The 114,616-nt window shown below is 66.9% G+C and carries 99 protein-coding genes and 2 pseudogenes; 43 read left to right on the top strand and 58 right to left on the bottom strand.

The window, feature by feature from the left end; all coding sequences use genetic code 11:
• Positions 1-24: 24 nt before the first annotated feature.
• Entirely contained in the window at positions 25-978 is a 954-nt protein-coding gene (locus RSO01_RS05240) for a GlxA family transcriptional regulator (protein WP_147146914.1), read from the bottom strand.
• A gap of 383 nt (positions 979-1,361) precedes the next feature.
• Here RSO01_RS05240 and RSO01_RS05235 point away from each other — a divergent pair, with 383 nt between their 5' ends.
• From RSO01_RS05235 to RSO01_RS05225, 3 genes are read left to right on the top strand one after another with little or no spacing between them, the layout of a single operon-like run.
• Positions 1,362-1,808 carry a response regulator gene (locus RSO01_RS05235; protein ID WP_147146912.1) on the top strand — a complete coding sequence of 149 codons (447 nt, stop codon included), beginning with the start codon at positions 1,362-1,364 and terminating at the stop codon, positions 1,806-1,808.
• Positions 1,805-3,031 (top strand): sensor histidine kinase, encoded by a 1,227-nt coding sequence (locus tag RSO01_RS05230; protein WP_147146910.1) that lies wholly within the window; start codon positions 1,805-1,807, stop codon positions 3,029-3,031. The genes RSO01_RS05235 and RSO01_RS05230 overlap by 4 nt, the downstream gene beginning before the upstream one ends.
• A gap of 31 nt (positions 3,032-3,062) precedes the next feature.
• Positions 3,063-4,064 (top strand): sensor histidine kinase, encoded by a 1,002-nt coding sequence (locus RSO01_RS05225; RefSeq protein WP_147146908.1) that lies wholly within the window; start codon positions 3,063-3,065, stop codon positions 4,062-4,064.
• 16 nt (positions 4,065-4,080) lie between these two features.
• On the opposite strand, the gene RSO01_RS05220 is transcribed toward RSO01_RS05225, so the two are convergent.
• Positions 4,081-5,241, bottom strand: coding sequence for a uroporphyrinogen decarboxylase/cobalamine-independent methonine synthase family protein (locus RSO01_RS05220; RefSeq protein WP_147146906.1), 1,161 nt, complete (start codon positions 5,239-5,241; stop codon positions 4,081-4,083).
• 644 nt (positions 5,242-5,885) lie between these two features.
• Here RSO01_RS05220 and RSO01_RS05215 point away from each other — a divergent pair.
• Genes RSO01_RS05215 through RSO01_RS05200 form a run of 4 tightly spaced genes read left to right on the top strand, consistent with a single transcriptional unit; the run spans position 5,886 to position 8,984 of the window.
• Positions 5,886-6,698 carry a phosphotransferase family protein gene (locus RSO01_RS05215; RefSeq protein ID WP_147146904.1) on the top strand — a complete coding sequence of 271 codons (813 nt, stop codon included), beginning with the start codon at positions 5,886-5,888 and terminating at the stop codon, positions 6,696-6,698.
• A 56-nt stretch (positions 6,699-6,754) separates the two neighbouring features.
• The gene (locus RSO01_RS05210; protein ID WP_170302857.1) at positions 6,755-7,564 is read left to right on the top strand and encodes an HpcH/HpaI aldolase family protein; all 810 of its coding nucleotides are present in this window, start codon (positions 6,755-6,757) and stop codon (positions 7,562-7,564) included.
• 13 nt (positions 7,565-7,577) lie between these two features.
• Positions 7,578-8,348: an SDR family NAD(P)-dependent oxidoreductase gene (locus RSO01_RS05205; RefSeq protein ID WP_147146900.1), complete on the top strand. Its 771-nt coding sequence runs from the start codon at positions 7,578-7,580 to the stop codon at positions 8,346-8,348.
• Between the two features lie 27 nt (positions 8,349-8,375).
• Positions 8,376-8,984 carry a glutathione S-transferase family protein gene (locus RSO01_RS05200; RefSeq protein ID WP_147146898.1) on the top strand — a complete coding sequence of 203 codons (609 nt, stop codon included), beginning with the start codon at positions 8,376-8,378 and terminating at the stop codon, positions 8,982-8,984.
• A 9-nt stretch (positions 8,985-8,993) separates the two neighbouring features.
• Here RSO01_RS05200 and RSO01_RS05195 read toward each other — a convergent pair whose 3' ends face one another.
• The 6 genes and pseudogenes from RSO01_RS05195 to RSO01_RS05170 all read right to left on the bottom strand — a co-directional run bounded on the left by RSO01_RS05195 (position 8,994) and on the right by RSO01_RS05170 (position 14,055).
• Entirely contained in the window at positions 8,994-9,755 is a 762-nt protein-coding gene (locus RSO01_RS05195; protein ID WP_147146896.1) for an SDR family NAD(P)-dependent oxidoreductase, read from the bottom strand.
• A gap of 7 nt (positions 9,756-9,762) precedes the next feature.
• Positions 9,763-10,590 carry an amidohydrolase family protein gene (locus RSO01_RS05190; protein ID WP_147146894.1) on the bottom strand — a complete coding sequence of 276 codons (828 nt, stop codon included), beginning with the start codon at positions 10,588-10,590 and terminating at the stop codon, positions 9,763-9,765.
• Between the two features lie 2 nt (positions 10,591-10,592).
• Positions 10,593-10,901, bottom strand: coding sequence for an extradiol ring-cleavage dioxygenase (locus RSO01_RS05185; RefSeq protein WP_147146892.1), 309 nt, complete (start codon positions 10,899-10,901; stop codon positions 10,593-10,595).
• Positions 10,902-10,912: 11 nt separating this feature from the next.
• The gene (locus RSO01_RS05180; protein WP_147146890.1) at positions 10,913-11,788 is read right to left on the bottom strand and encodes a DODA-type extradiol aromatic ring-opening family dioxygenase; all 876 of its coding nucleotides are present in this window, start codon (positions 11,786-11,788) and stop codon (positions 10,913-10,915) included.
• A gap of 49 nt (positions 11,789-11,837) precedes the next feature.
• Positions 11,838-13,184 (bottom strand): LLM class flavin-dependent oxidoreductase, encoded by a 1,347-nt coding sequence (locus RSO01_RS05175; protein ID WP_147146888.1) that lies wholly within the window; start codon positions 13,182-13,184, stop codon positions 11,838-11,840.
• A 59-nt stretch (positions 13,185-13,243) separates the two neighbouring features.
• Positions 13,244-14,055: pseudogene (locus RSO01_RS05170) on the bottom strand (AraC family transcriptional regulator).
• A 114-nt stretch (positions 14,056-14,169) separates the two neighbouring features.
• Between RSO01_RS05170 and RSO01_RS05165 the strand changes: the two are divergent.
• Positions 14,170-14,865, top strand: coding sequence for an O-methyltransferase (locus RSO01_RS05165; RefSeq protein WP_174825915.1), 696 nt, complete (start codon positions 14,170-14,172; stop codon positions 14,863-14,865).
• A gap of 213 nt (positions 14,866-15,078) precedes the next feature.
• Here RSO01_RS05165 and RSO01_RS05160 read toward each other — a convergent pair whose 3' ends face one another.
• The 4 genes from RSO01_RS05160 to RSO01_RS05145 are packed head-to-tail and all read right to left on the bottom strand — an operon-like array spanning position 15,079 to position 18,911.
• The gene (locus RSO01_RS05160; RefSeq protein WP_147146884.1) at positions 15,079-15,534 is read right to left on the bottom strand and encodes a MaoC family dehydratase; all 456 of its coding nucleotides are present in this window, start codon (positions 15,532-15,534) and stop codon (positions 15,079-15,081) included.
• 10 nt (positions 15,535-15,544) lie between these two features.
• Positions 15,545-17,179: an AMP-binding protein gene (locus RSO01_RS05155; RefSeq protein WP_147146882.1), complete on the bottom strand. Its 1,635-nt coding sequence runs from the start codon at positions 17,177-17,179 to the stop codon at positions 15,545-15,547.
• On the bottom strand, positions 17,179-17,934 hold the full coding sequence (locus RSO01_RS05150) for an enoyl-CoA hydratase/isomerase family protein (RefSeq protein WP_147146880.1): 756 nt from the start codon (positions 17,932-17,934) through the stop codon (positions 17,179-17,181). The genes RSO01_RS05155 and RSO01_RS05150 overlap by 1 nt, the downstream gene beginning before the upstream one ends.
• Positions 17,931-18,911 carry an NADPH:quinone oxidoreductase family protein gene (locus tag RSO01_RS05145; RefSeq protein ID WP_147146878.1) on the bottom strand — a complete coding sequence of 327 codons (981 nt, stop codon included), beginning with the start codon at positions 18,909-18,911 and terminating at the stop codon, positions 17,931-17,933. The genes RSO01_RS05150 and RSO01_RS05145 overlap by 4 nt, the downstream gene beginning before the upstream one ends.
• Before the next feature lie 146 nt (positions 18,912-19,057).
• Here RSO01_RS05145 and RSO01_RS05140 point away from each other — a divergent pair, with 146 nt between their 5' ends.
• Both RSO01_RS05140 and RSO01_RS05135 read left to right on the top strand, forming a co-directional pair.
• Positions 19,058-19,795 (top strand): enoyl-CoA hydratase/isomerase family protein, encoded by a 738-nt coding sequence (locus tag RSO01_RS05140; protein ID WP_170302856.1) that lies wholly within the window; start codon positions 19,058-19,060, stop codon positions 19,793-19,795.
• A 10-nt stretch (positions 19,796-19,805) separates the two neighbouring features.
• Positions 19,806-20,258 carry a GFA family protein gene (locus tag RSO01_RS05135; RefSeq protein WP_147146874.1) on the top strand — a complete coding sequence of 151 codons (453 nt, stop codon included), beginning with the start codon at positions 19,806-19,808 and terminating at the stop codon, positions 20,256-20,258.
• A gap of 21 nt (positions 20,259-20,279) precedes the next feature.
• On the opposite strand, the gene RSO01_RS50295 is transcribed toward RSO01_RS05135, so the two are convergent.
• Positions 20,280-21,602 (bottom strand): methyltransferase domain-containing protein, encoded by a 1,323-nt coding sequence (locus tag RSO01_RS50295; RefSeq protein WP_170302855.1) that lies wholly within the window; start codon positions 21,600-21,602, stop codon positions 20,280-20,282.
• 107 nt (positions 21,603-21,709) lie between these two features.
• Between RSO01_RS50295 and RSO01_RS49820 the strand changes: the two genes are divergently transcribed.
• Entirely contained in the window at positions 21,710-22,690 is a 981-nt protein-coding gene (locus tag RSO01_RS49820; RefSeq protein WP_170302854.1) for a hypothetical protein, read from the top strand.
• A gap of 96 nt (positions 22,691-22,786) precedes the next feature.
• Here RSO01_RS49820 and RSO01_RS05125 read toward each other — a convergent pair whose 3' ends face one another.
• The 3 genes from RSO01_RS05125 to RSO01_RS05115 all read right to left on the bottom strand — a co-directional run bounded on the left by RSO01_RS05125 (position 22,787) and on the right by RSO01_RS05115 (position 26,158).
• The gene (locus RSO01_RS05125; RefSeq protein WP_147146872.1) at positions 22,787-24,151 is read right to left on the bottom strand and encodes a metal-dependent hydrolase family protein; all 1,365 of its coding nucleotides are present in this window, start codon (positions 24,149-24,151) and stop codon (positions 22,787-22,789) included.
• A gap of 25 nt (positions 24,152-24,176) precedes the next feature.
• A complete protein-coding gene (locus RSO01_RS05120; protein ID WP_147146870.1) occupies positions 24,177-25,553 on the bottom strand; it encodes an FAD-containing oxidoreductase in 1,377 nt (458 codons plus the stop codon).
• Positions 25,554-25,621: 68 nt separating this feature from the next.
• On the bottom strand, positions 25,622-26,158 hold the full coding sequence (locus RSO01_RS05115) for a DinB family protein (RefSeq protein ID WP_147146868.1): 537 nt from the start codon (positions 26,156-26,158) through the stop codon (positions 25,622-25,624).
• On the opposite strand from RSO01_RS05115, the gene RSO01_RS05110 reads away from it, so the two are divergent.
• Both RSO01_RS05110 and RSO01_RS05105 read left to right on the top strand, forming a co-directional pair.
• Entirely contained in the window at positions 26,151-26,900 is a 750-nt protein-coding gene (locus RSO01_RS05110) for a TetR/AcrR family transcriptional regulator (RefSeq protein ID WP_246158096.1), read from the top strand. The genes RSO01_RS05115 and RSO01_RS05110 overlap by 8 nt on opposite strands.
• A 9-nt stretch (positions 26,901-26,909) precedes the next feature.
• Entirely contained in the window at positions 26,910-27,770 is an 861-nt protein-coding gene (locus tag RSO01_RS05105) for a class I SAM-dependent methyltransferase (protein ID WP_147146866.1), read from the top strand.
• A 7-nt stretch (positions 27,771-27,777) separates the two neighbouring features.
• Here the strand turns inward: RSO01_RS05105 and RSO01_RS05100 are convergent, their stop codons facing one another.
• From RSO01_RS05100 to RSO01_RS05090, 3 genes are all read right to left on the bottom strand, one after another.
• Complete coding sequence (locus tag RSO01_RS05100) at positions 27,778-28,818, bottom strand: Dyp-type peroxidase (RefSeq protein ID WP_147146864.1); 1,041 nt, start codon at positions 28,816-28,818, stop codon at positions 27,778-27,780.
• 159 nt (positions 28,819-28,977) lie between these two features.
• On the bottom strand, positions 28,978-29,280 hold the full coding sequence (locus RSO01_RS05095) for a hypothetical protein (RefSeq protein WP_147146862.1): 303 nt from the start codon (positions 29,278-29,280) through the stop codon (positions 28,978-28,980).
• Between the two features lie 69 nt (positions 29,281-29,349).
• Positions 29,350-29,826 carry a MarR family winged helix-turn-helix transcriptional regulator gene (locus RSO01_RS05090; protein WP_147146860.1) on the bottom strand — a complete coding sequence of 159 codons (477 nt, stop codon included), beginning with the start codon at positions 29,824-29,826 and terminating at the stop codon, positions 29,350-29,352.
• A gap of 99 nt (positions 29,827-29,925) precedes the next feature.
• On the opposite strand from RSO01_RS05090, the gene RSO01_RS05085 reads away from it, so the two are divergent.
• From RSO01_RS05085 to RSO01_RS05055, 7 genes are all read left to right on the top strand, one after another.
• Entirely contained in the window at positions 29,926-30,288 is a 363-nt protein-coding gene (locus tag RSO01_RS05085; protein ID WP_147146858.1) for an antibiotic biosynthesis monooxygenase family protein, read from the top strand.
• Between the two features lie 148 nt (positions 30,289-30,436).
• The gene (locus tag RSO01_RS05080; RefSeq protein ID WP_147146856.1) at positions 30,437-33,625 is read left to right on the top strand and encodes a protein-glutamine glutaminase family protein; all 3,189 of its coding nucleotides are present in this window, start codon (positions 30,437-30,439) and stop codon (positions 33,623-33,625) included.
• Between the two features lie 461 nt (positions 33,626-34,086).
• Entirely contained in the window at positions 34,087-36,609 is a 2,523-nt protein-coding gene (locus RSO01_RS05075; protein WP_147146854.1) for a beta strand repeat-containing protein, read from the top strand.
• A gap of 150 nt (positions 36,610-36,759) precedes the next feature.
• Positions 36,760-38,325, top strand: a complete 1,566-nt coding sequence (locus tag RSO01_RS05070; protein WP_246158093.1) for an amidase family protein — start codon at positions 36,760-36,762, stop codon at positions 38,323-38,325.
• 60 nt (positions 38,326-38,385) lie between these two features.
• Positions 38,386-38,625, top strand: a complete 240-nt coding sequence (locus RSO01_RS05065; RefSeq protein ID WP_147146850.1) for a YMGG-like glycine zipper-containing protein — start codon at positions 38,386-38,388, stop codon at positions 38,623-38,625.
• Between the two features lie 136 nt (positions 38,626-38,761).
• The gene (locus RSO01_RS05060) at positions 38,762-39,409 is read left to right on the top strand and encodes a glutathione S-transferase family protein (protein ID WP_147146848.1); all 648 of its coding nucleotides are present in this window, start codon (positions 38,762-38,764) and stop codon (positions 39,407-39,409) included.
• A gap of 272 nt (positions 39,410-39,681) precedes the next feature.
• Positions 39,682-40,656: a Bug family tripartite tricarboxylate transporter substrate binding protein gene (locus RSO01_RS05055; protein ID WP_147146846.1), complete on the top strand. Its 975-nt coding sequence runs from the start codon at positions 39,682-39,684 to the stop codon at positions 40,654-40,656.
• A 35-nt stretch (positions 40,657-40,691) separates the two neighbouring features.
• Here the strand turns inward: RSO01_RS05055 and RSO01_RS05050 are convergent, their stop codons facing one another.
• Complete coding sequence (locus RSO01_RS05050) at positions 40,692-42,398, bottom strand: tetratricopeptide repeat protein (RefSeq protein ID WP_170302853.1); 1,707 nt, start codon at positions 42,396-42,398, stop codon at positions 40,692-40,694.
• Between the two features lie 71 nt (positions 42,399-42,469).
• Positions 42,470-43,468, bottom strand: a complete 999-nt coding sequence (locus RSO01_RS05045; RefSeq protein ID WP_147146842.1) for a DUF808 domain-containing protein — start codon at positions 43,466-43,468, stop codon at positions 42,470-42,472.
• A gap of 212 nt (positions 43,469-43,680) precedes the next feature.
• Between RSO01_RS05045 and RSO01_RS05040 the strand changes: the two genes are divergently transcribed.
• A complete protein-coding gene (locus RSO01_RS05040) occupies positions 43,681-44,112 on the top strand; it encodes a VOC family protein (protein ID WP_147146840.1) in 432 nt (143 codons plus the stop codon).
• Here the strand turns inward: RSO01_RS05040 and RSO01_RS05035 are convergent.
• Positions 44,102-45,022: an alpha/beta hydrolase gene (locus RSO01_RS05035; RefSeq protein WP_147146838.1), complete on the bottom strand. Its 921-nt coding sequence runs from the start codon at positions 45,020-45,022 to the stop codon at positions 44,102-44,104. The two genes, RSO01_RS05040 and RSO01_RS05035, sit on opposite strands and share 11 nt — an antisense overlap.
• Positions 45,023-45,037: 15 nt before the next feature.
• The gene (locus tag RSO01_RS05030) at positions 45,038-46,423 is read right to left on the bottom strand and encodes an amidase (RefSeq protein ID WP_147146836.1); all 1,386 of its coding nucleotides are present in this window, start codon (positions 46,421-46,423) and stop codon (positions 45,038-45,040) included.
• A gap of 94 nt (positions 46,424-46,517) precedes the next feature.
• On the opposite strand from RSO01_RS05030, the gene RSO01_RS48395 reads away from it, so the two are divergent.
• Entirely contained in the window at positions 46,518-46,856 is a 339-nt protein-coding gene (locus RSO01_RS48395; RefSeq protein WP_147146835.1) for a thrombospondin type 3 repeat-containing protein, read from the top strand.
• 61 nt (positions 46,857-46,917) lie between these two features.
• On the opposite strand, the gene RSO01_RS05020 is transcribed toward RSO01_RS48395, so the two are convergent.
• Positions 46,918-47,415 (bottom strand): PRC-barrel domain-containing protein, encoded by a 498-nt coding sequence (locus RSO01_RS05020; protein ID WP_147146833.1) that lies wholly within the window; start codon positions 47,413-47,415, stop codon positions 46,918-46,920.
• Positions 47,416-47,482: 67 nt separating this feature from the next.
• Here RSO01_RS05020 and RSO01_RS05015 point away from each other — a divergent pair, with 67 nt between their 5' ends.
• Together RSO01_RS05015 and RSO01_RS05010 are read left to right on the top strand one after the other, a co-directional pair.
• Positions 47,483-47,953, top strand: coding sequence for a methyltransferase family protein (locus tag RSO01_RS05015; protein WP_147146831.1), 471 nt, complete (start codon positions 47,483-47,485; stop codon positions 47,951-47,953).
• A 204-nt stretch (positions 47,954-48,157) separates the two neighbouring features.
• The gene (locus RSO01_RS05010; RefSeq protein WP_147146830.1) at positions 48,158-49,669 is read left to right on the top strand and encodes an amidohydrolase family protein; all 1,512 of its coding nucleotides are present in this window, start codon (positions 48,158-48,160) and stop codon (positions 49,667-49,669) included.
• A gap of 16 nt (positions 49,670-49,685) precedes the next feature.
• Here RSO01_RS05010 and RSO01_RS05005 read toward each other — a convergent pair whose 3' ends face one another.
• The 3 genes from RSO01_RS05005 to msrB form a co-directional block, all read right to left on the bottom strand.
• Complete coding sequence (locus tag RSO01_RS05005) at positions 49,686-50,345, bottom strand: dihydrofolate reductase family protein (protein ID WP_147146828.1); 660 nt, start codon at positions 50,343-50,345, stop codon at positions 49,686-49,688.
• A gap of 171 nt (positions 50,346-50,516) precedes the next feature.
• Positions 50,517-51,035: a peptide-methionine (S)-S-oxide reductase MsrA gene (msrA, locus tag RSO01_RS05000; RefSeq protein ID WP_147146826.1), complete on the bottom strand. Its 519-nt coding sequence runs from the start codon at positions 51,033-51,035 to the stop codon at positions 50,517-50,519.
• Entirely contained in the window at positions 51,032-51,481 is a 450-nt protein-coding gene (msrB, locus tag RSO01_RS04995; RefSeq protein ID WP_147146824.1) for a peptide-methionine (R)-S-oxide reductase MsrB, read from the bottom strand. Before msrB ends, msrA begins: the two co-directional genes overlap by 4 nt.
• Positions 51,482-51,561: 80 nt before the next feature.
• On the opposite strand from msrB, the gene RSO01_RS04990 reads away from it, so the two are divergent.
• Positions 51,562-52,101 carry a hypothetical protein gene (locus RSO01_RS04990; RefSeq protein WP_147146822.1) on the top strand — a complete coding sequence of 180 codons (540 nt, stop codon included), beginning with the start codon at positions 51,562-51,564 and terminating at the stop codon, positions 52,099-52,101.
• A gap of 51 nt (positions 52,102-52,152) precedes the next feature.
• Here RSO01_RS04990 and RSO01_RS04985 read toward each other — a convergent pair whose 3' ends face one another.
• The 10 genes from RSO01_RS04985 to RSO01_RS04940 all read right to left on the bottom strand — a co-directional run bounded on the left by RSO01_RS04985 (position 52,153) and on the right by RSO01_RS04940 (position 60,970).
• Positions 52,153-52,686: an SRPBCC family protein gene (locus tag RSO01_RS04985; protein ID WP_147146820.1), complete on the bottom strand. Its 534-nt coding sequence runs from the start codon at positions 52,684-52,686 to the stop codon at positions 52,153-52,155.
• The gene (locus RSO01_RS04980; protein WP_147146819.1) at positions 52,679-53,050 is read right to left on the bottom strand and encodes an ArsR/SmtB family transcription factor; all 372 of its coding nucleotides are present in this window, start codon (positions 53,048-53,050) and stop codon (positions 52,679-52,681) included. Before RSO01_RS04980 ends, RSO01_RS04985 begins: the two co-directional genes overlap by 8 nt.
• A 54-nt stretch (positions 53,051-53,104) precedes the next feature.
• Positions 53,105-53,818 (bottom strand): SDR family oxidoreductase, encoded by a 714-nt coding sequence (gene bdcA, locus RSO01_RS04975; protein WP_147146817.1) that lies wholly within the window; start codon positions 53,816-53,818, stop codon positions 53,105-53,107.
• Positions 53,819-53,829: 11 nt separating this feature from the next.
• Positions 53,830-54,825, bottom strand: a complete 996-nt coding sequence (locus RSO01_RS04970) for an MBL fold metallo-hydrolase (protein ID WP_147146815.1) — start codon at positions 54,823-54,825, stop codon at positions 53,830-53,832.
• 10 nt (positions 54,826-54,835) lie between these two features.
• Positions 54,836-55,462 (bottom strand): alpha/beta hydrolase family protein, encoded by a 627-nt coding sequence (locus tag RSO01_RS04965; RefSeq protein ID WP_147146813.1) that lies wholly within the window; start codon positions 55,460-55,462, stop codon positions 54,836-54,838.
• Between the two features lie 115 nt (positions 55,463-55,577).
• Positions 55,578-56,258: a retropepsin-like aspartic protease gene (locus RSO01_RS04960; protein WP_170302852.1), complete on the bottom strand. Its 681-nt coding sequence runs from the start codon at positions 56,256-56,258 to the stop codon at positions 55,578-55,580.
• A 7-nt stretch (positions 56,259-56,265) separates the two neighbouring features.
• The gene (locus RSO01_RS04955; protein ID WP_147146809.1) at positions 56,266-57,726 is read right to left on the bottom strand and encodes a mechanosensitive ion channel family protein; all 1,461 of its coding nucleotides are present in this window, start codon (positions 57,724-57,726) and stop codon (positions 56,266-56,268) included.
• 9 nt (positions 57,727-57,735) lie between these two features.
• Positions 57,736-59,511 carry a cache domain-containing protein gene (locus tag RSO01_RS04950; protein ID WP_170302851.1) on the bottom strand — a complete coding sequence of 592 codons (1,776 nt, stop codon included), beginning with the start codon at positions 59,509-59,511 and terminating at the stop codon, positions 57,736-57,738.
• Between the two features lie 223 nt (positions 59,512-59,734).
• A complete protein-coding gene (locus tag RSO01_RS04945) occupies positions 59,735-60,499 on the bottom strand; it encodes a VOC family protein (RefSeq protein ID WP_147146805.1) in 765 nt (254 codons plus the stop codon).
• A gap of 12 nt (positions 60,500-60,511) precedes the next feature.
• On the bottom strand, positions 60,512-60,970 hold the full coding sequence (locus tag RSO01_RS04940) for an SRPBCC family protein (protein ID WP_147146803.1): 459 nt from the start codon (positions 60,968-60,970) through the stop codon (positions 60,512-60,514).
• Positions 60,971-61,064: 94 nt separating this feature from the next.
• Here RSO01_RS04940 and RSO01_RS04935 point away from each other — a divergent pair, with 94 nt between their 5' ends.
• Positions 61,065-61,403 carry an ArsC family reductase gene (locus tag RSO01_RS04935; protein ID WP_147146801.1) on the top strand — a complete coding sequence of 113 codons (339 nt, stop codon included), beginning with the start codon at positions 61,065-61,067 and terminating at the stop codon, positions 61,401-61,403.
• A gap of 167 nt (positions 61,404-61,570) precedes the next feature.
• Here the strand turns inward: RSO01_RS04935 and RSO01_RS04930 are convergent.
• Positions 61,571-62,535, bottom strand: a pseudogene (locus tag RSO01_RS04930) (homocysteine S-methyltransferase family protein).
• Between the two features lie 195 nt (positions 62,536-62,730).
• Between RSO01_RS04930 and RSO01_RS04925 the strand changes: the two are divergent.
• Positions 62,731-62,949 (top strand): YMGG-like glycine zipper-containing protein, encoded by a 219-nt coding sequence (locus RSO01_RS04925; RefSeq protein WP_147146799.1) that lies wholly within the window; start codon positions 62,731-62,733, stop codon positions 62,947-62,949.
• Positions 62,950-62,971: 22 nt separating this feature from the next.
• Here the strand turns inward: RSO01_RS04925 and RSO01_RS04920 are convergent, their stop codons facing one another.
• The gene (locus tag RSO01_RS04920; RefSeq protein WP_147146797.1) at positions 62,972-63,304 is read right to left on the bottom strand and encodes a DUF2794 domain-containing protein; all 333 of its coding nucleotides are present in this window, start codon (positions 63,302-63,304) and stop codon (positions 62,972-62,974) included.
• 165 nt (positions 63,305-63,469) lie between these two features.
• Here RSO01_RS04920 and RSO01_RS04915 point away from each other — a divergent pair, with 165 nt between their 5' ends.
• The 4 genes from RSO01_RS04915 (at position 63,470) to RSO01_RS04900 (ending at position 68,872) form a co-directional block, all read left to right on the top strand.
• The gene (locus tag RSO01_RS04915; RefSeq protein ID WP_170302850.1) at positions 63,470-64,117 is read left to right on the top strand and encodes a tetratricopeptide repeat protein; all 648 of its coding nucleotides are present in this window, start codon (positions 63,470-63,472) and stop codon (positions 64,115-64,117) included.
• A gap of 5 nt (positions 64,118-64,122) precedes the next feature.
• The gene (locus tag RSO01_RS04910) at positions 64,123-65,475 is read left to right on the top strand and encodes an outer membrane protein assembly factor BamB family protein (RefSeq protein ID WP_147146793.1); all 1,353 of its coding nucleotides are present in this window, start codon (positions 64,123-64,125) and stop codon (positions 65,473-65,475) included.
• A 22-nt stretch (positions 65,476-65,497) separates the two neighbouring features.
• The gene (der, locus tag RSO01_RS04905; protein WP_246158090.1) at positions 65,498-66,874 is read left to right on the top strand and encodes a ribosome biogenesis GTPase Der; all 1,377 of its coding nucleotides are present in this window, start codon (positions 65,498-65,500) and stop codon (positions 66,872-66,874) included.
• Between the two features lie 285 nt (positions 66,875-67,159).
• Complete coding sequence (locus tag RSO01_RS04900; protein WP_147146790.1) at positions 67,160-68,872, top strand: tetratricopeptide repeat protein; 1,713 nt, start codon at positions 67,160-67,162, stop codon at positions 68,870-68,872.
• A 5-nt stretch (positions 68,873-68,877) separates the two neighbouring features.
• Here the strand turns inward: RSO01_RS04900 and RSO01_RS04895 are convergent, their stop codons facing one another.
• From RSO01_RS04895 to RSO01_RS04830, 14 genes are all read right to left on the bottom strand, one after another.
• Positions 68,878-69,615 carry an SDR family NAD(P)-dependent oxidoreductase gene (locus tag RSO01_RS04895; protein ID WP_147146788.1) on the bottom strand — a complete coding sequence of 246 codons (738 nt, stop codon included), beginning with the start codon at positions 69,613-69,615 and terminating at the stop codon, positions 68,878-68,880.
• A 10-nt stretch (positions 69,616-69,625) separates the two neighbouring features.
• Positions 69,626-71,122: an amidophosphoribosyltransferase gene (gene purF / locus RSO01_RS04890; RefSeq protein WP_147146784.1), complete on the bottom strand. Its 1,497-nt coding sequence runs from the start codon at positions 71,120-71,122 to the stop codon at positions 69,626-69,628.
• A gap of 10 nt (positions 71,123-71,132) precedes the next feature.
• Complete coding sequence (locus tag RSO01_RS04885) at positions 71,133-71,756, bottom strand: CvpA family protein (protein WP_147146782.1); 624 nt, start codon at positions 71,754-71,756, stop codon at positions 71,133-71,135.
• A 23-nt stretch (positions 71,757-71,779) separates the two neighbouring features.
• Positions 71,780-73,216 (bottom strand): DNA repair protein RadA, encoded by a 1,437-nt coding sequence (radA, locus tag RSO01_RS04880; protein ID WP_147146780.1) that lies wholly within the window; start codon positions 73,214-73,216, stop codon positions 71,780-71,782.
• 1 nt (position 73,217) lies between these two features.
• A complete protein-coding gene (locus RSO01_RS04875; protein WP_147146778.1) occupies positions 73,218-74,078 on the bottom strand; it encodes a protein-L-isoaspartate O-methyltransferase family protein in 861 nt (286 codons plus the stop codon).
• A 2-nt stretch (positions 74,079-74,080) separates the two neighbouring features.
• Positions 74,081-74,851, bottom strand: coding sequence for an ABC transporter ATP-binding protein (locus RSO01_RS04870; RefSeq protein ID WP_147146776.1), 771 nt, complete (start codon positions 74,849-74,851; stop codon positions 74,081-74,083).
• 138 nt (positions 74,852-74,989) lie between these two features.
• Positions 74,990-75,769 (bottom strand): MlaE family ABC transporter permease, encoded by a 780-nt coding sequence (locus tag RSO01_RS04865; protein ID WP_246158083.1) that lies wholly within the window; start codon positions 75,767-75,769, stop codon positions 74,990-74,992.
• The gene (gene alr / locus RSO01_RS04860; RefSeq protein WP_246158082.1) at positions 75,766-76,935 is read right to left on the bottom strand and encodes an alanine racemase; all 1,170 of its coding nucleotides are present in this window, start codon (positions 76,933-76,935) and stop codon (positions 75,766-75,768) included. Before alr ends, RSO01_RS04865 begins: the two co-directional genes overlap by 4 nt.
• 103 nt (positions 76,936-77,038) lie before the next feature.
• Positions 77,039-78,571, bottom strand: coding sequence for a replicative DNA helicase (locus RSO01_RS04855; protein ID WP_147146772.1), 1,533 nt, complete (start codon positions 78,569-78,571; stop codon positions 77,039-77,041).
• Positions 78,572-79,040: 469 nt separating this feature from the next.
• Positions 79,041-80,585: an ABC transporter ATP-binding protein gene (locus tag RSO01_RS04850; protein ID WP_147146770.1), complete on the bottom strand. Its 1,545-nt coding sequence runs from the start codon at positions 80,583-80,585 to the stop codon at positions 79,041-79,043.
• Positions 80,582-81,262, bottom strand: a complete 681-nt coding sequence (gene biuH / locus RSO01_RS04845) for a biuret amidohydrolase (protein WP_218037246.1) — start codon at positions 81,260-81,262, stop codon at positions 80,582-80,584. Before biuH ends, RSO01_RS04850 begins: the two co-directional genes overlap by 4 nt.
• An 11-nt stretch (positions 81,263-81,273) precedes the next feature.
• The gene (locus RSO01_RS04840) at positions 81,274-82,200 is read right to left on the bottom strand and encodes an ABC transporter permease (RefSeq protein WP_147146766.1); all 927 of its coding nucleotides are present in this window, start codon (positions 82,198-82,200) and stop codon (positions 81,274-81,276) included.
• A gap of 2 nt (positions 82,201-82,202) precedes the next feature.
• On the bottom strand, positions 82,203-83,240 hold the full coding sequence (locus tag RSO01_RS04835) for an ABC transporter permease (protein ID WP_147146764.1): 1,038 nt from the start codon (positions 83,238-83,240) through the stop codon (positions 82,203-82,205).
• Between the two features lie 163 nt (positions 83,241-83,403).
• Positions 83,404-84,525, bottom strand: coding sequence for a BMP family ABC transporter substrate-binding protein (locus RSO01_RS04830; RefSeq protein ID WP_147146762.1), 1,122 nt, complete (start codon positions 84,523-84,525; stop codon positions 83,404-83,406).
• A gap of 285 nt (positions 84,526-84,810) precedes the next feature.
• On the opposite strand from RSO01_RS04830, the gene RSO01_RS04825 reads away from it, so the two are divergent.
• Positions 84,811-85,467, top strand: coding sequence for a GntR family transcriptional regulator (locus RSO01_RS04825; protein ID WP_218037245.1), 657 nt, complete (start codon positions 84,811-84,813; stop codon positions 85,465-85,467).
• Between the two features lie 432 nt (positions 85,468-85,899).
• Positions 85,900-99,558 carry a DUF4114 domain-containing protein gene (locus RSO01_RS04820; RefSeq protein WP_147146760.1) on the top strand — a complete coding sequence of 4,553 codons (13,659 nt, stop codon included), beginning with the start codon at positions 85,900-85,902 and terminating at the stop codon, positions 99,556-99,558.
• Positions 99,559-99,647: 89 nt separating this feature from the next.
• Here RSO01_RS04820 and RSO01_RS04815 read toward each other — a convergent pair whose 3' ends face one another.
• A complete protein-coding gene (locus RSO01_RS04815) occupies positions 99,648-100,886 on the bottom strand; it encodes an SAM-dependent methyltransferase (protein ID WP_147146758.1) in 1,239 nt (412 codons plus the stop codon).
• A gap of 184 nt (positions 100,887-101,070) precedes the next feature.
• Here RSO01_RS04815 and RSO01_RS04810 point away from each other — a divergent pair, with 184 nt between their 5' ends.
• Entirely contained in the window at positions 101,071-102,105 is a 1,035-nt protein-coding gene (locus tag RSO01_RS04810) for a Fe(3+) ABC transporter substrate-binding protein (RefSeq protein WP_147146756.1), read from the top strand.
• Between the two features lie 82 nt (positions 102,106-102,187).
• Here RSO01_RS04810 and RSO01_RS04805 read toward each other — a convergent pair whose 3' ends face one another.
• The 4 genes from RSO01_RS04805 to rpsF all read right to left on the bottom strand — a co-directional run bounded on the left by RSO01_RS04805 (position 102,188) and on the right by rpsF (position 105,267).
• On the bottom strand, positions 102,188-103,801 hold the full coding sequence (locus tag RSO01_RS04805; protein WP_147146754.1) for an ABC transporter permease: 1,614 nt from the start codon (positions 103,799-103,801) through the stop codon (positions 102,188-102,190).
• Positions 103,802-103,927: 126 nt separating this feature from the next.
• Positions 103,928-104,569: a 50S ribosomal protein L9 gene (gene rplI, locus RSO01_RS04800; RefSeq protein ID WP_246158080.1), complete on the bottom strand. Its 642-nt coding sequence runs from the start codon at positions 104,567-104,569 to the stop codon at positions 103,928-103,930.
• Between the two features lie 12 nt (positions 104,570-104,581).
• Entirely contained in the window at positions 104,582-104,815 is a 234-nt protein-coding gene (gene rpsR / locus RSO01_RS04795) for a 30S ribosomal protein S18 (protein ID WP_020695505.1), read from the bottom strand.
• Positions 104,812-105,267, bottom strand: a complete 456-nt coding sequence (gene rpsF / locus RSO01_RS04790) for a 30S ribosomal protein S6 (protein WP_147146752.1) — start codon at positions 105,265-105,267, stop codon at positions 104,812-104,814. Before rpsF ends, rpsR begins: the two co-directional genes overlap by 4 nt.
• Before the next feature lie 273 nt (positions 105,268-105,540).
• Between rpsF and fabD the strand changes: the two genes are divergently transcribed.
• From fabD to pgmG, 9 genes are all read left to right on the top strand, one after another.
• The gene (fabD, locus tag RSO01_RS04785; protein WP_147146750.1) at positions 105,541-106,482 is read left to right on the top strand and encodes an ACP S-malonyltransferase; all 942 of its coding nucleotides are present in this window, start codon (positions 105,541-105,543) and stop codon (positions 106,480-106,482) included.
• Between the two features lie 186 nt (positions 106,483-106,668).
• Positions 106,669-107,406, top strand: a complete 738-nt coding sequence (gene fabG, locus RSO01_RS04780; RefSeq protein ID WP_147146748.1) for a 3-oxoacyl-[acyl-carrier-protein] reductase — start codon at positions 106,669-106,671, stop codon at positions 107,404-107,406.
• Between the two features lie 135 nt (positions 107,407-107,541).
• Complete coding sequence (locus tag RSO01_RS04775; RefSeq protein WP_092820995.1) at positions 107,542-107,781, top strand: acyl carrier protein; 240 nt, start codon at positions 107,542-107,544, stop codon at positions 107,779-107,781.
• Between the two features lie 28 nt (positions 107,782-107,809).
• Positions 107,810-109,066, top strand: a complete 1,257-nt coding sequence (fabF, locus tag RSO01_RS04770; protein ID WP_147146746.1) for a beta-ketoacyl-ACP synthase II — start codon at positions 107,810-107,812, stop codon at positions 109,064-109,066.
• Between the two features lie 15 nt (positions 109,067-109,081).
• Positions 109,082-110,149, top strand: a complete 1,068-nt coding sequence (gene mltG, locus RSO01_RS04765; RefSeq protein WP_147146744.1) for an endolytic transglycosylase MltG — start codon at positions 109,082-109,084, stop codon at positions 110,147-110,149.
• Between the two features lie 3 nt (positions 110,150-110,152).
• On the top strand, positions 110,153-110,857 hold the full coding sequence (locus tag RSO01_RS04760; RefSeq protein WP_147146742.1) for a DnaJ domain-containing protein: 705 nt from the start codon (positions 110,153-110,155) through the stop codon (positions 110,855-110,857).
• Positions 110,858-110,940: 83 nt separating this feature from the next.
• The gene (gene galU / locus RSO01_RS04755) at positions 110,941-111,816 is read left to right on the top strand and encodes a UTP--glucose-1-phosphate uridylyltransferase GalU (protein ID WP_147146740.1); all 876 of its coding nucleotides are present in this window, start codon (positions 110,941-110,943) and stop codon (positions 111,814-111,816) included.
• Between the two features lie 5 nt (positions 111,817-111,821).
• Positions 111,822-113,138 (top strand): UDP-glucose dehydrogenase family protein, encoded by a 1,317-nt coding sequence (locus RSO01_RS04750; RefSeq protein WP_147146738.1) that lies wholly within the window; start codon positions 111,822-111,824, stop codon positions 113,136-113,138.
• 26 nt (positions 113,139-113,164) lie between these two features.
• Complete coding sequence (pgmG, locus tag RSO01_RS04745) at positions 113,165-114,568, top strand: phosphoglucomutase/phosphomannomutase PgmG (protein ID WP_147146737.1); 1,404 nt, start codon at positions 113,165-113,167, stop codon at positions 114,566-114,568.
• The last annotated feature ends 48 nt before the right edge of the window (positions 114,569-114,616 follow it).

Here is a 114,616-nt window from a genome sequence, read left to right as displayed (position 1 = left end):
GACGGCGTTTCTGGCCAGATCGGATCAGTGGCGGCCGAAGCGCCCGCGATAGTCGGCCGGACCTACGCCAATGGACCTGAGGAAAGCCCGGCGCATCCGTTCCTCGCTTCCGAATCCGGTGTCACGCGCGATGCCCTTCAACGAGGCGGACGAATCTTCCAGAAGGCGACGCGCCGCATCCAGGCGAGCTCGATGGACGAACTCGGACGGAGTCATCCCGGCCTCTCGATGAAAGGTACGAGTGAAGCTTCGAGTGCTCATCTGGGCATGCCTCGCGAGCGCCTCGATCGAGGCATCCTGATCGAGGTTACTCAGGACCCACTGCTGCACCTTCTGGATCGAAGACTTGCCGGTCAACTGTGCCGCGAGATGCGTCGAGAACTGCGACTGCCCGCCGGGACGCTTCAGGAACAGGACCAGGTACCGGGCGACGGCGAGCGCCAGCTCGCGACCGAAATCTTCCTCGACCAGCGCAAGCGCCAGATCCATGCCGGCGCTGACGCCAGCGGCCGTGCAAAGCGCGCCATCCCTGATGAAGATGTGGTCCGACTCCACGCGTACCTTGGGGTAACGTCCCGCCAGTTCGGCGGCACACTCCCAATGTGTCGTGACCTGCCGGCCGTCCAACAGTCCGGCGGCGGCGAGAAAGAAGGCGCCGGTGCAGATCGAACCGTAGCGACGGACCTGGGGGGCCACTCGCGCGATCCAGGCCGTCACCGTGGGATCGACATGTGGCGGCAGCCGCGGGTCGCCCCCGACGAGGAGCGTATCGGCCTCGATGTCGGGATCATCGGTTGTCCGATCGGGCAGGAAGCGCAGCGAACCGGTTCCCGCAATCGGTCCGGCCTGGGTGCCGACGATTTCGACCCGGTAGGCATTTTCGTCGCCCAGGCGCCGGGCGGCTTCCCAGAAGACCTCCGCCGGTCCGACGACGTCCAACGATTGCACGCCGGGCGGCGCCAATATCAGGATCCGCATTGCAAGGCGCCTCCTCTCGCCGGAAGTGGATCATGCGCCATTCCCGGTTAGCCGGACGCTCGATTCTACGGGTTTCGCCCTGAGTGAGCTAGCGTTGGACCCCATGTGGCACCACCAATGGGCCCGGCCGAATTGAGGCCCGGCTGCCGGGGAGGCCCCGCCGCAGTTTTCCGACAGATGGCGACTAAGGCGGTTCGTTAACGATCATGGCAATGGCTTACCGGTCTCCGTTTGACGCCAATCCACCCATGGCGCTTGGGCTCCTTCGTACCTATATGTATACCGGTATGTGCGCTGGGCGCGGCGCTTTGTGAGCGTGTGGCCTGCCGCGGTAGCCGTTCCTGCGAATTCTGTTCAGCCGGCTGTCCCCGAGAGGGGGTCCAATGCTCAAAGTGCTCATAGCGGAAGACGAGCTGATGATCGCCGATCTGCTCGAAGAGACGCTGATCATGAGCGGTTACGAGGTCTGCGGAATCGCGCGTACCGTCGAGGAAGCCGTCGCGCTTGCCGATCTGCACAAGCCCGATCTCGCCGTTCTGGACGTCAGGCTCGCGCAAGGCAGCCGCGGCCCTGACATCGCTCGGCGGTTGGGGAGCAGAGAAACGATCGGCATTCTTTACGCGACCGGCGAGGACGCTCGGAGCAGCACGCTCACACTCGCGGATGGCTCCGCTTCGATCGCAAAACCGTATCACGTGGAAGACGTCGCCCGTGCATTGGTCATCGTCCGCGAAATCATGACCCTCGGAACGGCAACGCCACCATTTCCGCCGGGGTTCCGTCTGCTGCCGGAATTGGCTCCCTTATCCGCACACGCGTCGCTGGCGTGACCGAAACCCGCACCATCGAGAAGCTTCTGCGTCAACAAGCGGCGCTCGCGAACTTTGGCAGCTTCGCATTCTGGGAAAGCGACCTGCAGAAGATTCTGACCGAGGCAGCCGAGATATGTGCGCGGAGCCTCGACGTGCCTTATGCAAAGATCTGCCGCCACCGTGCAGATCACAACGATCTGCTGGTCGAGGCGGGGTACGGCTGGAACGAGGGTGTTGTCGGGTACGTCGTGTCGCCGGCGGATGAAACTTCGACGCAGGGTCGAGCATTCCTCACCGGCAAACCGGTGATCCTCGAAGACCTTTCGAAAAACGACAGCTATGCGCTTCCACCTTTCTACGCGGATCACAAGATCGTCGCGACAGCCGATGTTCTGATCAAAGGCAAGAGCGGGCCGTGGGGCGTTCTCGAGATCGACAGCGCAACCGCCCGTGCGTTCGATCAGCACGACATAGATTTTCTGACCGGCTTCGCCAATGTCGTCGCCGAAGCGGTGGCCACGGCGGGTCGAACAGCGGTTTTGCGAACGACCATCGATCAGATGGAAGCCTTGATTGTTGAAAAGGACCGCCTGCTGACCGAGCGGCAGGCATTGTTGATCGAAAAGGACGTGCTGGCCGAAGAACTGCAACACCGTGTTCGCAACAACCTCCAGCTCGTCTCCGGAATGTTGCGACAACAAATAGCCTTGAATGACGGCGGGCCGAAAGAGGGACTGCGGTCCATTGCGCAACGTGTGATGAGCCTGGCGAAAGTCTATGACCACCTGCTCGGAAACGGCCTTAGTCGCACCATAGACTTCGATCAATATGTGAGGTCGCTCTGCGAGGGTTTGAGCGCTTTTCAGGGCGACCGGGAATTCCACGTGACCCTGACCTGCGAGGGCGAAGCTGAGCCTCTGTTGCTCGACCTGGATTCGGTGACGGCGCTCGGCATTGTCATCGCCGAGATCATCTCGAACGCATATATTCATGCCTTCCCGGAACGCGCTGGTGCGATCCGCGTCGCTCTGACTCGAAGCGCCACGGGTGCCCTTCTCATGATTGTTGATGACGGCATCGGCTTTGTGGAGCCTGCCACAAGCAAGCGCCATGGCCTCGGTCTCATCCGTCGCCTCATGGAGCAGATCGGTGGAGCGGTCCGCGTCGTCTCGGATCGGGGGACGAGATGGACCCTCGCCTTTCCGATGGCTGCCGAGAGGGCGGTATCGGAGACGATTTGACGTTCGACGGTAAATCAAGGGAATTGCTGGGATGTCATCGCAAGACGCGACGCCGCCCGAGTGGGATGCGAACCGCCTTCGAATTGCCTCGGACGCTGCCGGTGTCGCACTGTGGTCGTGGAACGTCGATACCAACAGGATCGCCATGGATGCACGGGCGCACGGCCTGTGGGACGTGCCGGCCGGCGAGGCGGTCACGTTCGAGGACTTGTCCGCCCGTATCCATCCCGAGGATCTCGACAGGGTTCGGGCGGCTTTCGCCGCGACCCGGCAAAAATTCGGGGCCTATGAGATCGACTTCCGCATTTTGCATCGCGGCGAGGTGCATTGGATATCCGCGCGTGGCCGGGGAGACGATCAAGGCATTGTCGGCCGGACCATGTTCGGTGTCTTCCTCGACGTGACCGAGCGGAAACTGGCCGAGGAAGCCCGTGAACTGCTCTCGAACGAGATGAGTCATCGGGTCAAGAACCTGTTCGCCATCGCGGCCGCCTTGACGGTGATTGCCTCGCGATCGGCGGACACGCCGAAGGAAATGGCGCGTGACCTTACCGAAAGGCTGGTTGCCCTGGGCAGGGCCCACGAACTCGTGCGTCCGGCCCTCGGTGAGCAAAAAAGGGCCGCACCTCTCGCCGACTTGCTGGCTGTCCTGCTCGGCGCCTACGACGACAAGGGTACCATCGGCAGCCGCATTCGAGTCTCCGTATCCGACATTCTGGTCGGCGAGGGCGCCATCACCGCGATGGCCCTTGTCGTTCATGAGCTGGCGACGAACTCGCTCAAGTATGGTGCGCTCTCAAAAGAAGCCGGTTCTCTCGATGTCACCTGTACCGCCAACGATGGCGAGATGGTGCTCGTATGGACGGAAAGAGGCGGACCACGCATCTCTGCGCCGAGAGAGCAGACCGGCTTCGGAAGCGTCCTGGTGAAGAATACCATCACCCGAAATCTCGGCGGAACGATTGCGTTCGACTGGCCTGCCGAGGGTGTGATCGTCACCCTGCGCATGAACAGTGCCCGGCTGGGAACGTGACCAGCTCCCTGCCTCCTTAGCCCCAGAGCCGCTTGCTGGCGATGGCCGCACCATCGCGCATCGCCTCGAGCTTGGCCCACACCACGTCCTCCGACACCTGGGTGTCGCCGACGATGGTGCCGAAGCCGCAGTCGGTTCCGGCCATGACGCGCTCGCGGTCGCCGACGGCGCGCACGGCGCGCTCCAGCCGCTCGGCGATCACCTGAGGGTGCTCGACGTAATTGTGCGTCGATTCGACCACGCCGCAGACCAGGGTCATGCGATCGGGCAGCTTCTGGGTGCGGAAGGCGTCGATCTCGTGGCTGTGGCGCGCGTTGGCGAAGGGCAGGCAGAGCGCGCCGGCCTTCACCTGGAAGCAGACCGGCAGCACGTCGGGCGCCGGCACGTCGTTGACGTGCGGGCTGTCGCGGTTGCCCCAGCAGGCGTGGAAGCGCACCCGCTCGGGCGGGATGTCGGCCAGCGCCTCGTTCAGTGCGGCGACGTGCATCTCCATCGCTTCGATGAACTTCGGCAACGGCTCGTCCTGGAAGTAGCCGGCGCGTTCGATGCCGAGGTCGGGCGAGTCGATCTGCAGCACGTGGCCTTGCGCGACGATGAAGTCGTATTCCTGCTTGAGCGCGCGGGCGAGCGCGAAGACGTAGGCTTCGTGGCTGTCATAATGCTGGTTCTGCAGCGAGCAGGCGGCGAAGCCGGGCGAGACGGCGGTGACGAAGGTTTCCGCGAAGCGCCGTGTCTGGCGCTTGAGCGCGCCGGCGAAGGCGTCGAGCTCGGCCCTGGCGCCGTCGAGGCTCTCGTAGCGCACCGGACCGATCGCTGCCGGGAAGCCGTAGACGTTGAGCCGGCGTACGCCGCGCGCCTGGTAGTTCTGCCACCACGTGGGAAACTGCTGCATGTCGAGGATCGGCCGGCGCTTCGATTGACCGCCGAAGCCCGACATGCGCCCGGTGATGTAGCCGAAGAAGGTGGAGCGCGGCATCTCGCCGTCGTTGCCGACGTCGATGCCGCTGTCGAGCTGGCGGCGCACGATCAGGTCCATCGCCTCGTCGGTCAGCGCCGGGATCCGCGCGGCATCGACCGGCTTGCCTTCGGCCTGGGCAACCAGCAGGTCGGCCAAAATGTCCGGCCGCGGCAGGCTGCCCATGTGGGTGGTCAGGATGCGGTCCGTGCTGCGTTTCATGCTTTCGATCTCCCGTCTTCGAAAGCTACGTCCGCCGATGTCGCTGATGCAATCGGCCGAGAAGCGATGGTTCCGCAGCGCCGAACCGGCTGATGGCTAGTCTAGACCAGTCGCTCTGCACAGTGATCATGACGGTCAGCGAGGGTCGGTGAGTGAAATTGCCAGCACTGCTGGCACGGTACCCGACCCCGGAGTAATTGCGTCGATCGACCGCCTATGGAGCGCAAAAACTAAAACTGTAGTTGACCCGTTAAAACACTTCAGTTATATTGACCTCGCGCTCGCCTCGCGGCGGCTCTGTGCATCGTTTATCCGATACCCATCGCGCCCGGCCGCAACCGGGCCGGCCTCCCCAGCCGAGCGAAAACCAACGTCTAAACTATCTTAACTATCGAAATTCGCCGGCAAACCCCATCGATAGTGGGTCGGCTTCCGAGCACCACTACGAAAGTACCGGCGGAAATGCCGATAATGCCGCAAATTCATTTCAGCAGGTTCGTAGCTGGCTTGAAGTGCTTGAGGGTGTCGAGCGACTCGTTGAGTGCCCCGCCACCTTCTGAGCCTGCACAAGTGCCACCTAAGAATCAATGGGTTTGTCTTTGCCCGCCGCGGCGTGTCTGCTCCGCGCGACGGAGGGACAGACGATGCAGGGATTTCTGGGAGAGAAGATCGGTGGAGGCGTTTCTGCGGACGTTCATGCATGGACGCCCGGTCAGGTCGTGAAGCTGTTCAAGGCCGGCGCTTCGCGGCGGCTGAGCTGGCACGAAGCGCAAAAGACCGACGCCATCTTCGCCGCCGGCGCCCCGGCGCCGGAGGTGTTCGGTGCGGTGACCTTGGAGAGGCGCTTCGGCATCGTGATGTCGCGCTTCGACGGACCGACCCTGCTGCAGCTCCTGCAAACCGGCGCCATGACGCCGGGGCAGGCGGGTGCGATCCTCGCGGACCTCTGCCTTGCCGTTCACAAGACGCCCGCGCCGCCGGACGTGCCCTCCCTGCGCGTCTGGATGGACGCCATGGTGCGGGGCTCGAGCGGCGTGCTTCCGCAGCATATCGCCACCGGCGTCCTCGCCCTGATCGAGCGCCTGTCGCCGGGCGACGAGCTTTGCCATGGCGACCTTCACCCCGACAATGTGATCATGACGGCGGAAGGTCCGAGGCTCGTCGACTGGACCGGTACGATCCGCGGGCCCGCGGCCCTCGATCTCGGGTTCAGCCACATCATCCTTACCGAGATTGCGCCCGAAAGGGTCGACGATCCCAAGCGGCCGCGCGCGCTCTATGCGGCCCTGCTGGCCGAGTACGCGCGGCTCGCCGGCACGTCGCCCGCGGCGCTGACGGCGGCGATCGAGTCCTATCTGCCCATTGTCCGTGTCCTGTTCGTCCTCGGGCGGGCGTTCCCTGCCTTGCGGGAGCAGTTCATCCAGCGCGTGGAAGCAGCCCTGCGTTCGGACGACTGAATCGCAGCGCGCCCTGTGCCATGATCGAGGTGCTTCGCGATGGGAGCCTACGATCCATGAAAGACAACAGCATATTCCGGGCGGTGCGCGAGGGACGGGCCGCACTGGGGACCCAGCTCAAGGAGTTCGCCTCGCGCGGGGTGCCGTGGATCATCGAGGCCTCCGGCTTCGACTACTGCGCGATCGACCACGAGCACGGCGCCTTCGACCTCGAGACGATCGCGGATCTTGCCGGCTGGTTCCAGGCCACCGACGTCTCGGCGATCGTGCGGATCCATAAATCGTCCACGCATCTGATCCCGGCGATCCTCGATCAGGGGATCATGGGCATCCAGGTCTCGGAGGTCGACAGCGTCGAGGAGGCGCGCGCCATCGTGGCGGAGGCGAAATTTCCGCCGATCGGCCATCGCGGTATCTCGGGGCAGGGGATGCACACCGGATACCGGAGCTATGGCGGCCGTCACGCCACCGAGTATGCGCCGTGGGCCAATGCCAACATCATCGTCTGCGTGTCGATCGAATCGCTCGAGGGCCTGGAGAATGTCGAGGCGATCGCCGCCGTCGAGGGCATCGACATGATCGCCTATGGCCACTCGGACCTCAGTGCGCGCCTCGGCGTCCACCTCCAGCTCGAGCACCCGACCTTCAAGGCAGCCGTGCGCCGCATCGCGGAGGCCTGCAAAGCGCACGGGAAGCTTGCCCGCGGGTCGGCGGAAACCGAGGCGCAGATCGAGGAATACTGGCGGCTCGGCTGCAAGGTTCTGAACCTGCCCGGCAACGACGTCAGCACCTATCTCGATGGCCTGAAGGCGCGTGCCCGTCGTGCCCATGCGCGGCTGAAATCGATCGGTGTGCCGGTGCCTTGAAAAGGGGGAGAGGATGCGACTGCACGGCAAGGTAGCGCTGCTGACCGGCGCGGCGGCGGCGATCAAGGGCGAGCTGATGGGCTTCGGCGGCGCGGCGGCGCATCTGTTCGCGCGCGAGGGCGCGAAGGTGGTGCTGACCGATATCCGCGACGAGCTGGGCGAGCGCGCGGCCGCGGCGCTCTGCGCCGAGGGGCATGACGCGCGTTACCTGCGCCTCGACGTGACGTCTGAACGGAACTGGGCCGAGGTCGTGGATGCCGTGATGGCGGCGCACGGACGGCTGGACATCCTGTTCAACAATGCCGGTGTCGGCTTTCCCGGCAAGGTCGAGGACATCACGGTGGAGATCTGGGAACACGAGCTCGGTGTTCATGCCAAGGGCGTTTTCCTCGGCACCCGCACGGCAATCCCGGCCATGCGCAAAGGCGGCGGCGGGTCGATCATCAATACGTCCTCGGTCATGGGCATCGTCGGCAGTCCCACGTCGCCCGCCTATTCGGCGGCCAAGGGCGCCATCACGATCTTCACCAAGTCGGCGGCGTTGCAATATGCGAAGGAGAATATCCGCATCAATTCGGTGCATCCGGGCTATGCCGATACGCCGCTGACCGATAAGCGCTTCAGCGATCCCGCCGTGCGCCAGGCGTTGATCGATCGCACGCCGATGGGGCGGCTCGGCACCGCCGAGGATATCGCCAATGGCGTGCTGTTCCTGGCGTCCGACGAATCGTCCTGGGTCACCGGCTCGGAACTGGTGATCGATGGCGGCATGACGGCGCAGTAGAGCGGAGGCCAATCGCTGGAGGCGCTGATGATGACCGTCTATTCCGCGCCGAACACGCGGGCGATCCGCGTGATCTGGGTGCTGCAGGAAATCGGCGCGAAGGCCGAGATCAGGTCGATGCCGTATCCGCCGCGCCAGCACGCGCCGGACTATTTTGCGGTCAATCCGACCGGAATGGTGCCGCTCCTGATCGATGGCGAGGTGCGGCTCGGCGAATCGATGGCGATCTGCGACTACCTCGCCACCAAGCACGGCTCGCCGCTGGTCGTCCCGACCGACGACCCGGAGCGACCCCAGTTCCTGCAATGGCTGTGGTACGGCGAGTCGACGCTGATGACGCCGTTGTCGCGCCTGAACATCGTGCGCCGGGTGGAGCACAAGACGCCCGAGGTCGACGCCCTCATTGCCGGCGCGCGCGACCATGTTGCCGAGCGGCTAGAAATGCTCGAGGAGCGTCTCGAGGGCCGCGAGTTCCTCGCCGCAGGGCGGCTGACCTTGGCCGACGTTTCAGTCAGCTATCCGCTTCACCTGGTCGGCATGCTGGGTCTCGACAACCTGCTGGGACCGCGCGCCGTTGCCTATCATGAACGGCTGCGCGCGCGGCCGGCCTACCAGCGCGCCCTCGCGGTCGCCTAGCGTCTTGCTCTAGTAGGCGGAGAACCCGCCCTCGGCCGGGATCGCGGCGCCGTTCACCATGCGCGATTCGTCGGAGGCGAGGAACAGGGCGACGTTGGCGATGTCCTCCGGCTGGCCAACGGCGAACGGGTACTGTCCGGCGATGTTGTCGATGCCGCCGAAGCGAATCTGGTTGCCGCCGGTGAAGCGACTCCTGACCCGTTCCGTCAGCACGACGCCGGGGCAGATGGCGTTAATGCGGACACCCTTGGGCGAATAGGCGCCGGCCAGGGCCTGGGTGAAGGAGATCAGGCCGCCCTTGGCCATGACGTAGACATGGGCGATGTGGTTGCCGCGCAAGGCCACCACCGACGAGAAGTTGACCACGCTGCCTTTGCCCTGCTCGACCATCACGGGGATGACGTGCCGGCAGCACAGGAACGGCCCTTTCATATCGAGGTTGATGGTCTTGTCCCACACTGACGGATCGACTTCGGTGACTGGACTGTCCTCGCGGAGAGACCCACCCGCGCAATTCAGGAGGACATCGATGTGGCCGAAGGCCTCTTTGGCCTGATGCACCATCTGCTTGACGCTGTCTTCGTCGGTCACGTCCGTCTTCACAAAGCGGGCGTCGGCGCCGGCCTCGCGCGCGGATGCCTCGCCCAAGGTCGCGTCGATTTCCGCCACGACGACCTTGGCACCCTCCGCGACGAACATCCTGGCTGCTGCCCGGCCGATGCCGGAGCCCGCGCCGGTGATCACCGCTACCTTCCCCGCGAGACGATTCATCTCTTCCTCACCACTTGTAGACTTGCTGCAACGTTCCTCCCATGAGGGCCGCCTTGTCGCTCTCGGACAAGTGCTTGGTTTCGCGGAACGGCGCGACGCCCTGCTCGTAGGTCAACATGCCGATCGTCCGGGTCCAGTCGGTGCCCCACATGCAGCGATCCAGCCCGAACGCATCGATGATGCGCAGCACCGGCTCCCAGATATCGTCGTAGGGGAACGGCTGGTGCGACATGGTGCAGGCGCCGCTGACCTTCACCCTGACGTTTCGGTATTGAGCCAGATCGAGCAGCTTCGGCAGGTCTGCCCAGACGTCGACGGGAACCGGCGGGCGAAACGGTTGCAGCAGGCCAAGATGGTCGATCACGATGACTGTATCGGGGTGTTGCCGGATGTGCGGCAGGCCTTTGTCGAGGATGCCCCAGCACAGCAGATTGACCGGCAGGCCATGCCTGGCGGCAGCCGCGAAAGCGCGGCGCAGGCCGGGATGGTCGGCGTCCATCGGCAGGTCCTTGCCCATGCGGATCCGAATGCCGCGCGCGCCCGGCATCGTCGCCCACCGTGCCACCACATCGTCGATCGCCGGATCGGTCGCGTCGACCGGCGTCACCACCCGGAACTTGTCCGGATAGGTGTTGTAGACTTCCAGGGCGTAGCTCGGATCGTATTTGTAGGCGCTGAACGACGACACCATGACCGCGCCGTCGACACCGACGCTGGTCATCGCCGCGACCATTTCCTCGCCGGTGGCGGAGAGGAGCCCGTGCGAGGGGCTGGCCCATGGCCGGCCTGGATGATTGCGATCGAAGGGATGAACCTGGACGTCGATGACGGGCATGATTACGCGACCGATCCTTTGCCTTGCAGCGACTCGACGAGCTTGTTCACGGCAACCGTCGCGCCTTTGCCGGCTTCGTTCCCGAAGATCAGGCGGGCAAGCTGACCGCCGAGGTAGGGGTGAAGGCCCATATCGTAGAGCGCCAGGAAGTTCCTCGTCTCGATCGCCCGCCGTTCGTCCTGGCGCAGCGGGTAGCAATCGAGCACGGCAGCTTCGTTGGCGGCGAATTCCGCGCGCAGCTCGACCGACCATTTCAGGTCCTGGATCAGGTCGTGGACCGCAAGGGCGGGGTCAAATTTCTCGAGTCCCATGAGTGCCCTCCCTACGCCGCACGGCGCTTCGGCAGGTTGGCATCCATGTCCCACAGCACGGCGCCGACGCCGCACTTGAAGTCGCGGTGGACGGTGTAGCCGAAATTCTTGCCGGGCTTCGAGCCGATCGCGCCGAGCACGACCACCCACGACAGCAATTCGGAGGTGCCGCCGGAGCCCGCGGCCTCCATCTTCTCCAGCGTCAACTCCTTCAAGAGCGTCGCGTGGTCGCCGGAGGCGACGAGGTCGAGAAACCAGCGGTCGAAGGCCTCGTCGATGAAGTAGTAGCGCGCACCGCCGGGCTCGTGGCTGAGGCCGCCGGAGCCGAGAAGCGCCACGCGCATGTCGGCGGGCAGGTCGTTGCGGATGAAGTCGCCAAGCGCCTCGCCGACGGCGTAGCAGCGATGCTGGTCGGGGATCGGCGGAACGGTGCAGTTCTGCAGGACCGGCACCATCGGAATCCCCAGCTCGGCAAGCCTGGTGAGCTGCACCGGCACCGAGATGTTGTCGTCGAACTTGAGGTTCTCGGTCTGGGCGAACATGCGGATGCCGCGCCGGGTCATGCCGTTGAACAGCGCGGCGGCGATTTCAGGCGCGCCTTTCACGGTGTAGTCCTCGCAGCCGATCCACGGCTTGAACCATTCGAAGGGGCCGCGATGCTCGTTGGCCATGCCGATCAGGAAGTCCGGATAGGCGCGGATGCGGCTGTTGGCGAGGTGATCGTTGGCGAACACGATCAGGACATCCGCCTTGGCCGACACCATGGCGCTCGCGAGATTACGATAGGTGCTGACGACGATGTCCTTGACGTCGGCAGGGGCGGCTTCGAGCAAGCCGATCAGGCCGGGTGCATGCGGCGCGCCGGCCGCGAACACGATCTCTGCCATTTGGCATTCTCCCGTGGCGTTGCAAAGCTGGTCTGGTGTTCCAGGAGTGTCAATCCGCTGCCTGGCGTTCCCGGCGGTAGCGGCTCGTCACAGCTCGCAGGCCGAGATTTTCCCGCAAGGTCCTGCCTTCGTACTCGGTGCGAAACAGCCCGCGGCGCTGCAGTTCGGGAACGACCAGCTCGACGAAATCTTCGCCGCCGCCGGGCAGGGTGGCCGGCGTGATGTTGAAGCCATCGCAGGCCGCGGCTTCGAACCACTCCTGCATGGTGTCGGCGATGTCAGCGGATGTGCCGATCCGCGCCGAGCCCGTGATGCCGGCGCGCAGGTACAATTCGCGGATCGTGGGCTTCTCCCGTCTCATCCGCTCGACGAGCTGTGCGGAGAGGCTGCGTATCTCCCCGCTGCCCAGCACGCCCTCGGGTAGTGGACCGTCCAGCGGATAGCCCGACAAGTCGCCGAACGTGCCGTAGAGCGAGCCGAGGCCGGCCAGCGGGTCCCACAGCGCCTGCAGCTCGTCATACTTCGCCTGTGCTTCGGCCCGCGTGCGGCCGACGACCGGACACAGCGCCGGCATGATCTTGAGGTCATCGGGTTCGCGGCCGTACTTCGCCATCCGCCCCTTCACATCGGCGTAGTAGGCGCGCGCACCGTCGAGCGAGCTGCTGATCGCGTAGATGACCTCGGCGGTCGCCGCCCCCAGCTCGCGCCCTTGCTCCGAAGCGCCGGCCTGCACGATCACCGGATGACCCTGCGGCATGCCGGCGACGTTCAACGGGCCGCGCACCTTGAAGAACCGTCCCTGGTGATCCAGCACATGCATCTTCGCTTCGTCGAAATACCGGCCGCCCGCCTTGTCGAACACGAGAGCGCCGTCGTCCCAGCTGTCCCACAATCCCTTGACCACCTCGACGAACTCGGCGGAACGGGCGTAGCGCGTGTCGTAGTCCAGCGTCGTCTCCAGCCCGAAGTTCTGCGCTTCGAGCTCCGACCATGAGGCAACCACGTTCCACCCGGCGCGCCCCTTGCTGATCAGGTCCAAGGTGGCGAACTTGCGCGCGAGATTGTACGGCTCGTTGTAGGTGGTGGACGCCGTCGTCACCAGGCCGACATGGCTTGTGACCATGGCCAGGGCCGGCAGCAAGGTCATCGGTTCCAGCTCGACCATGTCCCGCCCGGTCCGCGCCAGTGAGCCGCGCGGCGTGTCGCCCTGACGAATGCCGGCGCCGTCGGCAAAGAAGATCATGTCGAGCTTGCCGCGCTCGGCAGTCTGGGCGCTGCGTACATAATGCTCGACATGCAGCGTGCCGTCGGCCGGCACATCGGGATGGCGCCAGGCGGCCGGGTGATAGCCATGGCCGCGTATCGACAAGCCGAGCCGCATCTTGCGTGCCGTCATCGCTTCTTCTCCTCAGGAGAGGGAGCTTGCTCGCCTTGCCTCCGGCCGACAATGCCGCCTCAGGATCGGCCGGAATGGCGTTCCGCCATGTAGCGACCAGGGGAAGTGCCAAGCGTCTTGCGGAACATGGTCACGAAGCTGGGCACGCTCTCGTAGCCGAGGTCGGCGGCCACCTGCTGAATCGACGCACCGCCGGCCAACCATTTCACGGCAAGCATGACGCCGAGTTGCTGGCGCCAGCGGCCGAAGCTCATGCCTGTCTCCCGGCTTATCAGTCGCGCCAGGGTCCGCTCGCTCATGCCCGCGCGTTTCGCCCAAGCCTCCAACGTTCCCCGATCCGCCGGCGAGGCTATCATCAGGTCCACGATCCTGCGCAGGCGGGAGTCGGTCGGCATGGGCAGATGAAGGTCCTCGATCTGTGCCGCCGCGAATTCGTCGAGAAGCACTGCCACCAGCCGCGAGTTCGCGCCATCTTCTTCATAGAGGGCAGGCAGGTGCGCGGAACGGACCAGGAGCTCGCGCAAAAGAGGCGTCACCGAAACGGCACAGCAAGCCGCCGGCAGGCGCGCGTCGACGTGCGGATCGACGAAGGCGTTGTGCCTTCGAGTGCGCCGCTTGCCTTGATGGCATGGAGCGCCCCGCCCGGAATCCAGACGGCGCTGCGCGGCGGCACGATCCACAGCCCGCCTTCGACTTCGCAACTGAGCGCGCCGCGCTGCACGAGCAGGATCTGTCCCTTCTTGTGGCGATGAAGGTCCAGCTCGATTCGTCCCACATCCGCCGTCGCGAAGCCAAAGGCGACGATCGGACGGGGTACCTCATCGGGATCGGTCCATTCGGAGGCCTCGGGCAGGTCGCTCAGGATAGGTATGGTCGTTTCCGCTCAGATGCCGATTGGCTGAATCGAATAACAATATGTCCAGACTTCGCAATGACGCCAAGGCCTGCCCCCTGTACGCCATCGGCGAGCAGGAAAGGAAACATCGTGAATGCGCTGAGCAGAGGGCCTGTCGCCTGGATCTTGGACCGGCTTCATCGGGAAGGTGAGATTGCGGACCGCGAGCATGTCCGCGCGATCATGGCGACTATCGAAGCCTCCGGCACGACACTGGAGCAAGCGGCCGCGCAGATGATCGCCGAGGAGCGCGCCGACTACCGGACGATCTATCACGGCTACGCCGACAATTTCCTTGCCGTCTCGCCGACCTATGGCCGCTTCCTTTACGCTATCGCACGCGCCTGCAAGGCGACGCGGATCGTCGAGTTCGGCACATCGATGGGGGTTTCGACGATCTACCTGGCTGCTGCGCTCCGGGACAACGGAGGTGGTCAACTCATCGGTAGTGAACTCGAACCCGCCAAGGTGGCGCGGGCGCGGGCCAATCTCGACGCGGCGGGCCTTGCCGATCTGGTGGATATCCGCGAAGGCGACGGGCTCGAGACGCTGTGCGATGTCGACGGCGAGGTCGATCTGCTGCTGATCGACGGCGCATTCGCCCTCTACCTGCCGGTCCTCAAGCTGGTCGAACCCCGGCTGAAACCCGGAGCGGTGGTGCTCGGGGAAAACGCGTTCGACCCGGGATATCTCGAATATATCCGTAATCCCGCGAACGGTTACGTCTCGCAATCGCTTCCGCTCGACGAAGGCCGCGGTAACGAGTTCACCGTAAGGGCCTCGTGATGCTCGCCAAGCTGCTGCGCCTGCTGATGAAGCACGCCGCCGTCATTGCGTCCGAGCGGCTGGCCGATCGTTTTCGATTGATCACGCTCGAAGGCCCGGCGCTGGCCGGCGGCGCCTGAAGCAGCAGGCGGTCCCGGCGACACGCGTCGTGACAAAGGCGTATTGGGCACCTGGAAAAGCCGGTCTCGATTGATCCTCGCCGGGCGTCAGGCGTCAAGCCGGCGTCTTCCTCATCAGGGACGAGCGCTTGCAATGGGCCACCAGCTCGCCGTTCTGGTTGAAGGCGCGGTGGGCGAAAATGACGATGCCCTCGCCGGGGCGGGACTTGCTCTCGCGCATCTCCAGCACTTCCGATTCGACCCGCACGGTGTCGCCGTGGAACAGCGGCTTGGGAAAGCGCACATCGTCCCAGCCGAGGTTGGCGACGGCGGTGCCCAGCACGGTGTCGCCGACCGAGATGCCCACCATCAGGGCCAGCGTAAAGCAGCTGTTGACCAGCCGCTGGCCGAACTCGGTCTCGTTGTGGCAGTACTCCTCGTCGAGATGCAGGTAGGAGGGATTGTGCGTCATGGCGCTGAACCAGACGTTGTCGGCCTCGGTGATCGTGCGGCGGATCGGGTGCTTGAACACCTGACCGACTTGGAATTGATCGTAATACAGGCCGGGCATGCGCTTCTCCCTATGACGTGCCGTCCGATGCTGGGTCCTGGGCGAGTTCCTGACGCAGGCCGGGCTTGTGGATCTTGCCGGTCGGCGTGCGCGGGAATTCGCTCGCCGCGCGAAAGGCGAATCGTGTCGGCACCTTGTAGCTTGCCAGTCGCTCGCGGCAGAAGGCGGTGATCGCCGCGGCGTCGTGCTCAGTGCCGGAGCGCATCTCGACGGCGGCGGCGACGATCTCACCCTTCAGCCGATCCGGCACGCCGACGACGTGAGCCTGCACGATGTCGGGATGCTGCAGCAGCACATGCTCGACCTCGAGCGGCGCGACATTGACGCCGCCGGTCTTGATCATCTCCTTCAGCCGGCCGCGGAAGCGCACGCGACCGTTCGGTTCGATCGAGCCGAGATCGCCGGTGAGGAACCAGCCCTTGTCGAATGCTTCGGCGTCGAGCTCCGGGGCGCGGAAGTAGCCTGGCGTGGTGTAGCCGCGCACCGCCAGCTCGCCGATCTCTCCCGGCGGCAGGGGCGCGCGGGTCGCCGGATCGACGGCGCGGACAGTCATACCCGGCAGCGGCAGACCCTGCGTGACGAGCCTGAGCTCGAGCGGGTCGTGCGCGTCGGTGACGGCGCAGTTACCGTAGGTCTCGGTCGAGCCGTAGACCGTGCAGAGCTCCGCGGCGCCCAGCGCCTCGATGGTGAGCGTGATGTCCTCCGGCGGGCCGATGGTGAGGCCGGTACGCATGGCGCCCAGCCGACGCCCGGGGTGATCGGGATGCTCGAGAAGGGCGCGCGCCATGTTGGCCATGCCGTAATAGACGCTGCAGCGCTCGCGCTCGATCAACGCCAGCGCGGCGCCCGGCTCGAACGCCTCCTGCAGCACCATGCAACCGCCGTGGGTCATGATCGCGGGCATCGCGTTGGCCGAGCCGAACGACCAGAACAGAGGCACTGCGAGCCACAGCCGGTCCTCGGCGGTGAGATGCTGGCGCTCGCCGATGTCGAAGCCGTTGGCCAGCAACGGGCCGTGCGCCAGGGTTACGCCCTTGGGCGCGGCGGTCGAGCCCGAGGTGTACAGGATGAAGCAGATGTCGTCCGGTGTGACGGCAGCCTGCGCCTTCTCCAGCGCAGCGAGGCCGGCGCCGCACGCCAGGAACTCCGTCGGGCCGAAGGCGCCGGGCGTGGCGAGGCGGTCGAGGACGACGACAGTGCGCAGTGCCGGCAGCGCCGCGCTTTGCAAGGCCCCGGGCGGGCAGCGTGCCAGCTCCGGGCACAGCTCGCCCAGCGCCTGCAGGAAATGCCGGTCGCGGAACGTGCTCAGCATGATCAACGCCCGGGCTTCGGAATGTCTTAGCGCATAGGCGAGCTCGCGCGGGGTGCTGAAGGTGCTGATGGCCGCCACCGGCGCGCCGAGCTTGGCGGCGGCGAGGGCGGCCACCACCCATTCGCTGCGGTTCGAGCACAGCAAGGCCACCCGATCGCCGCGGCCGATGCCGCGCGCGAGCAGGGCGCGGGCGAAATCGTCGGTGCGCGCCTTCAGCGCGGCGACGTCGAGGCGCTCGGCGCCGCTGACCAGGGCCGGCGCCTGCGGCGTCGTCGCCGCCAGCTCGTCCAAAAGATCGCCGAGGGTGCGGCTCTGCGGCCGGGTCGTCGTCATCAATACCGTGGCTGGCGCTTTTCGCGGAACGCGGCGATGCCCTCGGCGAAATCGGGGCTGGCGCGCACGGCATCGCCCAGCTCCTGCTCGAGCGCCTCGCGGGTCAACGCGTGGTCGGCGATGGTGCCGCTGACCTGGCGCTTCACCGCCTGCACCGCCGAGGGGCTGTTGGCTGCGATCATCGCCGCCGTCTCCAGCGCCCAGTCCATCAGCTGCTCCGGCGGCAGCACACGGTTGACCAGGCCCAGCGTCGCCGCCTGCGCGGCATCGATCAGGCGCGCCGTCAGCAGCAGGTCCATGGCATGGACATGGCCGATCTGCTGCACCAACTTGATGGCAGCGCCGCCGAACGGGTAGATCGACCACCTCACCTCGGTCAGGCCGAAGCGCGCCTTCGGCACCGCGGCGCGGATGTCGCTGGCCAGCAGCAGCTCGACGCCGCCGCCGATGCAGTCGCCGTTCACCGCGGCGACGATCGGCTTTTTGTAGGCGTCGGTCTTCAGCAGCGCGTGGCTCACCATGCGCGCCATCTCCGGGCCGGCCGACAGGTCGCCGCTGACATCGGCGCCAACTGAGAAGGCGCGCTCGCCCGCGCCGGTGACGACGATGCAGCGGCTGTCGTCGCGCTCCAGCTCGTCCCACAGGCGGCCGAGCTCGGCCAGCATCGGCCGCGTCATGGCGTTCATCTTCGGCGGATTGTCGATGGTGATCAGAGCGACGTGCCGGGCCGGCCGGCTGAGGTGGATTTGCGTCATGCGGGCTCCAGCTCGACCACGATCTTGCCGTGCGCCTGGCGGTCGGTCAGCAGGCGGATCCCCTCGACCGCGCGTTCCAGCGGCAGGCGGTGGGTGATGCAGGGTTTCAGCTTGCCCTCGCCATGCCAGCGCAGCAGTTCCGCGACCGACCGTTCGAGCTTGTCCGGCGCGTGCCAGCGGAAATAGCGCAAGGACGAGCCCAGCGCGGAGCGATGCTTCACCAGGAGACGATTGGCCGGGATCTGCGGCACGCCGCCGACGAAGCCGACCAGCAGGATGCGCCCGCCCCAGCCGAGCGACGACAGCGCCGCATCGAACAGGCTGCCGCCGACGGGATCGAAACAGACATCGGCACCTTTGTCTCCGGTCAGCGCCATCACCCGCTCGGTCAGTTTCTCGCTGGCGTAGTTCACCGTGGCGTCGGCGCCGTGCGCCGTGGCCACGGCCAGCTTCTCCGCCGTGCTGGCCGCCGCAATGACGCGGGCGCCCATGGCCTTGCCGATCTCGACCGCGGTCAGGCCGACGCCGCCGGCGGCGCCCAGCACCAGCAGCGTCTCGCCCGGTTCCAGCCGACCCTGCCAGCGCAACGCCACGTGGCTCGAAATGTAGGCGATCGGGAAGGCGCCGGCCTCGGCGAAGCTCAGGTCCTGGGGGATGACGTAGGTCTCCGCGGCCGGCGCCACGGCATATTCGGCCAAGCCGCCATAGGCCAGGATCGCCATCACCCGATCGCCGGGCTTCAGGTTATGCACGTCGGGGCCGCATGCCTCGATCACGCCGGCGGTCTCCAGCCCGGGACTGAACGGCAGCTCGGGCTTGGTCTGGTATCGCCCGGCGACCATGATGGCATCGGCGTAGTTGACCGCCGTCGCCTTCACCCGGATCAGCACCTCGTCGCGACCGGGTCGCGGCACCGGTGCCTCGCCGACCTGCAATTGCTCGATGCCGCCCCATTGGCGGCAGATCAACGCGCGCATGCTCGACGCTCCTCAGCTGGCCCCGATGATGGCGGCCGGCGGCTGGCCAAGGCAAGGCGATCTCTGCATCTGCGGAATTTCACTCATATCGGCAGTCTTGGCCCGGAACTCGCGGCTGTATGATCGCCGGCAACAGGGAGGCATGCATGGACGATGTGCTGCTGGTCGAGACGCGGGGCGCCATACGGCTTCTGACCTTGAACCGCCCGAAGAAGCTGAACGCGCTCAATGCCGATCTGATAGAGGCGCTGACTGCGGCGTTGCTCGCCGTCCAGCACGACGACTCGGTTGCCGCCGTGATCATGTTCGGTGCCGGACGAGCCTTCTGCCCGGGGATGGACACGTCTTCGCCGCGTCTGCTGACCACGGAGAACCGCAAGCATCTGGTGCAGCATGCCGACAAAAGCATCGACCTGTTCAAGCTTCTGGCGCGCATCGACAAGCCGATCATCGCGGCGGTGCACGGCTATGCCCTGGGCGCGGGCTGCAGCCTGGCCGTCGGCAGCGACCTCGTCGTGGCCGGCGAAAGCGCGCGCTTCGGCTTCCCTGAGCTGCGAGCCGGGCTGACCGCTTCAACGGTCACGGCGCATGCCGTGCATGTGATGGGCCGCAAGATCGCGTTCGAGCTGTTGATGCTGTGTGAGAACATCACGCCGCAGCGGGCTTATGAGCTCGGTCTCGTGAACCGCGTGGTGCCCGACGACCAGCTCCTGCCGGCGGCTCTGGCGATGGCCGAGATCATCGCCAAGTGGAATCCGGAATTCGTCGGCCAGACCAAGCGCACCTTCCATCGCGCGGCGTCGCTCGATATCGAGCAGGCACTGGAGATGGCGCGCGATATTTCGGTCATGATGGCGCGCTTGCCGGCGAGTGAGGCCAACTGAGGAGGCGATCATGCTGGAAACACGGGAAGGCGGATGCCACTGCGGTCGCGTGCGGTTTCGCGCCGAGGTCGACCTCGATGATATGTCCAACTGCAGCTGCTCGGTCTGCACCAAGAAGGGCATGCTGCACCTGAGCATGGACCTTGCCGCCTTCCAGCTGCTGCGCGGCAAGAGCGCGCTCAAGTCCTACACCTTCGGCACCGGCGTCGCGCAGCATACCTTCTGCTCGCATTGCGGCATGCATCCCTTCTACATCCCGCGCTCGCAGCCGCACCGCATCATCGTCAATGCCCGCTGCCTGGACGAGATCGACGGGCCCAGCCTGAAGCCCACCCGGTTCTTCGACGGCCGCCACTGGGAGGAGGCGCAACGTCGCCGCATCGCGGAGTCCGGCGATGTGCTGCCAACCGATGCGCATGGCGCCAAGACGCTGCAGGCGATCCTCGCCAAAGCTCCGGAATAGGGGGCCCCGGAATAGAGGCCGCTAGAGACGAATAACCCGAGGCGCCGCGACATTCATGCGGATCACGCCGCGCCAGCGGCCGACCTTTGCGGCGTTGCGGTTGGCCATCGCCAGGACATCGCGATTGTAGGCGAGGCGTTTGATTTCCTTGTTGAGCTTCACATAGAGCTCACCGGGGTAGCGCAGATGGTTGGCGACGAGGTCATCGAGGAGGAATTGCCACTCTGCCGGCGTCCAATAAACAGGCGGGTCGCCCCGCTCGTTGAACGTGGTGTTGCAGACGGTGATGAGGTCGAAGCGTCCGCCCAGGTCGGGCAGCGGCCGGTAGGGCTCGACGCGGGCAATCGTCCGCTGCACGCCGAGGCAGGCGGTAATGCCCTCGTAGAGCGGGTTCTCGACGTCGATCGCGACGACGTCGTGGCCGAAGTGGCGGCAGACGAAGGGGAAATGACCGCCGGCGGTGCCGATGTCCAATATGCGCCGCGGCGGGCCCCGGTCCAGCCCGAGCTCGCGGGCAAGCAGCAGCTTCAGCAGCGTGAAGTAGGCGACATCGAGGTATTTGTAGCCTGACGCGGGATCGGCGGTTCGCATGGCCTCCGCATGCTCGGTGCGCAAGGCATCGAGGCGTGCGCTGTCGACGCGCGCCATGAGCGCCCGCAGATTGTCCAGGGTCTCCGCGTCCCACTGCGGTCCTCTCAGCGCTTTCTCCAGGACCGACAGTTGCTCGGGAATTGTCTTGAACGGGTCCATGTGCCGCTCGGAGACAATCCTGAAGGGATTGTTGCGCCACATCCGCTTCCAGATCCTGTCAGCTGGTCTGGGACCGGGTCGGGATGATGGGGGCTGTGGCGGCTTGGACCCTGTCTTCACCAGGTCGTGGTCGCGCTTTGCCGTTTCGGCTTGCCGCTCGAGCACGACGAAGTACCTGGCCCCGCTGGTCCACTTGTCGACAATAGTGCAGCCCAGCCGGCGCGGCAGTTCCTCGACCAGCGTTTCGCCGATATAGATCGGCTCGCCCGGGCGCACCGATGTCTGCACGTCCGTGCCGTAGCGCTGGGCCGTGAAGTAGAGGCGACCGCCGGGTCGCAGCGCGTCCAGCAACTTGGCCAATGCATCGAGCGGGCGTTCGACATGCTCGAACGCCTCGGCAAGGATGATGAAGTCGATGCTGCTGCGCGGGGCATGGACTGCAGGTCGTCGTTGTCGATGTCGAATGCGTGGGCCTCCAGGCCCAGCTTGCGCATGTGCTCGACATATTTCTCGGCCAGCTCGAGGCCGATCAGACGCTTCCAGCGTTGCGGCTCTCGCTTGCGCGCAACCTCGAGATACTGCCCGATGCCGCAAGCAGCATCGATCATGGTCGTGGCATCGCTCGGGATCCAGCGGCGCAGCCTGTCGTAAAGCTGCTCATAGGCCTTCCACTCGGCTGACCGCTGCATCTTGCGGATGTAGTGATCGCTGCCGCGATACGTCGCCTTCTCGTTGCCGGAGACGGGATTGAGGAAGATGCTTTCGCAATCGCGACAGAAGCCGAAGGCGAAGACCGGCGAAGGAACCTGCAGTGTCGGGATCTGGGTGAAGTAACCGTCGAAGACTTTCAGCGGCTCGCTGAGGTCGGTCATCGGAATGGCCCACAGCGGCGAGAAGTCTGCCGAGTGGCAGACCGGGCATTGCGTCAGCCGCTTGTCGGCCGAGTGCGTGGCAATGGCGGTGCGCCGGCCCGTCACCGGAAGCTCGATGCCGACGCTACCGGCGCGGCTCATCGCGAGTTCCGGCGTTGCCGACCGATGGCCGCGCTCGCCGATCGACCGGCTGCGGAAGCGCCAGTACTCGTAGGGCTCGTCGACGACGAGCTTCTCGACCAGGCTGAAGCAGCGCGCCGTCACCTCGGCGAAGAAGGCCTCGCGCTCGGCCTTGGCATCGCGCGGCACGCCGAAGCGGGCAAGATCGAGGATCAGCTCGTCGAAGGCGGCCGCGGCCGCGATCATGGCGCCCTCGTGCTCCGCACAGTAGGTGCTCGTGATGTTGGTCGCGACGCAGATGTTGAGCTTGCCTGGCACGAGGTGGGCGTCGCGGAAGACTTCGGGAAAAAGTCCTTCGACCAGACGCAGGCGCTTGCGCAGGGTCGGGTAGGTGCGGGCCTGCTCGCCGGCGTGCCAGCTGCAGCCGGCGTGACGGGCGGCGTTGCCCTCGTAGGTCGTGACGTTGAAGCCGAGGCGGGCAAGCAGGATGGCAAAGCCGCCCCAGCCGCTGCCGATCTCGACGATGTGAGTCGCGGCGACCGGGTAACGCTCGGCGATCGCGGCCGTCAGCGCCAGCTCGTAGGGTTCGAGCGGCGCATGGTTCACCAGCTTGCTGAGATAGAGCTCGTCGGCGGGCAACCCGGCGTCCCGCGTTCCCATCCATCTCCCGTGCAGGCCGGTCAGCTCTGAAATGAATCCCTGCACCGTCGCAGCCTCCTCGGCAGCGGCGAGCATCTTGTCGAGCAGGGGGGCGTCGACCGTCGGTGCAGAGGTGCTGTCCACGGGTTACTTGGCCAGCGTGTCCTTGTAGATCCGCCCGTCCTTCATGATGATCAGGAAGTTCTTGGTCGGGTCGGCCACGAGCGCGATGTTCTCCAGCGGATTGCCGTCGACCAGCAGCAGGTCGGCGAGAGCGCCTTCTTCCACGACACCGAGCTTGCCGGGATAGGGATTTCGTTTGCCCGACAGCGCCAGCAATTCGGCGTTGGTGCCGGTCGCCATGGCGAGCGCTTCGGCCGGCGTGTACCAGCGGACGAGCGACGCCAGGATGGCGCCCTGGCGCTGGGCGAGGGCGCGCGAGAACAGGACGTCGGTGCCCCACGCCGTCTTGATCTTGTACTTCTTGGCCAACTGGTAGGTCCTGTCGATGCCGGGCCAGACCTCATCGGCCTTGGCGCGCTGGACCGTACCCTCCGCGAGACCCGTCCGCATCTCCTCAGGAAGCGGCTGCAGGCTTAACCATATGCCTTTGTCGGCCATCAGCTTGGCGGTCGCTTCGTCCATCATGAAGCCGTGCTCGATGCACTTCACGCCGGCGGCGATGGATCGTTGGATCGCTTCCGTAATGAAGGCATGCGCGGCAACATAAGTGCCCCAGTTCTCGGCCGCTTCGACGGCAGCCCGCAGCTCGGCCTCGGTGAAGGTAGTCACGTCGAGCGGGCTGTGCGGCGACGAGACGCCGCCGCCCGCCGTCACCTTGATCTGCGAGGCGCCCTGCATGAGCTGCTCGCGCGCTCGCACCCGCATCTCGTCAGGGCTGTCGACGACCATGCTGCCGCCGGCCTGCTCCTGGCGACTGAGGGTGCCGAAAGCGCGCGGCAAATCGGCGGGCGTGCGGAAATCGCCGTGTCCGCTCGTGACTGTGAGCATGGCGCCGGATGGATAGATGCGCGGGCCCCGGACGACGCCTTCGTCGATCGCGCGCTTGAGGCCGAAGACCGGCCCGCCGACATCGCGCACGGTGGTGAAGCCGCGCATCAGCGTATCGGTCGCCTCCTCGCCGGCCAGGAGATTGTTGTAGCCCACATCGCCCATCATCTCGGCAGGGGTCGTCCGGATCAGCATCGCGTGCCAGTGCACGTCGATGAGGCCGGGCATCAAGGTCCGGCCGCCGCCGTCGATGATGCGGGTGTCGGCCCGGCGATCGACCGCGATGGGCTGCGCCGAGATTTTCTCGATCTTGTCCCCGCGCACCAGGACATTGGTGGCCGCGGAGAGCGTCGCGCCCTTGCCGTCGAAGACGCGGACATTTTGGAAGAGTGTCGTGCTGGCCGGGTCCGAAGGCGCTTGCTGCGCCAGGCTGGCCTGGCAAAGGCCGATCGAGAGTGTCCAGGCCACTGCATGAGCGAAAACTTCCCTGAGCTGCACCATCGACGCCCTCCTGGTTCGGGAGATACTAGCCCTTCAGCTCCTCGAGGTCGCCCAGCATCGTCGGAATCCACTCTGCGATCGTGGGATGAATGTGCATGGCGCGCTGCAGGGTGGTGTAGGGTGCCTTGGCGTACATCGTGTCGAGCACGCAATGGATCGCCTCGTCTCCGCTCTGGCCGAGGAACGACGCGCCCAGGATCTCCCTGGACTCGGCGTCGACCAGGATCTTCATGAAGCCCTCGGTCTCACCCTTCTCGAAGGCGCGCGAGACGTCTGCCATGTCGGCGCGGGCGACCAGCGCGCGACGGCCGCGCTTGCGCACCTCGGTCTCGGTCATGCCGGCGCGGCCCAGTGGAGGATCGGTGTAGAGCGCATAGGCCAGGATGCGGTCGCTGACGCGCCGCTTGTCGCCGTCGAGCAAGTTGGCCGCCACGATCTCGTAGTCGTTCCATGCCGTGTGGGTGAAGGCGCCGCGCCCGTTGCAGTCGCCCAGCGCCCAGATGCCGGGCACGCTGGTGCGGAGCTCGTCGTCTACCTCGATGTAGCCGCGCTCGTTGGTCTTCACCCCGGCGCGGTCGAGGCCGAGGTCGTCGGTGTTGGGCCGCCGGCCGATGGCGACCAGGAGGTGCGAGCCCGCAACCTCGGGCGCCCCCTCGATGCAATCCAGTCCGATGACGATCTCGTCGCCGCGCTTGGCGGCGCGCAGGCACTTGGCGCCGGTGCGCACCGAAATGCCTTCGCGGCTCAGGAAGGCGGCGACCGCCACCGAGACATCCTCGTCCTCGCGGCCGATGAGGCGAGGGCCCATCTCCACGATCGTGACCTCGCTGCCGAAGCGGCGATACATCTGGCCGAACTCCAGGCCGATGTAACTGCCGCCGACGATCAGCAGATGGCGCGGCACGAAATCGACATCCATCATCGAGCTGTTGGTGAGGAAGGGGACCTGGTCGAGGCCGGCAATGCCCGACGTCGTGGCGCGGCCGCCGACATTGAGGAAGATCTTGTCCGACTGCAGGACCTCGTTGCCGACCTCGACCTCGCGCGCCGAGCGGAGCCGCGCATGGCCGGTATGGACCGTGCAGTTTTCGAGGTTCCTGAGCGAGCGTTCGACGCCGCGAGTCGAGGCGCCGGCGACCTCGTCCTTGCGCGCCTTGACGCGCTTCATGTCGACCTTGATCTCACCAGCGGTGAAGCCGTAGTCGGCGCCGCGGCGCGCCACGTGCATGGCGTAGGCGCTGGCGACCAGCGTCTTGGTCGGTGTGCAGCCGGTGTTGACGCAGGTGCCGCCGAAGCGGCCGCGTTCGACGATCGCTACCTTCATGGCCGCGGCCGCCAGTCGCCGCGCCAGCGCAGGGCCTGCCTGTCCCGTTCCGATGATGATCGCGTCGTAGGTCGGCATGGCGTTCTCCCATGGGCGTTGCCTGCGATAGATCATTATAATGGTGGGAACGGCTACTGCTATCGCAGCTACCGATAGGCGGCCGCCGGCTGCTGCTGCTGCTGAGGCAGCGGCGGGCTGTCACCATCTGCTTTCAGGAAGTCCGTGATCCGATCCGGCCAGGGCTGGATGCCGTTCTTCTGCAGCAGGAGCGCGACCTGGCTGCGATGGCCGGCAGCATGCGTGGCGACGTGCAGCAGCATCTCGCCGCGCGTCATGCGCGCGGCCTCTCCGTTGGAGAAGGAGAACGCGACCGGCTCGTCGACCTCCTCAGGCTGCAGCGCATCGGCATAGTCGGCATACCAGTCCGCCGTGGCGCGGGCCTTGCCGGCCAAAGCGCCGAGGGAGGGCAGCTCGGCCGAGCGCGGCGCCTGGTGGCCGTGTGGCTGGCCTTCGAGATTGTGTCTGAAGATCTCGTCGACAGCCTGGATATGGTCGAGCAGCCGGCGGATCAGGACCTGGTCGTCGTCGGGAATGCGCTGGAGATTCTCGGCGATGACGGCATGGAGGCCGTTGGTCGCCCAGCGCTTCTGCTGGATCAAGGTGCGGTAGGGGAGAGTGAACATCGTCGTTCCTTTCCGTTGCCTGTCTTCCGTTGCGTGGCTGGAATTTGCGAGCTATGACTCGCATTGTCTACTCGCATTGGCCGACGACGTTTCCATGCCGCGCGCAATCCCGACGATCCCGCGAAAATCAGCGTCCCAGGAACGATCCCGGGCGACGGTGGAAGCGCTGCTCGATGCCACCGCTCGCGTTCTCACCAGGGAGGGATACGATCGCGCCAGCACCAACCGCATCGCCTCGGTGGCCGGCGTCAGCGTCGGCTCGCTCTACCAATACTTCCCCAACAAGGAGGCGCTGGTGGCGGCGCTGGTCGCGCGCCACAACCGGGAAATCCTGGAACTGGCGCGCGATGCCTTGAAGGAAGTAGCGTCGCTCGACCTGGCGGCGGCGGTGCGCGCGATGGTGCGCGCGGCGGTCGACGCCCACCTGGTCGATCCCGCCCTGCATCGCATCTTCGCTGAACAAGTGCCGCGCATGGGCCAGCTCGCTAAGATCGAGGACTTGGAGCGGGAAACCTTCCTGTTGGTCAGGAGCTACCTGGAGGCACGGCGCAAAGAGATTTCGATCCGCGACCTCGACACTGCGACGTCCATCCTGGTGACCACCGTCGAAGCCCTGACCCATCAGTTCGTCATCAACAAGCCTGATGCGATGGACGGCGACCGCGACCGCTTCATCGACGAGGTCACGCGGCTTATCTTGGGCTATCTGGCGCCGCATCGCACCGCCAAGCCGCGTAAGTGAGTTTTTAGCATGCCCGACCAAGCCGACCTCCTGCCCGACAGCACCGCCATCCGCGTCGCCCTGTGGCGCGCCCTGCATGTGGAAGTCGATCCGCCGCCGCATGTGCTGGAGGACGTGGTCGGGCTCGCGCTGGCGGCGCCTGATGCGGCCCGGCGCGAGCGGCCCGACATGAATCCGCAATTCATAAAGGCCTTCCGCGCTTCGATCGTGGCCCGCGCCCGCTTCATCGAGGACCTGGTGGTCGAGCAGGCTCAGCGCGGCGTCGGCCAATACGTCATCCTCGGCGCGGGTCTCGACACCTTCGCCCAGCGCCGGCCCGAGATCGCCGCGCGGCTCAGCGTGTTCGAGGTCGACCGGCCGGGACCGCAGGCGTGGAAGCGCCGGCGCCTGGTCGAGCTCGGCTTCGGCGTGCCCGATTGGCTGCGGCTGGTGCCGGTCGACTTCGAGGCAGGCGATGCCTGGCTGCAGAAGCTGGTGGCCGCCGGCTTCGACGCGGCAAAGCCCGCCGTCGTGGTCTCCACCGGCGTCAGCATGTACCTGACCCGGGAGGCCGTCATGGCTACGCTGCGCCAGGTGGCGGCGCTGGCCACCGGCTCGACCTTCGTGATGAGCTTCCTGCTGCCGCTGGAGATGGCCGACCCCGAGGTGCGTCCGGGTCTTGAACGCGCGGTGCAAGGCGCGCGGGCCAGCGGCACGCCCTTCATCAGCTTTTTCATGCCGCAGGAGATGCTGGCGATGGCACGCGATGCCGGTTTCAGGGAGGCGCGGCATGTCTCCGCCGCCATGCTGGCCGAGCGCTACTTCGCCGGCCGCAGCGACGGGCTCCGGCCGCCCAACAACGCCGAAGAGCTGCTGGTCGCGATGGCCTGATCCAGGGCTATCCGGGTTCCTTGCTCAGCGAGCCGATGCCGAGCGAGCCGTCGCCCGCCGGAGAGGGCGCGTCGGCCGCAGCTTCGCTCTCGGCAGCCGCCGGCGGCGCTGCGCCGACGTCGTCCAAAAATGTCGCCGACGGCACGAAGAACAGCGTGCCGGTCACCGGCCGGCTGAAATCCAGCAATCGGTCGTAGTTGCCGGGCGGCTTGCCGACGAACATGTTCTCGAGCATCAGCTCGATCTTGCGCGGCGAGCTCGTATAGCCGCAGAAATAGGTGCCGTACTCGCCCTTGCCGACCTCGCCGAACGGCATGTTGGCGCGCACGATCTTGAGCTCCTGGCCGTTCTCCTCGATCACCGTCAGTGCGTTGTGGGCAAAGGAGGGTTTCGTCGCATCGTCGAGCTCGATGTCGGAGAGCTTGGTGCGGCCGACGAAGCCTTCCTGCTGCTCGACCGGGACGGCGTTCCAGCCTTTCAGGTCGTGCAGGTACTTCTGCACGATCACGTAGCTGCCGCCGGCGAACGCCGCATCCTCTTCGCCGATCACGGTGGCGTCGAGCGCCTCCTGGTCGACCGGGTTCTCGGTGCCGTCGACGAAGCCCAGAAGGTCGCGATTGTCGAAGTACTTGAAGCCGTGCACCTCGTCGGCCACGGCGACGGCGCCGTCGAGCCGCGCCATGATCTGGCTCGCGAGCTCGAAGCAGAGGTCTATGCTGGCGGAGCGGATATGGAACAGGACGTCGCCCGGCGTGGCGATGGCATGGTGCTGGCCACGGATCTCGCGGAACGGATGCAGCTCCTTGGGCCGGGGCGCGCCAAACAGCCGGTCCCAGGCGTCGGAGCCGAAGGCCATGACGCAATTCAGCCGGCTGTCGAGATCGCGGAAGCCGGCCGAGCGCACGAGTCCCGACAGGTCGGCCGTGAGGCCGCGCACGGTCTCCTCGTGTTCCGCCCCGCCGTTGATCGTCACGACCAGGAACATGGCGGCACGCGTCAGCGACGCGGCCACCGGTTGGGAATTCGTCGACGGCACACGGCGCTCCATACTGACCTGATCGGGACGCCGCTATTTTAGGGCAATCATTGCCGCCGTGTCATGATCTTGCCGGAGCGCGGAGCTCCAGGTCCGCATCATGCTCATGAGCGGACCTGGAGGTCCGCGCTCCGCATGAGCCGGCCGGAGGCCGGCGGTCCGGAAGAAACCTCAGCTCCGCCGTGACATGATGGCGTCGAGGGTCGTGCGCAGTTCGGCCGCCGCCACGGTCTGGTCGCTCTCCAGGCGGGTTGCTGCCTCGGGGGGAAGAGGGGCCACGCGCTCGGCGTTGGCCATCGCCGTCTCGCCGGCCGCGTACTGCCCGTCCTGCAGGCATTGCAGCGCGGCGATGACGTGATAGCTCTCCCGTCGGTTGGGCGAGCGCCGGGCGCGCTCCAGCCCTTTCACGAAGCGGTCTATGCGTTGCGCCAGGGCGAACTGCCCGGCCGCGTCTGCCGTGGTGTCGTCACTCATGCCATGCAGTTGGTCGGAGCGGGGCGCGCGGTCAAGTCCCGATCGCTTGCCCCCGATCACTGGCGACACTCAACTCCGCTCGTCGGCGTCGCCGTTGCTCTCCAGCTTGCGACGCAACGCCGCGATGACGCGGTGGGCGCTCTCCAGGTCCTTGGCCGTCAGGCCCTCGGCCAGGCCGTTCACCCACGGCGCCTGCAGGCGCATGGCGGCCTCGTAGGTGCTCCTGCCCTTGTCGGTCAGCACGACGAGCTGTGCCCGCCGGTGATGCGGGTTGGCCGCGAAGGCGGCCAGGCCCTCCGTCACCAGGTCGTTGACGATGCGCTGGACGTTCTGCCGGTTCGCGCCGAGGTCGCGCGCCAGCCAGGCCACCGGCTGCGGCCGCTCGGCGGCGACGATGCTGCCCAGGATCTGCCAGCGCGCGCTGGTGAGCCCGAGATCCGCGACCAGCCGGTCGCCCGAGGCGAGCATGCGGCTGTTCAGCCGGAACAGGTCGAGCATGAGGCCGGTGAGGGCGGCGCCTGCCGGCGTGCGCTTGGTCTTGGACATGTCGGCTCTATATGCTCGTATTGACATCATAATGTCAAATGGCTAGATGCTCCTATAGTACCAAATTGACATCATGCCTCCAAACTCCAGGAGCCTTCCATGCTGCGTCCCCTCGACCCCGCTTTCCCGATCGACCGCCAGCTCGCTCTCGATGCCTCTCCCGTCGTGCTAGTGAACGTCTTTACCCTCGACAAGGCCGACGAGCCGACTTTCCTCGCCGCCTGGCAGGGCGACGCCGCCATCATGAAGCGCCAGCCGGGCTTCATCTCGACCCAGCTCCACCGCGCGATCGGCGAGAGCCCGACCTATCTCAACTACGCCGTCTGGGAATCGACCGCCGACTTCCGCGCCGCCTTCGCCAACCCGGAGTTCCGCGCCAAGCTGTCGGCCTATCCAGCCTCGGCCGTCGTCTCGCCGCACCTGTTCCAGAAGGTGGCCGTGCCTGGGATTTGCGTGGGCTGAAGCGGCGCCATCGGCGACGAGGCGCATTTGCGCATATCTGGCGGACTCGCCCTTGCAACCTATGGTTTTCGTCCGTCATCGAGCGTAAGATCAGGTTGCAAGCTACAAGACAAAAAGGAGTGCGCGCTCATTTGGCATGGAGGCAGTCATGCCGAACCCGAATGCGCTTGTTGCCCGCGTCAGCCGAGTTGGCCCCACGGCGCCAGCCGCGACACCGCCCACTGTGGCGGTCGCCGCCGCGCCTGAACGCATAGCCATCGACTTCGAAGGCGACCGCTCGGCCGTGCTGCCGCCCGGCCGGCGCGCACGCACGTGGCGCGACATGCTGGAGTTCACGCGCACCTCCAATCTGCCGGCCTATGTCGAGATCGACCCCGAGACCACGGTCATCACCCGCGTCCTGATCCCGTTCCGGGCGCGGGTCCTCACGCTCCAGAGCGTCGGCGAGAACATCGAGGTGACGTTCGTCGAAAGCCACGCCCGCCATCACCTGCTGCGCTCCAATCCCGACTTCCAAGACATGCTGAACAAGCTCGAGGGCGGCCGCATCGACGGCATCGAGCTTCTGGTGACGGCAAGCCGCGACGAGCACGAGATCATCGACGTTCGCCCGCCGCCAACCGGCGATCCCGCGGTCGACGCCTATGAGGACCCGCCGCCATCCGTCGTGAGCGAGGCGCAGGCGACGCAGCTCTTCAACGACATGGCGGCGCTCACCTGCGATCCGTTCACCGTGCCGTCGCCCTGCATCCCCTTCCTCTTTCCCGACGACGGCTGCTACGCCCGCGCGCACGAGATGTGCCGCCTGATGCGCCTGCAGGGCATCGAGGCGGAGAAGATCTGGATCTTCGGCGGACTCCACCCGGCCACCTCCAACCATCCCGACTGCGCCGTGGGCTGGTGGTATCACGTGGCGCCGACGCTCTTGGTCAACACCATGGCGGGCACCGAGAAGCGCGTCATCGACCCGTCGCTCATGAGCGGTCCCGCGACCGAGAACGACTGGCGCACCCGCCAGGCCGATCCCGCCGCGACCTTCGAGTACACCGACCAGCGGCCGTTCTGGCCGCACAACGGCGGCAACGACGACGACTATTCGCTGACCAACCAGTACCTGCAGGAGAAACGCCTCCTGTTGCAGGACCGCGTCAACGACTACGGCGCGCTGCCGTTCGCCTGCCCGATCGTCAAGCAGCTGCAGTTCATCGTCGACCGCAGCACCTTCGGCCAGGACGAGGCCACGGCGATGCTGGCCAACGCCAACCCCGCGGTGATCCACGCGGCGCTGTTCATCACCCTCGACGGCTTCACGCCGCAGGAGCTCGGCATCACCGCGGCGACGCCGACCATGCCGCCGTCGATCAAGCCCGCGCTCAACGTCAATCCCGTGCCGGCCCAGATGGAGATCCGGGCGGCGCAGATGTCGCTGGAGGATCCGGTGCACCTGATCCGCCGCCAGCGCATCACCTGGATCTACGAGGTGCGTTTCACTGGCACCGGCGCCTTCGGCTTCGTTGGTGACACACAGACGCTCAACCTCACGGCCACGATGAGCGGCCAGGCGGCCAGCGCCTCGCTGCTCCTGATCAAGCAGCCCAACCCGTTCGAAATCGACGGCCAGACGCACTGGCTGTCGACCGACCTGCGCGTCTTCCAGATCAACCAGGGCCAGTCGAAGTTCGCCGCGACCATGGGAGCGACGCCGGCTGACGCGCCGGCCTTCATCCAGCAGGTGGTCAACAACCTCAACAGCGGCGCGACCGGCGGGCAGACCTTCGACAACGACCTGTCGACCAACCAGCAGACCTCAAAGCTCGAGCTGGCCGAGGCGGTGAGCGGCACCAAGGTCTTCAACTTCGCCGTCGCCCGCGTGCGCTACATCGGGACCTTGCAGGCGGCCGACGTGCGTGTCTTCTTCCGCCTGTTCCCGGTCTCGACGACGTCGCTTGCCTACGACACCGCCACGGCCTACCGGCGCGGCGGCATGGGCGGAACGACCGTGCCGTTGCTTGGCCTCAACGGCGGCAACCTCGCCAGCATTCCCTGCTTTGCCGCGGCCCGCGTCGATTCGGCCACGACGGCGCTCGACGCCCAGACCGATGCGACGAACCTCAAGACGATCCCGGCGAGCCCGACCGAGCGCCATGTCTATTTCGGCGCTTGGCTCGACATCAACCAGACGGCGCCGCAGTTCCCGTTGAACGCCGCGCCGCCCGACGGCCCGTGGGCGGCCAACCGCAAGAGCGTGCAGGAGTTGGTGCGCGGCCAGCACCAGTGCCTGGTCGCCGAAATCGTTTTCGATCCGGCGCCGATCCCCAGCAACGCCAATCCCGGGACCTCCGACAAGCTGGCGCAGCGCAACCTCGCCATCGTCGAATCGTCGAACCCCGGCGTGGTGGGCTCGCGCCGCATCCCGCAGACCTTCGAGATCCGACCGACCTCGGACCGGCTGCCCGCCGAGGCGCTGGCCGATGAGCTGATGATCGACTGGGGCCGCACGCCGGTCGGCAGCATCGCCACGCTGCACCTGCCGACGATGAACGCCGAGGAGGTGCTCGAGATGGCGGCGCGGACCTATCGCACCGACCATCTCGCCCTGATCGACGAGCACACGCTGCAGATCCGCACCGGCGGCATGAGCTGGATCCCGTTGTCGCGCGGCGTCGACGTCAACGTTCCGGGCATGCTGACGATCGACCTGCCGCCGACGGTGCGCGCCGGACAGGCCTTCACCGTGGTCGTGCGGCAGGTGACGGGGCAGGTGGCACGGGCGCCGGGCGTCGTCGCGCTTGCTGCGGCGACCGGCCGCTTCGGCCGGCACGTGCTGGGCAGCTTCCAGATCACCATCCCGGTGCGCCACAAGGAGGTCCTGCTGGCGCCGGAGCAGCGCCTGCTGTCGACCCTGCGCTGGATCGAGCGCTCGATCCCGTCGAACGATCGTTGGTACACGACGTTCCAGCGCTACGTCCGCCAGGTCGCTATGCGCGTCGATGGCCTGGGTGGCGATTCGACAGCGGTGACGCCGTCGCCCTCGGGCGATTGGCAGGTGCCAGGGCCGGGGCCCGGACCGGGACCGACGACGCCCGGCAGCGTGACCTGCCGTTCGTTCGCCATCACCGTCGCGGCGCTGCTGGCGATGCTGGTCATCCTCCTCGGCATTGGCACCAGCGCGGTGCAGATCGTGCTCGCGGTGCTGGCCTTGGTGCTGCTGGTGGTCGTCGGGCACGGGTGGGTGACGACTTGTCGGCCGAGCATCGGGCGTCTGCTGATGACGCTTGGCCTGGGGCTCGTCGCCGGCGTGATTCTGCTGCTGCTGTTGCGCGCCGGCGGTCCGTGAGGTGAGGTCGCGCGGCCTACGGTAGCGGCACGGACGGATTGCAGCAGCGCCCGAGCATCTGCCGCTATGACCGAGATCGCGCGCGTCCGATCATCCGCCATGCGACCTCGCCGGCGCTTTTCCGAAGCGCGTATTCGTTCAGGTATGCGCGCAGAGGAGTCGAGAGCGCCCTCGTCATCGCCTATCTTATTGGCGGTACCACCCACGTACCACGACGACGAAGGCCCGGCTCCCACACCCCATATCCACTCCCGCCGGGCCTTCTTTTCGTCTGCACGAGGCGGACGGAACGCTCCGCCGCACCGTGCGCTCATGATCATGAGCCGCGCCGTCCGGAAGACGGAAACGTTACACGTGTGTCTGCGACCAGAGTTGCGTGAACGCACCCAGATTGCTGTTGGCGATTCCCTCTGTCGCGACTAAGTGGCATCCGTTGCTTCGTGTAGCGTTGAGGTGTTGCCATGTGGATCAGTCCGATCAAGACGCCTGTCATCGTCCAAGTCGATTTCGGACCATGGGGGCAGAACCTGCCGGGCGACGGCGAGGCATACTGCGGTCCGACCTCGATCGTGATGGGCCTCTACTGGCTGTCGGCCAACGGCTTCACCCAGGTCGCGCCGAGCGTCTACAACGGGCAGGACGACCCCGCCGCGGTCAACCTCGAGCTGGTCGTCGCCGGGCTGGTCGGCACGTCGTCCGAGACCGGTACGGGCGGCATGGACGGCGTCACCACCTACCTCGCGGCGTGCGGCATCACCATCACGGCGGACCAGAACCCGGGCATCGCCAATCCGGACCTCGACTGGATCGTTACGCACGTTGCGCCGAACGTCGCAAGCGATCCCGAGTCGATCGTGCTCGCCCAGTTCTCCATCGGCTGGTACTCGCAAGATCAGAGCGATCCGACACTATGGGACAACGACGGCGGCCACGTGCTCGTGCCGATCGGCATCGTTCCTGGCGGCCTGCTGCTGAACAATGCCTACCCGGCATCGTTCTACGACGTGCCCAACCTGCCGGAGAACGGGCAGCAGGTGGTGCAGATCGTCCCGGTGCCCTCGGGCCTGACCTTGCAGAACCTGAGTCTGCCGTCGCAGGACTACACTCAGATCCTGAGCGGCAACAAAGGCAGCAACGGCAGCTACGCCGTCCTATGGGGCGCCGCCACCTGGATCATCCCGTCGTCGGCCCGTCCTGCGATTGAAGGCTATCAGCCCGCGATCTGGACGATCGACGCGCCCCAGTACATGTACACGAACGGCGGCAACCTGCCGGTCCTGGCGCCGGTCACTGGAACTGGAAGTTTCCTGAAGGACGGCGATGGCGTCCTGCTGCTCACCAACACCAATCAGCTGAGCGGCGACAACGTCGTGAGTGGCGGCATCCTGGCCAGCACCCAGACCTCGGGCGCACCGTTCGGCACCGGCTCGGTGACCTTGGAGGGCGGCGGCTTGCAACTCGGCGTCGATGCCGATGTCGCGGTGGCGGCCACGATCGCCTCGGGGGCCGGCGGCACGCTGGCGATCGACGCGGGAGCGGGCCGCCTGATCCTGACCGGTACCGGCAGCTTCGCCGTCACGATCGGCGGCAACACCGACGGCAGCACAGCCAACCTGACGCGCCAGGCGGCTGGCACCCTGGTGCTGGCGCCCGGCGGAGGGACCGCGGCGCTCGGCGCGACACAGCAGGTGGTGGTCGCCGGTTCGGACGGCAACCTGCCACCCGTCAGCAATAGCATCGTGGCGCCCTGGCTGCTCGGCCAGGACAGTGACGCGGCAAGCTCCGGCGTCTTCCTCGACTACAACGAGGCGGGATTCGACCCCGCCACCGTCACTCTGTCGAGCAACGTCGGCATCGGCTCGCTGTCGGGCGACGACACGGTCTACGATGTGGTCGACACGCAGACCCTAGAGGGCGATGCGGCCGCGACGGTTGCCGCGCTCGAGATCGACAACGGCGAGGTCGCGGGGGCCGATGCGACGTTGACGGTCGGCAGCCAGGTCAGCGGCGATGTTGCCGGCGTGATCTTGAACGGCGGCACGAGCACCGTCGGCACCCTGGCGTTCGGCGCGTCGGAGGCCGTGATCTACACCAGCAACGACGGTGGCGTGATCACCAGCACGCTGAGCGGTTCGGGCGGGCTCACGACCTTCGGCCCGGGCTCGCTGTTGCTCAGCGGCGACAGCGAGAGCACGCTTACCGGCCAGGTCACCCTCAATGCCGGCACCCTGATCCTTGCCGGCAGCACGGGCTCGCCCAGCGGGTGGGGCGACATCACGGTCAATGCCGGGGCGACGCTGCAGGTGTTGGGGGCTGGCGGCTTCGTCGGCACCACCGTGACTGTCGAGTCATCGGGCATCCTGGACATGAATGGCGGCACGCTGACGTCCGATGTCGACGTTACCGCGATCGGCGCCAACTATGGGAGCGACCCGGGCGGCATTCTCCAGGGCAACGGCACGGTCGCCGGCACGGTGAACATCGGCGGCGTTGTCCAGGCGGGTCCCAATTCCGGCGTCCTGACGTTCGGCAACGACACGACCTTTCAGGAGAACTCGGCGCTCTATTGGCAGCTGCAGGGCTATCACGACGACGAAAGCCAGGCGCCGCCAGGCACGTGGTGGAACGTGCTGACGTTCAATTCTTCCAACAGCGCGATCGGCGCCCAGGGTGCCGCCATCTCGCTGTTCGTCGATTTCAGCAAGCTCGACGGCGATCCCGATGGCGGCAACCCCTTCTGGCTGAAGCAACGCACCTGGACGTTCATGAACCTGACCAACGGCGTCGCCAGCGCCTGGTGGACCTACGCCAACTTCTCGTTCCTGTCGGGAGATTTCATCACCCTTCCGTGGAACGATAGCGTGGTCCAGCTGCAGTGGAATCCGCTGGCGACCAGGCGCACGCCCGATGAGCGACGGCGGGCGGAAGCGCTGGGGCGCCGCAGGCCCGTCGGGCGTCCCGTCATCCCGAGCCGAGCCGCCTGAAGGGCGGCGTAGTCGAGGGGCTCGGCTCCGGTCGGGAGGTCGGGGCTTTGCAGCGCTGTTGCGTATCGGTGGTCCGTGAGGTGAAGTCGCGCCTTCAGCGTATGGCGGGGGAGACGGATGGCGAAACTAGTTCGGCGAAAGCGTCTTGGTGTGGAGGACGCTTCGCTCGTCGACGTGGTCGAGGCCCTGGGCGAGGGAACGGTCACGGCGAGCGGCCTCACCCGCGCGTACCTGGCGCGCATCAAGGCCTATGACCAGGGCGGACCGCGACTCAACTCCGTTCGCGAGGTCAATCCCGATGCGGTGAAGATCGCGGCGCGCCTCGACGGCGTGAAGCCGTCGGCGCGCCAGCCGCTGGCCGGCGTGCCGATCCTGGTCAAGGACAACATCGCGACCGGCGATCGCCAGCACACGACGGCCGGCTCGCTGGCGCTGGCGAGCGCGCGCGCCCGGGACGACGCGCCGGTCGTCAAGCGGCTGCGCGACGCGGGCGCGGTCATCCTGGGCAAGGCGAACCTGACGGAATTCGCCAACATCCTCGCGATCGACATGCCCTCGGGCTACAGTTCGCTGGGCGGGCAGGTGAGGAACCCCTATGTCCCCAAGCTGGTCGACAAGCGCGGCATCCCCGTGGTGCTGCCCGGTGGCTCGAGCGGCGGCTCCGCTGTCGCCGTCGCCGCCGGCCTGTGCGCGGCGGCGGTCGGCACCGAGACCTCGGGCTCGCTGCTCAGCCCCGCGACGCAGAACGGCCTTGTCACCGTGAAGCCGACGGTCGGGCTCATAAGCCGCGCCGGCATCCTGCCGATCTCGCACAGCCAGGACACGGCGGGCCCGCTGACGCGCACCGTGCGCGATGCGGCGATCCTGCTGAACGTCATGGCGGCGCGCGATCCCATGGATCCTGCGACGCGGCCGATGAAGCGGCCGAAGGACTACACGTCTCACCTCGACAAGGACGGCCTGAAAGGCGCGCGCATCGGCGTGCCGAGCGACCCCGACGATCCGTTGAACGACGTTTACTTCGGCAAGCTGACGCCGCGGGCGAAGGCGGTGATGAAGAAGGCGCTGGCTGTCCTGGCGGACTGCGGCGCCATCCTGGTGCGGGCCAGCATCCCGACCGCCGGGTGGATCGGCGGGCCGGGCACGACCATGACCGTGCTGAACCGCAATCCGCTCAGCCGCACCCAGGGCAATCTCGCCACGCCACCGATCGTGTTCATCTATGAGCTCAAGCGCGATCTCAATCTCTACCTGCGCCACTGGGCCGTCGGCACCAGGATCAAGACCATGGCCGACATCATCGCCTTCAACCAGCGCAACGCGAAGAAGGCGCTGCGCTTCTGCCAGGACCTCTTCCTCGCCGCCGAGGCCACGCGCGGCGATTTGTCGGAACTGGAGTATCGGTCAGCGCGGGCCATGGACCTGCAGTCCGCCAAGGTGCTTGGGCTCGACGCCTACATGGCGCGGCACAAGCTTGATGCCGTGGTGTTTCCCGGCGTTGCCGGCTGCGCCATCGCGGCCAAGGCGGGCTATCCCAGCGTCCAGGTGCCGGCGGGCTTCACCAACGGCGTCAACGATCGAAAGACGCCGGACTTTCCGATCGGCGTCACCTTTACCGGCGGCGCCTGGAGCGAGGCGACGCTGCTGCGGCTGGCCTATGCCTACGAGCAGGCTTCGATGATGCGCCGTCCGCCGCCGGGGTTGCCGGCGCTTTAGGGGCAACCCGACGCAGCACGAGCCGTTCTCCTTTGTGACAACGGCTTGAAGGAGGCTCGGATGCCACGAACGGCAACCCTGGCCATCATCGCGTCGGCGCTGTCGATGCTGACGGCCGCTTGCGGCGACACCCCGGGACAACGCGCGGTCACCGGCGGCGCCAATGGTGCGGCGAGCGGCGCCGTGGTCGGCTCGACCGTCGGCGCCCCGTTGGGCGGTGCGGTGGTCGGCGGCCTTGGCGGCGCGGCCATCGGCGCCGCGACCACGCCCCGGAACGACTATTACGGCAGCGGATACTAACTCTTGACCTCACCCTGAGGAGCGCCTGAATGGTGCGCCTCGAAGGGTGGGCAACGCCAAGACTGGTTGCCATCCTTCGAAGCGCCACGCTTTGCGCAGCTCCTCAGGAGAGGTTCTGGAGAATGGGCCAGATAGCATGAGCGAACTGATCATTTGGACCTACGATTGGGTGCCCAAAGGTCCGCGTGGTTTTGTCCGCGATCTGAGGCTGAGGTGGGCGTGCGAGGAAGCCGGACTTGCTTATTCAGTGCGAACCGTCCCTTTCGATGGACGGGAGACCAATCACCTGTCGCGCCAACCCTTCGGCCAGGTCCCATTCCTGAGTGATGGCGAACTGGAAATGTTCGAGAGCGGTGCCGGGCTGCTGCATTTGGCTCGGAAGAGCGAAAAGCTGATGCCCCGCGATCCGGTTGGAGAAGCGGAAACGGTTCAATGGATGATCGCCGCGCTAAACTCGATCGAGATGATTACCGTTCCTTGGTGGTTCCTCGAAATAACCGGCGAGCAGGACAACGGTCTTGCCGACTGGATGGGAAACCGCCTCGACCAGCTCGAGAAAGTTCTGAATGAGCGGGAATGGCTGGCGGCTGATCGCTTCACCGCCGCGGATCTGCTGATGGCGGATGTCCTGCGCGTCTCGAAAGTTCGCTCTTCCGGCAATAGACCCGCGACCGAGGCCTATGTGACCCGCGTGACCGACCGCCCCTCGTTCAAGAAGGCTCGCGCCGATCAACTGGCGCATTTCGCCGTATCCGATGAGAGCCGATCGGCGGCTGGCTCGTAGTCGACGCGCTATCTGGCCGGCCGGACGGCACCATCCTGACCGGACGCTCTCGACCGGACGGCGCCAGAGGCGCATGCTGGCGGCCGTCCGTTTGGCTCTTCCCAGGGTTGGTCGCACCGAGCCGGACGGACGACCTGCTGAAAAGCTCACTGTACTCCTGTCGTAGTTTAGGTTGGCGGTACGCGTATCGACGGCTCGGTCGTCTGCGTGATCGGGCCGGTTCAATGAAGCGCCTGACCTGACAAACAACCAAGCATACAGGGAGTCATCACATGAAACGCCGTCATCTGCTTGCGGCCGGTCTCGGCGCGCTCGCAGCACCCGCTGTCGCGCGCGCCGACACCAAGTTTCCCGATCGCACCATCCGCCTCGTCGTGCCGTTCCCCGCGGGCGGGGCGACCGACGTCATCGGCCGCATGTTCGCCGACAAGCTGACGCACCAGCTCGGCCAGACCGTGATCGTCGACAACAAGAGCGGCGCGGCGGGCTCGATCGGAGCCATGGAGGTGAAGAACGCCAAGCCCGACGGCTACACGCTTCTGATGGCGACTTCGTCGACGCACGCCATCAATCCCACAGCCTACGTCAATCCGCCGTACGACCCGATCAAGGACTTCACGGCGATTTCGTCGGTCTGCGTCAACCCGCTGGTGTTCTATGCCAACCCGTCGCTGCCGGACACGATGATGGAGCTGGTCGAGCTGATGAAGAAGAATCCCGGCAAGTATTCCTACGGCTCGGCCGGATTCGGCAGCATCGTTCACCTCGCGGCGGAATACCTCAAACGCGCGGTCGGCGGCATGGACGTGCTTCACGTGCCCTACAAGGGGGGCGCCCCGGCCATGCAGGATGTCATGGCCGGCAACGTCGCCTGGTCCTTCGAGACCTTCAGCACGCTGCTGCCGCTGCACCGCGCGGGCAAGCTCAGGATCCTGGCGTTCTGCCATTCCAGGCGCGCCGCCATCGCCCCGGAGATCCCGACCATGAGCGAGGCGGGCGTGAAGGGCTACGAGGCCTACACCTTCAACCTCATCCTCGGTCCGCCCGGCCTGCCGCAATACGTGCTCGACCGGCTCGACAAGGCAAGTCGCCAGGCGATGGCCGATCCCGCCACAATAAAATTCCTCGAGGGCAATGCCGCCATTCCGACGCCGGACACCACGCCCCAGCGCACCGAGCAGTTCATCAAGGACGAGCTCGCCAAGTGGGCGCCGATCATTCGCGCCGCGGACGTGAAGATTTCATAGATCTCATCCATCAGCGAAGCGGACCGCGGGCTGCGCTACTTCCCGACGTCCGGATCGATCTTCCTGGCTGCGGCGATGTCTTCGTCCGCGCCAGCCTTGTCGCCCATTTGCTCCTTGGCGACGCCCCGGCCGTACAAGGAGGCAGCGAACTTCGGCTCGAGCTTGAGCGCCTGATCGTAGTCCTGAACGGCCAGATCCCACTCCTTCTTGGTACCGTAGGCCACGCCGCGATTGTAGAAGGTCGTGGCATCGTTCGGGTCGATCCGCAGCGCTCGATCGTAGTCCTGGATAGCGCGGTCGATCTCACCCCTGCGCAGATGGATGCCGCCACTGAAGGCGAAGGCAGCCGCATCCTTCGGGTTGAGCTCGGCCGCCCGGTCGAAATCCGCGATGGCGGCGTCGAGTCGAAGCAGCCTTTGGTAGGCCAAGCCGCGATTGCGGTAGGCCGAAGCGTCATCTGGATTGAGCCTGATCGCTTCATCGAAATCCCGGGCGGCGAAGTCCCACTGCTGCCTTCGGCTGTGGGCTATGCCGCGATTGTAGAAGGCGGCGACGTCCTTCGGATTGAGCTCTATCGCCCGGCTGTATTCCTTGATGGCCTGGTCCCAGTCTCCCCGCGTGCTGTAGGCGGTCCCTCGATAGGTGAAGGCAACGGCTAGCCGGGGATCAAGCTCAATCGCCCGATCGAAGTCTTGCAGGGCGCGGTCGAGCTCGCCTTTGCGTTGATAGGCGGCGCCGCGGTAGGCGAAGGCGGAGGCATCGTCCGGCTGAAGCCTGATCACCTGGTCGAAATCCTGAATGGCGGAGTCCCATTGCCGCTTGCTGCTGTTGGCGACGCCGCGATTGTGGAAGGTCGCGGCATCGTTCGCGTCGATCGCGATGGCTCGCGTGAAATCTTCGATGGCCCGGTCGAGTTCCCCCTTGCGCTGATAGGCGGAGCCGCGAAGAGCAAGAGCCGATGCGTCATTGGGTTCGAGCCTGAGCGCCTGGTCGAAGTCCTGTATGGCCCGATCGAGCTCATCCTGCTTCTGGAACGCGAAGCCGCGACCGTAGAAGGCGGCCGCGAGCTTTGGATCGAGCTTGATCGCCTCGTCGTAGTCTTCGATCGCGCGACGCCATTGTCCAGTACGGCCATAGGCCAGGCCGCGGCTATAGAAAGTCGTCGCGTTGCGCGGGTCTAGCCGTAGCGCCTGATCGTAGTCGCCGATGGCGCGGTCGAGCGCATCTTTGCGCATGTAGGCGCCGGCGCGCCAGGCGTAGGCCGTCGCATCTTTCGGATCGAGCTTCGTCGCCTGGTCGAAATCCTCTATGGCCCGATCGAACTGCTGCTTCTCCAGGTGAGCGTCACCACGATTGCGGAAGGCTGCCGCGTCGTTGGGGTTATGCCTGATTGCCTGATCGTAGCTCTGGATGGCGAGATCCCAATCCTTCTTGGCGCCGTAGGCTACACCGCGATTGTAGTAGGCGATGGCGCTGCCTGGATCGAGCTTGATCGCCTGATCGTAGTCCTGAATGGCACGGTCGAGGTCGCCTTTGCGCTGATGGGCGGCCGCACGAATGATGAAGACCGTGGCAAGATCTCGCCCGGCGTAGGTGCCCGACTGAATGAGTGCCGTGCAGCCGCCGATCACGGTATCGAGCGGCGGATTGCCTTTGGCCTCGCAGGCGTCCACCTGTTGCTGGCTCTGTGCATGCAGTGAGCCGCACCAAAGCGCGGCCGAGATCATTGCAGATCCGGCCACGGCCGCACGTATGGTCAGTCGCATTGCCATAAGCTCCGGTGCACGCCAAATGGGTCGGGATAAAGGCCGTTTCAAGCGGAGCGTTTCCGCAGGATCTGTGATTTCACGCGTCGCCAGAGCGGCGACAGCACGCGGCTGGTGAGGGGGATGGCGGCCAGGCCGATGACGATCCCGGCCACGCCGGCGCCCGCGGCTTCCGCCAGCCAGGCCAGGAACGCTCCGGCGAAGGGAGCGGCGCGCGCGACGGCGGCGCCGGCGTCGTGCAGCGCGTGGCTCGGCCAGCCCAGGCCGTACGCCTCGAGGCCATGAAGGATGATGCCGCCGCCGACCCAGATCATCGCGGCGGTGCCGATGGTGCCAAGGCCGCTCAGCAGGTAGGGCATGCCCTGGACGAGCGCACGGCCGGTCACGCGCAACGGCGCGGCTGCAAGCGACGCCGGCGACAGGCGTGCCAGCACCAGGCCGACATCGTCGGCTTTGACGATCAGGGCGACGACGCCGTAGACCGCCACCGTTATGCCAACGGCGACGACGGCGAGGATGATCGCTTGGGTAAAGAAGTTGTCGGAAGGGACGGCGGCCAGGGTGATGGCCATGATCTCGGCCGAGAGGATGAAGTCGGTCTTGATGGCGCTCGCGACCTTCTGCTCCTCGAAGGTCTTCGCATCGATGGCCACCGTCTCGAGCCTGGCCTCGTGGGCCTGCGCGTCGTGTGGAAAGAGCGCCTCGTAGACCTTCTCCACGCCTTCGTAGCAGAGATAGGCGCCGCCCAGCATCAGCAGCGGCGTGATCGCCTGGGGCAGCAGCAGGCTCAGCACCAGGGCCGCCGGCAGGAGGAACAGGAGCTTGTTCTTCAGCGAGCCGAGCGCGATGCGGCCGACGACCGGCAGCTCGCGGGCCGGGCTGAAGTCGGTGAGATAGCGCGGCGTGACGGCGGTATCGTCGATGACGACGCCGGCGGCCTTGGTCCCGGCCTTGGCAGCCTGGCCCGCGACGTCGTCGATCGAGGCGGCGGCCGCCTTGGCCAAGGTCGCGACATCGTCGAAGAGGGCCATCAAACCAACGCTCATCATTCACCATCTTTAGCGAAGCGCGGACCGCGGGCTGGGTCGCGGTCTACCGCGACCTACCCGCCCGCTCATGATCTTCCGGACCGCCGGCCTCTGGCCGGCTCATGATCATGATGCCGGCCGGAGGCCGGCGGTCCGGAAGACCATGATCATGGCGTAGTCGAAGGACCTTTTTATGTCGATGGCGCTACGCTCGACTTCAGGAGACAACCATGAAACCTCGCATATCCGTCCTCACGCTCGGTGTGACCGATTTGGAGCAGTCGCTCGCCTTCTATCGCGACGGTCTCGGCCTGCCGACCCAAGGCATCGTCGGCCGCGAGTTCGAGCATGGCGCCGTTGCCTTCTTCGAGCTGTCGGGTGGGCTGAGACTCGCGATCTGGGCGCAGGACGATCTCGCCCACGATAGTGGCCTGACCAAAGGCAGCCCGGCGTCGGTCTCGATCGGCCACAACGTGGCGAGCCGCCAGGAGGTCGATGATGTGATGGCGGAGGCCCTGCGGGCCGGCGCCGAGATCGTGAAGGCTGCGCAAGACACCTTCTACGGCGGCTATGCCGGATACTTCCGCGATCCCAGCGGGCATTTGTGGGAGGTCGTGTGGAATCCGGCGAGCATTCCTGCTGAGGACGACTTCAGTCCTTGAGCTCGCGGGCGATGAACTCCTTCGCCACCTCGCGCGCCTTGTCGGTCTGCGGGCCGGGCTCGGCGACCCACTCGTGGACGGAATTCTCGAACAGGCGGTAGTCGCAGCTGCCGCCGGCCGCTCTATAGGTCTCGGCGAATTTCTGTTGCATCTCCGGCAGCACGTTGTCGTCGAGCGCGCCCTGCATGATGAGCAGCGGCGGGAGCGTGACCTTCTCCTTGCGCTCGAGGATCTCCTGCGGATTGCTTTCGTGGATCGTCTCCCACGGCACGAAGAACATCTTGTTGTTCTTGATCATGCCCTCGTTCTTGCGCCGCTCGGCATTCTCGTAACGCGCCGCGGTGTTGCTGACGGGCGAGCGCATCGCCACCCAGGCCACGGTCGCATCGATGCCCAGCGCGCCGTCGAACGGGATCGCGCCGTAGCGCGAATCGTGCGGCCGAAGCGCCAGCAACTCTGCCACGTGCCCGCCGCTCGACGAGCCGTAGACGCCGATCTTCGAGCCGTCGCCGTTCCATTTGGCGGCGTTGGCCTTCAGCCACCGCACCGACCAGTTGGCGTCCTGCACGCAGGCGGGGTAGGGCGCCTCGGGCGAGATGGTGAGGTCGACGGCCACCACGAGCAACCCGCTTGCCGCCAGCGCGCGGTCCATCGGCTCCTCGGCGAAACGGTCCTTGCGGTTCCACGCGCCACCATGCAGGTCGAGCACGGTCGGGAAGGGACCCTGCCCCTTGGGCTGGTAGATGCGGGCCATCAGCATGCGGCCCGCCGTGTTCTTGCGCAGCCCGACCTCGGTCACGATGAGCTCGAACTTTGCGGCCGGATCGTAGGCCGCATGGGCGGTCGCCGGAATGCCGACGGTGCCGGCGGCGGCCGTCGCCTTGAGAACGTCGCGTCGAGCCAGGGTCATGTTCGCCTCCTTCGGTCAACCATGGACGCGTTTGAGATTTTCGCTGAACCAGCGCGCGAGGCCGGTCACGCGCGCATCCTCGTGCTGCTGGCCCATGAGCTGCACCCCGACCGGCAGGCCGCCGACGCTCATCAGCGGCACGGTCACGACCGGCGCGAACAGCATCGACGAGGGCGCGTTGAACACGAAGTCGCCAGTCGGCCGCGGCGCCAGCGGCTTACCGGGCTCGTCGCCCGACCAGATCGGCGCCGGGCCGGGGCAGGCGAGCGTGATCGCGGCGTCGGCGAACTGGGCCACGGCGGCATGAGCGACCTGCGCCTGCTGGCGGGCGAGCAGCCCGCTGCGATAGTCGTCGAGCGTCATCGCCTCGGCCTTCAGCAGCGTCGCCTTGGCCCGCTCGCTCAAGCCATCGGGCGCGGCGTCGAGCATGCCGCGCTGGTACCAGCGGTTCTCCCAGCTCGTGATGCCGCCGCACACGGCGCGGCCGTTGGCGATCGCCTTCTCCAGGGTCTCGACGAACGGATGGTCGGTGCGGCGGATCAGCGTGACGCCGGCCGCCGTCAGCTGGCCGAGCAGCTTGGCGAAGGCCTCCCTGGTCGCGGCGTCGACGTCGGGCCAGCCCTCGGTCTCGAGCACGATCAGGCGGTTGGGTTTTATCGCGGCGGGCAGCGTGTCAGGGCCAATGAGACCGAGCGAGCCGCGGTCGCCGCCGCAGCGCTTGGCCTGCTCGATCGCGGTCTGCCACATGTCCTCGAGGCAGCCGGCATGCGGGCCGTGCGTGCTCATGCTGGTGGCCAGTCGCTCGCCGCGATTGATGCCGCCCTGCGTTGGCTTCAGCGCGAAGTTCCCGCAATAGGCGGCCGGCCGGATGATCGAGCCGCCGACCTGGGTGCCGATCGCGACCGGCACCATGTTGGCGCCCACCGCCGCCGCCGAGCCCGACGACGAGCCGCCCGGCGTGCGCCTGGCGTCGAACGGATTGGTGGTCGGGCCGGGATGCGAGCCGCCCAGCTCCGCCGTCACTGTCTTGGCGAGGATCACCGCGCCCGCCTGGCGCAGCGCCCACACGCCGGCATTGTCGCGCTTGGGGAAGTTCCCCTTCATCGCAACGCAGCCCATCTCGGTGGGCATGTCCTTGGTCTCGAGCAGGTCTTTGATGGCGACGGGCATGCCATCGATCGGCGAGAGGGCCTTGCCGGCCTTCCAGCGCTGCGTGCTGGCGTCGGCGGCGGCGCGAGCGCGGGTCTCGTTGATTGCGGTGAGCGCTTTCACCACAGGCTCGCGCGCGGCGATGGCTTCGAGACAGCGCTCGAGATAGGCGCGCGGGCTGTCGCTGCCGTCGGTGAAACGGCGGGTCGCATCGTGGAAGGTGAGGGGCTTGTAGTCGGCGTACGCGGTCATGCGTGGAGCCTACCACCAATCGTCGGCCGTGCGGCACGGAACGTCGCCGATGCGAAATCGTTGGCTCGCACCAACGACGTACGGAGATTTTCACATGTCCAGATGGATCAAACTTTCTGTGATCGCCGCAACCGCAACCCTCACCGCCCTGCCGCTGGTCGTGGCCCAGCCGGCCGACGCTCAGACGATCCAGATCAACCCATATCCGCAGCAATATCCGCAGCAGGCGCAGCAGCCGCCGCGCGGCGGTGCGTGGGGCGATCGCGACCGTGACGGCATCCCCAACGCATACGACAATTACAACAACAACCGCCGTCGCGGCGGCGGCGATCAGGACCATGACGGCGTACCGAATCGCTACGACCAGGATCGCGACGGCGACGGCCGCCCGAACCAGTGGGACCGCGCGCCCGCCAATCCGCACGTCCGCTAGCTCTCGACGACAACGAAAAGGGCGCCCCCTCTCGGGGGCGCCCTTGTCTTTGACGGCCGACCTAACGGCTCTGTGTCGGAGGCGCAGGCCGGGCCGGCGGCGCGGTAGCGGTCTCCGGCGGCGCGGGCTTGCGGCGGTCGGTCTTGGTGTAGTCGGGCAGGGCAATCAGGGCGTCCTTGGTGAGCGACGTGGTCAGCACTACCGAGTTGTCCTCCTGGGCGAACGTGATGTCGCTCCATTTCACCGCGACGTCCTTGGAGCCGACGCCCAGGAAGCCGCCCACCGAAATCACCACGTCGGTGACCTTGGCGTCCTTGTCGAGATAGATGTCGTCGATCTTGCCGATCGATTCCTTGTTCGCATTGCGCACCTTGGTGCCGATCAGCGCGCTTGCCGCCATGTCGCCTTTGGCGTTGAAGTCGCCGGTCGACACCGTTCGATCGGCCGGAGTGGCGGTCGGCGCCGGCGAAGATGGCTGCGCCGGCGTGGTCTGGGTCTGGGCGTAGGCACTGATCGCGCCGCAAGTGAGAAAAGCTGCGAAAACGACGGATTTCAGCATGTCTCATCTCCGTGGTAGAGGCAGACTAAAATTCAACGCGCCTCCGCAAGAAGGAGTTGCCGCCGAAATGAGCGAAAATAGCGAGACCGCCCGAGTGCTCGTCCGGCCACCCATCGCCTGGGCGGTTGCCGTCATCGCCGGATTTGCCCTCGATTGGCTGGAACCCGTGCCGTTCGTGCCGGACGACTTGCCCGCTGGTCTCGTAGGGGCCGTGGTGTTCATGCTCGCCCTGGCGCTCGGCATCTGGGCAATTGACACCATGACCCGGGCCGGCACGAACGTGCCGACCAACCGGCCGACCACAGCCATCGTCGAGAGCGGGCCCTATCGTTTCACGCGCAATCCCATCTATATCGGCATGTTCGGCAGCCTGGTCGGGCTTGCCATTGCCTTCGACACGCCGTGGCCGCTGGTGACGCTGGTGCCCTTTGCGCTGGTCATCCGCTACGGCGTCGTCGCCCGCGAGGAAGCCTATCTCGAGCGCAAGTTCGGCCAAGCTTATCGCGACTACAGGAAGCGCGTCAGACGCTGGCTCTAGCGCGGGAGATATGCGGCGGCCGCACTGGACGGGCTCGACCAGCCAACCCTAGACTCGCCCTCGCGTGTGACCGGGGTAACGGCATGACCAGTTTTCCGGGAGACACCTTTTCGAGCAAATCATCATCGCCCTGACCGACCGCGCGTGCCTGCGCGGCGCGCGCCGATCGGTTCTTCACGTTGTCCAACAAGACGGAGGAAACCGATGGGTATATGGCTCAGTGAACGCGAACAGCGCCTCGTCGCAGGCGCGGAGGAAGCTTCGGCAGCAACGCCGATCCCGACCCAGATCGTCTCCAACGGCGAGTATCTGCCGCCCAGGCAGAGCGCCACCCAGAAGAAGGTCGAGCGGCGCATCGTCGAGCTGGCTGATGCCAATGCCGGGCGGCTGGGCCTGAGCCGCCGCCAGTTCATGCGCACGAGCTGCGGCATGGCCGCGGCCTTCGTCGCCATGAACGAGATCTACGGCGGCAACGTCTTCCAGGTGACGCCGGCCGAGGCGCAGCAGCCCGAGCTGGCGCAGGCGCGTCAGCAAGGCCTCGCCGGGCAGTTCATCTTCGACGTGCAGACCCATTTCGTGCGCGACGACTTCGACCACAAGGAGCTTTTGGGCCTGGCCGAGTTCGCGAGCCAGAACTGGAACCCGAAGCTCAAGGTGGAAGGCGTCACCTCGCTCGCCCGCTACAAGTTCCAGAACTACGTGAAGGAGGTCTTTTACGACAGCGACACCAGCCTCGCCCTGCTGAGCGGCGCGCCGTTCGACGATCCGACCTGGTGGTTCCTGTCCAACGAGCAGATGGCCCAGGCACGCGCACTGATCAACGGCTTCGCGGGCTCGCGGCGGCTGCTCTCGCATGCCCTGATCACGCCTGGCCAGCAGGGCTGGATGGACGAGGTCGACAAGGCGATCACGGTGCACAAGCCCGAATCGTGGAAAGGCTACACGATCGGCGATCCGCTCAACCCGTCGAAGTTCCCGTGGCGGCTCGACGACGAGAAGCTGATGTATCCGTTCTACGACAAGGCGGTGAAGGCCGGAATCACCACGATCTGCATCCACAAGGGCCTGCTGCCGCCCGACTACGAGAAGGCATTTGCCGGCGTGTGGGAATACGCGACCGCGGCCGACATCGGCAAGGCGGCCAAGGACTGGCCGCAGATGAAGTTCGTGATGTATCACGCCTGCCTGCGCCCGGCCTTCGAGTTGCCCGACCAGGCATGGACCGAGTTCGAGCAGACCGGCCGCATCCGCTGGGTGAGCGACCTCGCCGACATTCCGCAGAAGTTCGGCGTGACGAACGTCTATGCCGAGCTTGGCACGGCCTTCGCCAATTCGGCGGTGTCGCATCCCAAGTTCTGCGCCGCCATGGTCGGTACGCTGATCAAGGGCATGGGCGCCGATCACGTCCTGTGGGGCACCGATTCGGTGTGGTACGGCTCGCCGCAATGGCAGATCGAGGCGATGCGCCGCCTCGAGATCCCCGAGGACATGCGCAAGAAGTACGGCTTCGCCGCTCTCGGCGAGGCCAACAGCATGACCAAGCAGATGATCTTCGCCAACAATGCGCTGGCGATGTACGGCATCAAGCTCAAGGCCGCGTCCAATACGAAGATGCCGGCCTATTCGGAAGACCGCTTCGCCGCGCTCAAGAAGGAGTATGCGCTCGCAGCCGCGGAGCCTTCGAACCTGCGCTACGGCTACGTACGGGCGGATTGAAAAGTCGTCGTGACGGTTACGTCAGCTTGCGCCGCCGTTCGAGCTCGGCGGCGCTGGGCTCGGCATGGCCGAAGTCGCCGGTCCTGACTGCGCCGTCGGGCGTGTAGTTGGTCACGACCACGCCGGTCGGGAAGGACCTCGACTTGACGGTCTTCAGCGCGAAGGGCGGCACGCCCTCGCCGAACAGGCGCTTGCCCTTGCCCAACACGAGCGGGAAGGTGAGTACGCTCAGCTCGTCGACAAGGCGCTCCTTCCACAGCGTCTGCAGCAGCTCGCTGGAACCCTGGACCATAAGATCCGGACCGTCCTCGGCCTTCAGCTTCTTAAGCGCCGCGACCGTGTCCTTGCCGAGCCACCGGCTGTTCTTCCAGTCGAGCTTCGGCTCGGCGCGCGTGGCGACGTACTTGGTGATGCGATTGAACATCGCCGCGAAGGCGTCGTTGGGATCGCTGATGTAGGGCCAGTGCGCGGCGAAGATGTCGTAGGTCTTGCGGCCGAGCAGCAGATCGAACGGCCGGCCGAAGATCTCGTCCATGGCCGCACCCAAAGGCTCGTCGAAGTAGGGGAAAGTCCAGCCGCCCAGTGCGAAACCGCCGATCGGATCCTCGGCCGGGCCACCTGGCGCCTGCATGACGCCGTCGAGGCTGGTGAAGGTGGAAACAACGATTCTACGCATTCAGGACTCCTGAGGGAGGGGTGTTTCGATGTCCCCAGGACGAACGTCCGGACGCAGCGCCGACAGGCCCACGAAAATATTTTGGAATCTTCCGGACCGCGCGCGTCCTCGCGCGCTCATGACTCACGAGGCGCGCAAGGACGCGCGCGGTCCGCCAGACAATGAGGTCGCCTACGCCCTCTGCGCCACCTTCGCCCGCACCGGCAGCTTCCAGCCCGGCCGGATGAAGTGGCAGGTGTAGCCATTGGGAATGCGCTCCAGGTAATCCTGGTGCTCGGGCTCGGCTTCCCAGAAGTCGGAAACCTTGGTCACCTCGGTCACGATCTTGCCGGGCCACAGGCCCGAGGCCTCGACGTCGGCGATGGTGTCCTCGGCAATCCGGCGCTGCTCGTCGTCGGTATAAAAGATCGCCGAGCGATAGCTGGTACCGAGGTCGTTGCCCTGGCGGTTCAGCGTCGTCGGATCGTGGATCTGGAAGAAGAATTCCAGGATCTGCCGGAAGCTGGTCTTGGCCGGATCGTAGACAATCTCGATCGCTTCGGCGTGGCCGGCATGGTTGCGGTAGGTCGCATTGGCGACATGGCCGCCGGTGTAGCCGACCCGCGTTGTCAGGATTCCGGGCTGCTTGCGGATCAGGTCCTGCATGCCCCAGAAGCAGCCGCCGGCCAGCACTGCGCGTTCTTGGCTCATCGCACGTCCTCCACCTGGTCGAGATAGTCACCATAGCCTGCCGCCTTCATGTCGTCGCGATGGACGAAGCGCAGCGAGGCCGAATTGATGCAATAGCGCAGGCCGCCGCGATCGCGCGGCCCGTCGGGAAAGACATGGCCGAGATGGCTGTCGCCGTGCTTGGAGCGCACCTCGGTGCGGATCATGCCGTGGCTGGCGTCGCTGAGCTCGGCGACGTTGGCAGGCTCGATCGGCTTGGTGAAAGAGGGCCAGCCGCAGCCCGATTCATACTTGTCGGACGAGGCGAACAATGGCTCGCCCGAGACGATGTCGACATAGATGCCCGGTTCCTTGTTGTGCAGCAGCGGACCCGTGCCGGGCATCTCGGTGCCGCTCTGCTGGGTGACGCGGTACTGCTCGGGCGTGAGTTTCGACAGGGCCTCTTTGGTCTTGGCGTAAGTCGGCATCGTCTGCTCCTGTGGAGTAGAGACCATATAGGCCGAAAACGCCGTCGCGCCAGCCTCCCTCGACCTGATAAAACCGCAGCATGATTGCTGCCCGGCTGCCGTCCGTCGCCGTGGTCGCCGCCGCCTTCTGCGTCGCGGGGGCAGGGGCCCGCGCCGACGACGCTGCCTGCCAGGCCGTGCTGCAGGCGGTCCTCAAGCAGACGGCGGCGCCCGTGCACCAGAAGGTCACGATCGAAACCGCCGCAGCGCCGGACAAGCCGATGCACAACGAGATGATCCGTCTCGGCGACACGCTCTACATGCAGGTGCGCGGCCAGTGGATGGCGCGGCCCTACGATGCAGCGAAGGCGGCGGAGGATGCCCGCCAGGCCATGACCAAGGGCGAGCACAACTGCACGCGTGTGCGCAGCGAGGCGGTCGACGGCCAGCCGGCCGAGCTCTACCGCGTCCAGAGCAAGACCGCGACCGGCGGCAGCGATTCACAGATCTGGATCTCGACCGCGTCCGGCTTGCCGCTGCGCCAGACCGTAACCATGCTCGAGCAGGGCACGGTCAAGCTGAAGCACGAGGTCCGCTCGGACTACGCGAACATCCGCGCGCCGGCAGGCGTCGCGCGCTAGTCCGTCATGCTCTTCCGGACCGCCGGCTGGAAGCCGGCGGTCCGGAAGACGTCACGTCGCCAGACGCTTCTCGTATTCCTTCTGCAGGCGCAGCCAGCCGTCCCAGAACGGGCCGATCTCGGCGCCGCTCACGCGCGCGGCGAGCACGTCGAGGTGCATGTGCCAGCCCGGACCGACCATCAGCATGGTGCGCCGGTCGGGCAGGCGGCGATGGGTGACGGTGAGCAGCACCTTGTCGTCCTTGGGCTCGAGCTCGAAGGTGACGTCGCCGCTGTTCTGCCAGGTGAAGGAGATCTTGTGCGGCGGATTGAGCTCGGTGATGCGGCTCTGCATGCGATGCTCCTCGCCGAAGCCTTCCGGGCGCTGGCCGGGCGGATCGGTGAGCTCGTTGTTGCGCCACACCAGTTCGAACGGCGCGCCGACCTTCATCTCCATGAAGCCCGAGGCCAGCCACTTGCGGCGCATGTCGCTCTCGGTGAGGTAGACCCAGATGCGCTCGAGCGGGCCGGGCAGCAGTCGCTGGATCTTCAGGGTGGCCGGCTCGGTCAGCAGGCCATAGGGATCGACGGTCGTGGCGTCACTCATCGGTCGTCTCCTTCTTGGCGGGCGGGGATTTCCTGGTGCCCTCCTCGAGTAGGAGCTTCTCGAGGCGAGCGAGCCGGTCGCTCCAGTAGCGCTCGTAGTAGATCAGCCATTGGTGCGCGCTGGCGAGCGGCCCGGGTTCGAGATGGCAGAGGTGGGTGCGGCCGCGCACCTCGCGCCGGATGAGGCCGGCATTCTCCAGCGCCTTGATGTGCTTGGACGCTGCCGCCAGCGAGATCGAGAAGGGCTCGGCGAGCTGGCCGACCGTCCGCTCGCCCTCGGAAAGCTCGCGCAGCATGCGCCGGCGCGTGGCGTCGCCCAGGGCGTGGAAGACGGAGTCGAGCTGCGGGGTTTCTAATTCAACCATATGGTTGAATATAGGAGAGGCCGCTCGATTGTCAACCAATTGGTTGAATGATTGCTATGCCGCAAAGCCACCGTCGATCATCTGTAGCGACCCGGTGATCATGGCGGCCTGATGTCCGGCGATGAAGGCTACGTAGTCGGCAATCTCGCTCGGCCGGATATGGCGCTTAATGGCCATGAAGCTATGCATGGTCTCGGCCATCGGGCCGCTGGCCGGATTCATGTCGCTGTCGGTAGGTCCAGGCTGAATGGCATTGACCGTGATTCCGCGCGCGCCGAAATCGCGTGCCAAGCCGCGCACCATGCCCTGCATGGCGGACTTGCTGAGCGCATAGGCCGCGCCGCCGGCAAATGGGATGCGATCGCCGTTGGTCGAGCCGATGACGACGATGCGGCCGCCGTCGGGCATGCGCCGCGCTGCCTCGACGGCGGCGTGGTAGGGTGCCTTCACGTTGACGTCGATCAGTCGGTCGACAGCCTCGGGGTCGAGGCTGAGCGGATCGCCCATCACCAGGGCGCCGGCGCTGATCACGATGACGTCCAACGCGCCGCGATCGGCGACGGCTTTGATCAGCGCCTTCCGGTCGGCGCTATCGACCTTGAGTGCCTCCGAACCAGTTTCCTTGGCGAGCGCCAGGGCGGCGTCTGACGAGCCGAGATAGGTGAAGGCGGCCCTGGCGCCGCCGCCGGCGAACCGGCGGACGATGGCGGCGCCGATGCCGCGGCTGCCGCCCAGGACAAGGACATTCTTCCCGGCAAAGTCGTTCATTCTTCGCTCCGCTAATGCGAGTGCTGATGATGAGCATGGCCATGCCCGGCTTTCGCCTTCAGCTCGGCATGGAACCGGCCCATCTCGGCGAACAGCTCCATGACGTTGAGTTCCTGCTTGGAGCCGAACTCGCGATAGAGCGAGGCGACGTTGACCACCATGCGCTCGGCGTCGCCCCAGCCCGCGAAGCGGTCGAGCGCGATGTCGCGTGCCGCGGCGAAGACCGGCATGTCGGCGTCGTAACGCCGGCGCGCCTCGGCCTTGATGTAGAGCAGGTAGTCCTTCATCGCCTGCACGCCCTTCTTGTCGGTGATCGGGCCGTGGCCCGGCACGACGGTCTCGACATCCCAGGCGATGATCTGATCGCAAGCCGCCACCCAGTTGTCGACCGGGCCGGCCCACAGCACCGGATGGCCCTCGACGAACAGGATGTCGCCGGTGAAGACGGTGCGATCCTTCGGCACGTGCACCAGCGCGTCGCCGCGCGTGTGCGCCGGGCCGACAGTCTTCAGCACGACTTCCTTGTCGCCGACCTTCAGCTTCAGCTCGTCGTCGAACACGCGTGTGGGCAGGGTGTTCTTGACGTCGTCCCACTTGAACTTGCTGCCCATCACCTCGTGCAGGAAGGCGCCAGCCTCGCCGAGCTGCTGCCAGTTGCGCTGCATGGCGGCCAGCTCCTCAGCCGGCCGCTCCTTCATCTCCTCGGCGCAGGCGCGCGAGGCGATGATCTCGGCGCCCGTCACAAGTTGGTTGCCGAAGGTGTGGTCGCCGTTGGAATGGGTGTTGACCAGCCGGCCGATCGCCTTCGCGGCCGGCACTGCGGCGTGCATCTGCTCCAGCATCTCGCGGGTCAGCTTGAGATCGAACAGCGTGTCGACCAGCAGGGTCTGGTCGTGATCGGCGATCAGGCCGGCGTTGCTCCAGCCCCAGCCGCCATCGGGCTGCAAGTAGGCAAAGCAACCGCTGCCGAGGTCGTGCAGGCCCTTGGTGTATTGCCACTTCGCCATGGCGTCCTCCTCACGTGATTTTTTCGGCCCAGGCGGCGGTCTTCGCCGCCAGCGTCTTCAGGTGATCGGCCATGGAGAAACCCGACACGGCCTTGCGCGGCCTGAGATCGTGGTCGCCATCCTCCAGCCAGAGAATTTTTATGGCCTTCGAAAGCTCGTAGCCCGCCACTTCTTCGCGGGTACCGAACGGATCGCGCGTTCCTTGCACGATCAGCGTCGGTGTCTTGAGATCGGCGAGGTGGGCGGTGCGGAGCTGCGTCGGCTTGTCGACCGGGTGGAAGGGATAGCCGAGACAGAGCAGGCCGGCGGCGTGATGCTCGTCGGCGATCATGCTGGCGACGCGCCCGCCCATCGACTTGCCGCCGATGATCAGCGGCCCGCGCGCCTTCAGCGCGTCAATCGCGGCGACATACTCCGGACGAAGCGTCTCGGCCCGCGGCGGTGGCTTGCGGCCGGCCGACGTCCGGCGGCTTGCCATGTAGCCGAACTCGAAGCGGGCGACGCGAAAGCCCGCGTCCGCCAGGCTCTTGGTGATCGCGTTCATCGCCGGTGAATCCATCGCCGCGCCCGCGCCGTGCGCCAGCAGGATCGAGTGCTTCGCCTTGGCCGGTCCGTCGATCAGGAAATTCTGTGCCATTGAGCGGTACCTTGGACCACGAAACCCGCTGTCATCCCGAGCGTAGCGAGGGACCTTCCTGTGGCCTAAAGGCCCCTCGCTGCGCTCGGGGTGACACTCGGGGTGACAGTTGTGCCTAAAACGCTCCCGTGAACTCGAACTCGATCGCGTTCCTCACATTGTCGATCTTCCACCAGTTCAGCCGCCGCAGGAAGCTCTGGCCGAGCAGGGCGCGACTCTTGGGGGCGCCCATGGTGGCCAAGACGTTCTCCATCGTGCGGTCGCCGATCTGCAGGCTGCGCAAGCGGAACACGCGCTGCTGCATGCCGCGGCCGTCGGCCAGGATGAAGCGGCGCTCGCCCATGAAGTCGGCGTCGGTGAGCGTACCGTTGCGTTTCATCTCCTCGACCGCCTCTGCGGGGATCTGGACCGTCGCGGCGCCGGAATCGACGATGAAGTACACCTGGGTGCTATCGGCCAACCGCGCCGACAGCACGAACACGCCGCCCATCCTCTGGAACTGCGAGGTTGCCCGGGTCGCCTCCTGTTGACCGCGGCCGGCGCAGCGCGTCCAGACGGGCGCGCTGCGGTCGGCCGCTGGCGCATGGCACAAACCGGCCAGCGCCAGGACCTTGGCCAGCGTGTCGCGCTGCTCGCAGGCGCCGACGGCATCGACGGCAGGGGCGGCCGGGTTGCGGCAGGTCGTGTCGCTCGCCGTCCAGCGGGCGATGAGCTGCTCGGCGCTCTCGCCTGTCTGTGCCCAGGCTGCCTCCGTCGACAGGAACAGCAGCGCGAGAAGAGCAGTGAGGCCTTTCAAGCGTGGCCTATTCGGCGGCAAGCGACACGGGCTCGGTCCGCGGACCATAGTTGGCCTCGATCTGGCCGCGATAGAGATTGATCAGCCGATCGATCACGTCGGGCGGCGGCTCCTCGTCGGCGCTGTGCTGGTAAGTCTCGCGCCAGGCGAGATGGGCCAGGGCGGAGGCGAAGGTCTCGATCAGCGCGGGGGTCTCGGCGATCAGCCGGCCGAAGGCGCGACGGTCGAACTCGTACATCAGGAGAGCGGTCTCGGCCGTCACCGTGGCGTTGTGCGGCTGGCAGGCGAACAGCGCCTTGCGGCCGAAGAACTCGGTGGCGATGAAGCGCTGCTCCTCGACGCTGGCGCCTTCGCGATCCGAGGCCGTGCGCTTGGCCATGCCCTCGCCGACGATGAACAGAGAGTGGCGCCGCTCGCCCGCCCGCACGATCGTAGCGCCGGCGGCGAAGTGGTGCTCGATCAGCGCACCGCTGATGCGATGGCAGAGTTCCTGCGGCAGGCCGCGGAACAGGCGGACCTGCTGCACCAGGTGGAAGACATCGAGCGAGCGGTTGGCGATGCGCGTGCGGCCTTCGATCGTGATCGATCCGGCCTTGGGGAAAGCGATGCCGATGTCGGCGTCGCGCATACATTGCAGGATGCTCTTGATCACCGCGTGCTCGGCCTTCTTGCCGTCGCCGTAGTTGCCTATGGTGAAGGCGACCTCGTAGAGCACGCCGTCGGGCGTGAGCTTGCGGGCGAACACCGTGGGTGGCGATACATGCGTCACGCCCGCCGCTGCCAGCGTCGCGGCGTAGAGAATGCGCTCGGCGCTTTCGACCGAGGTGTCGTAGTCGATGGTGAGCTCGAGGGAGCGCTTGGAGCGGTTGTCGGGCTGGGCCTGGTTGAGGATGACGGCGCTGGAGAGCTGCAGGTTGGGCACGTAGACGGTCTCGTTGGCGCCGGTCTGCAGCACCGTGGTACGCCAGGTGATGCGCTCGACCTTGCCCGTCAGCCGGTCATTGATGCGCACCTGATCGCCGACCCGGAAGGGCTTCTCGACGTTGAGCAGGATGCCGGTGAACAGCGCCAGCATGACGTCGCGCAGCGCAATGCCCAGGATCATCAGCGAGGCGCCGCCGGTCGCCACCAGGGCGGTGACGTCGCGCTGGAAGACGAAGGCCAGGATCAGGCAGATGCCGATGAAGATCACCAGTCCTGACACCAGGCTGCCGATCAGCGGCGGCACGTCTTTCCCGCTGCGCCGCTCGAGCCAGCCGTGGATGACCTCGCGCTTGACGACGCGGGCCAGCATCACCGTGATGGCAAGGCAGAGCGCGCCCACGACCCATTGCGTCAGCGTGACCTCGGAAAGGCCCGAGACCACAGCCACTGGACCGGTGAACAGCCGGTCGAGGATTACCAGCACGACCAGCGCGGCGATGATCATCGCCAACCGGCCGTAGACCTTCATCGCGCCGTCCGACATAGCGCCCCCCTAAACCGCCGCCGGCAGGCGGACGATGAAACCGGGTTCGCCGCCGGAGATGGCAAGCGAGCCGCCATAGAATTCCACGATGACGCGGGCGAGCACGAGACCCACGAGCTCGCCGCCGCCGGCGTTGGTGGTGTCGACCGCCGCGAGCCGCGCCATGAACTGGCGCGATTCGTCGAGCATGGCTGCGGTCGGTTGGGCGGGACCGGTAAACGCCGAGCCGGTGATCGCGAGCACGAGCCATTGCTCGGTATCCTGCTTCGCCGAAATCGTCACCCTGCCCTGGCCCGAACGCTGGGCCGCCATGGCGACGATGCTGGCGATCGCCCGACGCAGCAGATCGGCGTCGGCGCGTGCCGGCGCAAGGTCGGCCGATACCGTGGACGCGACCGAGAACTGCGGCAGCCGGCGGTAGGCGACGAGGTCGTCCTCGACGACATCGGCCGCCACGGCGGACAGGCTGACCGGTGTCGTGTCCGCCTTGACCAGCTTCTGGCGGAACAGCTCGATCTGCTGGTAGTCGCCGGTCAAGCGGCTGAGCCGCGCGGTCTCGCCCGTCACGAAGGCCAGCCGCCCGGCCGTGCCGGGATCGGCCTTGGCCATTGCCGGCGCGAGCGTCGCGAGCTGGCCGCTGACCGCCTGCAAGGGCTCGTTGATGGCGGCGACGAGGTTGGTGAAGAAGCCGCGCTTGATCAGGTCGACTTCCTTGAGCTTGGCGAGGGCTGCCTGGCCGACGGCGACCTGCTGGGCGAGCTCGCGCCGCTGGCTGCCGACCAGGCCGGTCAGGCGGGCGCGGATCTGGCCGAACTTGACGTAGGCATAGAGTCCGATCGCCGCCAGCACGATGAACAAGATGCCGGCCCTGATCAGCGATGAGCGCATCGCGTCGGAGAAATCGTCGGTGAGGTCGTCGACAATGGCGACGACGATGGATGGTGCGCCGGCGAAATCGATCACCTGGAACGTGCGTACAAAGATGGTGTGGTGGCGCTTGTCGGTCGCCACCGTGTAGCCGGGGGCGTTGGGATCGAAGCTGATCGAGCGCAGGAACTGCGCGGTCTGCGGATCGGAGAAGAGATAGAAGACATCGTCCTTCTGCCAGACGTCGACCCGCGCATCGGCCGGCCGTTCGACGCGCTCGGAGACCTCCCGGCTGATGCCGACCGCCCATTTCACCTCAGCCGTGGCGCTCGCGCGCTCGAGCGGCACGTCGAGGTTGCTGGCGAACTCCAGCGACCCCGCGAACTTGCCGTCGATCATGATCGGCGTGATGGCGCGGACATCGACGTGGCCGCCGATGCCGGTCTCGACGGCGATCACCGGTTGGCGGCGTTCGTTCGCCGCCACGACAGTCCGGCGATACTTCGAGACATCGGCGCCGAAGTCGTTGGGCTGGCTGGCGCGGTAGTAGACGGTGGCTGGGGGCAGCCAGAAATTGAGCTGCTCGACGCTGTGAGCCTTCTTGAGCTGCTGGAAGAACGGCTCCATGCGCGCCACCAGGGTCGGGCGATCCTGGCGTGCGAAGGCCTCCATCGTGGTGGTGTCCTGGAGCAGCACGTCGGCCGCCATGCTCATGACGAGCGAGCGCTGCTTCAGCAGATCGCGGAACACCGTCTCGAAGTCCTTGGCGTTATCGCTGGACGTCTGGATGGCGGCGTTGGTGCCGGCGGAATAGGTGTCCATGCCATAGAAACCCGCCAGCACGGCCGCGCCGGCCACGATGGCGCCCAGGATCCACAACCGTCCGCCACTGCGCCTGCCGCTGTCGTCGTCATCCACGCTCATTGTCCTGCCCCAATAGACTCCCCTGGAGAGCAGGCTATTGGAATCAGCGGCGCACTGACAGCGTCAATCGAGACACCGGAGGTGCATCTTTTAGCAGTTCGAGAGGTAGCTGCTGAAAATGGCCGTCATGCTCTTCCGGACCGCGAGCCTCCAGGCTCGCTCATGATCTTGAGCGAGCCTGGAGGCTCGCGGTCCGGAAGACGATGATCTGTTGCTCTCACGCCCTGCGGCTGACCAGCGAGAACATCGCGCCCTGCGGGTCGATACCCTGGACGATCCAATCGTCGCCCGGCACTTCCATCGGTCCGTTGATGACCTGGCCGCCTTCCTTCTTCAGGCGCTCGAGCGCCGCGCCGATGGCGTCGACGCGGAAGTAGTAGTTCCAGGACGGCGCCGGCATTTGGGCGGGCATGGTCATCATGCCGCCGATTGCCGAGTCACCGGCGGCGAACAGCTGGTAGCGACCCATGGCGCCCATATCGAGCGCCTCGTCCTTGGTCCAGCCGAACAACTCGGCATAGAAGGCGAAGGCATTCTCACCATTGCCCGCCATCAGCTCGTGCCAGCCGATCGTGCCCGGCGTGGCCGGGTCGGCCGGCGGCGGCGGCATGTCGGACACGGGCTTGAACAGGCTGAACACGGCGCCTTGCGGATCGGCGACCATGGCGAAGCGGCCGATGTTGGGAATATCGGTCGGCGGCACATGCACCGCACCGCCGGCCTTGGCGATGCGTCCGGCATAGGCGTCGACGTCGTTGACGCCGACATAGCCGATCCAGGCGGGCTTGGCGCCGGCATCGCACGCGTCCTTTGGCAGGGTCATCAGACCCGCCATCGGCGCCTCGCCTGCGAGCAGGAGCGTGTAGGCCATGGTGGGCTGGCTCGCGTCCTGGATCTTCCAGCCCACGACCTTGCTGTAGAAGGCCTGCGCCGCCTTGGCGTCGGTCGTCATCAGCTCGTACCAGACGAAGTTGTCGGCCATGTCATCCTCCCTTCAGATCGTTGCGACCAAGGCTTCGAGCTGGTCGGTGCAGAGACCCCAGCCCTCATGGAAGCCCATCTTCTCGTGAGCCTCCTTGTCGGCCACCGTCCAGTGACGCACGCGCGCGGTGTAGCGGGTTTTGCCGCCCTCGTCCTCGAAGGTGAGGATCATGGTCATGAACGGTTTCTCCGATGGTTCCCAAGCCTTAACGAAGGCGTCGGTCGAGACCAGCCTTTCGTTGGGCACGACCTCGAGATAGACGCCACGATTGGGCAGGTCCTTGCCGTCGGGGCCGCGCATGACGAAGTAGCCGGAACCGCCGGGCCGCACGTCGATCTCAACGACGGGCGTGGTGTAGGGTTTCGGCGCGAACCACTGCTTGAGGAGCACGGGGTCGGTCCAGGCGCGATAGACCTTCTCGCGCGGCGCGTTGATCAGGCGGGTGAGGACGAGCTCACGATCGGCAGACATCTGATTTCTCCTTGGGGGTAACCACGTTGCTAACCCAAGGACGAACGGGCTATCCACCTTCCGACATCGCGCGGCAGATTATTTCGAGGGGCACATGGCGGTCACAATCTACGGCATCAAGAATTGTGACACGATGAAGAAGGCGCGCGCCTGGCTGGACAAGAAGGGCGTCGCCTACGCTTTCCATGACTACAAGGCCGCCGGCATCGAACGCGGCCGCCTCGAAGGCTGGGCTGGCAAGGTCGGCTGGGAGACGCTTCTCAACCGCGCCGGCACGACCTTCCGCAAGCTGCCCGACAAGGAAGGCCTCACCGAGAAGAAGGCGATCGCGCTCATGCTGGAGCAGCCGTCGATGATCAAGCGGCCGGTGCTTGAAGCCGGCGGCAAGCTGTTAGTCGGCTTCAAGCCGGACCAGTACGAAGATCTCTTTTAAGGGAGCGCGGACCCCTGCCTCCGCCGAAGCGAAGCCGCTTCGGCTTCGCGCAGGCAGGTCCGGTCCGCCTATAGTCTTCCGGACCGCGCGCATCCTGCGCGCTCATGAATCATGAGGCGCGCTGGAAGCGCGCGGTCCGGAAGAGCATGACCATGAGCAGGCCGTTGTTACGCCGCCCGCGTCACCTCGCGGCAGGCGAGGGCGATGCATTCGATGTGGCGGTGGTCGGTGCCGCAACAGCCGCCCAGCACGTTGATCTGCGGATGACGCCGCAGCAGGTCGCGGTACTCGGCGCCCAGCTCCACCGGATTGCCGACATCGAGGTCGGGCGAGTCGTTCAGTTCCTGGTGGCTGCGTTTGGAGGCGTTGGCGCGCAGTCCGCCGATGCGGCGCGCCCAGGGCTCGTCGCCCAGTGTCTTCTGGAAGTGCGTGGGGTGGGCGCAGTTGATCATGTAGTAGGCCGGCGCCTTGCTGGTGACGACGTCGACCTCGCAGACCGCGTCGGCCAGGCTCTGGCCGGTCGGCAGCCGGCCGTCGGTCTCGACGGTGAAGGAGATGACCACGGGCAGGCCGGCCTTCGTTGCCGCCCGCGTGATGCCGATCGCCTCGTTGGCGTTGGTCATGGTGATGGCCGTCACCATGTCGGCGCGGGCGTCGGCGAAGGCCCCGACCTGCAGGCGTGGTAGGCTTCGGCGTCCAGCGCGGACATGATCTGCCCGGGATCGTAGCCGTCGCCGCGCGGGCCGATGCAGCCGCTCACCACCAAGGGCGACTCCGCCGTCTCATGACGGGCGCGCAGGTCGTGCATGAGCTGCGCCGAGTCGCGGTTCACCGCCACGATGTCGTCGGCCGAGTAACCGAGCTTGCCGCCCCAGTCGGCACTCGCCCGCCAGGTCGGGCTCTCCAGGACGAAACCCATGCGGTCGGCCTTGGCGATGGCGATGTAGCGCTCGTAGTAGCGCACGAGCGCGGCGCGGCCGTCGGCATCGCGGAGCAGGTGGAAGGCCGCGAAGTAGGGCAGGTCGCAGCCGTCCTGGAAGATCAGCGTGGTCTCGATGCCGCCGTCGGTCAGGAAGAGGGCGCCGCTGCGTTGCGGCAAGGAAGCCCGGTATTTGGCGGTGTCGACCATCATTCACTCCATATGAGGTGCTGCTAGCCTACGGGAATCACATGGTATGAACATGATCGGGAGCCCGATTTTCTTGATCGACTGTCCGAAGTCGAAAATGGTCACGATTTCAACACAGTGATGGGGTTTCCTAAGGCAATATATAAATATTGATAGGGCCGGCGTCAGATCGGCCATTACCCCTCTAGAGGTCGTCCCATGAACACCAAGCTCGTTGCCGTGATCGCCTTGCCACTCGTCCTGACGCTGGCGGCCTGCGGCGACACCTGGGGAGAACGTGCTGTTACGGGCGGCGGCATCGGTGCCGGCACGGGCCTGGCAATCGGCGCCGTGGCCGGCTGGCCGCTGCTGGCGCCGGTCCTGGTCGGCACGGCCGTGGGGGCGGGCATCGGCGCTGCGACCACGCCGAAGCAATAATAAATAGGGGTGAGCCGTCGGCTCAGCCCGTCAGCAGCCTGATCTTGCGCTCGAAGATGGTGAGCACGTCCTCGAGCGAATCGCCGTGCGCCAGTTTGCGCGGGCCGTTGTAGACCATGTACCCGCCCTGGCTGGTGCCCGGGACCTTGGCGATGGCGAACAGCGGCTGCTCGGCGGTGTGGCGGAAGATCGAGAAGATCGCCATTCCCGGACGAAAATCGATGGCGTAGTCGCGCCATTCGCCCGACGCGACGCGCATGCTGTAGAGATTGAGGAGCCGGGACAGTTCTCGCCGGTCGAATGAGACAATGCGGCGCCGGGCCTTTTGGTCGGCCAAACGGTAGAGATTGGTCATGCAGCCGGGACTTGAACCATGACGTCTGCGTGAATTGTTGCAGAAGCGCCGGGAACGGTAAAGCGCCCCCAAAAGGCCTTGCTGCTGTGGTTTGCTAAAGATCGGTTGCGGGTCTATGAACCGCGCCTGAAGCCGTTGATATTCCGCGATAATCCGGGAGCCATCGTGTCCGATTCCGCCGCCTTTCATGAAGTAGACGAGGCCGTCCGCAAGGACGAACTCAAGGAATGGTGGGGCCGTTGGGGGACCTGGGTCGTGGCGGGGGCCGTGATCCTCGTCGTCGCCGTGACGGCACTGGTCGGCTGGCGCCAGTACGATGCCTCGCGTCGCGCCGGGGCGAGTGCGGCCTACTCGGCGGCATTGGCGCAGATCGCCCAGGACAAGCCGGCCGCTCTGAAGGCCTTCGAGGACCAGGCCAGGAACGCACCCGAGCCCTACCGCTCGCTGGCGGCGCTGGTCGCCGCGCAGTTGCGCGAGCCGCTGGACGCTCAGGTGACCGCGTTGCTCGCGGTGGCGCCGACGCTCAATTCGGCCGAGCTCGCCGACCTCGCCAACGTGATCGCCGCCTACAAGAGCATCGACTCGCCCAGGGCCGAGGAGATGGTCGCCAAGCTCGAACCGCTGGCCGGTCCCGACCGGCCGTTCCGCCTGAGCGTGCGCGAATTGCAGGGGATGCTCGCGGTGCGCAAGGGCGACCTCAAGCGCGCCCGTGAACTGTGGAGCGAGATCGCCAAGGATCCGCAGGCGCCGCAGGCCGCCGCCCAGCGCGCCTCGGCGATGCTCAACTTCTACGGCCCGGCAGAGGCGAAGTAGCAGCGATGCAAAACGTGTTGCGTGTCGCGGTCTCGTCCCGCATCGGTCTCGTCGGTCTGTTGCTCGTCGTGTCGCTGTCCGGTTGCGACATGGTCGGCGACTGGTTCGGCAAGAGCAAGACGCCGCTGGTGGGCGAGCGCCTTCCGGTATTCACCGAACGAAGCGAGCTCGAGCCCGACAAGGAACTGGCCAGTGTGCCGGTCGTGCTGCCGGCGCCCGCGGTCAACGATTCGTGGCCGCAGTCGGGCGGCTTCGCCAACTACGCCATGCACAATCTCGCGGTCAGCGCTTCGCCGCAGATCATCTGGACGGCCGATGTCGGGTCGGGCTCGACCTCCTCGCGCATCCTGACCTCGCCGCCGATCGTGGCCGAAGGCAAGGTATTCGCCAAGGACGCGCAGGGCACCGTCTCGGCCTTCAATGCCGACACCGGTCAGCTGGTGTGGCGGGTGACGCTGAAGCCCGAGAAGGCGCGCGATGGCGACGAGTTCGGCGGCGGTCTGGCCTACTACGGCGGCAAGCTGTTCGTGACCACGGGCTTCGCTGCGGTCTATTCGCTCGACCCCAACGACGGCAAGGAAGTCTGGATGTCGACCGTGAGCGCGCCGGTGCGCGGCGCGCCGCTGGTCTTCGCCGACCGCGTGTTCGCCATCAGCATCGACAACAAGCTGCAGGCGCTGGCGGCCGTCGACGGTGCCGAGCTCTGGCAGTTCGCCGGTCTGACGGAAAGCGCGGGCTTCGTCGGCGGCAACAGCCCGGCGGGCTCCGCCGACTACATCGTGGCGCCCTTCAGCTCGGGCGAGCTGGTGGGGCTGCGCGTCGACAACGGCCGGCCGGTGTGGAACGAAACGATGATCGGCGCCCGCGGCGAAGTGCGCGCCTTCGGCAACATGACTGACATTCGCGGCCGCCCCGTGATCGATCGCGGCCTGGTGCTGGCCATGGGCTCGGCGGGCCAGCTCGCAGCCGTCGAGCTGCGTTCGGGCCAGCGCATGTGGGAGCGCAGTATTGGTGGCAACCAGACGCCGTGGGTGGCTGGCCGCTTCGTGTTCGTCACCACCAGCAGCGCCGAGATCGCGGCCTTGACGCGCGACACCGGCAAAGTGAAGTGGGTGACGCCGCTGACGCAGTATCACGATGAGGGGCGCAAGCGGCCCGTCCTGTGGTCGGGGCCGGTGCTGGCCGGCGACCGCCTGCTGGTCGGCGGCACGCTGGGCGAGCTTTTGGCCGTCTCGCCCTACACCGGCGAGATCCTGGGCAAGATGGATCTGCGCGACCCGATCCGGCTCGGGCCGGTGATCGCCAACCGCACGATCTACATCTTGACCGACTCAGGGCGGCTCATTGCCCTCCGCTGACACAAAGCCTTCCCTTCCTCGGGTGGCCATCGTCGGCCGGCCCAATGTCGGCAAGTCGACGCTGTTCAACCGCCTGGTCGGCAAGCGCCGCGCCATCGTCGACGACACGCCGGGCGTGACCCGTGACGTGCGCGAGGCGCCGGCGCAGCTCGGCGATCTCGCTTTCACATTGCTCGACACGGCAGGGTGGGAGACGACGGGTGGCGAGGCGCTGGAGGCGCGCATGCGCCGCTTCACCGAACGGGCGATCGACAGCGCCGACGCCGTTTTGTTCCTGATCGATGCACGCGCCGGCGTCGTACCGCTCGACGAGAGCTTCGCGGGCTGGCTGCGCAAGCGCGCCGACAAGGTGATCGTGGTCGCCAACAAATGCGAGGGCCGCGCCGGCCAGCAGGGCCTGGCCGAGGCGCACGCGCTGGGACTGGGCGATCCTATCCCGGTGTCGGCCGAGCACGGCGAGGGCCTGAGTGACCTGCACGAGGCGCTGGCCAGGTACATCGAGCCGATGCCCGAGGAAGACGAGGAAGCCGAGGGCAGCGAGGAAGACGAGGCGGTCGATCCCAAGCGGCCCCTGCTGCTGGCGATCGTCGGCCGGCCCAATGTCGGCAAGTCGACCTTGCTCAACCGGCTGGTCGGGGAGGAGCGGGTGTTGACCGGTCCCGAGGCCGGCATCACGCGCGACGCCATCCGCGTCGAATGGGAATGGAAGGGCCGGCAGGTGCGCCTGGTCGACACTGCGGGCATGCGCCGGCGCAGCCGCATCGAGGCCAAGCTCGAGGCTGCCTCCGTGGCCGACACGCTCGACACCATCCGGCTGGCCGACGTCGTGGTCGTGGTCCTCGACGCTGCCGACATGGCCGACAAGCAGGACCTCACCATCGCCGGCCGGGTGATCGACGAGGGCCGCGCGCTTGTGGTGGCGGTCAACAAGACCGATCTTTTGGCCGACGACCGGGCGAGCGCGAGCCGGGCCTGGCGCAAGCTCGCCGATCGGCTGGAGGCGTCGTTCGCCCAGGTCAAGGACGTGCCGATCGTCGGCTTCTCGGCGCTGAACGGCCGCGGCATCGACCGGCTGATGCCGGCGGTGTTCACGACCTATGACATCTGGAACAAGCGCGTGCCGACGCCCAAGCTCAATCGTTGGCTGCGCGAGATGGAGACCCTGCATCCGCCGCCGTTGGCCAAGGGCCGCCGCATCCGGCTGCGCTTCATGACCCAGATCAAGCGGCGCCCGCCGACCTTCGTGCTGCAGGTCAGCCAGCCCGAGGAACTGGGCGACGACTATCTGCGCTACCTGATGAACCGTCTGCGCGACGATTTCGGCCTGCCGGGCGTGCCGATCCGGCTCACCATGCGCAAGCCGAATAACCCCTTCGCGGGACGCGCACGCAAGCGCTAGGGCATAGTCCACTCACGATGAAACAATGACCTCATCCTGAGGAGCGGTCCGCAGGACCGCGTCTCGAAGGGTGTGTACGAGCACCGCATTTGTTGCCCATCCTTCGAGACGGCGCTTCGCGCCTCCTCAGGATAGGTTTCCAGTTTGGACAGACAAGGCACGAAGTCCGACGATTGCGCACGCAGTGTGCGCTTTCGCACAGAACGGTCGCCCGTTATTGTGAAAACCTCGACGTTGCCGTCCTCCCTTTCGGACGGCCAGCCGTGGCATCACGAGGGGGCTCAGATGCCGGATGCACCGACGAAGTTCGAGCGCGTAGCCAATTGGTTCGACGGCCTGCGCAAGGTCCTGGTGGCCGGTGGCGCGGGAGCTGTCGTCGTCATCGCAGCGGCCGCGATCGTGCGCGAGCTCGCGATGGGCGGCCTTGCCATCGATCCCGTCGTCGTCAAGGCGACCAACACACCCGACGCGCCGACGCCCGAGCTTGCCGCCCAGCAGATCGCGCGGCAGCTCGATCGGATCCAGCGATCGGGCGTGCAGGAATGGCGTCGGCTGCATGTCGACGACGGCGTCCATCCCGTTGACCTGCAGATCCCGGGTGCACCGCTCAGCCTGCGCAGCGCGGCGCGCGAGGTGGTTGCCCTCTTCGGGCTGGCGCCGGTGACGCTGCGTTCGGCGCTGACGCGGCGCAACGATCAGGGCGGGTATTCGGCGGTGATGAGCCTCGCCGGCGACCACGGCGCGATGGCCAATTGCCCGGCTGATGGCATCGAGGACACGCTCGACAACATCTACGAATGCATCGCCTTCAACGCGATCGCCTTCGTCGATCCCAAGACGGCGGCCTCCTACATCCTCAAGCGCGAGCAGGCGGAGTGCAAAGGGCTCGATGGCGGGCTCGCGCCGGCCATGCCCGACCTGCACCGCGAGGAGCATCGCATCAACAATCGCCGGGAGCACTGCAGCTTCGCGCAAACCCAGAAGGTCATCGCCAAGATGATGGGCAGCACCGACAAGTCGGAGCTGCGCTGGGTACCCTACATCTTCGGCCAGATCCACATGGCGCGAGCCGAGGCGCTGGTCGACGTCGGCCTTCAGCAGCAGCTCTCCGAGCTCGACCAGGCGATCGGCCGGTTCCACGATTCGCAGCGCCAGATGAAGCATTCACCCACGACCATTGCCGTGCTGATGAAGGCGTTTCTTCGCAAGGGCATCATCATCCACCAGACGACGCCGCCCATGGAATGGGTGGACGACGCCGACTCGCTGCTGCAGAAGCGCCTCACCATCGCCGACCAGACCTTCGCCGAAGCGGCCGAGCAGCTGCAGCAGATCCCGAAGACGCGCAGCCCCGGCCTCGATGCGCTGGTCAACCGTCTCGAAGGCCTGCTGATCTACCGGCAGTGGATGATCGACGCGCATCGGCGCATGAAGTCCGGCGTTATCACCGTTGCCGTGGGCAAGGACGAGCTCGCCGATCTCGATCGGGCCGCGGCCAAGTACGCGGCAGCAGAGGCCAAGGATCCGGCGTCGGCAACCGACTTGATGGACTGGGGCAACATCCTCCGCGCGGCCGGCAAGTTCGATGACGCGATCGTCAAATACCGGCGCGCCTTCGACCTCGACCCGGCGAACGCCGACCCGGCGCTCAACATAGCGGTCGCCTATATCGAGCGCTTCGAGCGCAATTCCGGATCGCCCGACACGGGCCAGTTGCTGGTCGCGCTGGGCGCGCTGGACGACTATCTCGCCTGGACGTCTTCCGGCGGCCCGTACAGGGCGCTGCTTCCCAGGGTTAAGCGGCTGCTCGCCAGCGTCGGCCACGGCCAGGAGTTCGAGGAGTGCCTGAGCAAGACGCTCGCGGCGCCGCCCTTCGCCGATCCCAAGATCGAGAAATGGAAGGATGCCGCGGCCTTCAAGTTCTGCATCGACGGTGCGATCGACAGCGTTACCAGGGTCGGCATACGCCCCGCCGAGGTGACGAACGCCTCAAGATAGGCGCCTCAGGATAAGCGGGCCGCCTCGTCTCCGGCGATCCACTGGCCGTTCAGGGTGCACGAGGGCAGCGCCAGCTGGATCAATCCCTCGGCGTGCGCCTCGGGCGGGACCTGCTGCTCGGTCGGCTCGCCCGGGAAGGCCTGGGCGCGCATCCTCGTGCGCATCGGGCCGGGATTGTAGAGGTTGACGCGCACGGCGGTGTGCGCGACCTCGGCGGCGTAGGTCGCGGCCAGCACGTCGAGCGCCGCCTTGCTGGCGGCATAGGCGCTCCAGTAGGGCACGGCCTTGTTGGCGATGCCCGAGGTCACGAAGATCGCGCGGCCCGCGTCGGACCGGCGCAGCAGCGGATCGAGCGACCGGATCAGCCGCCAGTTGGCCGTCACGTTCACCGCCATCACCTGCTCGAACACGGCAGGATCGATATGGCCGATCGGCGAGAGCACGCCCAGGATGCCGGCGTTGCCCAAGAGCACGTCGAGGCGGCCGAAGCGCTCGTAGAGCGCCGCGCCGAGGCGGTCGATGCCCGGTCCGTCGGTGACGTCGAGCGGCACCAGCGTCGCCGAGCCGCCCTCGGCCTTGATCCTGTCGTCGAGGTCTTCCAGGCCGCCCACGGTGCGCGCGACCAGCACGCAATGCGCGCCTTCGCGGGCGAAGGCGAGGGCAGCGGCGGCGCCGAGGCCGCGCGAGGCGCCGGTGACCAGCGCCAGACGGCCGGCCAGGCGACCGGGAGAAGCAGCAGTCACGACGAAGGCCTCAGGCCGATTCGACGAGCAGCGAAAGCTGGCGATCCTCGACGCCCTCGACGTCGTCGAGCGAGATCGGATAGTCGCCGGTGAAGCAGGCGTCGCAGAACGAGGGCTGATTGGGGTCGCGGCCCGGCAGTCCCATGGCGCGATAGAGCCCGTCGATCGACACGAAGGCCAGCGAATCGACCTTGATGAACTTCGCCATGCCGGCGACGTCGTAGTGCGAGGCGAGCAGCTTGTCGCGCTCGGGCGTGTCGATGCCGTAGAAGCACGGGTTGGTCGTGGGCGGGGCGGCGATGCGCATGTGCACTTCGCGGGCGCCAGCCTGGCGCACCATCTCGACGATCTTCATCGACGTCGTTCCGCGCACGATCGAATCGTCGACCAGGATCACCCGCTTGCCGTCGATCAGGGCGCGGTTGGCGTTGTGCTTCAGGCGCACGCCGAGATGGCGGATATGGTCGGCGGGCTCGATGAAGGTGCGGCCGACATAATGGTTGCGGATGATGCCGAGCTCGAACGGCAGGCCCGACTGCGCGGCATAGCCGATCGCCGCCGGCACGCCGGAATCGGGCACCGGGACAACGACGTCGGCCGGCACCGGGCTTTCCCTGGCGAGTTCCATGCCGATCCGCTTGCGCGCATCGTAGACGCCGATGCCCTCGACCTTGGAATCGGGGCGGGCGAAATAGATGTGCTCGAACACGCAGAAGCGGCGCTTCTCTTTCGTGAAGGGCTTGATCGAGCGCAGGCCGTTGCCGTCGACGATGACGATCTCGCCCGGCTCGACGTCGCGTACGAAGCGCGCGCCGATGATGTCGAGGGCGCAGCTCTCCGACGTCAGGATCCAGGAATCCTCCAGCCGGCCGATGACCAGCGGCCGCACGCCCATCGGATCGCGCACGCCCAGCAGCGCTTCGTTGGTGAGCAGCAGCAGCGAGTAGGCGCCCTTGACCCGGCCCAGCGCGTCGATCACGCGGTCGACCACGGTCGAGTAGTTGGAGCGGGCGATCAGGTGGTTGATGACCTCGGTGTCGGTAGTCGACTGGAACAGGCAGCCGATCCGCACCAGCTCCTTGCGCAGCAGGTAGGCGTTGGTGAGGTTGCCGTTGTGGGCCAGTGCCAGGCCGCCGAAGTCGAAATCGGCGAAGATCGGCTGGATGTTGCGGTCCGACGAGCCGCCGGTCGTGGCATAGCGGTTATGCCCGATCGCCGAATAGCCCTTCAGCTTGGCGATGATCGACTGCTCGCCGAAAATGTCGCCGACCAGGCCGGCGGCGCGGTGATTGTGGAAATGTCGGCCATCGAAAGTGACGATGCCGGAGGCCTCCTGGCCGCGATGCTGCAGGGCATGCAGGCCCAATGCGGTGTGGGCGGCGGCATCAGAAGTGCCGTAGATGCCGAACAACGCACATTCCTCGTGAAACTTATCGAGGTCATGGTCGAGGCGTTTGGGGGCACTGGACACGGCGGGGTTATAACTGGGGACCGCCCGTCGCGCCATCAAGGATAACTCACTGCGGCGGTTTGTTCTCCGGCGGCTTGGCATCGTCCGTGGGCGGCGCTGCCGGCGCAGCCTGCCCTCCGGGAGCCGCCGGTGAGGGGACGGAAACCGACCCGGCATCGCGTCCGCGGTCCTGCAGGCGGGTGCGGAAGCCCGGCGGCAGGTACGGTTCGACGAAACTGGCCATTTCCTTGATCATCGGGAAGGTGGCGCCGCCCTCGACCGCGGGCGGCAGCGCGCGCGGCCCGAGATAGCCGTAGAACAGGAAGGCAGTGCCGACCGCCACCCAGGCGCACAGCACGCCGAAACCGGCGCCCAGGATGCGGTCGGGCTTGGCGAGCGGGCTCGCCCGCACCGAGCGCGACAGGGCATTGGTCAGCATCACCAGCACGATCAGCGCGGCCACGAACACCGCCAGCATGGCGAGGAAATAGGCGAGCTCGGTGCTGCCGACCAGCTGCTCGACCTCGGGCTGGACCAGCTTGGCGTATTTCCACGCCACCCAGCCGGCGGCGATCCACGAGCCGATGAACAGCACTGCATGGGCGAAGCCCGACGAGGCGCCGAGCAGGGCGCCGAAGCAGGCGACGGCGATGATCGCCACGTCAAAAACAGTGATTCCCAGCTTGTCCATCGCCCCTACAAACGCTCCGTTGCCTAATCTCGCCCACGATCAGAGGGGCTTTCGCGGCGCGACCGTTTCATGGGTCGATCGGCCGGCTGAAAACGCGCCACAAGGTCCGATAGATGCTCGATTTCGTCAATGGCGATGCCCTCCGTGCGCGGTGCCGGTCCTGTGCCCGCGCGCCCTCTCGGCACCAGGGCGCTGCGGAAGCCGAGCTTGGCCGCCTCGCGCAATCGCGCCTCGCGCTGGCTCACGGGGCGGACCTCGCCGCCCAGACCGATCTCGCCGAACACGACCATGTCGGTCGGAACGGCTTCGTCGGCGAGCGATGACACCACGGCTGCAGCGACGGCGAGATCGGCCGCCGGCTCGCCGATGCGCAAGCCGCCCGCGACGTTGAGATAGACGTCGTTGGCGCCGACGACGACGCCGCAGCGTGCTTCCAGCACGGCCAGCACCATGGCCAGCCGGTTGGAATCCCAGCCGACCACGGCATGGCGCGGCGTGGCGAACGAGGAGGGCGCGACCAGTGCCTGGATCTCGGTCAGCAGCGGCCGCGTGCCCTCGATGCCGGCGAACACGCAGGTGCCCGAGACATGACCGCGGCGCTCGCCCAGGAACAGCGCCGACGGATTGGCGACGTCCGACAGGCCGCGGTCTGACATCTCGAACACGCCGATCTCGTCGGTCGGCCCGAAGCGGTTCTTGACCGTACGCAGGATGCGGAAGTGATGCCCGCGCTCGCCCTCGAAGTAGAGCACGGTGTCGACCATGTGCTCGAGCACGCGCGGGCCTGCGATGGCGCCGTCCTTGGTGACGTGGCCGACCAGCAGCACCGCGATGCCGCGTCGCTTGGCGAGCTCGACCAGCGCCTGCGCCGAGCCGCGCACCTGGCTCACCGTGCCCGGCGTGCTGTCGATCGTGTCGAGCCACATGGTCTGGATGGAATCGATCACCGCCACCTTGGGGGCGTCGGGCCGCTCCAGGGTCGCCACGATATCGCGCACCGAGGTCGCGGCCGTGAGCTGGACCGGCGCATCACCCAGCCCGAGCCGCTCGCCGCGCAGCCGCACCTGGTCGAGCGCTTCCTCGCCCGAGATATAGGCGCAAGCCGTATGCTGGCGCGCCAAGGCCGCCGCGACCTGCAGCAGCAGCGTCGACTTGCCGATGCCGGGATCGCCGCCGATCAACAGGGCGGAACCGACCACCAGGCCGCCGCCGCAGACGCGGTCGAATTCGCTGATGCCGCTGCGATAGCGCTCCGGCTGCGGCGTCGATCCGCGCAGGCCCGCGAATTCGAGCAGGCGGCCCTTGCCGGCACGCGCCAGGCCGCCGCCGGCCGGGCCGGGGGCGGGGGCTGTTTCCTCGACGATGGTGTTCCACTCGCCGCAGCTCTCGCAGCGGCCGCTCCACTTGTTCGCGACCGCGCCGCACGACTGGCAGACGAAGCGTTTGAGCGGCCGCGCCATGTCAGTGCACGGTCGGCGACAGGGGGCGCTTGGAGAGGCACCAGTCGTCGCGATGCAGCCAGCACGAGTCGTCCTTGTCGTGCCGGTCGCGACGCAGGCTCGTCAGCGCCTGCTGGCCGGCCGGATCGGCAAGCGCCTGGCGCAGGGCCGTCTCGCCTTCGGGCGTGCGCGCACCGATGCAGGGATAGAAGCCGACACGGCCGACGGAGCGCGCGGCCAGGGTCTCGCCACGACGGTCGAGCCGCAGCATGAAGCCGCTGATCGAGAAATCGACGGTGGTCATCGGCAGCAACAGGCGCCCGCCATCGGCCAAAGCATCGAGCCACCAGGCCTGCGGCGCCGTGGCGCCGGCAAACGCCACGATGACGTCCCACTGTCCATCAACCGGTTGGGCGGCGTCGCCTTGGTGCACCACGGCTGCCGGCCACGATTCGAGATTGTGCGTCGCCCTGGCCGCCAGATCTTCGTCGATCTCGATGGCATCGACGCGGCCGCCGCGGCCGACCGTCTCGGCCAGGATCGCCGTGAAGTACCCCGAGCCCGTGCCGATCTGCAGGACGCGCTCGCCCTCCCCGAGCGCAATGCGATCGAGCTGGTAGGCCCACAGGTTCGGCTCCCCGATGTTGAGGCGGCGAGTCTCGTCGAGCGCCACCAGGACGTTGTGATAGAGCCAGCGCGGATCGTTGTCCGGCGTGGTCCAGTAGCCATCCCAGGAGTTCAGGATGCGCCACGGGCCCGGCCCGGCAAAGCGTTCGCGCGGCACGGCGGCGAAGGCCTCGACCAGGCGTTCGTTGCCCATGTGGGCGGTGACGCGCAGTTCGTCGGCGAAGTGGCGGCGGGCGTCAGCGAGATCGGGCGTCATGGTCAGAGCCTCCGGACCTGCATGCGGATCGGCCCCTCGGCGCGGCCGTTGATGAACTGGTCGACGTGGGCGTCGCCGGAATGGTCGATGTCGGCGGTGCGGCCCTGCCAGATCAGCTTGCCGTCGTAGAGCATGGCGATGCGATGGCCGATCTTGCGCGCCGAGGCCATGTCGTGGGTGATCGACACGGCGGTGGCGCCGAGGTCGCTGACGCATTTCACGATCAAGTCGTTGATGACGTCGGCCATGATCGGGTCGAGGCCGGTCGTGGGCTCGTCGAAGAAGATGATCTCGGGCTCGCGGGCGATGGCGCGGGCGAGCGCCACGCGCTTCTGCATGCCGCCGCTCAGCTCGGCGGGATAGAGCTCGCCGATCTCGGGACCCAAACCGACGGCGCCGAGCTTGGCGATCGCCACCTCGCGCGCCTGCGCCGGCTTCATGCCGTCGCTCTGGATCGGCCCGAAGGCAACGTTCTCCCAGACGCGCAGCGAATCGAACAGCGCGCCGCCCTGGAACAGCATGCCGAACTTGCGCATGACGTCGGCGCGGCCGCCGTCGGCCAGCGCCACCGTCTCCTCGTCGTCGATCTTGATCGAGCCCGCATCGGGCCGCATCAGGCCCAGCACGCATTTCAGCAGCACCGACTTGCCGGTGCCCGAGCCGCCGATCACCACCATCGATTCGCCCTTGGCGACGTCGAGGTCGATGCCCTGCAGGACCTTCTTGGGTCCGAAGGATTTCGTGACGCCGCGGAGGGAGATCTTGGAAGTCATGCTCCGTCATCCCGAGCGGAGCCGCCCGAAGGGCGGCGCAGTCGAGGGACCTCTTCTTGTCCACGCATCAACAGAATAGGTCCCTCCGCTGCGCCTCGCTGCGCTCGGCTCCGGTCGGGATGACGGTGGGCCATATGCTTATCGTGCGAAGAAGGCTTCGGTGATGAAGTAGTTGAAGGTCAGGATCAGCGCCGAGGCCGAGACCACGGCGTTGGTTGTCGCCGTGCCGACGCCCTGGGCGCCGCCCTTGGACGTGTAGCCGTGGTAGCAGCCCATCAGGGTGATCAGGAAGCCGAACACCGCGGCCTTCACCAGGCCGGAGAAGACGTCCTGGAACTGCAGGAAGTCGAGCGTGTTGCGGAGATAGGCCTGGTCGTTGAAGTCGAGCTTGTAGACACCGACCAGATAGCCGCCCAGCACGCCGATGATGTCGGCGATCAGCACCAGGATCGGCATGGTCACGACACCGGCGATCAGGCGCGGCACGACCAGGTACTTATAGGGATTGGTCGAGAGCGTGGTCAGTGCGTCGATCTGCTCTGTGACGCGCATGGTGCCGATCTCGGCCGCCATCGCGGCACCGACGCGGCCCGCCACCATCAGCGCCGCCAGCACCGGGCCGAGCTCGCGCGTCAGCGACACCACGACGACGTTGGGGATGGCCGATTCGGCAGAGAAGCGGGCGAAGCCGGTGTAGCTCTGCAACGCCAGCACCATGCCGGTGAAGATGGCGGTGAGGCCCACGATCGGCAGGGAGTAGTAGCCGATCTCCAGCATCTGGCGGAGGATCTGCTGGCGATACCACGGCGGCTGCAGCGCGCAGCGGACCGACTGCAGGGCAAAGGACGTGACCGAGCCGATCGCCTCCAGGAAGGCGAGCGTCATGCGGCCGAGCAGGGTGACCAGCGGAATGCTCACGACGCGGTCTCCGGCTCTGTCTCGCTTTCACCCTCGCCCTCAGGCGGCGTGTCGATATAGACGCGGGCGTAGCGCCGGCCGAGGGCGGTCATGACTTCGTAGGCATTGGTGCGCGCATGGTCGGCGAGGTCGTCGGCCGTCATGTGCGGGCCCAACACCTCGACCACGGCGCCGGTCTCGCTCAGGGCTTCTGGCACTTCGGTCACGTCGATCGTCACTAGATCCATGGAAATGCGGCCGATCACGGGCACGCGGTGTCCGGCGAGATGGACGTGGGTGCGGTTGATGAGGATACGGAAGTAGCCGTCGGCATAGCCCAGCGCGATCGTGGCCACGCGGGAGGGCCGGGCTGACCGCCAGGCGCCACCGTATCCAACGGTCTGAAAAGCGTCAATTCGCCGGGTCTGCAGGATGCGCGCCTCGAGCGTCACCACCGGCAGCATGGGATTGTCGCGCCCGGGCAGCGGATTGATGCCGTAGAGCGCGGCGCCCGGCCGCAGCAGGTCGAAATGGTAGTCGGGCCCGAGGAAGATGCCCGAGGAGTTGGCGAGCGAGGTCGGCGAGCCAGGCATGGCGCGCACGAAATTGCGGAAGCGCGAGAGCTGCTCGCCGTTGATGGCGTTGTTGGGCTCCTCGGAGGCCACGAGATGGCTCATCAGCAGGGCCAGGCGCAGGCCGCGCAGGCGGCCACGCTCGTTGATCAGCACCTGCGCCTCCTCGGGGCCGAAGCCCAGGCGGTGCATGCCGGTGTCGATGTGGATGATGGCGTCGAGCGGCCGGTTGAAGCGCTGGGCCGCGGCGCGCCAGCTGTTGAGCTGGCCGAGATGGTTCAGCACGGGCGTGAGGTCGTGCTCGACGAAGTCGGCCTCGGTGTTGGCCAAAAGGCCGTTCAGCACGTAGATCGGGTGCTCGGGCATCGCCTTGCGCAGCGCGATGCCTTCTTCGAGATGGGCGACGAAGAACTGCCGGCAACCCTCGGCGGCAAGCCGCGGGCCGACGACCGTGGCGCCGCAGCCGTAGGCATCGGCCTTGAGCACGGCGGCGCAGTCGACCGGCCGTCCGGCGGCGCGCCCCGCGTCGCGCAGCCCGCGCCAGTTGGCGGCGATGGCGCCGACATCGACCGTCAGGATCGCGCCGGCCCGGCGCGTGGCGTCGTCGGACGACATTGAGTTCATGCTCTTCCGGACCGCGAGCTTCCAGCTCGCTCATGAATCATGAGCGCGCAAGATGCGCGCGGTCCGGAAGACCATGAGCGCTCCCAGCAATGGCTCATTCGAACACCGGGATCGGCCCGTCGGCGTCTGCGGCCAGGTTGCCGAACTTGGTGAACTGGCCTTCGAACGACAGGCGCACGATGCCGGTGGGACCATGGCGCTGCTTGGCCACGATCACCTCGGCCTTGCCGTAGGTCTGCTCGCAGCGCTGGCGCCAGCCTTCGTGGCGCTCGTTGAACTTCTGGTCGCTTTCCTCGGCGCGGCGTGCCGGTTCGGCGCGCGTGAGATAGTACTCTTCGCGATAGACGAACATGACGACGTCGGCGTCCTGCTCGATCGAGCCCGATTCGCGCAGGTCGGCGAGCTGCGGCCGCTTGTCCTCACGCTGCTCGACGGCGCGGCTGAGCTGCGACAGGGCCAGCACCGGCACGTCGAGCTCCTTGGCCAGGGTCTTCAGGCCGCGGGTGATCTCCGACACCTCCTGCACGCGATTGTCCTGGCGGTTCTTGCCCGAGGGCGACAGCAGCTGGAGATAGTCGACGACCAGGAGGCCGAGCCCGTGCGTGCGCTTCAAGCGGCGGGCGCGGGTACGCAGTGCCGCGATCGACAATGCCGGCGTATCGTCGATGAAGAAGTTCAGGTGCTCCAGCTCATGACTGACCGCCAGGACCCTGTCGAAGTCGCTGGTTATGAGCTCGCCCTTGCGGATCTTCTCCGACGGCACCTCGGCCTGCTCGGCGAGCATGCGGGTGGCGAGCTGCTCGGACGACATTTCCAGCGAGAAGAAGCCCACGACCGCGCCGTCGACCGCCTTGGGGCGGCCGTCGACGATCTCCTCGCGATAGGCGCGTGCCGCATTGAAGGCCATGTTGGTGGCGAGCGCCGTCTTTCCCATCGAGGGGCGGCCGGCCAGGATGATCAGGTCCGACCTGTGGAGGCCACCCAGCAACTGGTCGAGCTGGAAAAGGCCGGAGGCGACGCCGGTGAGCTGGCCGACGCGGCGGTAGGCCGCCTCGGCCGCGACCGTCGCTTCGGTGAGGGCGACACGGAACGCCTTGAAGCCGCCCTCGGTCTGGCCGGTGCTGGCGAGGTCGTAGAGCTTCTTCTCGGCGACCTCGATCTGGTTCAGCGCTGTTTCCTCGACATCGCCCGTGCCGAAGGCGCCGTTGACCACGGTTTCGCCGATGTCGATGAGCTGGCGGCGCAGGTAGAGGTCGTGCACGGCATGGCCGAAGCCGGCGGCGTCGATGACATGGACTGAGGCCGCCGCCAGCCGCGCCAGGTAGGTGGCACCACCGGCCGCCTTCATGTCCTCGTCCTGCTCGACGTAGGTCTTCAGCGTGACCGCGCTCACGACCTGGCCGCGCTCGATCAGCTTCGAGAGCGAATCGTAGAGCTTGCCGTGCAGGGGGTCGGCGAAATGTTCCGGCCGCAGGAACTCGGCGACGCGCTGGTAGGCGGCGTTGTTGATCAGGATAGCGCCCAGCAGCGCCTGCTCCGCCTCGAAATTGTGCGGCGGCTCGCGCAGACGGATGTCTTCGGCGCCGGGCAGGCGCGTGACGTTCGATGAATCTTTCAGTGGCTCCATGGCAGAGCTTCTTAAGGAGACGAGGGGGCCGTCTACCACCGCTAATCGATGGTGTGGACAGGAATACCTGAAAGCTGGGGACAAGTCTCGCGCCGCCCAAGGATCGCTCTGCCGACCCGGTTCCTTCGCGCGGTCTGCGGCTTCGACAGATCCAGGCAACCGGCTGTCCGGCCCTGTGCCGTCGCGTCGCGGATATGGCCAACGCAAGATGACGGCGGGACCGGTGGACATGCCGCCAGAATGAATGTGTGATCATCTCCTGTCAATAACCAAGGTGATAATTTAATCACCAGAGTATTATAGGCGGCGACATATTGTTTGCTTTTTGCGCTCCACATGGGCTCGCGTAGCGCAATATCGATGGCGGTGTATTGCTGGTCACGCGCAGTAGCGAGGGACCTTTCCTGCGGCCTTAAAAGCCCCTCGCTGCGCTCGGGGTGACAGACTCACTCTTCAGCGATAGTCGGTACTAGTGCCCGGCCATCGCCCGGCCGATGGCGCCGACATCGGCTCGGTTGGCGTCAGCCTGAAGGGCGAGCTTGCCGTCGAACATGACGACGATGCGGTCGGAGAGCTGCAGGATCTCGTCGAGATCCTCGCTGACCAGCAGGATCGCGGCACCTCGGTTGCGCGCCTGCACGATGCGGGTGCGGATCTCGGCTGCGGCGGCGAAGTCGAGGCCGAAGCAGGGATTGGCCACGATCAGGAGGTCGCCATCGCTCGACAGCTCGCGCGCCAGCACGGCGCGCTGCACGTTGCCGCCCGACAGGGCCCTGATGGGCGCGTTGGGGCCGGGCGTCTTCACGCGATAGGCCTCGATCAGCCGCAGGGCCGTGTCGCGCATCGGGGCGCGCTTCAGGCGCACGCCGTCAGGCGAGGCGGGCGGCTGGTCGAAGGCGCGCAGCGCCATGTTCTCGGCCACCGACATGTCGGCGACGCAGGCGTTGCGCAGCGGCTCCTCGGGCAGGCAGGCGATCTTGTGGCGCACCATCTCGGCTCGCGTCGCCGCATAGGGCTCGCCGTGGACCAGCATGCGGCCAGCCTCGGCATGGCGTTGGCCCGCCAGTGTCTCGACCAGCTCGCGCTGGCCGTTGCCGGAGACGCCGGCCACGCCGACGATCTCGCCGGCGCGGATTTCCAGGCTGAGTTCCTCGACCGCGAGCTGGCCGACATGGTCGGCGACGCTCAGCCCCTCGATCGAGAGCACGGCAGCGCCAGGCGCGCGCGTCTCGCGCTCGACGACGACACGATTCTCGCGGCGGCCGACCATCATCTCGGCCATGGTGTCGTTGTCGAGATCGCGCGTCGGCCGGGTGTCGACCAGCTGGCCGCGTCGCAGCACCGTCACCGTGTCGCAAAAGGCGTTCACTTCACGGAACTTGTGGGTGATGGTGACGATGGTGAGCTGGCGCGCCTGGGTGAGCGCCTTGAGGGTCGACAGCACCTCGTCGGCCTCGTCGGGCGTCAGCACCGAGGTCGGCTCGTCGAGGATCAGAAGGTTCCGCTTGAGATAGAGCTGGCGCAGGATCTCGGCCTTCTGCTTCTGGCCTGCGGCGAGGTCGGCGACGGGCGTGTCGAGCGGCACGGCGAAGGGCGTGGTCGCGAAGTAGTCCCTGAGCCGCCGCCGCTCTCCCGCCCAGTCGATCACCGCCGGCAGATGGTCGCGCGACAGCACGAAGTTCTCGAGCACGGTCATGTTCGGCACCAACGTGAAGTGCTGGTAGACCATGCCGAGGCCGAGCTCATGGGCCTGCCGGGGATGCGTGATCGCGACCTCGCGGCCGTTCAGCAGGATCTGGCCCTCGTCGGCGGCGTAGTAGCCCATGGCGCACTTGACCAGCGTGCTCTTGCCCGCGCCGTTCTCGCCCAGCAGTGCATGGAAGGCGCCGGCATTCACCTTCACCGACACGTCGTCGAGTGCGGCCAGCGCGCCGAAGCGCTTGGAGAAGCCGACCAGCTCGAGCGACGGCGCGCCGTCGTGCCGGGGAAGGGGGGCGGCGCCGATGACGGTCATGCGATCGCCTCGATGACGTTGGCCGAGCTGGCCACGGCGCCGAACACGCCGCCCTGCATCTCGACCATCTTCAGCGCCGCGAGGTGATTGCCCTTGTCGGTGGCGCCGGTGCAGTCGTCCAGGATCAGGCACTCGAAGCCGCGGTCATTGGCCTCGCGCATGGTGGTGTGGACGCAGACGTCGGTGGTGATGCCGGTCAGCACCAGGTTGTCGATGCCGCGGGTGCGCAGCATCAATTCGAGGTCGGTGGCGCAGAACGAGCCCTTGCCCGGCTTGTCGATCACCGGCTCGCCCGCGGCCGGCGCCAGCTCGGGAATGATCTCCCAGCCGGGCTCGCCGCGCACCAGGATGCGCCCGCACGGGCCGGGATCGCCGATGCCCGCGCCGATCTGGCGCGAACGCCAGCGCTTGTTGGCGGGCAGGTCGGCAAGATCGGGCCGATGACCCTCGCGGGTGTGGAAGACGTGCCAGCCCGCCTGGCGCACCGCGGCCAGCAGCCGCCTGATCGGCTCGATGGGCGCGCGCGTCAGCGACAGGTCGTAGCCCATCTTGTCGACATAGCCGCCGACGCCGCAGAAGTCGGTCTGCATGTCGATGACGATCAGGGCGCTGTTCTGCGGCCGCAGGTCGCCGTTCCACGGCCAGGGGTAGGGGTGTGACTTCACATGCTTGGCCATGAGGGTCTCCGTCATTTGACCGCGCCCAGCTCGCCGGGAGCGCCGCGCAGGCTGCGCTCGGGCGAGCAGGTGGCGATCATCAGGGCGAGCGTCAGCACGTAAGGCGCCGCGCTGAAGAGATAGTAGCCCTGGGTCACGCCGATCGACTGCAATGCCGGGCTGATCGCGCCGGCCGCGCCGAACAGCAGCGACGCCCACAGGCAGCGCACGGGATCCCAGCGCGCGAAGATCACCAGCGCCACGGCCATCAGGCCCTGGCCGCTCGACAGCCCTTCGTTCCAGCTTCCCGGATAGTAGAGCGACAGGAAGGCGCCGCCGATACCGGCAAAGGCGCCGCCGATCGACGTCGCGATCAGGCGCACCCGGCCAACCGAGACGCCGATGGCGAGCGCGGCATCGACGCTTTCGCCGGCCAGTCGCACGATCATGCCCCAGCGCGTGTTCTGGAGCGCCCAGGCCAGGGCGAAGGCGAGCACGATGCCCAGCACGAACAGATAGTTGACCTGCAGCGCCTGGCGCACCTGCGGGATGTCGCTCCACCAGCCGAGATCGATGGCGCCGAGATTGGGCGCCTTGGGCTGGATGAACGGCTTGCCCAGGAAGAACGCGAGGCCGGTGCCGAACAGCATCAGGCCGATGCCGGTGGCGATGTCGTTGACGCGCGGCAATTGACAGATGCCGGCATGGAGCGCGCCCATCAGCAGGCCGACACCGGCCGCGACCAGCACGCCGAGCCACGGCGAGTCGGTGCCCAGCGCAACGCCGTAGGCGCTCATGGCGCCCATCACCAGGGTGCCCTCCAGGCCGAGATTGATGCGGCCGGAGCGCTCGGTGAGGCATTCGCCGATGCTCACGAAGATGAACGGCGTGCTGACGCGGATGGCCCCGGCCAGCATGGCCAAGGGCACGCCCCAGATGCCCAGTCCGCCGTCGGCCATGCTCAGCCCTCCCGCTTGCGCGGCAGCAGCCGGCCGTAGAGCGTTTCGCTCGCCAGGATGGCGACGAAGATGATGCCCTGCAGGACGACGACGGCGGCGTCGGGCAGGTCGAGGCGGCGCTGCAGAAGGCCGCCGCTGGCGCCGATGCCGCCCAGCAGCACCGCCACCGGGATGATGGCCAGCGGATGATGGCGGGCGAGGAAGGACACCAGGATGCCGGCAAAGCCGTAGCCGACGGCGAGCGAGGCATTGGCGCGGCCGTGCACCGCTGCCACCTCAACCATGCCGGCGAGACCGGCGGCGGCACCGCCGGCGGCGCAGGCCAGCAGCACGTAGCGGCCGACGTCGAGGCCCATCATGCGCGCGGTCTTGGGATTGCCGCCGATCACCTGCATGGCGAAGCCCCAGGTCGTGAAGCGCAGGACGACCCAGGCCAGCAGGCATGCCACGATGCCGAACACCAGGCCCCAATGCACGTCGGTGCCGGGGATGGTGCCGATCATGTTGGCGTCGCCGATCGGCCAGGTCGACGGCTTGTTGAGGCTCGAGGGATCGCGCAACGGCCCCTCGACGAAGTGGTTCATGAGGGCGATGGCGATGTAGGTCAGCAGCAGGCTGGAGATCGTCTCGTTGACGCCGCGCCATTGGCGCAGCGCACCGGCCAGGGCGATCCAGAGGCCGCCCATGACCATCGCGGCCACCGCCATGGCGAGCTGGGCCACCAGCGGGCTCGCGCCGCTGGTGGCGATGCCGGCCGCGGCGCCGGCGACGCCGCCCACGACCAGCGCGCCCTCGTTGCCGATGACGATGAACCCCAGCCGCGCCGGCAATGCCGTGCACAACGCGGTGAGGATCAGCGGCGCGGCACGCGTCAGCGTGTTCTGCCACGAGAACCAGGTGCCGAAGGCGCCCTGGTACATGAGCGCGAACGTCTCGAGCGGGTCGACGCGGGCGTAGACGGCGAGCAGCAGGCCAAAGGCGATCGCCGACGCCAGCAGAGCCAGCGTCGGCACGGCGATGCGTTCAAGCGCCTGCTGCATCTAGTCTTCCTCCCCAGCGAAGCTGGGGAGGTGTCGGCGTCTCACGCCGACGGAGGGGTCATGAGCATGGGTCGGGTCGCTCATGACCCCTCCGCCCGCTGCGCGGGCACCTCCCCACGCGAAGCGTGGGGAGGCAGAACTCTTGTGTTCCATCGCGAACGGCCTACGACGTCGCGCCGACGACGCCTTCGACCAGGTAGTTCATGCTCTCGAGCTTGGGCTCGGTCGCCACATAGGACGTTCCCGCCGGGATGACGGTGTTGCCCTTGTTGTCCTTGAGCGGGCCTTTGAAGATCGCGAGGCTGCCGTTCAGGATCGCGAGCTTGGCCGCATCGGCCTTCTCCTTGCCGGCGGGCGCCGCCGCCGGACCGTAGGCCGAGGTGCGCACATAGCCGTCCTTCAGGCCGCCGCGTACGAAGTTGCCGGGTGCCTGGCCCGCCTTCATGGCGTTGACCATGTCGACGTAGATCCGCTCCCAGTTCCACTCCGCGCCGGTCAGGTAGCCCTTGGGCGCGAGCTTGGCCTGGTTGCAGTGATAGCCCGACGAGAAGATGCCGGCGCGCTCGGCCGTCTCGATGACGACCTTGGGCGAATCGACGTGGCAGGTCACGACGTCGACGCCTTGCGCGATCATGGAGTTGGTCGCCTCGGCCTCCTTGACGGGCAGCGACCAGTCGCCGGTGAAGATGACCTGCGTGGTGACCTTCGGGTTCACGGACTGCGCGCCCAAGGTGAAGGCATTGATGTTGCGCAGGACCTGGGGAATGGGCTTGGCGGCGACGAAGCCCAGCTTGCCGCTCTTGCTGGTGGCGCCGGCGACGATGCCGGAGAGATACTGCGCCTCGTCGATGTAGCCGAAGTAGCTGCCGGTGTTCATCGGGTGCTTGCCCTGAGTCCACAGGCCGCCGCAGTGGCGGAACTGAATCTTGGGATACTTGACGGCCATCTTCAGCATGTGCGGGTCGAAGTAGCCGAACGAGGTCGGGAAGAGCAGGGTGGCACCGTCCATGTTGATCATGCTCTCCATCGACTTCTCGACGGCGACGGTCTCAGGGACCTTCTCTTCCTCGACCACCTTCACGCCCGGCATCTTCTTCAGGACGGCAGCCGCCTCGGCGTGGGCCTGGTTGTAGCCGTAGTCGTCGCGCGGCCCGACATAGATGAAGCCGACGACCAGCGGCTTCTGCGCGTTGGCGGCGCCTGCGAGTCCGAGTGCCGCGGCGCCCGCCGCGCCCGCTGCACCGCCTAAAAGGCCACGGCGGCCGATCGTGAACTTGTCGCTCATTGCTTCCCCCTGCGTTGCCCGGCCGGTGGCGGCCAATGATGAGGGAGCAACCCATGTGCCATTGAAGCGGATAGGGATTATCGCCGCCTAGAGCGTGCATCACCTTAGGGAATCACTAACTAGTACGAAGGAATCGGCGGTTTCAGCTCATTTCGACGCTTATCTGCTTTTGGGCAATTGTATGCAATTTCGACAGATTGCATTCTTTTTGAGCATGGAGAATGCAAGAGAGCGCTTTGGCATCGATATTGTATGCAGAGCCAGTGTCGTTCTCGCGGAAGGATCATGCAGACAGACAATCCCACGCTGACGGAGAAGCTCGCTTCGGCGATCGCCGACGGCATCCTCGACGGGTCGCTGACGCCCGGGCTACGCCTCGACGAGAACAGCCTGGCGCGGCAGTACGGCGTGTCGCGCACGCCGGTGCGCGAGGCGCTGCGCCAGCTCATGCGCAGCGGCCTGATCGACATGCGGCCGCGCAAGGGCGCGGTCGTCTCCAAGGCGACGCCCGGGCAGGTCGAGAGCCTGTTCGTGGCGATGGCTGAGATGGAGGCGACCTGTGCGCGCCTCGCTGCGATGAGCATGACGCCGGTCGAGCGCCGCCGCCTGCAGGCGCGGCACGAAGCCATGACGGCCCTGGCCGCCGCCGGCGATCGTGCGGCCTACTCGGACGCCAACGTCGCCTTCCATTCGGCGATCTATGCCGGCGCGCACAATGAGCCGATCGCCGAGTACACGCTCGGGCTGCGCCGCCGCGTCGGCCCCTTCCGCCGCGCGCAGTTCAACGTCGATGGCCGGCTGGTCCTGTCCAACCGCGAGCACGACACCGTGGTCCGCGCGATCCTGTCGGGCGATGCCGCGGGCGCGCATGCCGCGATGCTGCATCATGTCAGCCTGGTGGAGGACGCCTTCGAAACCTTCGCGGCGACCAGCGCCGCCTAGGTTTTTCTCGCCCGATTGGGCCCTGTAGCCCGGGCCTTGCTTGGCTGGTTTTGGCGTGAATTCGGCAAAAAGAAACACCCAATAAAAGTCAGCGCCCAAAGCGCAATGCAAATTGATTGCCACACGGCCCCTCCACTAGGGTGATCGCGTTCCGGCAGCAGCGTTCCGTTCGCTTGAGGGAGCATCGGGACGAACGTGGTCGGCGGCGGCGCGTAGTCCGCTGGATGGGAAGAAACTGAAAGCAAGATCGGCGGTGGCGATTCGCACGCGCGAATCGCCAAGGGCGAAGCTTTGCCTGAAGCCCAGCCGCCGGCTGAAAGGATGACGATGTCGGCAGCCGCACCAGACCCCCGGGTGGCCCAGAACGACACTTCAACGACGCTTCTCTCTGCCCCGCCATTGCCCGTTGCGACGACGGCCTGAGGAATTGCCATGAGTACCTACGATGACATCGCCGGCTTCGACACCTCGTCGCTGGGACTGGGCGCTGCGGCGCTGCAAGGCGGCCAGGCCGGAATCGACGTGGCGAATGCCGCGTTCGCCAACCTGTCCGGTGCCGCGCGCTACGCCAACGCCGTCGCCCTGATCGAAGCGGCCGCCGGCGACGGCGGTGTCAGCCCGGTGCGGGCGCTGCTGGCCTTCGTCGATCGGTTGAACCAGCTCGACGGCGACAGCAGCCACTTCACGGCAATCGGCACGGAGATCGCGGGCCTCGTCGCCTCGGGAAGCCTCGATGCGGCGGCGGCCATGGCGGACTTCCTGCCCGCCATCAACGCCTACCAGATCGGCCGCAGCGAGGCGGCGAGCATCTTCATCGCGGTAGCCAACGCCGGCGCGTTGGACGTCCAGCTCGTGGCCGGCTGCTACTACGGCCAGATCATCACGCGCGGCAGCTTCGAAGGCGGCGAAGGTGGTGGCACCGAAGGCGGCGAGGGCGGCGGAGGTGGGTGGCCCGGCGGCACGCTCAGCATGACGGCCGCCATTCAGGCCATCCACAATGCCGTCGTCGGCGGCAGCCTGGGCGAGACCCAGGCCTACGCCATGCTGGCCGGCCTGATGGTCAGTCCGTTCCCGGCCGCCGGCTTCCAGGCCATGAACGAGTTGAAGGCCTTGATCGGGAGCGATACCGACGCGCGCGACGACGTGATCGACATCTTCATCGCCTCGGTCGCGATCCTTCCTTTCAACGTCGGTTCGTCGGCTGCCGGGAACATCATGAGCCTGGTGACGCCGTTCGTCACGCCGGACCTCTCCTTGTCCGAGCTGGCGACCCACGTTCACACCGCGGTGACCGCGGGGACCCTCACCGCCGAGCAGGCCATCGCGATGATGGTCAGGTTCGCGCCCTCGTACAACAACGCCATCGCCGCCGCCAACGACGTCGCGACGGAGGTCCTTTCCCTCGTCGACGACGGCTTCATCTCCCAAGAAGCGGTGCTGGATGCGTTGACCGGGGGCAGCGCCTCGACGGCGGCACGCTTCCTCGTGGCCGTCGCCTCCGTGGATCCCGACGCGGCGCCGGCGGCCGGCCTCCACCTAGCGACCCTGATCGACACCACGACTCCGACGTTCATGGTGCCGAACAACATGATGACGGCACAGCAGGCGCTGAGCTACATCAACGCCGGCGTGTTGCTCGGCGGCCTGTCGGGGGCCAGCGCCGTCGCCCTACTGACGGCGATGGCCTTCGTCCCGGGCGGTGTTACCTCCGACCGCAACGCCATGAACGCCGCCGCCGACGGCGTGCGCGGGCTGCTCGCGGGGACCATCGGCGGCAGCGATGCAGCCGCCGCCGTCGTCGGCGCCCTGGCACCGCTCGGCTTCACGGCAGAGCAGGGCGTGACTTTCCTCATCGCGCTCGGCGCCAGTGGCTTCCAGCAGATCCTCGGCAGCAGCGTCGTCTGGGTGAACAATGCCGACCTTGCCGCTGCCGCGTCCGCAGCCATCGCCGGCCTGATCCACGATCACGGCCTGTCGGCCGCCGACATCGGTGCCGCGCTCAGTGCGGTCTTTCCGCTGGGCGTGGACAGCGCCGAGTTCGCGGTCTCCACCCTGATCAAGGCCGCTCCCACGCTGGTCGCCCTGGAGCCGGCCGCCTACACGCTCATCGGCGCCGCGCTGGCGCAGGCCGACGCCGTTTCCGCCGGGCTCGCCATGGGGCAGGTGAACGATCGCGTGCGCGGCCACGATATCGACGCCCAAGCGGGCATCGCCATCGTTGCCGGTTTCGCCGCCGCCGGAACCGTCGAGGACCAGGTGGCCGCGGGCCGCGAGCTCAACGCCATCGTGTACTGGACCGGCCTTGTCGCGGCCGATGGCATCGCGGCGATCGACGCCGCCGTCGTGGCCGGCACGCTGACGCGAGGCAAAGCGATCGTCCTGCTTGCCGGCGCTGCGACCGACTCGTCGCCGCAAGGCCTTGCCGACCTCCTGGCGCAGATCGCGATCTACGTGGATGCCGACGCGGTCTCGGGCGTTGCCGCCCTCAGCGCGGCCGTGACGGCCGGCGCGCTGGTCGGTTCACAGGGACTGTTCGTCCTGGCGCAACTCGCTGCCCTCGGTTCGGCCGATACCGCGAGCGCCGCCACGGCCGCGCTGTTGTCCTGGGTGGATGACGGCGCCATCACGGCCAGCGATGCCGCGACGCAGCTTTTGACCCTGGCCGACGGCGCGATGGCGCTGCGGGCCGTCGCGGGCACCAACATCGCGGCAATGGTCACGCATGGCGCGCTCGATGCGGCGACGGCCACCGCGCTCGTCGACGCGGCAGTGCCGGCGACACTGGACGCCAACATCGCCATCGTCGTGCTGTCCTACATGTCTGCAGCCGGCGACACGGCACTGCATTCGGCGGTGCTGGACGAGATCAATGCGCTGATCACGGGCGGCGACATCACGCTCACGAACGCCATCGCCACGCTCCAGGCCCTGCTGCCTGGCGCCTCCAGCGCGCTTCAGGCGGTGGTCGACGAAGCTCTCGCGATCCTGCTGACCGATCCTGCCACGCTCGCCCAGACCGCCGGCCTCGGCTCGCCCGCCCAGGTGCAGGCGGCGGTCAACGCCATCGTCCTGCTGTTCAGCACCGACCCCACGGCCGCGCACGGTGTCCTCGACGCGCTCTCGGGCCGCATCCAGGGCGGCGACCTCAGCAGCGACCAGGCCGCGACCCTGCTGGCGAAGATCTACGCCCGCGGCGGCGATGCGGCGGATGCCGCTTTCGATACCATCGTCGATCTCACCACCGGCCTGGATATCTCCGTATCGACGATGGCGAACGCCATTGCCGTGCAGGTCGCGGCCGGGGCGCTCGATGCTGCGACGGCCTTCGTGGTCTTCGGTGAGCTGTCGGCGTACGGTTCGATCAACGCGGCGGTCGCGGGGCTGATCTCCGGCGGCGGCATCACCGTCGCCGCGCTCGACGCCGCCGTCGATGCTGGCCACTACAGCGCGTCGAACGCCATCGCCGTGCTCGGATCGGTCGTGCCCGGTGCCGCGCCCGGCCTGCGTGCGGAAGCGTTGGCCGAAGTCCAGGCCCTCGTGAGCGAAACCCCGCCACTGGCGAGCCAGGCTCTGCCGATCTTCATGGCGCTCGCCGTCAGCAGCGACCACGCGCTGCGGCTCGTGGGCCGGGAAGGCATCGAAGCGCTGGCCGCGGCCGCGCCCGGCGTGGGCAGCGCCGCGTTCCTGCAATTGCTGTCCTACATGCCGGTTCCCGACACGGCCTTCCTGGCCGACACGCAGGCGGCGCTCAACGGGCTTCTGGCCGGCGGCTACCTGACCGCGGCCGAGGCGGTACAGCACATCGACGACCAGCTCTCGCCCAGCAACGCCAGCCCACTGATCAATGCCTTCCAGGCGGTGAACATCTTGGTGGCGCTGTCCGCGGTCGATGGCGCTCGCACCGCGATCTACGACTACATACGCCAGGAAGTCGCTGCCAACTCGGCGGCCCAGGCCGCCGGGCCGAGCCACCCCATGTGGCCATTCACCGCCCAACCGGTCATCGCCGCTCTCGCCAGGGGCACTGTCGCGGACCTCGGCCATGTCGAGCAGACGGCGCTCGTGATCGTCAACATCAGCGCCACCCTCACCACCAACCAGGTCGTTACGAGCCTCGGGCAGGGGAGCACCGCCCTCATCGTCTTGGTTGCCGGTTTCATCAATCGCGGGATGGCGGAGTTCGGGTCGTACCTTGCGGCGCGCGTCGCCAGCCTGCCGCTGTCCGAGCAGATCGACAGCCTCCACGTCATCAGCTCGCTGGTCGGCAATACGGTCGACGACCTGCAGCTGTCGGACGCGACCGAGCTGCTGCTCGCCATCTACGCCAGCGGCGCCAAGGCGGCGGCGTTGGCTGAGTTGGCGGACCTCGGCGCCGGCGTCTGCTTCTTCATCGCGGCCGCCATGACCTCGGGATCCACCACGCTCGCCAACGGCGTGGAGGTGATGGCGGCGCTGGCGACCAACGGCGTGCCGGCATTCGAGAGCGCCGTGGCGGGCTTCCTCGGCGACATGCTGGTCGGGAGCCAGTTCACGCCTGCTGCGGTGATGTCGGCGCTCGAGGCGGCCGTCGCCGACGACGCCCTCACGGCCCAGGAGATGGTGGCGCTGCTGCAGGACGTGCTCGTCGCACGCCTGGATCCCGCCGATCTTCCCGCCACCGCGGCACTGCAGAGCACGATCCTCACCGAGATCGACGCCCTCATCGCCGCCCATCACATCACCTTCGCCGAGGCCGTGACGGCGATGGCGTCATCCGCCTCCGGCCAGTCCGGCGCGATGCTTCTTGCCATTGGCGGCGAGATCGCCGCCTTCGTCGGCAGCCACGCGGGATCCGAGGCGGCCGCCGTCGCCGGCATCCTGGCGGCGTCGACCGGTGTCATCACCGGCGCGGAGGCGCTGGGCCTGCTGGTCGGCGAGGCCATTTGGGGAGGGGCGGACCTGCAGGTGGCGGCGGGCGGCGGCATTGCCGGGCTCGTCGCTGCCGGCAGCGTCACGTCGAATGGCGCCGCGATCGGCATCTACAACGCCTTCCTCAACAGCGGCCTCGCTCTCAGCCATCTGGTTGCGGTCACGGCGGGCCTGTGGGCCAACGGTGGCATCGGCGTCGGCGCCGAGGTGCTCTACCAGGTCGGCTCGCATGGCCTTGCGACCTATGCCGACCTCGCCGGCCAGCTTGCCACGGCCGTCGATGCCGGCACGCTTTCGGCCAGCGAGATGATCGATGGCGCCGTGGCTGTCGTCCTGCGCGCGAACAGCACTGCCGCCGGCGCGGACTTCGTTGCCGCGCTTATCACGCACGGTGTGATGGCGGCCGACGATGCGGTCGCCGAGCTCGGGGCATCGATCGCGCCGACCGGCCTCAGCGCCATCGACGTCGTCTCCATCATCGCCCATGTGACCGCCGACCTTCCGGCCTCCGCACACTTGCTCGGCGTCGGACTTGCGGAGCTTGCCGTCGCCGGGCAGCTGTCCTTCTCCGACGTCGGCACCGCCCTGTCGGATGCGCTCGCGAGCCTGGCCGTGCTGAGCTTCGCGCAAGCATCGACGCTGCTGATCGGCGCCGGCACGGTGGCGGAGGTTGCAGCACAAGCGGGAGCGGCGCTGATCGCCCTCATCGGCGGCGATGCCCAGCGCCTGGCCGACGCGCTCGACAGCATCGGCGACGCCATCGGCGACGGGACGCTCACCCCTGTCGGCGGCGTTGCGTTGATGGTCGGTATCGCCGAAGCGGGTGGGCAGAGCCAGAAACTGGCGGTGGCCGAAGCGCTGGATGCGCTGGTCCAGGCCGGCGTCGCCGCGTTCGGCAACGTGGCAGGCAGCCTGACGTCGGAGGTTACGGCTGAGCGCATGGCCGGCGCCGACGCCGTGTTCGTCTTGCTGCATCTGGTCCACGACACGACGTCGGCCGGCCAGTTCGTCTCGTTCATCAATTATCTGCTGGGTCAGGAGGCGCTTTCGGCCGGCGATGCGACCAGTGCTGTGCTGGCGGCGGTGCGCGATACCGTCTCCGTCGCGCCCGGCGCCGCGGTCGACCTGCTGATCAACCTGGCAGAGAACCATGTGCAGGCGCCGGTCGATGCCGTCGACAGGGCCGTCATCGTCCAGGCTGGCGCCGCGCTGGCGAGCCTGGTGACCGGTGGCGAGGTCACTGCCGCCTCGGTGCTGGACCAGCTCGCTTGGCCGCCCTTCGCCGTCGTGCCTTTGCTCGCCGCCATCGAAGCGGCCGCCGGCTCGCAGTCGTCGTTGGGGCAGGGCGCTCATGCGGCGCTGCTCACCCATGTGACGGGCGGCTTCATCTATGACGTCGTCCAGTATGTCGGCCAGCTGATCGGGCCGCAGGGGCTCACCGCGGCGCAAAGCCTGTCGATCCTCGTGGACATCGCGGTCCACGGCGGCGTCGAGGGGCAGATCGCGGTCGGGCAGGTGCTCGGGCGACTCCTCGCCGAGCATGCCGCTACGACGGCCGAGCTGCATGCGGCGCTGTACGTCGAGGACCTCTCCAACGAGGCGGCGGCGATGACGCTCGCCGCGATGATCGATCCTCTCGCCGCCACCATTCCCGTGGCGGTGCTGCAGCTGATCGTCGCCAACGTTCGGCTGCCGCAGGGCGCGGACAGCTGGCAGCCTTACGTCCAGCCGCTGATTGCGGCGCTATCGAGCGCGACGCTCGGCGAGGGGCCGATCTATCAGGCCAATGGCCTCAGCCTGGCGCAGGCGGTGCTGGCCATCTCGGCCTACGCCCGCGTCGGCGACACGGACGTCATGCATGACGCCGCCGTGGCGATTGCTGCGCTCGCCCAGGCAAGCCACGCGACGGACAGCGTGTTCGCCCTGCTCAGCCGCGCGCTGGTAAGCGACCCCCAATACGCCAATCTCGCCGGCAGGCAGATCGCCGAGGTCGGCGTCGCGCTCGGCTTTACCGCGGAGCAGACGGCGGAGGCCGTGGCGAACAGCGTCGACCACGGACTCACCGCTGCCGACGCCATCAACGTGCTGGCACGGCTCACCAGCTTCGACTCCAGCTCTTTCGGCCTCGTCTCGGGTGCGGCGATCGCCGACCTGACGGACGGGCACATCACGTCCTCGCAGGCGATGGACGTGCTGCTCGGCCTCAGCGGCGTCTCGGCCGACAACATGATGCTGCTCCTCGCGGGCTTTGCGGGCGCCGGCACGGCCGCCGACCAGCTCGCTGCAGGCCACGCCATCGCCCACCTCCCGGCTTTCGATGCCCAGCTGCTGATGCAGATCCCCGACAATGCGGTCAGCATGGTGGCGCTGGGGATCGCCTCCAGCGGCGCGCCCAACGCCGAGATACTCCTCATCGCCCTGTCGCTGCAGTCGGGCCAGGACCTGACCCCGGCGATGATGGCGGCTCTCGCCGCCGCCGCGGACGCGGGCACGCTGCCGGCCGCCGACGGCGTGCGCGCGCTGGCCTACCTCGGCGTCAACGTCGCCAACCTGCAGGGTGACGAAGCCTTGGCCCTGCGCACGGCTCTGCACGAAGAGCTCGTGGACCTCGTGCGCGATCATCTCAGTGGGGACGTGGCCGCGGGCATTCTCCTCACGTCGCTACCGGTAACGAGCTTCTTCGTGGACAAGATGCGGGCGGAAGCCGGCGGCATGCTGGCGGCGCTGGTCGATGCAGGGCTTGCAAGCGCGGCCGACATCACCGCCGCCCTGTCCGCCAGCCTGGCCGCCGGCACGAACACGCCGGCGGCGATCGCGGCCTTCATTGCCGGCGCGGCGCTCAACCGCGAGTACACGAATCCGTTTCCGACCTCGCATGACCTCGCGAAGGTGCTGGGCGACTTCCTGGGCGAGCTGATCGAGACGGGAAGCATCGGCATCAGCGACGCGATGGCGGGCGTTGCGGCCTCCCAAACGTGGTTTCGCATGGGCGATTTCGCGGGCGAGACCACGATGTTGGTGGCCGTGGCCGCGCACGATGCGGCAGGGCTGCAGGCGGCGGTCGGGCATGCCCTGGTCGCGGTCTACCAATCGGATTCGCTTTCCTTCATGTCGGTGTTCGATGCCCTGGTGGCCGTGGCGGACGGCCTGGCGGCTGGCAAGGCCAAGGACGTGCTCTTCGGCATGGCGGACGGCTTCCAAGGCCAGCCGTCCGGTCTTGGCGGGCTGTGGGCCGTGACGTCGGAGTTTGCGGCCTTGAACGCCCGCGGCGCCCTCACGGCGCAGGAAGTGGCGGATGGCGTGACGGCCGAGATTGCCGCGGGCAATTTCCCCACGGCATATGGCCTCAAATTCCTGGCCTACTGGGCGGCGGCCGACGTTTCCCTGGCCGGCGTTGCGGCCGACGAGATCGGCGAGCTGATGGGCACCGGCGTCACGGCAGTGCAGGTGATCGACGCGCTTCTCGACGCGCCGCGGCCGGTCAACGACGACATCTACCCCGATCCACCGGTCGTACTCGCCGTGGCCCGCATCATCGGCGGCCTGGGAGCGCTCGACCTCGTCACCTATGCCCACGCGGCCAATGCCATCGTGGCGGCAGAAGGCCACGGTACGCTCGCTACCGCCAACGCCGCCGCGATCCTGCTCGGTCTCGCCGAAACGGCGACCGATAGCGACATGGCCTTCCTGGCGATCGGGTTCCGCGACCTCATCCAGCGCGGGCTCGACCCCAGCGAAGTGGGATCGATCCTGTCCTGGGCACTTGAGCTCGATCTGGTCACCCATGTGCAGGCGTCGTCTTTCGTCGCCTTCGCCGCGTGGGCCATTTCCGATCGTCCCGATGCCGACCTCTACATGGCATCGTTTGGCAGCGCGGTCTTGGCCGGGACCGACCCGGCTGCCGCGGTGGCTGCGGTCGATCACGTCTACGAACTCGGCCTCCTCGCAGCCGAGGACGTCGTCAGCCTCCTGACCTACATGCACAACACCGCCGGCGCGCACACAAGGTGGGTCATCGGGCAAGAACTCTGGAAGATGTTCGAGGATGGCGGCTACGCGCTGGAGGACATTTTCGGGCAGGTCGTCGCCCACAACTCGATTTCCTGGATGCAAGGCTCGCTCATCGGCGCGATGGCGGCGACAGACGACGCTTCGCGGCAGATCACCGTTGGCCATGCGCTTGGTCAATTCATAACCGATGGCGGCATGTCGTTCGGCGATGCCTATGCGGGGCTCAACCTGACCGGCCTCAGCGGCGAGCAGTACGACATGCTGATCCTGAGCGTCGCTGGCGGCAGTGGGCCGGCGGTTCAGGTCGCCATCGGTGAGCAACGATTCGGCAGTGTGTTGGCCTGGATACCGGCAGGCGGCGTGGACCAAGGCGCCGTCGACCTTTTCGACAACGCCGTTGCGGCGGGTGCGCTGACGGTGCCTCAGCTCGTCGCGGTGCTGGTCGGCGTGGGCATGGCGCAGTACCCGGGTCCATACGCGGTCCAGACCTCGATCGGCGCCCTCGATGCTCTCGTCACGAGTGGCCGCATCACAGCCGAAGCGGCCATGATGGTGGTCGACAGCACGCTGCCGGCGATCGACGTGTCCGAGCTGATGTATTGGCTGGCCGTCGCTTCCAGGACGTCGTCGCTGCACGACGCCGTCGCCGAGGAGATTGTCGGGCTGATTTCGGACGGTGCCCTGAGCGCGGCGCAGGCCTTCGACTACATCAGGGAGATGATTGCGACGCCCCTGGATGTCGCCGACGCTCTGGCCATCTCCGGCAACACCGTCGCCAACCTCTATGTCAGCATCGCCGGCCACGGCGACGTCGCGCTGCAGGACGCGGCCGGCGCGCATCTCGGGGCCCTGCCGGGCGGACCCTATCTGTCGCCGATCGATGCGGCAGTGACCGGCGGCAGCCTCTCCGCCGAGGGCGCGGTGCATGTCATCGCGAGCCTGCTGGGAGCGCTCGCCTCCGATACTTCGGCCACGGCCCGCAACTGGGCCGTCTCCCACCTCGGTGACTATGTGTCTGACGGGCTGGTCGCTGTCGCGACCGTTTCGTCGGTTCTGGTCACTGCGGCCGAGCATGCGACGACGCCCGGGCTGACCTGGCTCGGCGCCGTCATGGGCGGCCTCGATCTAGACGTCGCCGTCATCCACGACGCCATCGCAGGCGGTGACCTCACCGTCGGGCAGGGGATGCGCTTGCTGCTCGGCATCGGCGCCGACGGCGAAGGCATCGACGCGACCTTCCTCGCGGCGCGCGCCGAGATCGCGGCGCTCGTCACGGCGGGCCAGGTGTCGGCGGCCCAGGTAATCGCCGAGGCGGCGACCTCGTCGCTCGACCAGGAGCACCTCGACGCCCTCGCGTTCGCGCTGGTCGGCCACGGCACAGCCGCCGACGATGCCGCCATCGCCGCCTACTTCGGCGCGCAGGCGACGGTGTTCGGCGATCTGGTCGGGCGGCAGGACGATTCGTTCTTCGCCGGCGTGGTCGACGAGGTCGGCCTCGTCTTCGCCAAGGTCCAGGGTGGCCAGATCACGGTCGCGCAGGCCATCGACGCCATCGAGGCGTACGCCGACGAGCATGGTATCTCGTCCTATGCCGGCGTCTATTCGCTGAACTCGCTGTTCAGCCGGTACGGCAACGGCGCCGGGGTGGCGGCGACCAATCTCGCGATGATCGACAAGATCGTGATCGGCGATCTGTCGGCGGAGCTGGCCGTACGGGTCGCCGAAGGCACGACCTCAGCCTACGTGCGCGATCCCGCGGGCGGCACCCACGTCGAGGCCGCCGACGCCACCGCGATCACCCAGCAGCAGGCCATCGACCTCCTGAACTGGGAGGCGACGCGCGCCTTCCTGCCGGAGAACGTCGATCTCGTGCGCTTCATGTTCGCCGACGATCTGTGGGTGGCGCGCCAGGTCCGCATCGATTCCAATCCGTTCACGCCGTTCTCGATGAACGCCGTGATCGACGCGGCGCGCATTGGCAATGCCTACTACAACACCGGCATCCAGGACGTCGGCCGCTCCGCCTACGCCTACGATCTCGCGCTGGTCGCGCTGATGGAGCAGGTGACCGCGGCGGACCGCCCGGCCGACCAGCAGGACTACACGATCGCGCTCAATGCGCTCAGCACGCGGCTGCTCAACGGTGGCGCCGAGGGCGCGCTGGTCGCCCAGTATGCCGTGGGCAACCTTTCCTTCGATCAGGTCCTGTTGGCGCTCGACAAGGAGGTGGCGGCTACCGCGCTGGGCTCGAGCGGCGCCGATCGCGAGATGATGCACGACATCTCGCTCGCCTGGCTGAACCTCAGCGCGCGCAAATACATCGCGCAGAATCCCGGAACTGAAGGCGCCATCGAGGCAGGCCAGCTCCTGCAGCAGCTCGGCGATGCGCAATATTCCGATGATCTCCTGACCGGCTTCGGCGCGCTGCTCGGCCTATCGTCGTCGGGCGCGACCGCCGTGATCTCCTCGCTCGACAGGCAGGAGGCCTACCAGGCGGCGTTCGACACGATCCGCGCCCGCACGCCGGCGACCCTGCCGCTGAATGAGCGCGACCAGGCAGTGCTGGACGTGCTGATCCCCATGGCCAACGGCATGCAGTTCGTGCTCGAGAGGCAACCGCTCGGCCGTGCCTTGCTCACGGTCGGTGATGACCCGACCGACGCTGCCAACTATGCCCGCCTGGGCGCCCAGGTAGGGGTCATCTTCGCCAACAAGCTCGCCGTCGATGCGATGTTTGCCGGCACGCCGTGGGGGGCGGCGATCACGGCCGCCAAGTTCGGCGCCCAGGTCGGCCTGTTCGTCCTCAGCATGGGCGCCGTGCAGGACGCAATCGGCGAGGGGCCGACGCTCTATCTGCGCGGCCAGCTCACCATCGCGGGCGCCACCGCGAGCCTGCTGGGCGACTCACTCTCCGACCTTGGCGCAGCCGGCGCGGAGATTGCGATCTCCTCGGCACCGCATTTCATCGCCTTCTCCGACGCCGTCGCCCACGGCGACGCCCAGGGCATCGCAAGCTCCATCGGCGAGCTGGCGGCCGACTACTACATGCTGCAGACCGGCGTCGATCCGCGCCTCTACGGCGCGGTCGGCGAGCGGTTTGCGGACCTGATCGTCCACCTCTTCACCGGCGACACCGGCGCGCTCGGCGACGACGTGCGGGCGCTGGGTTCGGCGTACCTCGACACCATCCTCAAGAACCCCTACCTCGCCGCTATCGGCAGCCGCATGGTCCAGTACGCCGAGACCATCAACGGGGCGCTGCACGACATCAACGATTCCTACCGCATCCTCGGCGAGAACGTTTACACCGGCCTGCTGCTTGTCGGCACCCGGCTCGACGGTGCGGGCAACGCCATCCGCGATGTGGCTCATAAGGTCGGCGGCTTCTTTACCGACATCCTGCATGGCCTCGGCATCGACGGGTACATTTCCGGCGCCACCGTCTTCGCCGATGCCAACTTCAACGGCGTGCTCGATCCCGGCGAAGTCTCGACCACCACCGACGCCACCGGCCACTACTCCATTACATCGAACGGCGCGCCGCTGATCCTGCAGGGCGGCGTCGATACGGCCACCAACCTCGCTTTCACCGGCACCATGCAGGCGCCCGCGGGTTCCACCGTGGTTACGCCGCTGACGACCCTCATCCAGAAGGTGGCGGCCTCGACCACCGGCGATCCGGTCGCAGCCCAGCAGCTCGTCGCCTCGGCGCTGGGACTCAATTCCAGCCTCGACCTCAACGATCTCGATACCGTCGCCGCCACCCGCACGGGCGTGTCGGGTGCCACGAATGCGTTCGCGGCGGCGTCGAGCATCCTCAATACCGTCTCGCTGCTGCACGCAGCGGGTGCCACCGACGCCTTCGATGCGCTGGCGGCGCGGATCGTCGCCACGAGTGGTCTCGACCTGACGGACAACGCCACCCTCATGGCCATCGCGGCAAGTGCGGGGCTCACCGGCGGTGTGGCCAACGCGGTCACGCAGCTTGCCCTCGCCAGCAACACGCTGACCGAGCAGGCGGCCGCCAGCGCGACCGATCCGATGCGGTTCTTGCGCTACGTGACGGCGGTGAGCATGGCGGCCCAGGGCGACACGGCACACGACCTGGCCGCCGCCGGCTCTGATGCCGGGCAGCTCGCCAATGTCCTCGCCGAGCATACCGGCGCCGGACTCTCCACTCAGGTCAGCGGCAATCGCATGCAGGTCGGCGGCTTCGGCGACACCGGCGCCGGCGGCGGCGAGGTGCCGCTCAAGATCAGTGCCGACGGCCATGGCATCGAGCTGGCACCGAACGGCGGCGTTTCGGTCGCCGGCAACTGGGTCCGACTCGCGGCCCAGGATGTCGGTTCGCACGCAGGCTCCACCGTGATGGTCTATACGGTCGACTCTTCCGGCAACATCATCGATCACAATGACGACCATGGCGGCAGTGCCTTGAGCGGGCTGCCGGCGCTCGGGTCGGTCGGCGGGGTGGAGGACGACCATGGCGGGAGCCTGCTGCTCGGCGCGCAGTCGGTCTACCTGGCCGCCGGGGAGCAGCTGCGCTTCGCCGTGCTGAGCGGCAACCAGGTCGTCGACGTGACACCCAACACCCAGTTCACCGCCCGCGGCGACGGCTCGCTGCAGGTCATGGTCGACGGTCTGCACCTGACCGCCGTGACCAACAACTCGCTGTCGGCCGCGACCACGCTCGCCGATGCGCAACGCGACATGGGCGATGCCTTCGTCTTCCTCAAGCACGGCCAGACTCTGAGTGTCGAGCTGGCCGGCAGCTCGGCCAACGTCAATACGCTGGGCTTCGTCCGCATCGACGTCGATGCGGCGACGGGGGCACGCAGCGTCGCCGGCGTGGCGTTCGGCGACACCGCGGCATTCTCCGCGGCTGTCCGCAGCCACATGGACGGCGGCCTCCATGAGGTCCATGGCGGCGACTTCGCCACCACGGTGAGCTGGACCGTGTCCGGCAACAGCGGCTACTACGCGCCGGTCCTGATCACGCCGTCCGGCCAGACCTTCGTCATCGGCACCGCCAATCCCGGCGGTCACGAGCAGATCCGCGTGTTCGGCGAGAACACGTTCGGCTTCGAGGACCTCGCCTACAACCAGGGATCCGACTACGACTACAACGACATGGTCATGCGGCTGAAGCCGACGTCGGACCACATCATCTGACGGGGCTGCGGCCTGTCATGCTTTTCTGGACCGCGAGCCTCCGGCTCGCTCATGAGCGCGCTGGAAGCGCGCGGTCCGGAAGACCATGACTACTCCGCCGCCATCGATCGCTTGACCGTGACGCCCTTCTCGGCGTCGAGCATGTAGTCGCGCGTCAGCGGCACGGCGTCCTGCTTCTGTGCGAGCTGGAGCTGGAAGACCATCTGGTTCATGTACCGGAAGGAGATCTCGCAACCGGCGAGATAGAACTCCCACATGCGGCAGAAGCGGTCGTCGTAGCCCGCGACCTGCTTGATGCGCTCGCGGTTGGCGAGGAAGCGCTGGCGCCAGTGGCGCAGCGTCTCGGCGTAGTGCAGGCGCAGGATCTCCATGTCGGTGACCCACAGCCCCACCTTCTCGATGGCCGCCATCACCTCGGACAGGGCAGGCGTGTAGCCGCCCGGGAAGATGTACTTGCGCAGCCACGTGTTGGTGCCGCCTGGCGGCTCCATGCGGCCGATCGAATGCAGCAGCATGACGCCGTCGTCGGCCAGAAGCTCCTTCACCTTGGTGAAGAACTCGACGTAGTGGGCCGAGCCGACATGCTCGAACATGCCGACCGAGACGATGCGGTCGTAGCGGCCGGGCTCCTGGCGGTAGTCGAGCAGCTTGAAGCGCACGCGGTCGGCCACGCCGCCCTCGAGCGCGCGACGGCTCGAGACGGCGTGCTGCTCCTTGGAGAGCGTGACGCCTGTCACGTCGACGCCGAACTGCTGGCTGAGGAACAGGCCCATGCCGCCCCAGCCGGAGCCGATGTCGAGCACCTTGAGGCCGGGCTGCAGCAGCATCTTGGCGGCGATGTGCTGCTTCTTGTCGAGCTGGGCCTGCTCCAATGGCTCGTCGCCGGTCTTGAAGTAGGCGCAGGAATACTGCCGATCGCGGTCGAGGAAGAAGTCGTAGAGCTGGTCCTTGAGATCGTAATGATGCGCCACGTTGCGCTCGGCGCGGCCGATCGGATTGTACTGTTGCAGGAAGCGTATCCAGCGCTGCAGGCAGTACGACCACTTCACCATCGGCGTCGCTTCGAGCGCCACGATGTTGCGGCCGACCAGGTCGAGCAGGTCGTAGATGTCGCCGCCTTCGACCGTGACCTTGCCGTCCATATAGGCTTCGCCCAGCGCCAGCCGTGGCCGGAGCGCCAGCCTGATGCCGGTCCACCGGGTGTGAATGCGAATAGTGACGTCCGGGCCGGGCCGCGCACCTTCGAGTCGATGATGCCTGCCGGCTGCATCGATGATGGTGAGCTGGCCTTCGTCCACTACACGGGCAAGAACCCGAGCTAGCAGCATTGCCGTACCTTCGGGGTGTTCGTTGTACTCAGTCGAAATGTTAATGCAGATGGCAATTTCAAGGCAAAGGCCGCACGAGAAATACTGCGCCCGACTGTGAAAATCTTTTGCATCGCGATTGCGTCGCAACTTCACGAATGCTACCACACACCTAGTGCAAATCACTCGCAGTGGGAGAGGTTCCGTGAAGCGTCGTGCAGTCCTAACGAGCGGATTGGCCTTTGGCGCCGGCGTTCTCATCCTACGCCGCGCGGAGGCGCAGGGCGCCGCACTCAACCTCTACTCGGCACGCCACTACAACACGGACGAGGCGCTCTACGGCAATTTCTCCGACCTGAGCGGCGTCAAGATCAACCGCATCGATGCCGAGCCCGATCCGCTGGTCGAACGGCTGAAGGCCGAGGGCGACAAGAGCCCGTGCGACGTCTTCATCACCACTGATGCCGGCCGCATCGAGCGCGCCCGCCAGATGGGCCTGCTTCAGCCCGTCACGTCGGAGGTCCTGACCAAGTCGGTGCCGCCGAACCTGCGCGATCCCGACAACAACTGGTTCGGCTTCTCCAAGCGCGCACGCGTGATCATGTACAACAAGGAGAAGGTGTCGGCGGCCGACGCGCCCAAGACCTACGAGGACCTGGCCGACCCCAAGTGGAAAGGCAAGCTGCTGATCCGCGCCTCGGGCCACATCTATAATCAGTCGCTGGTGGGCTCGCTGCTGGCGGCCAACGGGCCGGAGAAGACCGAGGCCTGGGCCAAGGGCGTCGCGGCCAACCTGGCGCGCGCGCCGCGCGGCGGCGACACCGACCAGATCAAGGGCGTGGCCGCGGGCGAGGCCGAGATCTGCGTTTCCAACACCTATTATTACGTCGGCCTCATGCGCTCCAAGAAGCCGGAGGACCGCGAGGTCGCGGCCAAGGTGGGCGTGGTGTTCCCCAACCAGGCCAACCGCGGCACGCACGTCAACATCAGCGGCGGCGCCGTGGCGCGCTACGCGCCCAACAAGGCGGTGGCGGTGAAGTTCCTCGAGTACCTGGTGTCGCCGCAGGCCCAGAAGTACTTCGCCGAGGGCAACTCGGAGTATCCGGTGGTGCCCGGCGTCGCGCTCTCGGCCGAGCTGCAGTCGCTCGGCACCTTCAAGGAAGACCAGCTCAACGCCCGCGTCTTCGCGCAGAACAACGCCGAGGCGCTGAAGATCATGGACCGGGCGGGCTGGAAGTAGGTTCAGGCTCGCTGTCATCCCGAGCGTAGCGAGGGACCTTTCCTGTTGCCTTAAAGGCCCCTCGCTTCGCTCGGGGTGACAGTTATCGCCGTCTTGCAGCGATCGCGCGACTCAACACGATCACCGGCGCCAGCGACACCACAACGATCACGATCGAGCCCACCGCGGCCTGCGCCAAGCGCTCGTCGGAGGCAAAGCGGTAGACGCCGATCGCGAGCGTATCGAGGTTGAATGGCCGGATCAGCAGGGTCGCCGGCAGCTCCTTCATCACCTCGACGAAGGCGACGACGGCGGCCGTCAGCATCGGCCCGCGCAGCAACGGCAGATGGATGCGCCGCAGCACTTCGCGCGGCCCGGCACCCAGCACGCGGGCGCTGGCATCCATCGCGGGATCGATGGCCGCGAGACCGGGCGCAATGTTGGCGAGGCCGACAGCCAGGAAGCGCACCGTATAGGCGAGCAGCAGCGCGAACGCCGTGCCGCTCAGCAGCAGGCCGCTCGGCAATCCAAGAATGGCGCGACTCAGCCGGTCGATGCCGTGATCGGCCAGTGCGAGCGGCAGCAGGATGCCGACGGCGATGACGGCGCCCGGGATGGCGTAGCCCAGGGCGGCGAACTCGATCAGCCGGTTGAGCGCGCGGCGGCGCACCAGGCGGCCGGCGTAGCTCAGGAAGAGGGCGAGGGCGACGATGATCACGGCGGCCGCGGCGGCGAGGCCCAGGCTGTTCAGGGCGTCGCCCAGGAAACGCGAATCGCCGACGACGGCGCCCGATCTCCAGGCGAGCTGGGCGAGATGGAGGGTCGGCACGACGAAGCCCACAACGATGGGCAGCGTGCAGGCGAGGAGGGCGGCCGCCGCCATCCACGACCTGAGCTCGGCGGGATCGCCCTGGTGGCGCAGGTTCGAGGCGATGCTATAGCGCGCGCGGCCGCGTGAACGGCGCTCGACCAGGATCAGCAGGCCGGCGATGGCGATCAGCACCAGCGCGATCTGCGCCGCGCCCTCGCGATTGCCGAGCCCGTACCACGTCCGGTAGATCGCCGTCGTCAGCGTCTGCACGCCGTAATACTGGACGGTGCCGAAATCGGCGAGCGCCTCGAGCAGCGCCAGCACGACGCCGGCGGCGATGGCGGGCCGCGCCAGCGGCAGGCCGACGCCGAAGAAGGTGCGCCACGGGCCGTGGCCCAGGATGCGGCTCGCCTCGATCAGCGCGTGCGACTGCGTGAGGAAGGCGGTGCGCGCGGCGAGGTAGACGTAGGGGTAGAGGACCAGCGTGAAGAGCAGGGCGACGCCGCCCGCCGAGCCGAGGTCGGGGAACCAGTAGTCGCCGCGGCTCCAGCCGGTGGCCTGGCGCAGCGCGCCCTGCACGGGCCCGGCGAAGGCCAGAAGGTCGGCATAGGCGTAGCCGATGATATAGGTCGGCAGGACCAGCGGCAGCAGCAGCGCCCATTGCAGCAGGCGGCTGCCGGGGAAGCTGCACATCGTCACCAGCCACGCCGTGCCCGCGCCGATGATGGTGGTGCCGAAGCCGACGACCAGCAGCAGCACCAGCGTGTTGAAGAAGATGTCGACGAGCTGGGTGTCGGCGAGATGCCGCCACAGGTCGGCCTGCAGCGTGAACAGGCTCGACGCCACGCCGACCAACGGCAGCGCCACGATGCCCGCGATGACCATTGCCCCGACGCGCCAGATCATGGCTGGGAGCGCGGGCCTCTGGCCCGCATCATGATCATGAGCGGGCCGGAGGCCCGCGCTCCCAAAGAAAAACGCATGCCACCGGTGACCGGTGGCATGCGCCAAAACGAGTGCACGAAGCGCTCGTTACTGCTTTTCGGCCGGTGCTTCCTCGGCCTCGGCCGGCGTCTCGGCAGCGGCCTCGCCTTCGGCGGGCTTGGCCTCGAACAGCGCGGCGGCCTGCGCGGCGGCGCGCTGGGCGGCTTCCGCCGCCTCGAGCGCCGCACGCTCGTTCTCGGCGACCAGCGTGCCGCCCTTGGCGAGGAAATCCGCCTCGTCGGGCGAACGGGCGACCAGCACGCTGATCTCGACCGCGACCTCCGGATGGAGGTGGATCTTGATCTTGTGCGTGCCGAGCGTCTTGATCGCCTTGTCGAGCTCGACCTGGCCGCGCTCGATCTTGACGCCCTGAGTGGCGGCGCCGTCGGCGATGTCGCGCGAGGTCACCGAGCCGTAGAGCTGCAGGGCCTCGGAGGCCTGACGGATCAGCGTGACCTTGAGGTCGGCCATCTTGGCCGCCACCGCCTCGGCGTCCTTGCGGCGCTCGAGGTTCTGCGCCTCCAGCGTCTTACGCTGCGATTCGAAGTAGGTGATGTTGTCCTTGGTGGCGCGCAGGGCCTTCTTCTGCGGCAGCAGGTAGTTGCGGGCGAAGCCGGGCTTCACCTTCACAACATCCCCCATCTGGCCGAGCTTGGGCACGCGCTCCAGCAGGATGACGTTCATCGGCATGATCGTTCTCCGCTAGGCGATGACGTAGGGCAGCAGCGCCAGGAAACGCGCGCGCTTGATCGCCTGGGCGAGCTCGCGCTGCTTCTTGGACGACACGGCCGAGATGCGGCTCGGCACGATCTTGCCGCGCTCCGAGACGAAGCGCTGCAGCAGGCGCACGTCCTTGTAGTCGATCTTCGGCGCATTGGCGCCGGAGAACGGGCAGCTCTTGCGGCGGCGGGTGAAGGGACGACGTTGGGCGCTCATTCTTCTTCTCCCGGAACGATGGCTGCGATCGGCGCCTCATCGCCGAAGCGCGGACGCTCGCGGCGCGGCGGACGATCACCCCAGCGGTCGCCACGATCGCGGTCGCCGCCCGGACGGTCCGACTTCTCGGCGCTGCGGATCATGATGGCCGACGGGGCTTCCTCGAGCTCGTCGACACGCACAGTCAGGAAACGGATGATGTCTTCGTTGATCGACATCGTGCGCTCCAGCTCCTTGATGGCGGCCGGCGGGGCATCGAGGTTGAGCAGGGTGTAGTGACCCTTGCGGTTCTTCTTGATGCGGTAGGTGAGGGAACGCAGGCCCCAGTACTCCTTCTTGGAGACGGTGCCACCGAGCCCGGTGACCAGTTCGGAGAACTGGGTGGTCAGGGCCTCCACCTGCGTCGTCGGGACGTCCTGACGCGCAATGAAGACATTCTCATAGAGTGCCATGAAACGAACGGCTCCTTATGGCTGTTAGCGACCCGGCGTTCGTCGTGCCCGTATTATAAGGTCGACCGGCAACCGCCCGGATCTAGCCGGCCCTTCGCGGTATTGCTTGGGTCGGCAAGGAGATCGAGGCCGATTTAGGCCCCGAAGAGCGGCGGTTATACAGGCAAATCCCCCGAAATCAAGGCGTTCCGGCCTTGCTTTGAGTTCCTCTCCCCCGCTAGGGGAAGAGCCTGAAATCGAGTTGTAACGCCAAGAACACAAGGGAAACGGCCCATGAGTCGCGCTTTCGTCTTTCCGGGACAGGGGTCCCAGGCCGTCGGCATGGGGGCCGACCTGGCCGGGGCCTTTTCCACCGCCCGGGACGTCTTCCACGAGATCGACGAAGCGCTGAAGCAGAATCTGTCGAAATTGATGCGGGAAGGGCCTGAATCCGACCTGGTCCTGACCGAGAACGCCCAGCCGGCGCTGATGGCCGTCAGCATCGCGGTCGTGCGCGTCCTGGAAAAGGACGGCGGCAAGCCGTTGGCCAGCCTGGCGAGCCACGTCGCCGGCCATTCCCTCGGCGAGTATTCGGCGCTGACGGCCGCTGGCGCCCTGCAGCTCGCCGATGCCGCACGGCTTCTGAAGCTGCGCGGCCAATCGATGCAGAAGGCGGTGCCGGTCGGCGAGGGCGCCATGGCAGCGCTGCTGGGCATCGAGCTCGAGCCGGCGCAGGAGGCCTGCAAGGAAGCCGCGCAAGGCGAGATCATCGCGGTCGCCAATGACAATGGCGGCGGCCAGGTCGTGGTGAGCGGCCACAAGGCGGCCGTCGAACGCTGCATCGAGACGGCCAAGGCGCACGGCGCCAAGCGCGGCATGCTCTTGCCGGTGAGCGCACCGTTTCATTGTCCGCTGATGCAGCCTGCAGCCGACGCCATGCAGAAGGCGCTGGAGACGGTGACGCTCGGCACACCGCGCGTGCCGCTGATCGCCAACGTGCTGGCGTCGGAGATCACCGAGCCCAACGCCATCAAGCAGCGGCTGGTCGAACAGGTTACCGGACTGGTCCGTTGGCGTGAGAGCGTGCAGTACATGAAATCGCAGCGCGTCGAGGCGCTGGTGGAGTGCGGCTCGGGCAAGGTGCTGTCGGGTCTGGTCAAGCGCATCGACAAGGAGATGACCGGCCTGGCGCTGAACACGCCGGCGGATATCGAAGGTTTTCTGAAAACGGTTTGATTCCTTCTTTGCTCCTCCCCCGTCATACGGGGGAGGATACAGGAGGGAAAAGCCGCATAGACGATCTCTCAAGGAATGAGATCATTCCGATCTGAAATTGCCGATATCAGCGATGTTGCTCGCCCCCTCCTGTATCCTCCCCCGTATGACGGGGGGAGGAGATGAAAACGTAGCTTAGGAGACCCAATGTTCGATCTTTCCGGCAAAACCGCGCTGGTGACCGGCGCCTCGGGCGCCATCGGCGGCGCCATCGCCCGCGCGTTGCACAAGCAGGGCGCCACGGTGACGCTGTCGGGCACGCGCACCGATGCGCTCGAGAAGCTGAAGGGCGAGCTCGGCGATCGCGCGCATGTCATCGCCGCGCGCATGGACGACGCCGCCGACATCGATCGCCTGGTCAAGGAGGCCGAGGCGGCGATGGGCAAGATCGACATCCTGGTCAACAACGCCGGCATCACGCGCGATAACATCTCGATGCGCATGAAGGACGAGGAGTGGGAGAAGGTGCTTCAGGTGAACCTGACCGGCACCTTCCGGCTCACCCGGGCGACCATGCGCGGCATGATGCGCCGCCGCCACGGCCGGGTGATCAACATCACCTCGATCGTGGGCGTCACCGGCAATCCCGGCCAAGCCAACTATGCCGCCGCCAAGGCGGGCCTGATCGGCATGTCCAAGTCGCTCGCCCAGGAGCTCGCCTCGCGCGCCATCACGGTGAACTGCGTGGCGCCGGGCTTCATCGCCACGCCAATGACCGACGTGCTGACCGACGAGCAGAAGAAGGCGATTCTCGGCCGGGTGCCCGCCGACCGGCTGGGCACGCCCGACGATATCGCCGCCGGGGTGGTCTACTTGGCCAGCGACGAGGCGGCCTACGTCACCGGCCAGACCCTGCACATCAACGGCGGGATGGCGATGATCTGAGGAGAAAGGCTGCAAGTCACTGATTCTGTGGGCTTTCCGGCGCTAGCCAATAGGGGGGCACCTATGTATAAGAGCCGGAAATCGCCATCCCCTTGGGCGAAACAGGTTTCTTGAGAATACGGGAAGGACAAGAAAATGAGCGATATTGCCGAGCGCGTTAAGAAGATCGTCGTGGAGCATCTGGGCGTCGAAGCGGCGCAGGTTAAGGAAGATGCCAAGTTCATCGACGATCTGGGCGCCGACAGCCTGGATACGGTCGAGCTGGTGATGGCATTCGAAGAGGAATTCGGGATCGAGATTCCCGACGATGCCGCCGAGAAGATCCAGACCGTCGGCGACGCCATCGGCTTCATCAAGAGCAACGCCAAGTCCTGATCGTCTCCTGCAGCAAGGAGAACAGGCAATGAGGCGAGTCGTCATTACCGGCATGGGGATGGTGACGCCGCTGGGCGACGGCGTCGACACCAACTGGCGGCGCCTGATGGCGGCCGAGTCCGGCATCCGGTCGATCCAGGCCTTCGACACGTCTGATCTTGCGACCAAGATCGCGGGCGAGGTGCCCCAGGGCGACAAGGCCAACGGCCACTTCAACGTCGACAGCTATCTGGCGCCCAAGGACCAGCGCAAGCTCGACAAGTTCCTGATCTTCGGTATCGCTGCCGCGGAGCAGGCGGTCGAGGATTCGGGCTGGAAGCCGACGGACGAGGAAAGCCTCAACCGCACCGGTGTGATGATCGGCTCGGGCATCGGCGGCCTGGAGACGATCTACGAGACCTCGCTGGTTCTGAAGGAGCGCGGCCCGCGTCGCGTCAGCCCGTTCTTCATCCCCTCGGCGCTGATCAACCTCGCCTCCGGCCAGGTCTCGATCAAGTACGGCTTCAAGGGACCGAACCATTCCGTGGTCACGGCCTGCGCCACCGGCGCCCATGCGCTGGGCGACGCTGCGCGCCTGATCCAGTGGGAGGACGCCGACGTCATGGTGGCGGGCGGCGCCGAGGCCGCGATCTGCCGCATCGGCATCGCCGGCTTCAACGCCTGCAAGGCGCTGTCGACCGACTTCAACGACACGCCGACCCAGGCGTCGCGGCCGTGGGACAAGCGGCGCGACGGCTTCGTCATGGGCGAGGGCGCGGGCGTCGTCGTGCTCGAGGAGTACGAGCACGCCAAGAAGCGCGGCGCCAAGATCTATGCCGAGGTCATAGGCTACGGCCTGTCGGGCGACGCCTACCACATCACCGCGCCGTCGGAAGACGGCGATGGCGCCCAGCGCGCCATGAAGGCCGCGCTGAAGCGCGCCAAGCTCAACACCGACCAGATCGACTACGTCAATGCCCACGGCACCTCGACCATGGCCGACGTGATCGAACTCGGCGCGGTGAAGAAGACGTTCGGCCAGGATGCCTACAAGCTCTCCATGTCGTCGACCAAGTCGGCGACGGGGCATCTGCTGGGCGCCGCCGGCGCCATCGAAGCCATCTACTCGATCAAGTCGATCATCGAGCAGGCGGTTCCGCCGACACTCAATCTGGACGAGCCTGACGAGGGTTGCGACATCGATCTCGTCGCCAAGCAGGCCAAGCAGCGCAAGGTCCGCTACGCGCTCAGCAACTCGTTCGGCTTCGGCGGCACCAACGCCTCGTTGATCTTCGGCCCCGTCTGATCATCGGAGCTGGGCGTGCTCAGCTATTTCCGTTGGGTCCTGTTCTTCGTCGCACTGTTCGTCACCCTGATGGGTGGCGCGCTGTGGCTTGGCAATCAGCTGCTGGGGGCGGCAGGCCCGCTCGACAAGACGAAGAACATCGTCATCCCGCGCGGTGCCGGTCCGCAGACCATGGCCAAGGTGCTGAAGGAAGAAGGCGTCATCGACCACGAGCGGTTGTTCCGGGTGGCGGTGATGATCGATCCGACGCCCAAGCCCATCAAGGCGGGCGAGTACGAGATCCCGGCGCACATCTCCATGCTGGCGTTGCTCGACCTGCTGCAGTCGGGCAAGCAGGTCCAGCGCCGACTGACCGTAGTCGAGGGCATGACCACGCCCGAGGTGATCGAGCTGGTGAAGAACACGCCGGCGCTTTCGGGCGAAATCACGCTCGACCTCAAGGAGGGCGATCTCCTGCCCGAGACCTACTTCTACTCGCGCGACGACACGCGCGACGGGCTGCTGATGCGCATGAAGGAGGCGATGGACAAGACGCTGGACGAGGCCTGGCGCAAGCGCGCCGCCGGCCTGCCGCTCGCCAACCGGCGCGACGCGCTGATCCTGGCCTCGATCGTCGAGAAGGAGACGGCGATCCCGGCCGAGCGGCCCAAGGTGGCGGCCGTCTACATCAACCGGTTGCGCCGGCGCATGAAGCTCGAGAGCGATCCGACAACCATCTACGGCATCACCCAGGGCAGGGTGCCGTTCAACCGCGAGCTGACGCGCGCCGATCTGCAGTCGAACTCGCCGTACAACACCTACGTCGTCACCGGCCTGCCGCCGGGCCCGATCTGCAATCCCGGCCGCGCCTCGATCCTGGCGACGACCAATCCGGCGCGCGACCGCGCGCTGTGGTTCGTGGCCGACGGGCAGGGCGGGCACGCCTTCGCCACGACCCTCGCCGAGCACAATCGCAACGTCGAGCGCTGGCGTCAGATCCAGCGCGACCGCGCCGAGCAGCAACAGCAGCAGTCGCAGACGCCGCCGGGCACGCCGTCGCCGCCGCCTCCTCCCGGCCAGCAGCGACCGGCACCGAGACAGTGAGCCATGCCGTTTGTGCTGGCCCTGGTCCTCTTGGCCGCCGGCGCTCTCGGCATCGCCTGGTTGCTGCGCGCCAATCCGTCCTCGGTGGCGCGCGGCATGCGCATCGCGCTGGTCGTGCTGGGCGCCATCGCTGTCGGCGGCATGCTGATCTTCGGCCTGCGCTTCCTGCCGAGCCTGCTGCCGGAGCTGTTCGGCCTGGCCGGCCTGGTGATCACCGGCCTGATCGCTCGCGCGCTGCGCAGCCGGCCGTCCGGCGGCTTCAGCTCGCCCGGCACGGGACGGCGCACCGAGGTCCGCACGTCCATCCTGCAGGCCTGGATCGATCACTCTACCGGTGACGTCGGCGGTACGGTGCTCGCCGGCCGCTTCGCCGGGCGCACGCTCGACCAGCTGTCCGACAGTGAGCTTCTGGACCTTCACGAAGAATGCCGGACCGACGCCGATTCGCTGCGCGTGATGGAGGCCTATCTCGACCGGCGGCTCGGTGTCGACTGGCGGACGACTCGGCAGCCGCCGCCCCGCGGCCCACGCACCGACATGACGCGCGAGGAGGCGCTTGCGGTGTTGGGGCTCGCCGAAAGCGCCAGCGAGGAGGAGATCAGGGCGGCGCACCGGCGCCTGATCCGCCGCACGCATCCCGATGCCGGCGGCACCGCCGACCTTGCGGCCCGCATCAACCGCGCAAAGGACGTACTGCTCGGTGGTTAATAAGTGGTTGAACTTGCGGGGTCTTCCCGGGCATGGCAACAACCTGCGTCCCGGTGAGCGAGCACCAAAGAGGTCGATGAAGCATGCCGCAGCGCGTCCGTAAAGCCGTCCTGCCCGTGGCGGGTTTGGGTACCCGGTTCCTGCCCGCCACCAAGGCGATGCCCAAGGAGATGCTGACTGTCGTCGACCGGCCTTTGATCCAGTACGCCGTCGAGGAATGCCTGGCGGCGGGCATCGAGGAATTCGTGTTCGTCACCGGCCGCAACAAGAGCGCCATCGAGGATCACTTCGACGCCGCCTATGAGCTGGAAGCGACGCTGAAAGAGCGCGGCAAGAAGAACGAGCTGAAGCAGACCCAGGATGCTGCCATCAAGCCCGGTAACGCGATCTTCACGCGCCAGCAGCGCCCGCTCGGCCTCGGTCACGCCGTGTGGTGCGCGCGCGACTGGATCGGCCGCGAGCCGTTCGCTGTGCTGCTGCCCGACGAGCTCACGATCGACTCGCCGAGCTGCACGGCGCAGCTCGTGGCGGCGCACAACAAGACCGGCGGCAATGTCGTCGCTGTGATGGACGTGCCACGCGAACAGACGAAGAGCTACGGCATTGCAGCGGTGAAGCCCGAGAAGGACGGACTGCAGGAGATCACCGGCCTGGTCGAGAAGCCCAAGCCCGAGGTCGCGCCCTCGACGCTCGCCATCATCGGCCGCTACGTGCTGGTCCCCGAAGTCTTCGACCATCTCGACAAGCACGAGACCGGCGCCGGCGGCGAGATCCAACTCACCGACGCCATGGCCAAGATGATCGGCAGCAAGCCGTTCCATGCCTTGACCTATGCCGGTCAGCGTTATGACTGCGGCGGCCGGCTGGGCTTCCTCGAGGCCAACGTCGCCGTCGCGCTCAACCGCTCCGACACGGCTACGGATACGCGGGCGCTGCTCGCCCGCCTGTTGAAGGGCTAACTTCAATGCGTATCGCCATGATCGGCTCGGGCTATGTCGGACTGGTGTCCGGCGCCTGCTTCGCCCAGTTCGGCCATGATGTCGTTTGCATCGACAAGGAGGAGGGCAAGATCGCCCGCCTGCGCAAGGGCGAGATGCCGATCTACGAGCCCGGCCTCGACAAGCTGGTCGCCGACAACGTCAAGGCCGAGCGGCTGTCCTTCAGCACCAAGCTCGGCGATGCCGTGGCCAACGCCGATGCCGTGTTCATCGCCGTCGGCACGCCGACCCGGCGCGGCGACGGCCATGCCGACCTGAGCTACGTCTATGCCGCGGCCGCCGAGGTCGCCGACGCGATTCGCGGCTACACCGTGGTGGTGACCAAGTCGACGGTGCCGGTCGGCACCGGTCGCGAGGTCGCGCGCATCATCCGCGAGACCCAGCCGTCGGCCGAGTTCGACGTCTGCTCCAACCCGGAGTTCCTGCGCGAGGGGGCGGCGATCGAGGACTTCATGAAGCCCGACCGCGTCGTCATCGGCGTCGAGAGCCAGCGCGCGCGTGACGTGATGGCGGGCATCTACCGGCCGCTCAATCTGATCCAGACGCCGATGGTGTTCACCAACATCGAGACGGCCGAGGTCACCAAGTACGCCGGCAACGCCTTCCTTGCCACCAAGATCACCTTCATCAACGAGATCGCCGATCTCTGCGAGAAGGTCGGCGCCGACGTCCACGACGTGGCGCGCGGCATCGGGCTGGACGGCCGCATCGGCCGCAAGTTCCTGCATCCCGGGCCGGGCTTCGGCGGCTCGTGCTTCCCTAAAGATACGCTGGCGCTCGCCTACACCGCCCGCGAGGTCAACGCACCGCAGACCATCGTCGAGCAGGTCATTGAGGTGAACAACGCGCGCAAGAAGCGCATGGCCCGCAAGGTCATCGATTTCTGCGGCGGCTCGGTGAAGGACCTGACCGTGGGCGTACTCGGCCTCACCTTCAAGCCCAACACCGACGACATGCGCGACGCACCCTCGCTCGACATCGTGCCGGCGCTGCAGTCGGCCGGAGCGAAACTCCAGGCGTTCGATCCCGAGGGCATGAGCGAGGCCGGCAAGCTCCTGAAGGGCATCAACTTCACCAAGACCGCCTACGAGGCGGCGTTCGAGGCCGACGTCCTGGTGGTGATCACCGAATGGCACGAGTTCCGCGGCCTCGATCCGCGCCGCATCAAGCAGGTCATGCGCCAGCCGCGCATCGTCGACCTGCGCAACATCTTCAATCCCGAGGAGATGCGTGGCCTGGGTTTCACCTATGAGGGGGTAGGGCGTCCCCAGCCACGCAACTGACGTCCCAGCAACCGGAGCCTTTTTGAATGAGCCACACGGCGCACAAGTTCGACCCCAACATCCTGCGCGAGTACGACATCCGCGGGGTCGTCGGCAAGGAAGTGCATGCCGCCGACGCGCGAGCCATCGGCCGCAGCTTCGGCACGATGGTGCGTCGCAACGGCGGGAAACGGGTGGCGCTGGGCTATGACGGGCGGCTGAGCTCGCCCGAGCTGGCGGCCGCCTGCATCGAAGGCCTGACCGCGGCCGGCCTCGACGTCACCAGCATCGGCGTGGCGGCGACGCCCATGCTCTATTTCGCCGTCTATCACCTTGATGCCGATGCCGGCATCCAGATCACCGGCTCGCACAATCCGCCCGACTACAACGGCTTCAAGATGATGATGGGCAAGAAGTCGTTCTTCGGCGAGGAGATCCAGAAGCTGGGCGCCATCGCCGCCAAGGGCGACTGGGAGAGCGGCCAGGGCAAGGTCGTACAGAAGAACATCCTTGCCGACTATGCCGCACGCCTGTTGAAGGACGTGAAGCCCGGCAAGAAGCTCAAGGTCGCCTGGGACACCGGCAACGGCGCGGTCGGCGTGTCGATCCGCGCCGTCCTCGACAAGCTGCCGGGCGAGCATTTCGTGCTGAACGAGAAGGTCGACGGCACCTTCCCGGCGCACCATCCCGATCCGACGGTGCCCAAGAACCTCGAGCAGCTCATGGCCGAGGTGAAGAAGCAGGGCTGCGACCTCGGCATCGCCTTCGACGGCGACGGCGATCGCATCGGTGCGATCGACGGCAAGGGCCGCGTGCTGTGGGGCGACCAGCTCCTGGTGCTGTGGTCGCGCGACGTGCTCAAGAACCATCCCGGCGCGACCATCATCGCCGACGTCAAGGCGAGCCAGGTACTGTTCGACGAGATCGCCAAGGCCGGCGGCAAGCCCATGATGTTCAAGACCGGCCATTCGCTGATCAAGAGCAAGATGGCCGAGATCAAGTCGCCGCTGGCCGGCGAGATGAGCGGCCACGTCTTCTTCGCCGATACCTTCTATGGCTTCGACGATGCGCTCTATTGCGGCCTGCGCCTGCTCAACATCGTGGCCAACAGCACGGAGAGCCTGGCCGACATGCGCGACGGGCTGCCCCAGCCGATCAACACGCCGGAGCTGCGCTTCGACTGCGCCGACGAGCGCAAGTTCGGCGTGGTCGACGAGGTGAAGGCGCGCCTTAAGACGGCGGGCGCCAAGTTCTCCGACATCGACGGCGTGCGCGTCAGCACCAAGGACGGCTGGTGGCTGCTGCGCGCCTCCAACACCCAGCCCGTGCTGGTCGCGCGCTGCGAGGCGGCCGACCAGGCCGGGCTGGACCGGCTCATGGCCGACCTGAAGGCGGCCCTGTCGGCGAGCGGTGTCACGCTCCCCGATGACGCGGGCAGCGGACACCACTGATGCTTTTGCCGGACCGCGGGCCTCCAGGCCCGCTCATGCTCATCGGAG

Source organism: Reyranella soli (assembly GCF_007992495.1).
Lineage (GTDB): Bacteria > Pseudomonadota > Alphaproteobacteria > Reyranellales > Reyranellaceae > Reyranella > Reyranella soli.
This window is presented reverse-complemented; position numbering and strand designations above follow the sequence as displayed.

Excerpts from the sequence above, each read along its gene's own strand:
- RSO01_RS05240 (WP_147146914.1), bottom strand. The coding sequence starts at position 978 with ATGCGGATCCTGATATTGGCGCCGCCCGGCGTGCAATCGTTGGACGTC.
- RSO01_RS05235 (WP_147146912.1), top strand. The coding sequence starts at position 1,362 with ATGCTCAAAGTGCTCATAGCGGAAGACGAGCTGATGATCGCCGATCTG.
- RSO01_RS05225 (WP_147146908.1), top strand. The coding sequence starts at position 3,063 with ATGTCATCGCAAGACGCGACGCCGCCCGAGTGGGATGCGAACCGCCTT.
- RSO01_RS05220 (WP_147146906.1), bottom strand. The coding sequence starts at position 5,241 with ATGAAACGCAGCACGGACCGCATCCTGACCACCCACATGGGCAGCCTG.
- RSO01_RS05215 (WP_147146904.1), top strand. The coding sequence starts at position 5,886 with ATGCAGGGATTTCTGGGAGAGAAGATCGGTGGAGGCGTTTCTGCGGAC.
- RSO01_RS05210 (WP_170302857.1), top strand. The coding sequence starts at position 6,755 with ATGAAAGACAACAGCATATTCCGGGCGGTGCGCGAGGGACGGGCCGCA.
- RSO01_RS05205 (WP_147146900.1), top strand. The coding sequence starts at position 7,578 with ATGCGACTGCACGGCAAGGTAGCGCTGCTGACCGGCGCGGCGGCGGCG.
- RSO01_RS05200 (WP_147146898.1), top strand. The coding sequence starts at position 8,376 with ATGATGACCGTCTATTCCGCGCCGAACACGCGGGCGATCCGCGTGATC.
- RSO01_RS05195 (WP_147146896.1), bottom strand. The coding sequence starts at position 9,755 with ATGAATCGTCTCGCGGGGAAGGTAGCGGTGATCACCGGCGCGGGCTCC.
- RSO01_RS05190 (WP_147146894.1), bottom strand. The coding sequence starts at position 10,590 with ATGCCCGTCATCGACGTCCAGGTTCATCCCTTCGATCGCAATCATCCA.
- RSO01_RS05185 (WP_147146892.1), bottom strand. The coding sequence starts at position 10,901 with ATGGGACTCGAGAAATTTGACCCCGCCCTTGCGGTCCACGACCTGATC.
- RSO01_RS05180 (WP_147146890.1), bottom strand. The coding sequence starts at position 11,788 with ATGGCAGAGATCGTGTTCGCGGCCGGCGCGCCGCATGCACCCGGCCTG.
- RSO01_RS05175 (WP_147146888.1), bottom strand. The coding sequence starts at position 13,184 with ATGACGGCACGCAAGATGCGGCTCGGCTTGTCGATACGCGGCCATGGC.
- RSO01_RS05160 (WP_147146884.1), bottom strand. The coding sequence starts at position 15,534 with ATGCCCGGCCTGTATTACGATCAATTCCAAGTCGGTCAGGTGTTCAAG.
- RSO01_RS05155 (WP_147146882.1), bottom strand. The coding sequence starts at position 17,179 with ATGACGACGACCCGGCCGCAGAGCCGCACCCTCGGCGATCTTTTGGAC.
- RSO01_RS05150 (WP_147146880.1), bottom strand. The coding sequence starts at position 17,934 with ATGACGCAAATCCACCTCAGCCGGCCGGCCCGGCACGTCGCTCTGATC.
- RSO01_RS05145 (WP_147146878.1), bottom strand. The coding sequence starts at position 18,911 with ATGCGCGCGTTGATCTGCCGCCAATGGGGCGGCATCGAGCAATTGCAG.
- RSO01_RS05140 (WP_170302856.1), top strand. The coding sequence starts at position 19,058 with ATGGACGATGTGCTGCTGGTCGAGACGCGGGGCGCCATACGGCTTCTG.
- RSO01_RS05135 (WP_147146874.1), top strand. The coding sequence starts at position 19,806 with ATGCTGGAAACACGGGAAGGCGGATGCCACTGCGGTCGCGTGCGGTTT.
- RSO01_RS05125 (WP_147146872.1), bottom strand. The coding sequence starts at position 24,151 with ATGGTGCAGCTCAGGGAAGTTTTCGCTCATGCAGTGGCCTGGACACTC.
- RSO01_RS05120 (WP_147146870.1), bottom strand. The coding sequence starts at position 25,553 with ATGCCGACCTACGACGCGATCATCATCGGAACGGGACAGGCAGGCCCT.
- RSO01_RS05115 (WP_147146868.1), bottom strand. The coding sequence starts at position 26,158 with ATGTTCACTCTCCCCTACCGCACCTTGATCCAGCAGAAGCGCTGGGCG.
- RSO01_RS05105 (WP_147146866.1), top strand. The coding sequence starts at position 26,910 with ATGCCCGACCAAGCCGACCTCCTGCCCGACAGCACCGCCATCCGCGTC.
- RSO01_RS05100 (WP_147146864.1), bottom strand. The coding sequence starts at position 28,818 with ATGGAGCGCCGTGTGCCGTCGACGAATTCCCAACCGGTGGCCGCGTCG.
- RSO01_RS05095 (WP_147146862.1), bottom strand. The coding sequence starts at position 29,280 with ATGAGTGACGACACCACGGCAGACGCGGCCGGGCAGTTCGCCCTGGCG.
- RSO01_RS05090 (WP_147146860.1), bottom strand. The coding sequence starts at position 29,826 with ATGTCCAAGACCAAGCGCACGCCGGCAGGCGCCGCCCTCACCGGCCTC.
- RSO01_RS05085 (WP_147146858.1), top strand. The coding sequence starts at position 29,926 with ATGCTGCGTCCCCTCGACCCCGCTTTCCCGATCGACCGCCAGCTCGCT.
- RSO01_RS05080 (WP_147146856.1), top strand. The coding sequence starts at position 30,437 with ATGCCGAACCCGAATGCGCTTGTTGCCCGCGTCAGCCGAGTTGGCCCC.
- RSO01_RS05075 (WP_147146854.1), top strand. The coding sequence starts at position 34,087 with ATGTGGATCAGTCCGATCAAGACGCCTGTCATCGTCCAAGTCGATTTC.
- RSO01_RS05065 (WP_147146850.1), top strand. The coding sequence starts at position 38,386 with ATGCCACGAACGGCAACCCTGGCCATCATCGCGTCGGCGCTGTCGATG.
- RSO01_RS05060 (WP_147146848.1), top strand. The coding sequence starts at position 38,762 with ATGAGCGAACTGATCATTTGGACCTACGATTGGGTGCCCAAAGGTCCG.
- RSO01_RS05055 (WP_147146846.1), top strand. The coding sequence starts at position 39,682 with ATGAAACGCCGTCATCTGCTTGCGGCCGGTCTCGGCGCGCTCGCAGCA.
- RSO01_RS05045 (WP_147146842.1), bottom strand. The coding sequence starts at position 43,468 with ATGAGCGTTGGTTTGATGGCCCTCTTCGACGATGTCGCGACCTTGGCC.
- RSO01_RS05040 (WP_147146840.1), top strand. The coding sequence starts at position 43,681 with ATGAAACCTCGCATATCCGTCCTCACGCTCGGTGTGACCGATTTGGAG.
- RSO01_RS05035 (WP_147146838.1), bottom strand. The coding sequence starts at position 45,022 with ATGACCCTGGCTCGACGCGACGTTCTCAAGGCGACGGCCGCCGCCGGC.
- RSO01_RS05030 (WP_147146836.1), bottom strand. The coding sequence starts at position 46,423 with ATGACCGCGTACGCCGACTACAAGCCCCTCACCTTCCACGATGCGACC.
- RSO01_RS48395 (WP_147146835.1), top strand. The coding sequence starts at position 46,518 with ATGTCCAGATGGATCAAACTTTCTGTGATCGCCGCAACCGCAACCCTC.
- RSO01_RS05020 (WP_147146833.1), bottom strand. The coding sequence starts at position 47,415 with ATGCTGAAATCCGTCGTTTTCGCAGCTTTTCTCACTTGCGGCGCGATC.
- RSO01_RS05015 (WP_147146831.1), top strand. The coding sequence starts at position 47,483 with ATGAGCGAAAATAGCGAGACCGCCCGAGTGCTCGTCCGGCCACCCATC.
- RSO01_RS05010 (WP_147146830.1), top strand. The coding sequence starts at position 48,158 with ATGGGTATATGGCTCAGTGAACGCGAACAGCGCCTCGTCGCAGGCGCG.
- RSO01_RS05005 (WP_147146828.1), bottom strand. The coding sequence starts at position 50,345 with ATGCGTAGAATCGTTGTTTCCACCTTCACCAGCCTCGACGGCGTCATG.
- msrA (WP_147146826.1), bottom strand. The coding sequence starts at position 51,035 with ATGAGCCAAGAACGCGCAGTGCTGGCCGGCGGCTGCTTCTGGGGCATG.
- msrB (WP_147146824.1), bottom strand. The coding sequence starts at position 51,481 with ATGCCGACTTACGCCAAGACCAAAGAGGCCCTGTCGAAACTCACGCCC.
- RSO01_RS04990 (WP_147146822.1), top strand. The coding sequence starts at position 51,562 with ATGATTGCTGCCCGGCTGCCGTCCGTCGCCGTGGTCGCCGCCGCCTTC.
- RSO01_RS04985 (WP_147146820.1), bottom strand. The coding sequence starts at position 52,686 with ATGAGTGACGCCACGACCGTCGATCCCTATGGCCTGCTGACCGAGCCG.
- RSO01_RS04980 (WP_147146819.1), bottom strand. The coding sequence starts at position 53,050 with ATGGTTGAATTAGAAACCCCGCAGCTCGACTCCGTCTTCCACGCCCTG.
- bdcA (WP_147146817.1), bottom strand. The coding sequence starts at position 53,818 with ATGAACGACTTTGCCGGGAAGAATGTCCTTGTCCTGGGCGGCAGCCGC.
- RSO01_RS04970 (WP_147146815.1), bottom strand. The coding sequence starts at position 54,825 with ATGGCGAAGTGGCAATACACCAAGGGCCTGCACGACCTCGGCAGCGGT.
- RSO01_RS04965 (WP_147146813.1), bottom strand. The coding sequence starts at position 55,462 with ATGGCACAGAATTTCCTGATCGACGGACCGGCCAAGGCGAAGCACTCG.
- RSO01_RS04955 (WP_147146809.1), bottom strand. The coding sequence starts at position 57,726 with ATGTCGGACGGCGCGATGAAGGTCTACGGCCGGTTGGCGATGATCATC.
- RSO01_RS04945 (WP_147146805.1), bottom strand. The coding sequence starts at position 60,499 with ATGGCCGACAACTTCGTCTGGTACGAGCTGATGACGACCGACGCCAAG.
- RSO01_RS04940 (WP_147146803.1), bottom strand. The coding sequence starts at position 60,970 with ATGTCTGCCGATCGTGAGCTCGTCCTCACCCGCCTGATCAACGCGCCG.
- RSO01_RS04935 (WP_147146801.1), top strand. The coding sequence starts at position 61,065 with ATGGCGGTCACAATCTACGGCATCAAGAATTGTGACACGATGAAGAAG.
- RSO01_RS04925 (WP_147146799.1), top strand. The coding sequence starts at position 62,731 with ATGAACACCAAGCTCGTTGCCGTGATCGCCTTGCCACTCGTCCTGACG.
- RSO01_RS04920 (WP_147146797.1), bottom strand. The coding sequence starts at position 63,304 with ATGACCAATCTCTACCGTTTGGCCGACCAAAAGGCCCGGCGCCGCATT.
- RSO01_RS04910 (WP_147146793.1), top strand. The coding sequence starts at position 64,123 with ATGCAAAACGTGTTGCGTGTCGCGGTCTCGTCCCGCATCGGTCTCGTC.
- RSO01_RS04900 (WP_147146790.1), top strand. The coding sequence starts at position 67,160 with ATGCCGGATGCACCGACGAAGTTCGAGCGCGTAGCCAATTGGTTCGAC.
- purF (WP_147146784.1), bottom strand. The coding sequence starts at position 71,122 with ATGGCGCGACGGGCGGTCCCCAGTTATAACCCCGCCGTGTCCAGTGCC.
- RSO01_RS04885 (WP_147146782.1), bottom strand. The coding sequence starts at position 71,756 with ATGGACAAGCTGGGAATCACTGTTTTTGACGTGGCGATCATCGCCGTC.
- radA (WP_147146780.1), bottom strand. The coding sequence starts at position 73,216 with ATGGCGCGGCCGCTCAAACGCTTCGTCTGCCAGTCGTGCGGCGCGGTC.
- RSO01_RS04875 (WP_147146778.1), bottom strand. The coding sequence starts at position 74,078 with ATGACGCCCGATCTCGCTGACGCCCGCCGCCACTTCGCCGACGAACTG.
- RSO01_RS04870 (WP_147146776.1), bottom strand. The coding sequence starts at position 74,851 with ATGACTTCCAAGATCTCCCTCCGCGGCGTCACGAAATCCTTCGGACCC.
- alr (WP_246158082.1), bottom strand. The coding sequence starts at position 76,935 with ATGTCGTCCGACGACGCCACGCGCCGGGCCGGCGCGATCCTGACGGTC.
- RSO01_RS04855 (WP_147146772.1), bottom strand. The coding sequence starts at position 78,571 with ATGGAGCCACTGAAAGATTCATCGAACGTCACGCGCCTGCCCGGCGCC.
- RSO01_RS04850 (WP_147146770.1), bottom strand. The coding sequence starts at position 80,585 with ATGACCGTCATCGGCGCCGCCCCCCTTCCCCGGCACGACGGCGCGCCG.
- biuH (WP_218037246.1), bottom strand. The coding sequence starts at position 81,262 with ATGGCCAAGCATGTGAAGTCACACCCCTACCCCTGGCCGTGGAACGGC.
- RSO01_RS04840 (WP_147146766.1), bottom strand. The coding sequence starts at position 82,200 with ATGGCCGACGGCGGACTGGGCATCTGGGGCGTGCCCTTGGCCATGCTG.
- RSO01_RS04835 (WP_147146764.1), bottom strand. The coding sequence starts at position 83,240 with ATGCAGCAGGCGCTTGAACGCATCGCCGTGCCGACGCTGGCTCTGCTG.
- RSO01_RS04830 (WP_147146762.1), bottom strand. The coding sequence starts at position 84,525 with ATGAGCGACAAGTTCACGATCGGCCGCCGTGGCCTTTTAGGCGGTGCA.
- RSO01_RS04825 (WP_218037245.1), top strand. The coding sequence starts at position 84,811 with ATGCAGACAGACAATCCCACGCTGACGGAGAAGCTCGCTTCGGCGATC.
- RSO01_RS04820 (WP_147146760.1), top strand. The coding sequence starts at position 85,900 with ATGAGTACCTACGATGACATCGCCGGCTTCGACACCTCGTCGCTGGGA.
- RSO01_RS04815 (WP_147146758.1), bottom strand. The coding sequence starts at position 100,886 with ATGCTGCTAGCTCGGGTTCTTGCCCGTGTAGTGGACGAAGGCCAGCTC.
- RSO01_RS04805 (WP_147146754.1), bottom strand. The coding sequence starts at position 103,801 with ATGATCTGGCGCGTCGGGGCAATGGTCATCGCGGGCATCGTGGCGCTG.
- rplI (WP_246158080.1), bottom strand. The coding sequence starts at position 104,569 with ATGCCGATGAACGTCATCCTGCTGGAGCGCGTGCCCAAGCTCGGCCAG.
- rpsR (WP_020695505.1), bottom strand. The coding sequence starts at position 104,815 with ATGAGCGCCCAACGTCGTCCCTTCACCCGCCGCCGCAAGAGCTGCCCG.
- rpsF (WP_147146752.1), bottom strand. The coding sequence starts at position 105,267 with ATGGCACTCTATGAGAATGTCTTCATTGCGCGTCAGGACGTCCCGACG.
- fabD (WP_147146750.1), top strand. The coding sequence starts at position 105,541 with ATGAGTCGCGCTTTCGTCTTTCCGGGACAGGGGTCCCAGGCCGTCGGC.
- fabG (WP_147146748.1), top strand. The coding sequence starts at position 106,669 with ATGTTCGATCTTTCCGGCAAAACCGCGCTGGTGACCGGCGCCTCGGGC.
- RSO01_RS04775 (WP_092820995.1), top strand. The coding sequence starts at position 107,542 with ATGAGCGATATTGCCGAGCGCGTTAAGAAGATCGTCGTGGAGCATCTG.
- fabF (WP_147146746.1), top strand. The coding sequence starts at position 107,810 with ATGAGGCGAGTCGTCATTACCGGCATGGGGATGGTGACGCCGCTGGGC.
- RSO01_RS04760 (WP_147146742.1), top strand. The coding sequence starts at position 110,153 with ATGCCGTTTGTGCTGGCCCTGGTCCTCTTGGCCGCCGGCGCTCTCGGC.
- galU (WP_147146740.1), top strand. The coding sequence starts at position 110,941 with ATGCCGCAGCGCGTCCGTAAAGCCGTCCTGCCCGTGGCGGGTTTGGGT.
- RSO01_RS04750 (WP_147146738.1), top strand. The coding sequence starts at position 111,822 with ATGCGTATCGCCATGATCGGCTCGGGCTATGTCGGACTGGTGTCCGGC.
- pgmG (WP_147146737.1), top strand. The coding sequence starts at position 113,165 with ATGAGCCACACGGCGCACAAGTTCGACCCCAACATCCTGCGCGAGTAC.